We start from the raw sequence: 115,343 nt of genomic DNA on the forward strand, positions 1-115,343 counted from the left end.
GGCGCGCGGGAGTTAGGGATCAGCTATCGCCATCTTGCAATTGCCGCAGGTATTGCTGCCATGACCTATTGTGCGGTCGCAATGATCGAGGTCTATGGTCTGGGCAGAGAGCGCGCATGGGGTGGAACCTATGAAAATCGTTTTGGTCAGTTTGCGATATGGATGGCGGTATTGTGTTGCCTTCATGTTTTTTTTGGCAGGACAGGGGATCAGTCCCGTTCGCTGAATGCGTTTCTATTGACCGCCGCTGTTTTGGGTGTTGTCGCCACCTTGTTGAGCGGCTCGCGAGGGGCGTTGGGTGCCTTGGTGGTGATGATTATATTGTTCGTCTTGAAGGCCAGAGATTGGCGCAGGGGCTTGATTGCTGCCATAGCCATGACGACGGCCCTGGTTGCTTTTTGTCTGCTCTATGAGCCGATGTACGCAAGGGTAGCCCTGATTTTTCAGGAAATTCGAAGCTACTTCAATGATCCGGAATTCAAGCCGACTTCCATTGGCATTCGGCTTGAATTCTTCCGTATTGCTTACCTGACTTTGCTGGATCATCCCGTGTTTGGCCCGGGTTATACCTCGCTGAAGCAGTTGTATGACACTCATCCGGCATTTGGTACGCCTCTCCCGGAAATGCTTGGTATTCCCGGATTTCACAACGACTGGGCGCAAGCGGTGGGGATCGGCGGCGGCATGTTGCTGTTGGCGCAAGTGACAACTTGCATCTGGATGGGGATTTCAGCGCGCCGGGATGTTTTCCGCTGGGCATTTCTCGGGTTTGCCGTGGTCTTCAGCTTCAGCGAGATTTTTTTCACCAACAAGATGGGCTTGAGTCTGCTGATGGCTAGTTGGGCTCTCTATTCGGCTGCCGGTCAGAATCAGCGCGACACGGTATGAGAGCAATCAAAAAATTTCTATTCCGCCAAGCGGAAAGGCGCCTGAAAAAAATTTCTGCCCTTTATCGGGGGCAAGCCAGATTCAAATTGCATTATCCGGGGAAGTATTCATTCGGGATTGGCAGCTACGGCTTGCCCAAGGTTCATGATTGGGATGAAGGCAGTACGCTTTACATTGGTGCTTATTGTTCAATCGCATTGAATGTCCAGATATTGCTTGGTGGTCATCATCATGTCGAATGGCTGACGACTTACCCGTTTTCTGCAATGTTGCCCGGGAATATGCCGCATTCCGAGTTTAGCCGAGGCGATGTGGTGATCGGGAATGATGTATGGCTGTGCATGAACAGTACCGTTCTTTCAGGCGTTACGATTGGACATGGTGCTGTTGTTTCGGCCGGTGCTGTGGTGACCAGGGATGTCGAGCCTTATTCAATTGTGGCGGGGAATCCGGCGCGACATGTACGCTGGCGCTTTGACGAATCAACGCGTGCCAAGCTGCTTCAAATAGCTTGGTGGGACTGGCCTGTTGAAGAAATGGAACGAATTGCACCTATTTTGTGCAGCAGTAATATCGATGCATTGATTGACTACGCGGGGCAACGTTAATGCTCTACGGCCTTGTCTGAGATCGACAGCTTATTCATGGAAAGTACAAAAGGAATGTCCGTTATGCCCAAAGTCACGGCCTATATCATCGCCTTCAACGAAGCGGAGAAGATCGCTGCTGCGGTGAATAGCGTGCTGTGGGCGGATGAAATCATCGTTGCGGATTCGGGTAGCACCGATGGCATGGTGGAGATTGCCGAAGGGCTTGGCGCACGCGTTATCCAGATTCCGTTCAAGGGGTTTGGCGACTTGAGAAATCAAGCCATCGCGGCGTGCACCAACGACTGGATCTTCAGCCTGGATGCCGACGAGCGTTGTACGCCGGAGGCGCGTGACGAGATACTGAAGGTTATTGCTGACCCGGCCAGTGTCGACATTTATTTCATGCCGCGTCGCAATTTTTTCATGGGGCGCTGGATCAAGCATTCAGGCTGGTATCCGAACTATCGGCAACCGCAACTCTTCCGCCGGGGCAAGATGGGCTATACGCTCGAACCTGTGCATGAGGGCTACATCTCGCACAGTGAGCTGCCGGAAGGCCATCTTCAGCAGCCCATCTGGCAATTGCCTTTCAAAAACCTGGATGAGGTGGTGCACAAGGTCAATCGCTACTCCCGGCTGGGTGCCGAAAAACTGGCGTCGCGTGGGCGTACCGGCAGCATGGGGCGTGCGTTTACCCATGGCAGCTGGGCCTTCATCAAACACTACGTCTTCAAGCTGGGCGCGCTCGATGGCTGGCCGGGCTTTGTCATCGCTTTCGCCTACTTCGAGCAGACGTTTTATCGCTATGCCAAAGGCTTCGAGATGGATCAGAACTGGAAAATGCCCGAAAGCGGGCCGCTGAAACGCAATCCCTGATTGCGGCCAGCTTTCCCGCCGAGCGGGAAAGCTGGCAGGGTGACGCCTAGTGTGCTGCTTCCCAGTTGGGGCCGACGCCGACTTCAACAACGAGCGGCACCTTGAGTTCAGCGACCTGAGCCATCAGGCGGGGAAGATGGGTTCGGATTTCCATCAGCTCGTTGTCAGGGACTTCCAGCAGTAGTTCGTCGTGTACCTGCAGGACAAGGCGCGACTTGAGTGCCGATTTTTCCAGCCAGTTCTGTACGGCGATCATCGCCAGCTTGATCAGGTCGGCGGCCGTGCCCTGCATGGGTGCATTGATGGCGGCGCGCTCGGCTCCCTGGCGGCGGTTGCCATTGCTTGAACGAATTTCAGGGAACCACAGTCGGCGCCCGAAAGCGGTTTCTACGTAGCCTTTCTGCCGCGCCGTTTCCCGGGCTTCTTCCATGTAGCGGGCAACGCCAGGGTAGCGGGCAAAGTAGCGGTCGATGTAAGTTTGTGCCGCGCTGCGTTCCAGTCCGAGCTGGCGGGCAAGTCCGAAGGCGCTCATGCCGTAGATCAGGCCGAAGTTGATGCTCTTGGCGACGCGGCGCTGGTCGGGGCCGACTTCGAGCGGCGTAACACCAAAGATTTCGCCGGCCGTCGCCCGGTGCACGTCCTCGCCGTGGGCGAAGGCGTTGAGCAGGCCTTCGTCGCCCGACAGGTGCGCCATGATGCGCAATTCGATTTGCGAATAGTCGGCCGAGACGATGCTACTGTCCGGTGGCGCGATGAAGGCGGTGCGAATTTTTCGGCCTTCCTCGCTGCGCACCGGGATGTTTTGCAGGTTGGGGTCGCTTGATGCCAAGCGCCCGGTTACAACCGCAGCTTGAGCGAAGTGAGTATGCACTCTCCCTGTCTGCGAATTCACCATGCGCGGCAGCTTGTCGGTGTAGGTACCCTTGAGCTTGGACAGGCTGCGGTGTTCGAGCAGCAGCTTGGGTAGCGGGTAGTCGAGGGCGAGTTCGGAGAGCACTTCTTCATCGGTCGACGGACCGCCGGATGGCGTCTTTTTCTTGACCGGCAGGCCCAGCTTTTCAAACAGGATGTCGGCCAGTTGCTTGGGCGAGGCGAGATTGAAGGGCTGGCCGGCCAGTTCATAGGCTTGCGCTTCGAGAGCCATGATCTTCTGGCCCATCTCGTGGCTCTGGCGGGCGAGAATGTCGCCGTCGATCAGGATGCCGTTGCGTTCGATCTGCCAGATGACTTGGCGGGCCGGCATTTCGATGTCAGCGTAGATGCGGCTCAAACCTGGTTCGTCAGCAAATTGCGGGTACAGGACGTTATGAACACGCAACGTGACATCGGCGTCTTCGGCCGAGTAGGTGGCGGCGCGTTCGATGTCGACCTGGTCGAAGCTGATCTGCTTGGCACCCTTGCCGCACAGGTCTTCGTAGGCGACGGTGGCCAGCCCCAGGTGCCGGGTGCAGAGCTGCCCGAGGTCGTGGCCCTTGTCGGACTCGATGACGTAGCTTTGCAGCATGGTGTCGTGGGCGATGCCGGCCAGCGCGATGCCGTGGTTGGCAAAAACGTGCTGATCATACTTTGCGTTTTGTAGCACTTTTTTCCGGTTGACCGCGGAAAGCCAGGGTTTGAGCTTTTCCAGCACCTCGTCGCGCGGCAGTTGGTCGGCGACACCGGGGGCTGTGTGGGCGACGGGGATGTAGCAGGCTTCTCCCGGCGTCACCGACAGCGAAATGCCGACGATGCGGGCAGCGAAGGAGTCGAGGCTGGTCGTTTCGGTGTCGAGGGCAGTGAGTTCGGCGGCGTCGATTTTGGCCAGCCATGTGTCGAATTGCGGCCAGCTGAGCACGGTTTCGTACGTGACCTCGACGGGGGCGGTCGGCGCGACGGGCGTCGCGCTCAAGCCCTCGCGTGCCGGAACCGCTGCCGCCGCTTCCGGGCCGTCAATTTCGCCCAGCCAGGTGCGGAACTGGTAGCGGATGTACAGCTCGCGCAGGGTATCCGCGTCGCGCGGCATTGTGGTCAGCGACTTCGGCGCCGGCAGGTTGGAGAGGTCGCAGGCGACGGTGACCAGCTTTTTGCCGAGCGGCAGGAAGCCGAGGTGGTCGCGCAGGTTCTGGCCGACGACGCCGCCGATTTCCTCGGCATGGGCGACGATTTCTTCGAGCGAGCCGTATTGCGCCAGCCATTTGAGCGCCGTCTTCGGTCCGCATTTGGCGACGCCGGGCACGCCATCAACAGTGTCGCCAACCAGCGCCAAGTAATCGATGATCTTCTCGGGCGGCACGCCGAACTTGGCTTCGACGCCAGCTTCGTCAAGCAGCTCGTTGCTCATCGTGTTGTACCAGCGCACGGAGGGGCTGACCAGTTGTGTCAGATCCTTGTCACCGGTGGAAATCAGCGTATTTATCCCGTCGACCGTGGCATTCGTTGCCAGCGTGCCGATCACGTCGTCAGCCTCGACGCCGTCGACCATGATCAGCGGCCAGCCGGCAGCCTTGATGGCGGCGTGCAGAGGTTCAATTTGTTGAACGAGGTCATCCGGCATCGGTGGTCGGTGGGCCTTGTATTCGGGATACCAGTCGTCGCGGAAGGTCTTGCCTTTGGCATCGAAGACGACAGCCTTGTACTCTGCCTTGTAGTCGGTCTCCAGACGACGTAGCATGTTCAGAACGCCGTAGATGGCACCCGTTGGCTCGCCGGCCTTGTTGCGCAGGTCGGGCAGGGCATGAAAAGCACGGTAGAGATAGGACGAACCGTCCACTAACAACAAGAGAGGCATGAGAAGTGACGGAAAGCGAAAAACTGGTGACGGGCGTGGAGACCGAGGCCATCCTGAAAAGCACGACAGCCCGCGAGTCATGGCGGATTTTTGGCATTATGTCAGAGTTCGTCGAGGCGACCGAGCGTCTGGCAGCGATCAGGCCGGCTGTCACGATGTTCGGCAGTGCCCGGGTGCGGACAGATTCCCCTTACTACATGCTGACCGAGCAGATAGCACGCTTGTTGTCCGACTCCGGTTTTTCAGTCATTTCCGGCGGCGGGCCGGGCATCATGGAGGCCGCCAACAAAGGTGCCTTCTTCGGCAAGTCACCGTCGGTCGGCCTGAACATCCAGTTGCCGCACGAGCAGAAAAACAACCCGTATCAGGATATCTCGCAGACCTTCCGCCACTTCTTTGCCCGCAAATACATGTTCGTCCGCTTCGCCAGCGCCTATGTCGTCATGCCGGGCGGATTTGGCACGCTGGACGAGCTGATGGAAGCACTGACCCTGATCCAGACCGGCAAAGGGAGAAAAATTCCCTTGATTCTTGTCGGCACTGCCTTCTGGGGAGGGATGCTCGATTGGTTCAGGGAGCGTCTGGTTGCCGAGGGCATGGTCGATCCCGAGGACATGAATCTGATCCAGTTGATCGATGAACCGGAAAAAGTCGTCGAGGCTATTTTCAAACATTACGAAGCTCGTCCTTTCGGCCCTTTGCCGAACGAACACGAGATGCTGCTCAACCTGTAAAATCAAGGTATCAATACCGAGGACTCGATCATGCGCCGCCTTCTTCCCCTTATGCTCCTTGCCGCTCTTCCTGTCTGGGCGCAAAAAGGCGACCTCCAGCCATTGCCGGCTGTTCCGCCGCCACCGCCGGGTATGGAGGCCTTCGATGACGCGCTTGAGCCTCAGGTCACCATCGTCAAGCGAGAGACTGAAACTCGTGAAGAGTTCCGCGTCAAGGGCAAACTCTACATGATCAAGGTCACACCGGCGGTCGGTCCTTCCTACTATCTGGTCGATCGCCAGGGTGACGGCAACTTTATCGAAGCCGACATCAACCATCCAGCGGTCAAGCCGCCGATGTGGGTCATTCACAGCTGGTAAGTCTTGTCTGTCTATACCACTGTCAGGCGGGATGAACTTGCCGCCTGGCTCCAGCCCTTCGGTTTGGGCGAGCTGATTGACTATGCCGGCATCGCCGCCGGTATGCAGAATTCCAATTATTTCGTAACGACCGGCAGTGGCCGTTTAGTGCTGACCCTGTTTGAGCGGATCGATATCGCGGCACTGGATTTTTACCTGGCATTGCAGGACCACCTGGCGCAACGCGGCATTCCGTGTCCTCAGCCACTGGTCGATGGCGATGGGCGGCGCTGGCGTTTGCTGGCCGGCAAGCCTGCGGCGCTACTGAGCTGCCTGCGCGGTACCGCTTTGGAAACACCGGGGGTCGTGCACTGCCAGGCTGTCGGCAAGATGTTGGCGCGCTTGCATCTGGCTGCCGCTGACATGGCTCGGCCGCTCCCCAATCCGTGTGGTGCTGCCTGGCGGCAGGCGACCGGCGAGACCTTGCTGCCGCTGCTTTCGGCGGATGAGCAGGCGCTACTGAGCGATGAACTGCGCTTTCAGTACGGGCAGGACTATGCCGCTCTCCCGCGCGGCATCATTCACGCCGACCTGTTTCGTGACAATGTGCTGTGGGATTCATCGGGCCAATTGTCCGGTGTGCTTGATTTCTACTTTGCCGGCGAAGATGCCTGGCTCTTTGACTTGGCGGTAGTTGCCAACGACTGGTGCGGCGATGCGCCGTCCCTGGCGGCCTTGTTTGACGGCTACGCCGGCCAGCGCGCATTGAGCGAGGCCGAGATTCAGGCCTGGCCAGCCATGCGTCGCGCCGCCGCGTTGCGTTTCTGGTTGCTGCGACTGGAGGTTCGGCACCAGCCGCGGACGGGAGAAGTGGTAACAATCAAGAATCCGGACCATTTCATGGCGATGTTGACGCGTTTTCGCCTTGCTCCGGAAGCAATGCCCCGTTAGCATCCGCGCATGAGTGAAACTCCCGCTTTTCCGATGGCGCCGGCACGATTTAATGGCGAAAGCCGTGAAGTCGATCCTGGTGCCTGCTTTGATTGGCTGCGTCAGGGTTGGGCCATGTTTCTGGTCAATCCAGGTGTCTGGATCGGTAGCACCGTCTTGTTGCTGGTCATCTTGATGGCAATTTCCATCGTGCCCTTGTTCGGGCAGATTGCTGCACACCTGCTGGTTCCGCTTTTCGGCGCAGGCATGATCAAGCTTTGCCGTCGGCTGGCCGTGGGAGAAGAGCCAGAAATTGCGGACCTGTTCGCCGGGTTTCGCCATAATGCCGGGCAGCTGGTCATGGTCGGCGTTTTCTTTGCGATCGGCATATTCGGTATCGCGTTCATCGCATTTTTGCTGGTGAGTGGCGGTGTGCTCGGTGGCGTCGTGACCGGCAAGGTGGCCGGTTTCGGTATCGCCTTCGGCGGCATCATGCTCGCCGGTCTATTGGTTCTGGTGCTGTCAGTACCGGTGATCATGGCGACCTGGTTTGCCCCCGCGCTGGTTTTTTTCCACGACATGCAGCCGCTGGATGCCATGAAGGCCAGTTTTGCGGCAGGCGCCAAGAATTTTCTGCCAATGGCGATTTTCGGGATTTTTCTGGTGGTCGCCTTGTTCTTTGCGATGCTGCCGGTTGGCATGGGGCTGCTATTGCTGCTGCCAGTGTTTTCGGGGGCGGTCTACGCGTCCTACCGCGATATTTTCGTGGGTAGCTGAGCATGCGAGCCCACACACTGCCTCCCGCCGCCGGTTGGGGCTGGATTTTGACAGGCTTTGCCATCTTTCGCCGTAATCCGCCGGTGCTCGGCATGCTGGTCGTGACTTACTGGCTGACCATCATTTTTCTCAACGTGCTACCGGTTATTGGCGCGTTGGCAGCTTCGCTGGTCATTCCAGGCCTGTCCGTCGGCCTGATGCAGGCCGCCCGTCATGTCGATCGCGGCCAGCCGGCCAGCATACAAACCCTGTTTGGCAGCATGAAGGAAAATGGCCGAACATTGCTCGCCTTGGGGGCGCTCTATTTGTGTTGCACCTTGGGTATCCTCGGGTTGTCTACGCTTCTGGATGGCGGCGACATGTTCCGCTTCATGATGGCGGGGAACCGGGTTGAACGGGCGGCTGTCGAGGACGAGAATTTCGTCCTGCCAGCACTCTTTGTGATGGCCATGATGATGCCGGTGATGATGGCCTACTGGTTTGCGCCGGTGCTTGCCGCGTGGCATCGCTTGTCGCTCGGCAAGGCATTGTTCTTCAGCTTCATCGCCTGCTGGATCAATTGGCGGCCCTTCCTGGTTTACAGTTTCGGCATCGTACTGGTGGCCGGGATTGTGCCCGGTGTGCTGCTTGGCACCCTGTTGCTGATCCTTCCCGGGGCGGCGAACTTTATTACTGCAATCGTGACAGTACCGATGGCGCTGATCATTGCACCGGCCATTTTTGCCAGCTTCTACGCCAGCTACCGCGACATCTTCGGTATTTCCGAAATTGTCTGACGCCTTGAGCCAACCGCTGGGCCTGTTTGGTGGCACGTTTGACCCCGTTCATTACGGCCACTTGCGGCTGGCGGAGGAATCAATCAACCATCTCGGGCTGGCCGGTGTGCGCTGGATTCCCGCCGGGCAGCCGCCGCATCGCGGTACGCCTCAGGTAACGGCGCAGCAACGTTTGGAGATGGTGCTGCGGTCAACGGCAAAAAATGCCAGATTTTCAATTGATGCGAGCGAGGTCGAGGCTGCGGCGCCGAGCTATACCATCCATACGCTGGAAAGACTGCGTCGGGAACTGGGGGACGAACAATCGCTCGTTCTTCTGGTCGGCGCTGATGCCTTTGCCGGGCTTTCAAGCTGGCACCGATGGCGCGATATATTTGCCTTGGCCCATGTCGCCGTGTCGCATCGTCCTGGTTTTCCGGTAGAGACAGGCAGCCTGCCACATGAATTGGCGACTGAGTTTCTTGACCGCGCACTGGCTGATGCCGGCGCCCTGAAAACCTCACCAGCTGGCGGAATCATCACTTTTGCCATGACCCAGCTGGCCATTTCGGCGACGCAAATCCGCAAACTATTGGCCAATGGCTTGTCTGCACGCTATTTGCTGCCAGACACCGTTCTCGACTATATTGATCTTCACCAACTCTATAAAAGTACCTGATGGACATCCGCAAGCTACAAAAAATCATCGTTTCCGCCCTCGAAGACATCAAGGGCAAGGATATCGAAGTCATCAACACCAGCAAACTGACGTCGATGTTCGATCGCATTGTCATTGCGACCGGCGATTCGAATCGCCAAGTCAAATCGCTGGCCCAAAACGTTCAGGAAAAGGTCAAGGAAGCCGGCGGCGAGGTCGTCTCGACCGAAGGCGAAGACGGTGGCGAATGGGTGCTGGTCGATCTCGGTGACATCGTTGTACACGTCATGCAAGCCAACGTGCGCCAGTACTACAACCTTGAGGAACTCTGGTCGGCAACGCCCGCCCAGCGTCGCAAGGCCGTGGAGCAGGCCAGGGAAGAATGAAGCTGGCCGTACTCGCCGTCGGTCATCGTCAGCCCGACTGGGTGAACGAGGGCTGCGCCGAGTACCTGAAACGCATGCCGCGCGAATTGCCGGCCAGCGTGACCGAGATCAAACCGGAACCGCGCGGCTCGAAGACCCGCGAACAACTGCTTGCAGCTGAGAAAGGCCGTCTCCGCGATGCCTTGCCGGGCAGTTGCAGGATTGTCGTGCTCGACGAAAAGGGTGATGACCTGACAACGCTCAAGCTGGCCAAACGGCTGGAGGTCTGGATGCAGGATGGCCGCGATGTGGTCTTGCTGATCGGCGGCGCCGACGGGCTGGACGAAGCGTTCAAGCAGGAAGCCGATGACAAGCTGCGTTTGTCCAGTTTGACGCTTCCACACGGCATGGCTCGCCTGCTATTGTGCGAACAGTTGTATCGTGCCGTCAGTGTCCTGAAAAACCATCCATATCATCGGGAGGGATGATGCGTCTCTACCTTGCTTCGCGCAGCCCGCGGCGTCGTGAATTGCTGCACCAGATTGGCATCGACTTCGATACCGTCGTGTTTCGCGATGGTAGCCGGGCCGATAGCGAGACCGATGAAACCCCCAAACCGGGCGAGGCGCCCATTGACTACGTCGAGCGCGTGGCTCGTGCTAAAGCCATGCACGGCCTGAAAATCGTCGAAGAACGTCGCCTGCCCATGCGACCGGTGCTGTCGGCCGACACGACACTTGAACTGGATGGCCAGATCATCGGCAAGCCTGTCGATATGCTGGATGCGACAGCCATTTTACGTCGATTGTCAGGGCGAACCCATCGCGTGCTGACTGGCGTCGCCGTCGATCATCAAGGACGAACCGAGTATTTGCTGTCGACCAGCGAAGTCCGCTTTCGTACCCTTGATGACGATGAAATTCGCCACTACGTGATGAGTGGCGAGCCGATGGACAAAGCAGGGGCCTACGGAATTCAGGGGCGCGCCGGGATGTTCGTCGAGCATCTTTCAGGCAGCTACACCGGCGTGATGGGGCTGCCTGTTTGCGAAACAGGGGAACTACTCAAGCGACTGGGTTTTCGGCCGCTTTAAGGGTGGCCACGGCGCCCAAGTAGCCGGCCGGCAAGATCAAGGTCTGGACCTGGCAGGGCGACAAGTGTTTCTCCAGCGCTGTATTCCATTCAACAAGCCCCAGACCACGGCATTTGAGCCGTGCTTCGTGTTTGGTCCAGGCTTGTGCGAAGCGGACAAGCTGTTCTTTGGGTGGCAACTCGGAGATTTGGCGGGCTATTTTCTGGCCTAAATAATCAATGGCCAGCACCGGTATTTCTGCCTGCCAGCTCGTATTTTCCGGTACTTGCAGCAGATCGATCCCGACCTGGCCGGAACGGCAAATGGCCAGTAGTGAAAGTCCGTTTTCATGACTGACTGAAATGCCGAACGTGCGCTGTTGCCCCGAGATGCGTAGCGGCTGCCCAGGTTCGGAAATGAGTTCGATCTCGCCCAGAATTTCGCGGAGAACGTCACGGACCTGCTGGCGGGCAGTTTGGCGAATTGGCGTATTTGGCGTGTCGACCGCGACAATCAGTAGTTCTTGTTCGGCATCGAATGATGCAGGCCAGCGCTGGACAGCCGCTGGCCTATCCATCATTTCAACGGCTGGCAGGGGCAGCCGGACAACCATGCCAACGTGATCCGGCCGGCAGGCTTTCGCCTTTCATGACCAGCGAAAGTGCACCGAGACGGACATTGTCACCGACGACGGCGCCATACAAGACCGTGGTTCGCGGCCCAATATAAACCCGTTTGCCGATGGTGACCCGGTCAATCTTCATGACGCGGTCTTCGAAGAGATGGGTTTGCGGGCAGGCCAGCGCGTTCAGTTCGCTGTAGTCGCCGATGTGGACGCAGTCGAATTCCGTGACATCGGTGGTGTCGAGATAAACCCCGCGCCCAATGCGGCACCCCAGCAGATTGAGCGCAATCGGCATCCACGGCGTACCGCGCAGATAGCGCATGAAATTAGGTACCGCCATACCGACATAAAGACTGGTGATCGCTTCCGACGTCCACACGAAGGGTGTCCACATCGGCACCGAAAATTTGATGTAACGCCCGATGCTCAGCCATTTGAAGATACCAACGAAGAGCAGGGTGCCGGTGGCAAAAAATACGCCGGCCAGCGTCAGGGCGGCAAAGACCTGTTGCCAAAGGCCCGCTTCGGCCAGCGGAATGACATGAAGCACAACCGAGTAGCCGACAGCGATCACCAGCGCATGGGGTGAAATGATGCGGAAGGCTTCGACCAGTGCTCGCCCCAGTCGGCGCTTCTTGGAGGGGCGGAAGGTCAGTTCCTCCGGGTAGCCGGCGGTCTGCTCGCGAGCTGGCAGGTTGATCGGTGGCGATCCGAGCCAGGTATCACCCGGCTGCATCCGGTCATTGGCCGGGGCGCGTGACTGGACGCCGATCAGGACGTTTTCGGGCAGAATGGTGCCATCCGGGATGAAGGCGCCATTGCCGACAAAGCTGCGGCGCGAAACCACGGTGGGTTTCAGGGTCATCCAGCCGCCATCGATTTCCTCGTCGCCGAGCATGACGGCATCGGCAATGAAGGTCTCGTCGCCCAGCGTCAACAGGTCGGGAACCAGCCCTTGCGCTGTCGAAATTTCTGCATCGCGGCCAACTTTAGCACCCAGCAGGCGGTACCAGAAGGGTGCGTACACCGTCGCGTAGATGCCATGCAAAATGTTCAGGCTGGATTCCTGGATCTGGTTGACCAGCCAGCGGCTGCAATAGATGCGACTATGAACCGGCCAGCTGCCCGCTTCGAGTCGTGGCAGGAGCGTCCAGCGCAACATGGCAGAGCTCAGGATGGTGCCGAAAATAAGGGCAGCAGTTCCGGGGAACGCCAGCAGGAAATACTTCAGCAACTGCAAGGGAACGGGCAGGCTGTTGGGTGCCGGGTCGAGCCAGTCGACCAGCATGAAGCTGGGAAATACCGGCATGAAAAACAGCGCGGCGGTTGCGAGCATGCCCAGCACGTAAAACAGCCCTTCGCGGGCGAGGCGGGTTTCAGAAACTTCGGGCCTCGGCGGGATGGATGCGGGATCGAATTCGCCGATATCAAGCGCCGGCGACCCCAGCCAGATCCGGCCAGGTGGGATTTCCTGTCCTTCGCTCAGGGCGGATTGCCCTTCCAGATGGCCGTAGTTGCGGATGGTCGTATTCCCTTCAACCACTGAATACGAGCCAATGCAGACATGATCTTCCAGCGTGATGTTGCCGAGGTGCAGCTGACCGCGTTCAACGCGGGCATTTTCAAGATTGACCGCATTGCCAATGCTGGCGCCATCACCGATACGCAGCAGATCATGAGCGCGCAGCGTGACGTTGCCGATGATGGCCTCGTTGCCGATTCGGGCGCCAAGCGCACGCAACCACCAGACATTGAGCGGTGAACTGCTCAGCATATAGACCGGAGCGCCCTCGATCAGGCGGTCAGCGCACCACCAGCGGAAGTAGGTCAGGCCCCACAGCGGATAGCTGCCTGGCTTCAGGCGACCGGCAATCAACCATTTGCCGACAATCGCGAACAGGAAACTGAGCACGGTGGCGAGGAGAAAGACGCCCACCGAAACCGCCACGGCGACAGCGATTGAGTCACCGGGGTCGCCGGTGAAGTAGTGATAGGTGAAAAACGGCGCCAGCCACTGGCCCATGCGCATGCCGACCAGCGGCGGCAGGACGCAGGCCTGGGCAAGGCCGCACAGCCAGCGGCGGCTGGCCGGGGGCGGGGTCCATTCGGTGGCGCTGGCATCGATGGCGACTTCGATGGTGGCGGACAGGGCATTGGCAATCAGGCCGATGCGACGGTGGACGTAGATGTCGCGGACCGAAAAGCCGGCAAAGCGAGCTTCCTGACGCAGCGTGGAGGCGAGGCGGGCAGCAAACAGGGAGTGGCCGCCAAGGTCAGCGAAGAAATCCGCCTCGCGCTTGATTGCTTGGCCGGGAAATAGGCGGGCCAGTGCGGCGAAGAGGATTTCCTCGGCCGGGGTTTCCGGGGTGTCCGAGTCGCCGGGGGCGCCAGCGGGAGGTTCCAGCGGGCGGGCGCGCAGGGCTTTGCGGTCGATCTTGCCCGAGGTCAGGCGCGGCATGACCTCCAGCATCTCGACATGCGAAGGCACCATGTAGGGCGGCAGGGAGGTTGCCAGCGTGGCCCGCAGCGCCGGGCCAGTCGTGGTTTCTGTATCGTCGACGATGAGGTACGCGACCAGGCGCTCGATGCCGTCATCCTGACGCAGGATCACGGCTGCCGTGCCGACGCCGGGCTGGCGGGTCAGGGCGGCTTCGATCTCGCCCAGTTCAACGCGGAAGCCGCGAATCTTGACCTGATCATCGGTACGGCCGAGGCAGTGGATCTGCCCGGCTTCATCGATGCGGGCAAGGTCGCCAGTACGATAGAGGCGGCTTTCGTGCTCGTTGGCTGCCCACGGGTTGTCGAGGAATTTTTCGGCGGTCAGATCCGGGCGACCGAGATAACCGGCGGCGACGCCGGGGCCGGTGATGCACAGTTCGCCGGTCTCGCCTTGTGGCAACAGACGCAGACCGTTTTCGACCGCAGCATCGATGACCAACAGGCCGTAGTTGGGCAAGGGACGGCCAATGGTGACCGCTTGGCCCGGATGCAATTCGGCCAGGCTGGCCGAGACGGTGGCTTCGGTCGGACCGTAGGTATTAAAGACCTGGCGGCCGGGGCGGGCCCAGCGCTCGACGATGGCCTGCGGGCAGGCTTCGCCGCCGAGGTTGATCAGGCGCAGGCCGGGAACGTCGCAGGTGAACAATGCGAGCAAGGTCGGTACGGCATGCAGGATGGTGACCCGGTTGTCGATCAGCGCAATCGGCAAGGCTTCGGGGTCGGTGGCGACTTCCTTGGGGGCCAGCCAGAGCGTGGCGCCGACCAGGTAGCTGATCCAGATTTCCTCGAAGGACATGTCGAAGGCGACGGAAAAGCCCTGATAAACCCGGTCGTGCGCGCCGATGCCGAGAACGGCGTTTTCGCTGCGCAGGAAGTGACAGATGGCGCCTTGATTGATCAGGATGCCCTTGGGCTTGCCAGTCGAGCCGGAGGTATAGATGACGTAGGCCGGGTCGTTGGGGCGCGTATTCTGGCGGCGATTGAGCGGGCCGGGGTGGTCGGCTTGCAGGTCGTCGGCCAGCCAGCAACGGCGGCCGAGATCGTCGATATTGGCAACGGTGACAAGGCCGGCACTGTCGGCGTCATCGAGGCAGACCTTGATGCGGTCGACGGGGGTGTCAGCGTCAAAAGGCAGCCAGGCAGCGCCCGTTTTGGCAATGCCGAGTTGCATGACGAGCAGGTCGATACCACGCGGTAGCCAGAGGCCGACAATCTGGCCGGGGCGCACGCCATCGGCGATCAGGCGCGAAGCGACACGGTCGGTAGCGGCGTTCAGTTCGCCATAGCTGAGCTCGCGCTCGGCGAAGATCAGCGCAATATTTTCCGGGGTTCGCGCTGCCGTGGCTTCGAAAAGATCGGCCAGGATTTCATCGCGGATAAGGTCGGGTGTTTCGGGGCCGCAAAGGCGGCTGGTCGGGTGGGGCAGAGGACAGATTTCGAGCATGCCGGATTGTGCCAAATCCCGTGCAAAATGGGGTGTTTAAGGGCGATTGTCAGGTAAAAAATTGTGCGCCTGCATGCTGAGAATGGAACGAGCTGCTTGGGCAATGCCATCTGCTGCAGGTCTGGGTGAAGACGCCTGGTTTATGACGCCGTCTATGGCTGACGAAAGCTGCCCGCGGTCCAGCGCTGTCGCCTCGATTTCGATACAACGACCGTTGTTCTTCAGCCACTCGATCAGGCAATCCTGCTCTGGCCAGTCTTCGCGTCGCTGAAAAATGACCGGCGCGCCGTTGCAGGCTGCTTCGGTGAAGGTACCATAGCCGGGCTTGGTGAGCACGGCGTCGACAGAGCAGAGCAAGTCGGTAAAGCCGAGGCCGAAGGATTCGCTGCTGACGGCATCCGGATGTCGGCAGTCCCAGGCAGCGGGAACAAGCCAGCGTACGCCTGGCAGGCGCGGCCAGTTTTCTACCGGCAGGCGATGGGCAATGCCGCCCATGGCAATGAGGATGGCCTTGTCGCCATTCAGTCCGAGATCGTGTTTGGTGCCAAAGGCGGCAATCGGGTCGATGTATTGGAGATTATCCAGCGCACGCATCGCCATGCCCGGGGTAACCCGGAGAAACGCCTGTGCCGAACGGTAGGCAGCGAGCATTTGGGTGTGGATGGGTTTTGCCCAAGCTTGGCCGCCGAAAAAATGGGCAAACAGGTCCGCCCAGTTCAGCGAACACAGGCTGAGGGCTGGAATGCCCGCTGCGGCAGCGCCGGCCAGCGGCAGGTAGCTGACGTTGGTGAGGGCCAGATCGGGCTTGAGGCAGGACAGAAAGCGCGCTTCATCGGCGACGCGGGCCGCCCAGTCCGCGTGCGCCTGACGGTATGCGGTGGCGCTGGCTTCAAGGTCGATGCGGGTGGCGTCAATCATCACGTAGCCAAAATCGCTGGCGCCGACGAACAGCTCAAAAGCTGGTTTGATTCGCTGCTGCAGCTTGGTGGCGGGGAGCGCGCTGCGGATGGTCAGGCGGAAATTCGGGTCACTGGTCGCCAGTTGGTTCAGGACCGGGGCAGTGATGGCCAGATGGCCGAAGCCGTGGCTGGAGATGTCGACAAACAGGTGCATCGGGCGGTTTTCGGGGTTCAGTTTCGATTGCTGCGGTCAACCGGAAAAATCAGCCAAAATCGAAAAATTCCAGGCCCCATTGCAGCGGCCCGGATCTCTCAGAAACGGCCGAAATCAGCGGTTCTTGAAGCTGGGTTTCCGTTTTTCAACGAATGCTGCCATGCCTTCGCGCTGATCCTCCAGCCCGAAGCTGGCCTGGAAGGCACGGCGTTCGAAGAGCAGCCCTTCATTCAGCCCTGATTCGAAGGCGCGGTTGATCGATTCCTTGACCATCATGACTACCGGCAGCGAGAAGCCGGCAATGGTCTGCGCGGCCTTCAGGGTTTCGTCGAGCAACTGATCGGCCGGGATGACGCGGGCGACCAGGCCGGATTTTTCAGCTTCGGCAGCATCCATCAGGCGGCCGGTCAGGCACAGGTCCATGGCTTTGGCCTTGCCGACGGCGCGGGGCAGGCGCTGCGTGCCACCGGCCCCGGGCAGGGTGCCGATCTTGATTTCAGGCTGGCCGAATTTGGCGGTGTCGGCCGCGTAGATCATGTCGCACATCATCGCCATTTCGCAGCCGCCGCCCAGGGCAAAGCCGGCCACCGCCGCAATCACTGGCTTGCGCGTCGTCTTGATGCGCTCCCAGTTGCGGGTGATGAAGTCGGTCTTGTAGGCATGCATGTAGTCGAAATCCTTCATGAAGCCGATGTCGGCGCCAGCGGCGAAGGCCTTTTCATTGCCGGTGATGACGATGCAACCGATGTTGTCGTCGGCCTCGTAAGCATTAATCGCCGCCCCGATGCCGTCCACCACGTCGTTGTTCAGCGCATTCATCGCTTCCGGGCGGTTGATGCGAATCAGGCCAACCTTGCCGATGGTTTCGGTGAGCACTACTTGGGTCATGTCTCTTCTCCTTTATGGGGCCCTGTGCGGGCGATCAGTGTGTCAGTGAAATCCAGGCCAGGCCCAGCCATTCATGCAGCGCGTAATAGCTCGTTCGCAGGGCGTAGGCCTGAGGCAGAAATTCGATGGGTTCCCAGGTCGATTGCTGGTGGCTGAAGAAGGCAGTCGGCGCGGGAATGACCTCCAGCCCGGCCTGTTCAAAAAGTCGCCGGGCACGTGGCATGTGGAAGGCATGGGTGACGAGGACGATGCGACGGATGTCGGCGGCCTTGAGTATGGCGGCCGAGAGGGCGGCATTCTCGGCAGTATCCATCGAGGCCGTTTCCTGCCAGCGCACAGCCACGCCCAATTCGTCCTGCAGGATGCCGGCCATGACCTCGGCTTCGGAGCGGCGGGCCTTGAGCGGACGACCGCCGGTGACCAGCACGGGCAGACCGTACTGGCGAGCCAGTACGGCGCCATAACGGGTCCGGATCAGCGTCCGGTCGCTGGCGGTATCGCCGCCATATTCTGCCGCGTCGGTCGCCAGGCCGCTGCCGAGGATGACGATGGCTCCGGCGTCAGGCTGGCCCTTGGCCAGCGGGGCGTTCTGACTTTCCAGCGACCCGATCAGTCGATCGGCGACCGGCGCGACACATTGCGCGGCCAGCAGTGCCGCGCCAAAGACGGCCAGTCCGAAAGCCCAGCGTCGGCGTCGGAAAACGCCGGCCACACAGAGTAGCGCCAGTCCGTTGCCGGGGGGCAACAAGAGCAGGCTGATCAGTAATTTCAGGGTCCAGGCGAGTGACATGCATCCGGCCGACAGGGGTCAAGGGGACGAGTTTGTCCGTGTCATGGCGCGCCGTCAATCGTTGGCGGGAAGTGTCCGGTTGATGACAGTTCCAGCAGTCAAATTCCTGCTATCTTTGCCAGCGAAAACCGGCCATGCCGAATAAAAGTGATCAAGGAGACGAGATGAACGATGCAATTGGCGCCCAGCCTTTGTGGACACCCAACCCCGCGACCGTGGGGGAGACCCGCATGGCGCAGCTGATCGCTGCGCAGCGCAAGGTAAATTATGCGGCGCTGTGGCAATGGTCGGTCGATCAGCCAGAGGCTTTCTGGTCTGAACTCTGGGATTTCTGCGGCGTGGTGGGCGACAAGGGGGGGACGGTGTTGCGCCATGGCGACAAAATGCCCGGCGCCCAATGGTTTCCCGAGGCCCGGTTGAACTACGCCGAAAATGTTTTGCAGCGCCGCGATGACAGTGAAGCGCTGGTGTTCTGGGGCGAAGACAAGGTCAAGCGACGCATGACACGGGCCGAACTGGTTGCCGAGGTGGGCCGTTTTCAGCAATTCCTGAGGGCCGCCGGGGTGGGCGAGGGCGACCGGGTCGCCGGCTATCTGCCCAACCTGCCGGAAACCTTGATTGCCATGCTGGCGGCCACCGCGCTGGGTGCCATCTGGTCATCGGCGTCACCTGACTTTGGCGTGCAGGGGGTGCTCGACCGTTTTGGCCAGATCGAGCCAAAAGTGCTGATCTGCGTCGATGGCTATTGGTACAACGGCAAAGCGGTCGATTGTCTGGCGAAAAACGCAGAAATCGTGGCCAAAATGCCGACCTTGCTCCAGGTTGTGGTCGTACCTTACCTCGATTCGGCTCCGGATTTGAGCGGCATTGCCCATGCCATCGGCTGGAACGAGCTTCCCGCGGTCAACCCGAAAAATGCGCCAATTTTCAAAAGAGTCGCCTTCGATCATCCATTGTTCATCATGTTCTCCAGCGGTACGACCGGCGTGCCGAAGTGCATCGTTCATTGCCACGGCGGGGTGCTGCTCCAGCATTGGAAAGAGCATCAATTGCACAGCGATGTGCGGCCCGGTGATCGGCTGTTCTACTTCACCACCTGCGGCTGGATGATGTGGAACTGGCTGGTCTCCGGGCTTGGCTGCGGCGCCACCTTGCTGCTGTACGACGGCTCGCCCTTTGCCGCAGGCGGCACCGTGCTGTTCGATTACGCCGCTGCCGAGAAGATGAGGCACTTCGGCACCTCGGCCAAATTCATCGATGCTGCTGCCAAGCTTGGTCTGACGCCGGGCAAGACACATGAACTCGGCGCCCTGCGGGCCATGTTCTCGACCGGCAGCCCACTGTCGCCAGAAGGCTTTGACTGGGTATATCGCGAGATCAAGCCGGACATTCTGCTGGCTTCGATTTCGGGCGGTACGGATATCGTGTCCTGCTTCGTGCTCGGTAATCCGGTGCTGCCGGTGTATCGCGGCGAAATCCAGTGCCGCGGCCTCGGCATGGCAGTCGATGTGTTTGATGATACAGGTCGGTCGATACGTGGCGAAAAGGGTGAACTGGTGTGCACCAGGCCATTCCCGGCCATGCCGGTGGGCTTCTGGAACGACCCGGACGGCAAGAAATATCACGCGGCCTATTTTGAACGCTTCGACAATATCTGGTGCCATGGCGATTTTTCGGAGCTGACGACGCACGATGGCGTGATCATTTACGGTCGTTCCGATGCAACGCTGAATCCTGGCGGGGTGCGTATTGGTACGGCGGAAATCTACCGCCAGGTTGAGTCGCTACCGGAAATTCTCGAAGCACTGGTTATCGGCCAGGACTGGCCACCCGGCAGGAACGAAGATGTGAGAGTCGTGCTTTTCGTCCGCTTGCGTGACGGCGAGGTGCTGGACGCCGGGTTGATCGAGCGAATCAAGAAACAGATCCGCGACAACACCACGCCGCGCCATGTGCCCAGCAAGGTCGTTCAGGTGCAGGACATTCCGCGAACCAAGTCGGGCAAGATTGTCGAACTTGCCGTGCGCAATGTCGTCGGTGAGCAACCGGTCAAGAATATCGAAGCGCTGGCGAATCCGGAAGCATTGGAATACTTCCGGGGACGTTCGGAACTCGCCAGCTAAAGCCGATCAGGCTCTGCCGAGGATGGCGCGACGGGCCAGCCGTGTAGCCAGTTGCACGAATGAACCGAAGCTGGCCGAGAGCCGGCCCAGCCCCGCTGTGATTCGCTGGCTGGCCTCGGGGCCTTCGATCCAGCGATAGAAAAGCGTGGCTACGCCAATGCTGGTCGCCATCGTCAGCATCAGCGCGAAAACGGTAGATATTGGTGAAGATAGGCCGAGCAGGGCATAGACGCAGTTGGCCAGCAGTAATACCGGGAAGTGCACCAGGAAAATCGAATAGGAGATCTGGCCGAGAAAGGCTAGTGGCTTGGTATCGGGCCAGGTTTCGAGCAGACCGGTACGGCGGCTGAAGCCCAGTAACAGGGCGATCACAAGGGCAAGCGCGATGCGCAGGCGGAAATCGAGGACCAATGCAGCCATGACGATGGTTAGAATCACACCGAGCCAGGCCGAAAGTTGCCGGCGGTCAGAGGCCCACCAGGCGGCAGCGCCTAGCCCGTAGGAGCCAAAAAAGTAGATTGCCCAGTTGTCCCAACTGGCGTCGCGGTTGAACCAGAACAGTGAGACGATAGTCATGCCCAGCACCAGCGCCGGGGCGACGATGTTGCGGCGGCCAAGCCAGAGCAGCGTGGCCATCAGCGCGAAGAGCTGGAAGTCGATGGCGATGTACCAGACTCCGGCCGATAACGAATCGAAGCCCAGCAGGCTGTGCAGCAAGGCTGCGTGGGCCAGCCATTGCACGAAGGTCGCGCGGGCAGGGATGGCTTCGTCATCCAGCCACTGGTTGGCGATGGCGGAGGCGATAATGGCCAGGCCGATGGCCGCCAGATAGGGAACCGCCAGCCGCAGGTATCGCTTCCAGATTAATGGCAGCGGGGAAACCGACAGCGCCTGACCTTCCGCTGACAGGCCTCGGGCAGCGAGAAACCCGGCAATGACCAGGAAAACCTGTACGGCCATGCGGCAATATTCGAAGATCCAGCCGGAGATCGCCGGGAACGCGTCGCGTGCTGCTTCGGCGAGGGGGCCGTAGGATGAAAAGTGGTTGAGCAGGACGAGCAGCGCCGCGATCGCCTTCAAAGCGTCGATCAGCGGCATGCGGTTGGCGGGTTTGCTCATGGGTCGGAGTTTACACGCATTGCTGCAGTGCACCAAAATAAATCAGGCTTGTTTTGTAAGGATTAGTTAAACAAAACGCGCGACGAACGATTCGGTGTACATGGCGGGCAAATTAATCCAGACCCGGTGGCCGCTACCCGGCGCCACGGTGACGGTTTCACCCTTCTTGTTCTCCATGTGGGTGAGTGTGAACACATGGTTGCCGGACGGGTGGACGCATTCCAGCTTGTCGCCGATCGAAAAGCGGTTTTTGACATCGATTTCCATCAGGCCACGCGTGGCGTCAAACTGAATCGCATCGCCCACGTAGAGGCTGCGGTCGGATTCAGAGCTGCCGCGCAGGTAGTTCTGGTAATCGGCATCGTGATGACGCTGCAGGAAACCGTCGGTGTAGCCCCGGTTGGCGAGGCCCTCCAGCTCACGGAGCAGGGCCGGATCAAGCGGCTTGCCGGCGACGGCGTCGTCAATCGTCTGGCGATAAACTTGCGAGGTGCGGGCGACGTAATACGGGCTCTTGGTGCGGCCTTCGATCTTCAGCGAGTCGATGCCGATCTCGACCAGGCGATGCACGTGCTCGATGGCGCGCAAATCCTTGGAGTTCAGGATGTAGGTGCCGTGCTCGTCTTCTTCGATGGGCATCAGCTCGCCGGGGCGCTGCTTTTCTTCGAGCAGGATTTCCTGTTCGTTTTTGAGCATTTTTGCCGGTTGACCGTCGGAAGTCGTCACCTTGTAGTCCCAGCGGCAGGAGTTGGTGCACGTGCCCTGGTTCGGATCGCGGTGATTGAAATAACCGGAGAGCAGGCAGCGGCCGGAGTAGGCGATGCACAGCGCGCCGTGGACGAAGACTTCCAGTTCGATGTCCGGGCAGCGCTGGCGGATTTCGGCGACTTCGTCGAGCGACAGTTCGCGCGACAAAATGATGCGCTGGACGCCCATTTTCTGCCAGAAGCGAACGGCGGCCCAATTAACTGTGTTGGCCTGCACCGACAGGTGAACAACTTGTTCCGGCCAGGTTTCGCGCACCATGTCGATCAGGCCGGGGTCGGACATGATCAGCGCATCGGGTTTCAGCGCGATGACCGGGGCCATGTCGGAGAGATAGGTTGGCAGCTTGGCGTTGTGCGGGATGATGTTGCTGACGACAAAAAACTGCTTGCCGCGGGCGTGTGCTTCGTTGATACCTTCGCCCAGTTTGGCCAGATCGCCGAACTCGTTATTGCGCACGCGCAGGCTATAGCGCGGCTGCCCGGCGTAGATGGCATCGGCGCCAAAATCGAAGGCGGTGCGCATCATCTCGAGTGAGCCGGCCGGCGCGAGGAGTTCAGGGGCTTTGGTCATAGTAGAATGGGGCAAAACCGCGCATTGTAGAGACTATGTCTGAAGAAATCCTGATCAATTTCACACCGCAGGAAACGCGCGTTGCTGTCATGCAACAAGGCGTTGTCCAGGAGTTGCATATCGAGCGCACAGCCAGTCGCGGTCTGGTTGGCAATGTGTATCTGGGGCGCGTCTGTCGCATCCTGCCCGGCATGCAGTCAGCGTTCATCGATGTCGGGCTGGATCGCACGGCATTTTTGCATGTTGCGGACATCTGGCAACCGCGCGAAACGGCCACCGAACGGCCCATCGAGAAGATTCTGCATGACGGCCAAAGCATTCTCGTTCAGGTCGTCAAGGATCCGATCGGCACCAAGGGTGCCCGACTGTCAACGCAGGTTTCCATCGCTGGCCGCATGCTGGTACACCTGCCGCAGGAAAAACACATCGGCATCTCGCAGCGTATCGAGTCCGAGGCAGAGCGCGAAATTCTGCGCGAAAAGATTACACGCCTGGTGCCGGATGATGAACCGGGGGGCTTTATTGTCCGGACGATGGCTGAAAGCGCCAGTGACGAAGAGTTCGTCACCGATATCGCCTATTTGCGCAAAACCTGGGCAGATATTCGTGACAAGGCCAGAGTTTCGCCGCCCCCGACCATGCTGTATCAGGAGCTTTCGCTTGGCCAGCGCGTGCTGCGTGACTTCGTCAATCCCGAAACGACACGCATGTTCATCGACTCTCGGGAGAATTTTCAGAAATTAACGGCATTTGCGCAGGAATATACGCCCGCGGTGATGCCCTTGCTGGAACACTACACCGGCCAACGCCCCTTGTTCGATCTGCATGGTGTCGAGGACGAGATTCAGAAGGCGTTGGCTCGTCGGGTCGATCTGAAGTCCGGGGGTTACCTGATCATGGATCAGACCGAGGCGATGACGACCATCGACGTGAACACCGGTGGTTTCGTCGGAGTACGTAATTTTGACGACACCATTTTCAAGACCAATCTCGAAGCGGCAGTCACCATCGCCCGCCAGCTACGCCTGCGCAATCTGGGTGGCATCATCATTGTCGACTTCATCGACATGGAAAATGAGGAGCACAAGAAAGCCGTCCTCGATGAGTTCAACAAGGCGTTGGCCAGTGACCACACCCGACTGACGGTCAATGGCTTCACTGCGCTTGGGCTGGTCGAAATGACCCGCAAGCGGACGCGTGAATCTTTGGCACACGTACTCTGCCAGCCTTGTCCAACCTGCGGCGGACGGGGCGAAGTGAAGACGGCACGTACCGTCGCTTACGAAATTCTTCGCGAGTTGCTGCGCGAGGCACGCCAGTTCAATGCCCGTGAATACCGCATCCTCGCCGGTCCCGCCGTCGTTAACCTCTTCCTCGACGAAGAGTCACAGGCGCTGGCCATGCTTTCCGATTTCATCGGCAAACCCGTTTCGTTGCAGTCCGAGCCCAGCTATTCGCCAGAGCAGTACGACATTGTTCTGATGTGAGGTTTCGTGGCGTCCCGCCACGGCTCACTTGCCACGCGAAAACACCGATAAAACAAGGAGTTTTCGGGTTTCGTTGATTTTCAGGTCTCTTGACGTCTCACCCCGTACTGCCAGAATTTGGTAGCTGGAGTGGTAGCTAGATAGGTAGCTGCTACACCAGAACAACCGGGGGTACACATGGCACGAGACAAAGGGCTGCTATCGGACCTGCAGATCAGGCACTGGATCAAGGCGGGCACGCCACTGGCCAAGACTGACGGCAATGGTCTGACCTTCACGCTGTCCGCTGCCGGAGCGGCAGGCTGGATTCTTCGCTACAGCCACGGTGGCCGCCGACGCGAGCTGTCGATTGGCCGCTACCCCGACATCAGCCTGGCTGATGCGCGCGGAATCGCCACCATCAAGCGCGCCGAGATCATGCAAGGCCGCAACCCTGCCGCCGACAAGCAGAAAGCCAAGGCCACCGCGGCAAAGGACTGGACGGTGCGCGAGCTGGTCAAGGACTACCGGGCCAAAAAGCTCGTGAGCCTGGCCGAGAGCACGCAGGTGAGTTATGGGCGCCACCTCAAGCGCATCGAGAACCGGCTCGGTGCGCTGACCGTGCGCGAGATCGAGGCATCGGACGTAATTGCGCTGATCGAGGCCAGCTCGCTGACCTGGGGCGAGTCCAATATGCTGCTGATCACCACCAAATGCCTGTTCACCCACGCTTGCGGCAAGCGCCTGGTCAACACCAACCCGTGCCACGGCATCATGCTTTCGGCGCTGCTGGGCGAGCGGCCACCGAAACGACAACGCTTGATGCTGACCAGGGAAGAACTGCACCTTCTCTTGAACGCCGGCATGCGCAAGCGCAATTCGCTGATCATCCGCATCCTGCTGGCCACCGCTGTGCGCAGCGCGGAACTCTACAAGGCGAAGTGGGAGGACGTTTACCTCGACGAGGCGCGCTGGCGCATCCCGAAAAGCAAGACCGGCCCTGCGATGGATATCCCGCTGGCGCCTGTCGTCGTCGGGTGGTTCCGGGAACTGCGAGAGATGGCCGGCGAGTCGGCCTATGTGCTGCCCGCCTGGACACGGGGCCGCGCTGCGCGAAACGGTGGCGATACCCACGTCAGCAAGGACAGCATCCGTGAAACGATCGGCTACTGGCTCGACACCGACAAGCCGGCGGTGCGCCGCTTCACGCCGCACGACCTGCGCAGCACGATGAAGTCACACATGCGGGCGCTGGGTGTGCCGAGGGACATCTCCGAGATGTGCCTAAATCACAAGCTGTCGGGCGTGGAGGGGATTTACGACCAACATACCTACTTCGACGAGCGCAAGGAGGCATTGGAAAAGTGGGCTCAATTTCTTGTGGCATGCGAGTCCGCGAGCAATGCGGTGCCGATCACTGTGGCAAAGGCAGTTCAAGGGCCTGATTGAATGGTTGAGGAGCAATGCGAGGCACTGCGTGGCGGCAGAAGTTCAAGAAATGCGGCTCGTTTAAGGATGAGGTGCAGGCAATTGCCAAGGCTCAGCGTGGGCAGAGTAGACGGCTGCAGGTCGGCCAATCCGGCCGTTGAGGGTAAGTCGGACGTAGGGCGGATGTCGCACAGTTTGCTGCCGTTGGCGGGCTGGCATCCCTGAGCGCACCTCGCCCCGCGGCATACCGGACATATGCCTAGCCAAAGAGCGCTTGGCGCATCGGGAAATCACCACCAGCATGCTCTTCCGTCACAACTTGATCGACATTCTGCACCACAAGCTACCCAGCAAGGTCAAATACCGATGGCGACCGCGTCGCCATGATCGAAGAGCGACACCGACGACGATAATCTATGTAGTTTGCCTACTCAAACAGCTTGAATCCCTTGTGCATCAAATTGAAAACAAACTGACAAAGTAGAATTACCTAGGTATCCGAACAATCTTTCGTTCTGCGTCGGATTTACGCAGTTCTATTGTCTTGATGATCCAATACGCTGCAAATACCCACACGGCGGCCCATTCGACACCAAGGATGAAGATGTTTGTCTTTGTTTCAAACACGTAATGACCAAAGTTGAGGACAAGAGCAGCAGTGGACGGCAAGGCGACCATGAGAACTCCGAGAAGCCAGTAGGTCCACTTGTAGCGTCTTCTAACTGTCAAGTCAGTGACTAGGTGTAATGTATCTCCAGAGCGCCTGATGCAAACGTACGCTATGGCGACAAAGAAAAGGATTGCACAAGTTCCGTGCAACACTGGATTCGTATATGTGATGGGGGCATATTCCGGTCCCTCCATTGGGAAGATAGCTATCCCAATGGAAAGAATTCCAGCCACGTTCAGAGCGATGTTTTCTCTTGAAGTGAATCCCTTGTAGAGATAGAGAAAAGAGCCAATTGCGAAAAGTCCACCGACAAACGCGTTTCTCATCGGGGTGTGATAGTAAGCGCTGAGCGAGCCCTGAAGCTCCGTCCCCGCAATTACGCCCCCGCCAATACATAGCAGTAGTGGAAATAGTAGCGCGATGACCCCCATACCCAGGCGCAACCCAAAGTATGTTGACAGCACATGCCGCTGGAGACTCTCGTCGAATTGGTCGATTTGTTCCATGACTTTTCTCCTGAGTTTGATTACCGCATCAGTCATGCCTGAATTGGAATAGCTGGCAAACTTTGGTTGGCTTCTACGTTAACTATCTTAGGGGGCCGAAAATAACGAGACTTGAACAGATCATTCCTGTTGCAAACAACGATATCCACATAAACACTTTCGCCAACGATCCCCATTCTTTCCAGTTTGTTGTCCGAACTCCCGAATTAAGCAGAACGGCAAATGCGCCGCCGTTACTTAGAATGCCTATCCAGACTGTATCGGACGGATAAATTTTGTCTTGCTGCGACTGCAAGCCAAAAAAGTAGCAGAGCGCGAGTGATAGGTAGGCCATTCCCAAGAGCCGGAGGAAAATCTCTGGCTGTTGAACAGGGAATCCCAGTTTTCGGAGCCCATCCAACGGAATCAACATTAGTGGAATGGACCAAAGCAATAATGTGAGTGCAATCTTTACGACGAGCACTATTTCCAAAGGCTGCATATGCTGCATGTACTCTCCTCACATTCTTGTCTTTACTCATGTTAGCCATTGTTGAATGGGGGCAATGCACAAAAACCCCTGAACAATATTCTTTTGGAATGGATTGCTATGACTATATTAAAGTTCAAATAGATTGTCGTCCGTCTTCTATATAGTTGATTATTATGTGTATTTTACGGCTATGTGACCAATGAGGAAGGTGTTGAATGAATCGTTAAAGGTCCATAAGCAAGAGAAGCTACTGTAATGGCTGTGCCGAACGCAGCGAGGAATTAGCTACAGGGACTGTGAATACTATTTCACCGATCATGGTGGCATGGGGAGTGCCCGCGAGGCTAAACCCCTCGCTGAAGTTAACCTCCAACTGCTTGGCCTATCACGGACATCTGGGAAACATAGTCGTCTCGGCCAAGTTGTTCCCGGTCCCTTTGCTCGAACGTTGACGCTGTAGAAAACTCCATTCCCAGCCCGATTCCTGGCGAAAAATACCGCCGGTCTGACTTGCGCCATTTTGCGTTTTCATGCCTTTGAACTGGCCGACCGCAGCATACTTTCTTCAGGCTGGCCTGCGTCTCTGAATAAGATAGCTTTCTTCTCCCTCCTATAACCCGTGGCCTAGTTAGGGGTCATAATTAAGATGCTTTCGCACCTCACACTCAAGGGAGGGATTCCAGATGAACTGCCCCATTTATGCTGACTCAGTTGCAATCTTTGAGGCCGCTCGCGCGGCCTCCGATATTTATCTGACACATGAGAAGTCAGACTTTACTTACCGACGGACGGTGGAGCAATTTAGCCGACTTACCGGCGAGCTAGCTGCAGGCGTACGATACATTGATGAGGGAAGAACGGCCATAGTTGCCGTTCGTGGAACATCCCTTATAGGAAACTGGGTGTTCACTAATTTCCAGGCACACTTCACTCAGTTCAATATTGTTGACGATAGCTTGTCGGCTGCTCCATCAACACGCTACCAGGGCGGCAATTATCGCACTCCAATTGCAGGCGCGCTGCATCAAGGGTTCTTTCGAGCCTTTAGCTGGTTGTGGTACGGGACCGAGCCAATACTCGGAAACACCGAGCCCTCACATCGAATTGGGGTTATCCGCCTGAGACGGTATGTAGCGCTCTTTATTGTCGCGCCTCTGCTTCTATGGCCCGCCACCGGATCTGTGGCAATTGCTGCTGTTATCGCTATGGCACTCGCATTCGTCTTTGTTACAACTGAATCGGGCGTGTGGGGGGATATTTTTAGACTAAGGCCGAAGATTACCGGTGATGATCCATATCGCCAAATGGCGTCACTCAATTCATGTGACCACGTCATATTCACCGGCCACAGTTTGGGAGGTGCTATAGCGGCAATAGCATTCGCCATGTATCGCTCCTGGTGTCAGGGTGACAATGATCGCAAGGACAACTCAATGTTAGTCACTTTTGGCGCCCCTCGAATCGGCGACATTGGATTCATGGAGGACTTCAGCTCGGTCCATAGCGGGCGATTCTGTCATGTTATTCATCCGGGCGATCCTGTTCCTGAGCTTCCACCAAATGGGCTCTTCGAACTCTGGCACCGCCGAATTTGGACACGCGGCATTTTGGGCCTTATCGTCGTTTTGCTGTTTCCCTGCTGGGCTGCGATCGGAAAGCTTTACGTTGCCAATCGAGCAGCGCGTTGGACCGCGGGCGGCCAGTGCGTGCTGGAGGGTTCGTCAACACTTGCTTTCTCAAATCACAGCATGCAGGACGTCTACTTTGCCTGGGCAAGTGCCCAACTCCACCCAGCTGAAGCCCAACTCAATCATTGTTAAACGTCCGCTTTGTCAAAACTTTACTGACCGCATAAAGGTACGGTCACCAATCAAGTCTGATGACGCTTAACAAGGAAGGGCCTGTAAAAGGAGTTTTGTCTAACCGATGTACAAAATTCATGCGCAGACCGGGAACTCTGAGAATGCCATCGACGTCAAAGAAGTGCATTTGCATATACGATTTGACTGCCACGGTGAGCCTAAGAAATAACAATCTGTTGTAGGCAAACAGTATATTGAGCTAGAGAGGTCTCAATCTCTGATCACGACTCCGGATCCAAACCGCAGCAGGGGGATGACATGGCAAACAAAAATGCACCGTTTCACCCGATCATCTAGTCCGCGGCTAACCGATCATTGCTGGCCAAAGCGGGATGGGACTCGAACGGCAGAATTGGCCGAGCTACAGCCTGTGGTTGGGCGCGTCGAGTGCCGCTCGATCCAAGCCCTTTCAGTCAATGAGATTTCCTATACCGTTTATCCGATTGAGATTGCTGCCATCGTGCCATTCGGACTTTTCTGGTTCATCAAGACAGCCGAAATCTCACTGTCTGAATTCGACCAAGGCGTGCCGCCAAAGCTACCTACAACGGACATCGAAGGGAACAACGCATGATCAATGGCCCTGTCTGGGACGAACGCCAGCTCGACGGCATATCGCCAACCATCCTCGCCATTGGCGATTCCTGGTTCTGGTACCCCTTCAACAACCTCGCCAATCCGCTCCACAGGATTCTCAACCGAAGCCGCGAGCACATCATCCTCGTCCGCGGACGAAACGGTGCCACCACGTCGGAGTACGTCAAGGGGCGCGTCCGCGAGCAGATCGAATGGGATCTCGACAAGGCTCAAGGCTACGGCCGGACCATCCAGGCAGTATTCCTATCCGGCGGCGGAAACGACTTTGCCGGCCCGGACGATATGGGCAGCATCCTGAATCCCGACTGCAGTGCGTTTTCCCGCCCTGCTGAATGCTATCGACCCGAGCAGCCAGACAAACTGATGGCCCGCGCCGTTAGCAACCTCGCGGAGGTCGCCGGTCTCGTCGCCGATAAACTGCCAGGAATACCCGTCCTCATCCACGGCTACGACTATGCCAGCCCCTGCGGAAAGGATTTCTACGGCTTAGGCCAGTGGCTCCAATATCCAATGGATACCGCAAAAATCAACCGGGGCATCCAACAAGGTGTCGTCAACGACCTCCTTGATTCCTTCGCGGAAATATTAAACGAAGCAGCGAAAGACGGCAAAAACATCCACACAGTCAATTGTCTTGGTACGCTGAAATCCGAGGAGTGGGCCAATGAACTGCACCCCATCCGATCCGGGTTTACTAAGTTGGCCAGAAAATGGGCTCCCGTGCTCCAGGCAACCAGATTGATTCCCTAAGCACCGGCAGTTCTACCTCGTATTCTTCCGTCCCCCACAAGCAAAAAATGAACGACAAATCTCTGGCCGCACTTTCTCTGGCAATCTTGCTTGCCGGCAATCCAGAGGTTTTGCTCGCCCAATCGACAACCCCAATTCCACCTGTATTGCTGGCCGTCGGCGACATCGCCGATTGCGGGCCGGGTGCGGCCAAGACTGCAAAACTGGTCGAATCCAGGCCAGGTCTAATACTGGCGCTTGGTGATTTGGCTTATCCCAATGGGAGTCAATCCGACTTCAAGCGTTGCTTTATGCCAACCTGGGGGCCATTCGTTAAACGAATGAAAGCGGTGCCCGGCAACCACGAGTACATGACCAACGGAGCCAAGCCGTTTTTCACGACGCTAGGCGAATCCGCAGGCCCCGCAGGTAAAGGATATTTCAGCTTTGATTTTCATGACTGGCATATCGTCGGCTTGAACAGCCACACCAAAATCGACGAGAACTCACCGCAAATCCAATGGCTCAAGCGCGATCTTGAAACCTCCTCGGCGCGCTGCATACTCGCCTTCGTGCACCTCCCTCGCTTCAGCTCCGGAGAGGGCGGAGACAACGACGATGTTGATGCCGCCTGGCGCTTGCTGCAGCAAGCGGGGGCAAGTCTGATGCTGGTTGGCCATGACCACATCTATGAGCGCTTTGCGCCGCTGGATGCAGAGGGAAAACTCGACAAGATAAATGGCATGCGTAGCTTTACTGTGGGAACGGGGGGCGCCTACCTGGACCAGAAACCATGGTGGCAACGCAGCAATTCAGAAGCGCTCATAACAAGCCAATGGGGCATCCTTAAACTGGAATTGAACGCAACCAGTTACAAGTGGTCGTTCATCAACATTGATGAGAAAGTTATGGATTCAGGTCAAATGGATTGTCGACAACGAATTGTTCAGCCTCGCTAGGAATAGCGCATATCTCACTATTTTTATCGGATCTATGAATCGATATGCGGAAATCAAAGGGTGTTCGAATAATTATTGCTGTCAACCAGTTTGGGCTGTGCGTATTGGAGTTGAGAGAGCAAAATGAAAGCACTGATTTTAATACTTGGATTAATGCCCATTGTTTCAAATGCTTCGAGTGCTTGCAGCATTGTTTATAATGAAGATTTAAGCGCAGTAATTGAAGCCGCTGCTGAAGTTAAAGCAATGATTGGAAACGATAGTGAGTATTTAAAATTTGAGCGCAAATTTTCACCCAAGGCTCAAAAAGAAATTACAAGTCAGGAAACGTAAGATATGTCGGATTACTTCATGTTTTGGATGAAAGGCTTAAAGCTGAATTGGGGTACGGCCTAGATAAAATTCATGAAAACTGTAGGTAAGACCAAAGTGGTTGACAAAGTTCTCCTGCTTATCAGCATCATAGTTCTTGCTGCCACCCAGTTTGGTTGTGCGTATTGGAGTTAAGAGAGCCAAAATGAAAGCGCTGATTTTAATGCTCAGTTTGATGCCAATGGTTTCAAGTGCTTCAAGCGATTGCAGCATTGTTGATAATGAAGCCTTGAAATCTGTGATTGAAACAGCGGTTGAGGTTAAGGCAATGGTTGAAAACGATGATGACTATTTAAAGTTTGGGGATACATTTTCTTCTAAAGTACAAAAAGAAATCAATTCTCATGCACTTGAACCAATTAATTTCAATGAAGTGAAACACCGGCTTGATTATCATACTCTTGGGAATGTGGAAATCGAAACAAAAGATTATGATGGTTCTAGCATACTAGTAACAGGAAGTGCGATTAAAGTTGGAAAAAGTTGTGTGCTTACTACGGCTCACACCTTTTATGGGTCAGGATTTCAGGAGACGCAATCAAGCAACCAAGGCAAATTCAATGAGAATATTGCATTTGTGATTGGTTCGGGCAAAGATGCAAAAAAACATAAAGCATCGGTCTTTTTCCAAATGACGAAAGAGGGCATTGACTTCAAAACCGAAAATTATAGAGAAATAACAATTGCTGATGGAACCGAAAGGATTGTCAGGAAAAGAGTTTTTAAAGGGCATCATGACTTGATTTTATTGAGGCTTGAAAATTATAGCGATCAATATTTCAAGAAAACTTTGCCGATCAATCCGAAAAAGCTATTTAATGGTGTGGATGAAGAGGTTGGGAAAAAAATATCATGCCATGGGTCTCCTGTGCACATGACAAGCAAAATTTACGGCTCTTGCAAGGGGAGTGATTTTAAATGGAAGCAAGAAAATGCCAGAGTTTTTGCTGATGACACCAACTCGATGCATGGAGTTTATACGAATACGGCATTCTCAGAAGGGATGTCTGGAGGCCCTTGTTATCTCAACGATAATCCTGAGAAAGTATTTGCTCTGATTTCAAATTCCTATGGAAGGGATCACAAAGGTAATTTAGAATTACCGGTTGTCAAATTTAATACATTTAATTATAAGGCAGGAAATGTAAGGTATGTTGGAATGCTTCATGTATTAGATGAAAGACTTAAAGCTGAACTGGGTTATGGCCTAGATAAAATTTCAGAAAATTGTAAGTAAAGCATTACCACGGTCAACCGGAATTTTCTCCAAAAATGAAGGAATGCCATGGCTTCTCCACTTCATGAAACAGCAGATTCAGTGTGCCCCACAGTGAAACAAACCGGCCGCAACCTCGTTGTCTGCTGTGACGGTACAGGCAACATCTGGAAACCCGGTCCGGACAAAACCAATGTTGCAAAGCTGTTCGAAGTGCTTGAAAAGTCGAATAGTCAGATTACCTATTACGACCCCGGCGTGGGCACCCCGGACGGCGCTCTTTCCGGCGATGAGGGTGGCGGTATTCCTTACCGCGAGACCTTGCGCCGCCTCGGGGGTTTGGCTTGGGGCGACGGGGTTTGGACGAATGTCGCAGAGGCTTATACCTTCCTGCTCCGCAACTACCAGCATGGCGACCGTATCTTCCTGTTCGGGTTCTCCCGGGGCGCATTTACCGCCCGTGCCGTTTCGGGGCTCATCCACATGTTCGGCCTGCTACGGGAAGGGCACGAGAATCTGATTCCATCGATTCTCCGTGTCTATCGAAGTAAGCAACCGTCTGAACGATCAAAAGCCGAGAGAGCAAGGGCCGCCAAGGAATTCAAGACAAACTTTGCCCGGCGGTTCTCCACCAGCGATGGTGCCACCACACAACACGTTCCGATTCACTTCATCGGTTGCTGGGACACCGTTGAGTCGGTCGGAATTTGGCAATTTCTTGGCGCAACCATTACCAGCGACCCATCCGTCAAACCGGGTTTTCATCACGTACGTCATGCGATGGCACTGGATGAGTTGCGTTGGTCCTTCAAGCCTCGCCTTTACACTCATCCCGCACGATTGCCCCCCGATGTGCGCCGAAGGAGTTTCAAACAGGTCTGGTTTCGTGGTGCTCATTCGGACATTGGCGGCGGCTACCGGGAGGCTGGCTTATCCAACATTCCCCTGCATTGGATGGCTCGGGAATCCTATGCCCTTGGCCTGTGTATCGACCTGGAGCGACTTGAAGCGGGGCACAAGACCAACCCCTTCGATGTGTTGCACGATCAGATACTCGCCATGCCCGCTTGGGTGCTGGCAGGCATGTTCCGGCGTGGCCTTCCACGCGACTTGCAGATTCACGACTCCGTCTACCTGCGTGAAAGTCGGGAGCCCCATTTTGGGCTACCTATCCCCGCAGATGCTATCCAAGCAGAAACGCTTCTTACAGTTGGAGCTGGCGGATCGCTGAACGGGGAAGCCGAGCACGACATTCCTACTGTCAACTCATTATCAAACAGCCTGCCCAAAAAGCAGTCGTACCCCCGCTGGTTCTTGCCAACGCTGGCAATCAGTGGGCTGGTAAGTATCGTCCTGATTCGCTCTAGTTTGGGTGCAGGAGTTACGTTGGCAACTGATTTCCAATTCGGCGTCAAACGTGGCCAATTTTCCAACCTTGGAGCAGCCTTGAGCGAGTGGCAGATTACAGAGCGTGTCAACGTAACGTCACTTCTGTGGATGGATATGCTGTTCATTGCCGCGTATTCGGTGTTTTTCACCTTGCTGCTTTTCATGCTTTTACGCTGGCGTAGCGAGAGGAGAGGTTACCCAAGCCCGACCCTGGGAAAATTTGCATGTGCCTCGGGCCTGGGATTTCCAATTTCCGACCTGATCGAAAACTGTCTGACCTTCAAGGCGCTTGATACCTATCTACTCCGGGATACCGGCGCACACTGGATTTCACCTGGCTTAATGGAAGGCATTTATTCGCTGGGGACAACCTTTGCCGCTACCGCCAAATTTGGTTTTTTGGGATTGCTGATAGCGATAATGTTTTATTGCCTGATGACAGGTTTTTTCGGGTGTTTCCCACGTGAAGAACATAGGTGCTCCACAGATTAAGGAGAGCAATCGTGAACTGGATATGCAACTTTGTTGCCAATATTGATCTAGTAAATCTAAAAAGCCGCTTGCACATTCTTAGCGGGACCGATGCCAACGTTGACAATATTCATGGACTTCCCCGTTCGAACGAATGATGCAGTGTGGAAACGAAATCTCAATCCCCTCGTCAACCCCACTGCAGAAGAGAGAACACTCATGAATAGCGACCAGGGTACTTTTACCAAAGTACTAAACAATATCAAGACCATTCTTGAGTGTCTTGCAATCCTAGCTGCCGGCATTTGGGCGCTCTTCCACTTCAATTTCTTTGATGTGGGCGTAGCAAAATCGAATTTCAACGGATCCGTCAACCTAAAACTCAACAGATGGCTCGACAACAAATCGTCATGCATCTATGACTTTGAAGTCAACATTGAAAACACGGGTAAGCAAACACAAAAATTCGACCACACCAGATACACAATCTGCAAGATCAAGCCCCCGGAAAGCAAAGAGATTGGCACAACGGGCGCCCTTGAACTTTCCGGAGAATGTGAAGATCAGCCCACTGAGGTAAAAATGAATTCAGACTTCATCATGGGCCAAGCCGGTGAAGTACACCCAGGGGAAAAAAAGCAAACCGTTTATACCTTTATTGCCCAAGCTAATGAATGGCCATGGAAAGTGGAGGCCACTGGTTATGCAGACAAAGAGGAAAAGATCATAATGTTTAAAGGTTCGGACTGGCAGTTCTGTGCAAGGCCAAACGAAAGATAATTTGCACATGCTGAGAAGCCTGACTTCAACTCGCAAGTGCGACACCGTGCCTTCGCTCCCCTGCCTAGACATAATGGTTTAACGAGGTGCGGCCCGAGTCCATGGTACGGGGGTTTTGTCGGTTTTGTCCTGCACCTCACCCAAGGGCTTTCCGACGCAGAAAGGCCTCGATCGCCGGTACTGCGCACCGTCATTGCAACGATGCGTCGCCAGATTAAGCTGTTCTGGTGCCAAATTCTCGATTTTGGCCGATTTCAGGCCAAGCACACTCGTGGCGCTGAATGGCGTATCAACAGGTCTTTTTCCGCGCTGCAACGATTACCGCAGGCTGGCCTCCAGCGTGATCTCAGCAACGCTGGCCAGGGCTTTCGACAATGGGCAGTCGCGCTTCACGGCTGCCGAGATTTCCTGGAATCTCGCCGCGTCGATTCCCGGTATCGTAGCTATCATGGTCAGCGCGATGCGGTCGATGACGAAACCGTCGCCCTACTTGGTGAGACGTACGCTGGCCGTGGTATCGACCTCGCTGGTGCCGTTCGCGACCTTTAAAGGCTGAACGGCAGGTAAGCGGCGGATTTCTGCCCGATTGAGCGCCTCAAGCCAACGGCCGTTATGGCCGATAAACAGACCGGTGAACACTGTGCAGGCCATGTCTGCCGAGGCCAACAGCCAACGCTAATCGGCCCCCGCCTCGCCAGACGTGGCACCGCACGGCGAAGCAGGCTTTGTCGAAGCTCACCTCTTGCCCCGCTCTCTGGGGCGCCACGCCGCTGATCGGCCGAACTGCTGATCCAGAACCAGCAACGCCTCCAGTTCATCCGGCATAGCAACATCACCTTGCTGGCACATCTTTCGAAACGCTTCGATCTGCCTCGCCATGGGTACGTCATGTCCTCTTGCCTGACATTCCCGGAAAAAGGAAACCAAGGCATGCGTACGCGTGCGCTGCAGGGCGTCCGCAATATCGTCGAGCACATCGATGCGCCATAACGGGCATTCGCGCATGAAATCGTCAGTCGGTACGAATGCCGCTTCACCTGCATTCCGGTCGACGTAGAAGCCGCGCAGGGCGCGACGCGATGGCAATAGTTGCAATTCCTCCTGCGTTGGCACGTCGATGCCAGGGCTCAGCCAGTACGGGCTGCGTGATTTGATCTCGTCCATGTTAGGGAGGTGTCGAGCGGGGCGTGGTCAGGTCGCGTTTCCGCCATGGAGGTCGGGGCCGCGTACGGGTGTCGGTGACTCGGTGGGCGTGACGCGCCTGCTGCCGAGGTAGACGCTGGTAATCGATATACGCCCGTGACCGAGGCGGGCGGCGATCTCCTTTCGGGCCTGCAAGTCGAGCGCCGGGGCCACCTTTGAACCGCCAGCGATCGGCGGCGGCACCTCCGTGATGGTCTGATAGTCGTCGGCCGCGCCCTGATGTCGCAGACCGTGTGGCACAACACCCAAGCCGGCGCGCGTGATGCCGAAGCGCTCCATCACATAGCGCAACCGCCGTATTGCCTGCTGCAGCGTCAGGCGTGGGTCGCTGACACTCTCATTGATACCCAGCGCCACCCGGAGCGCGTAGGCGATGGCTTCCTCCCGCACCGCGGTATTGATGGGAAACAGGCGTTCCCGCCCGCCCTTGGTGCCCCGGTGCGTGTCCAGGTAAAAGGCAACATCGCCGTCGGACTTCCCCGCCTGTGCGGCACTGATCACGTCGGTATGCGGGCGGAACATGACGCTCTCCTTGAAGCGCAACTGGAATGCCTGCATCAGTTTCAGGGAGGCGGCGGCATGCACGTCGTAGGCCTCCACTTCCTTGATGACGGTGTCCACGTCGACGCCCTGGGCGCGCCATGACTTGTCGACGCCGGCCGCCAAGCGGCGTTGATACAGCTTCGGATCATCGAAGTAGCATTGGATTGGTTTCAGCAGCTTCGGCTTGCCGATCCAGCCGGCGAAGGTTTTCATGAAGCTGAAGTAGGTCTGGATCGTCGCCGGGCTCAGCCGTCCGGCACGCGCTTCCTCCAGCCAGTAGCGAGTGACGGCTTCCACATGGCGACCGCTGAAGGAGCGCGGGTCCAGCTTGAAGTGCTTCGGATGCCCGCGCAGAAAATCGAACAGCCAGGTGCAGAAGCGCGTGCGCTCCGCCATCGTCTTGTGGCTCACGCCCTTGGGTTTGCTGCTGTGCTGCCAATTGTGCTGCTGCAGGATCAACTGCAGTACGTAGCCACTGCGCTTGGGGCTCAAGGGAATGTCGTCCAGTGCAGGCTGTTCGTAGGTGCGCGACCGCTCACGGCGCTTGCCGTGTCGTGGGGTGGTGCGGTCGTTCCGTCCGTTGCTTTGCTTGTCCATGGCATCTTTCCATTTTTTATTCGTCGATTCGGTGGAACCCGGGTGTTCGTGCATCGGCGGGTTCCGGGCGCCGATGCCAAGCCAGTGTTTGCCGCCATCGCCAGAGCGACGGCGGCGCGGAGGTGCGTAAAAGTGATCGCCGGCCAGCATGCGTCGGGCGCAATGTGGCGTTCGCTGTAGCGAACCAGGTTCTCAAGGAACCCGAGGCAATCCCGGAGGCGTAACCTCCGGTACGGTGCCTGAGCGGCACCGCGAACTCGTTCCCCATCGCCGGCTTGACTGGCAACGTCCGTTCCGCGACGGACGCGCAATGCCGTTAACGCGGGCCGTGGCGCCGCACTCAAGTGCGGCAGCCCACGGCTGACCGAGGTCAGGGCGTGAGTGCGAGGGGAAGGAACTCGAACGCCGGGCCCGCAGGGCTGGCGTCATTCGCGGCCTGGAACAGGCGCGAGAGAGGGAAATGGACAAGGCGGTCGCAGCAAAGTGCGAGCGCCAGCAGCAAGGTGCTCAAGGCACCGGTGGTCGGGCCACCGTCGATGGCATCGCCGCTCGGGGCGGATGATGCCCAAGGCGCATCCTCGTTTCCTTGCATCGGGTGCGAAGGAAAGAACTGGCGCCATGGTCAAGCCATGGGCCGCGCCACTATCAACAACAAAAACACCTGGGACGCCAAGCGTCCGGAACAACAGGCGCTCAAGGCGCCAAGGTAAAGACCACCACTCAAAGGGCTTGCGTTTCCATGCGCGATGCACGCCGGGCCGCTAGCTGGACCGGGTTGATGCAGTTTCATTGTGGCGCCGGAAACGCGCCCTTGCAATCCCGAAAATTGCCGATTAGCACGCCGCGAGCCGCAAGCGCCCGGATTTACCGTGGCCTTGACATGGCATCGTTCTACCTCTGGTTCCGAAGCGATGAGCATGGTGGCAGCACGGGCGTATTGCCGTGTCACCCCAGTTCAAATGGAGTGCGTGGGCCCCGGAAGCGATGCCCCGCTCCGGGCGTTGGTACTGCGCTGTCACCCCATCCATGCCCAGTGCCACTGGAGATCGAGTGCGGCGCGTTGACGGACCGCCCCTGGCAATTACCGGGTTGAAACCGCGACGTGGTGCGAGACGCTGGACAGGTCTTTCCAGGGAGAACTGTCATGCCAACGCTGCAAGCTATTCCTGGGCGCCTGGTCGAGGTGCGCCGTTTTACCAACGTCCATCTCTACTACTGGCCGTCGCCCTTCGGCCCAACCGACCGCTACGAACTGTGGCTCAAGCCGCCCGATGGCGCCGAGCGCAAATTCACCATCAACACGCGAATCATGCCGGCGCGGCGGGGGCACGAGGTCAGCCTCATCGTCACCGCGCACCAGGTGCCGCAGGTACTGGGACTGGCCAACTGGTCCACGATTGATGGCGTCAACTACGTGCGCACCGATGCACCGCCGCTGGTCCGGGCTTGGGACTTCGTGGCGCTGGTGGCGGCGTTCCTGGCCGCAGCCATCCTCTTCGGGGATATCGGCATGGTGCTGTTCGTGCCAGCGGCGGTGGCGTACTTGCTGGCGGTCGGACTTGGGCGGGCAATGGCGCGGACGCGGCGGGCTGCTCAGGTGGACCGGGCCATCGACGCCGAGGAGCGGCGGACGAGCCGATCCACGCCGACGCTGCAATGACCATCCGCTTTGGCAACCAGGTCAGGTTGGCCTCGCGGGATCGCTTCCGGCTGATGCTGCTTCTTGAGCGCGACCCCGGCGACATCGTGTCCTTCGCCCAGCTGCAGGCACTGATGCAACAACACCGCGCCACAGTGCGGGGGGTGTCGCGCGAAGCCGAGTTCCTGCGCTGGCTGATGGACAGGGAGTGGAATCGCCTGGCGCCGGGCAGCGGCTACCGTGAGCCGCTTTGAAGCGACCGTAACCGCCTTGCTGGGTTCGCTTCTGGAAAGAGTGGCAAGTGCATCACCCGGCAGCCGAAAAATGGATGCAAATGGGTTGGGAAATGAGCATCATCGCTCGCTCACCTACAGCGCGAACTACTACCCCGTCCATCTTGGCATTTTGGCGAAATAGCGCGTTCGTACGCACAGCTGCTGCCAACGCGAGTCCATGATGCCGATCCACACCGACGCCCACGCCCGAATGCTTCGCGAGCCACGCTCGTCAAGCATCGTCGCGGCGGCGGATAGCGCTGAGTTTCGATGCCCTTTGGATTGTCGAAGCCAAGTCAATACTGTAAAGTGCAGTACATTTACAGTGGTTTCTGGAGAGGCTATGGCCACCGGCAAGACTGCCACGCTCACATTTCGTATCGAACCCAGACTAAAAGAAGCGCTTCGCATTGCGGCGGATCAGGAGCATCGATCCATCGCGAACATGGTCGAAGTTCTGATTCGGGGCTACTGCGAGCGACACGGCATTGCGATTCCGCACTCTGAGGAAACCAAGAACAACAACGGAGCGCGTTCATGATCAAGACGGTCAAGCAAGCCTGCCGGTTCAACCCCATCATCCGCGACTACCGGATGAGCCAGGGGATCGAGAACCTCGCAGACCTCATCAATGACGCGGGCGACGGCAGCGAGTTCTTCTCGCGCAACTTCGTCACCCACGGCATGGATCAGCTTTTCCGAGAAGGTCTGCTGCGTCTGTCCGGTAAATCGGATCAGGCTGTCTTCGAACTGACCCAGGCGATGGGCGGCGGTAAAACGCACATGATGATCGCGTTGGGATTGCTCGCCCGGCATCCGAACCTGCGCAAGGAAGTTCTGTCTGCCGATCTGACTTCGCGCATCGAATTCGGCCATGCACGCATCGCCGCATTCAACGGCCGCAACAACCCCGACAACTTCATCTGGGGCGAAATCGCCACCCAGCTCGGGGCTGCAGAAGCCATCAAGCCGTATTGGGCGAACGGGCCGAAGGCAGTCGATCAGCGCCAGTGGAAGGAAATCATCGGCGACCAGCCAACCCTAATCCTGCTGGATGAACTGCCGCCCTATCTGGACAACGCCAGCACGCAGGTGTTCGGTCAAGGCACGCTGGCCAACATGGCGGTCTACAGCCTTTCCAGCCTGATGAGCGCCGCACTGGAACTGCCCAACTGCGCCATCGTGGTTGCCAACCTTTCGGGCAGCTACAAAGCCCAGACCAAGGCGCTAGCTGACGCCATCTCCAACCTGCAGCAGGAAACCCGCCGTCAGGCGATGACCATCACGCCGGTGCAACTGGCAGGCAACGAAATCTACGAAATCCTGAAGAAGCGCCTCATCGACGAGCTGCCGGACGAACGTGTCGTTTCCGACATCGCCGAGGAGTACGCGCAGCAGATCAAGAAGGCCGAAGACGGCGGCTACATCGTAGCCAGCAGCATCGAGCAGATCGCCGAGCAGGTGCGGGAAACCTATCCCTTCCACCCGTCCTTCAAGCACCTCGTTGCGCTGTTCAAGGAGAACGAAGGTTTCCGCCAGACCCGGGGCTTGATGCAGTTCACTGCGCGCCTGCTCAAGAGTGTGGATGAGCGTGAGGCTGACGACGTATTCCTGATCGGCACACAGCACCTCAATCTGAACGATGAGCAGGTAAAAGACGAGATTGAGCGCATTGCGCCCAAGCTGATGCCTGCGGTGACACGCGATATCTCTGACGCGGGTAACGCCATCGCCGAGCATATCGACGGAGAATTGGCAGGCGATGCCGCACAGCAGCTCATGACCTTGCTGTTGTCATCCAGCCTGTCGCGCGCCGTAGGTGGGCGCATCGGGCTGTCCGAGAGCGAGTTGATCGAGTTTCTTGCTGCGCCACAGCGCAAGCCCGATGAGTTCCTTCAGGCATTGCAGCGCCTGCGCGAATCTGCCTGGTATCTCCACCGCGAGGAACAACGCTTCTTTATCAAGGAAACCGAGAACCTCTCGCGCCAGATCGAGCGTAACGCCAAGGAAGTCCCGCAACCCAAAGTCGATCAGGCGCTCATCAATCGCCTCTCGGGAATCCTCGCGCCGGTTAACAAAATCGCATATCAGGACGTGCAGGTGCTGCCCAAGCTGGATGAACTCAAGCTCGGCGGTCCGCGCACGCTCATCGTCATCAAGCCGGATGGCAAGGTGCCACCCAGTGAATTGCAGAACTTCTTCGACTACCAGCAGGAAAAGAACAATCTGCTAGTGCTGAGCGGTCAGGACAGCATGCTGGCCGACGCGGTTGAGGAACGGCTCCGCGAGTTGTATGCCATTGAGCAGATCCACAAGCGCCTCAAATCCGGAGACACACTGTTCGAGGAGGCCCGCGACCGTTTTGAAGAGTCCGAAGATCGCTTCAGCAAGGCGCTGTCGGCAGCCTACAACCGCCTCTACTTTCCGGCCAATGATCCGGTGGATGGACGTGACGTGCTGGCCGGGGTAACCATCGATCAGGGCCTCAAGCTTGGTCAAGGCGACCAATCCGCCGAAACGCAGATCGAGAAACTGCTGGCCAGCCCGCGAGCCGACTACAAGCTCGTGGCCGAACTGGGCAAGGGCAACCTCGACGAATGCTTCGCGCAGGCCGAGGAGTACCTGTGGCCGTCCGGTAAGGACAACCGTCGCACCCCATGGAAGGATGTCGCCACTCGATCCAAGTGCTCTCCCATCTGGCCGTGGATGCCGGGTGCAAGTGGCCTGGATACGCTCAAGACCGAAGCTCTGAAACAAGGCCGCTGGCGCTTGGGCGAGGACGGCTACATCGAGAAGGGGCCCTTTCCCAAGGACAAGACTACCGTCAACGTCTCTATAGTCAATGTCAAACCGGATACTGGCGAAACGGTGCTGAGCCTCACGCCACGTCACGCGGGTGACAGCCCGATCGTTTACTGGTCGAACAAACCTGATGTGTCCGACAAGGACAACAAAGTCGAAGACATGGACAACTTCGCCACCGGCGAGGGCACGGTTTACTTTATGGTGAAAGAGCCGACCGGGCGCTATGAAAGCGGCCCGGCCACCCGCTGGCTCGCCGACCTCAAGATTCGTCATCAGGTCGAACCAGCTGCTGACAAGCGGCGTGTCACCCTTGCCGCCACGCCGCACGCTGACATCTACTACACCCTGGACGGCTCCAACCCAAAGGACGGCACCCTCTACGACGCGCCGTTCGAAATCGGTTCCACAAGCTGCCGCCTGCTGGTGTTCGCCCGCGCGGGCGAGGCCAACAAGACGGCGGACTTCCAGATCCCGGCCAGCGGCGATAGGACGGTGCAGATCGTCGACAGCAAGCCCGCACGCCTGCAAAGCAAGCGCGTTGCTCTCGACACCACCGACCGCGTCTTCAGTGTCATCAACCGCTTCCGCGATCAGCCGGGCACGCGTTTCAAGGGTGTGCGCGTCGAGATCGGTGAGGGTGAAAACACCGTGACCGTGCGCTTCCAGGAGCGCGAAGTCACTGCCGCCATCATCGAAGGTGTGGTTAACAGCCTACGCGACGTGCTCAAGGAGCCCGACGCCCCGCTCAACATTGCCATAGCCGACGGCGTTTCCTTCGATACCGGCTTTGCGCTCAAAGAGTTCGCCAAGCTCGCCGGGATCGAGCTGAAGCCGGGCGACATCAATCAGGAGGAATGAGGATGGCTAAAGCCGCAGGCAACACACCATCACCCAAGGCGCGTGAGCAAGTGCTGCACACGCTGGGTTTTGGCGTGCCTGCGACTTCTGATCCGCATCACTTCAAGATCATCATTCCAAAGGCCAGCACAGGCAAGGTTCAGTTCAGCGAATGCCTTGGCTTGCAGGCGGCAAGCAACGACAACGCGGTGATCGACCGCGTTCTGCTGGATCGCCCGCGCTGGACGGCCATTCGCGCCGAGGTGCAACGCGCCTTCAACGCCCGTTTAGCCGCGCATGGCATCAAACCTGGCGCGTGGAAGGTCGGTGACAACCCGGTGGATCGCCTGCTCGGCAAGGAATTGTGCGTACTGGCCTGGGCTGTCGAGCAGATGGAGATGGAGAAAATTCCGGTGGCTGTGCGCAACTGGCTGGCGTTGCGCCCGGAAGAACGCTGGTGGCTGTTTGGCATGACCGCCATGAGCACCGGCGGGGTGATGGATGCGGGCAAGGGTTGGCGCGAGGCGCTCAAGCATGCCTTGGGCGATGTGGCGCAGAGCGAAATGCTTGCTCCTCGTGCCCGACGTGGCAAGCCTGAGCTGGAAATTGCCCAGGCCTCGTTGGGTCTGTTCGGAGACGAAGCGTCATGAACGCCGTGCTCGTGCCACCGCAGCCCAAGATCTACCACATCGCCCATGTGGATCGTCTGCCCTCCATCGTGGCGGACGGTTTTCTGTGGTGCGATGCGGAGATCGTCCGACGCATGCCGCCGGGCACCACCATCGGCATGAATGGCATCAAGCAGCGGCGCTTGAATGAACTGCACCTCAGCAGCCACCCCGACCTTCACGTCGGTGACTGTGTGCCGTTTTACTTCTGTCCGCGCTCCGTCATGCTCTACTTGATCTATCAGGGCAACCATCCGGAGATGGCCTATCGCGGCGGGCAAGGGCCTGTAGTGCATTTAGAGGCCGATCTGAGTGCGGTCGTTGCGTGGGCCAACGCGCAAGCTGTGCGCTGGGCATTTACCCTCTCGAACGCGGGTTCGTACTTCTTCGAAGACCGTAACGACCTCGCGCGTCTGAACGAGATCAACTGGACTGCTGTACAAGCTCGCGACTGGCGGGCGCACAAAGAAGGCAAGCAAGCCGAGTTCCTGTTGGCACAGCGCTTCCCCTGGCATTTGATCGAACGCATCGGCGTTAACTCGGCGGCCGTCTACGGTCAAGTTGTTAACGCCCTTCCGGCTCACGGACACCGGCCACCGGTCGAAGTGCGCCCGGACTGGTATTACTGAAATTAGAGGAGCACAGCCATGATCGAGTACACATCGGGTGACATCCTCCAATGTGAGGCAGACGCACTGGTCAACACCGTCAATTGCGTCGGTGTGATGGGGCGTGGCATCGCCTTACAGTTCAAGAATGTTTACCCGGACAACTTCAAGGCTTACGAAGCTGCTTGCAAGCGCGAAGCCGTGCAGCCTGGCCGCATGTTCGTTTTTGATACGGGGCAGCTCACCTTGCCGCGCTTCATCATCAACTTCCCAACCAAGCGCCACTGGCGTGGCAAGAGCCGCATCGAGGATATCGAGACGGGCCTTGCCGATCTGGTCAATGTCATCCGTGCCAATGGCATTCGCTCCATCGCGATCCCGCCGCTGGGGGCAGGCTTGGGCGGGCTGGACTGGAACGAGGTGCGTCCCCGCATCGCACGTGCGCTGGCAGAGCTTGCCGACGTGCGAGTGCTGGTGTTCGAGCCCAAAGGGGCTCCGGCCAACGACAAGATGGCGCATGTGCGCGAGGTGCCCAAGATGACGGCGGGTCGCGCCGCCTTGGTGGAACTGATGCAGCGCTATCTCGGGGGCCTGCTCGACCCCTTTGTCACTCTGCTGGAAGTCCACAAGCTGATGTACTTCATGCAGGAGGCTGGTGAGCCGCTGCGTCTCCAGTACATCAAGCATCACTACGGCCCCTATGCCGAGAATCTTCGGCATGTACTAAAAGCGGTGGAAGGTCATTTGATCGCAGGTTATGCCGATGGCGGCGATGCGCCGGACAAACCACTCACACTGGTGCCCGGAGCAGTGGAAGACGCCAAGAACTACCTGGATCAACACGACATCAGTCGCGCCCACTTTGAACGTGTGACCAAACTGGTAGAAGGCTTCGAGTCACCCTACGGGCTGGAACTTCTGGCGACTGTACATTGGGTGATGAGCCGCGAGGGTGCCACACAGCACGAGAGCGTGGAACGCCGGGTCTACGACTGGAATGCACGCAAGCGGCAATTCACGCCTCGCCAGCTTGTCATTGCCGAAGAGCGCCTGCGCTCCCAAGGCTGGCTAGCGCATTAAGTGGCTCCGGCCCATTGAGGATTCATCAGGGAATGCAAAAAACAACAACTACTCTCACGCCCTTGGCCCTAAAAGATGCGCCTGCGTTGATCGAGACGGTTTTCCCCGCCCAGAAAGTGTCGTTCGAGGCACAGAAGGAGCGCAAGGCAGGACCGGGCCAGACATTGACTGCACTTGGGTCTTTCTGGAAAGGCCGCAAACCGCTGATCCTAGTGCGTGCCGTTGTGCTGGGCAGCCTTTTACCGCCTACTGACGACGCAGAGGCTGATCTAGCCCTCTTCGATAAGCTCATGGCTTTCGATGATGAGGGCTTGGCACGCCGCGCGCTGATCGGCAACACTGTGTCGCCCGCCGAGATTGCCGCACGCATCCAGCTCGATGAACCCTGGAACTATTTCAAGGCAACTATCAAGCGGGGTGATGTCACAGGTGGCGATGTTCGCTGGATGAGTTTCCCGCTGGACGCAGATGCCGAGGGCATCACACTGCGTTGGCAGCGCAACCTCAGTGATGATGACAAGCTGGTTATCTATCGCAAGTTGCTGGCCAGCTACGCCAGCTACGAGGAAAAGGCCAGTCTGGGCAAGCGTCCGGAAGAGTTGGATCAGGAATGGCTATACGCCCAGGTGTGGGCGGCGGTTAGTCGACACTATGCCCACTTGGGCGTTAACGTGAAATCGTTGCCCGAGCTGGTGGAACAACTGGGCATCCTGCGCTACGGCCATCGTCCGCGCGTGGGCGATACCTTCTCGGGTGGCGGCTCCATCCCGTTTGAGGCCGCGCGCATCGGCTGTGACGTCTACGCCTCAGATCTCAACCCCATCGCCTGCATGTTGACCTGGGGCGCGTTGAACATCATCGGCGCTTCACCCAAGCGACAAGCAGAAATAGAACAGGTTCAGCGCGAGGTGGCCAAGGCAGTAGACAAAGAAATCACCGATCTTGGCATCGAACATGACGAGCAAGGTAATCGGATAAAGGCCTATCTTTACTGCCTTGAAGCAAGGTGCCCTGAAACAGGCTGGCTAGTGCCTTTAGCGCCAAGCTGGGTTGTTTCACCTAGACAGCTGGTTATTGCCAAGCTCGTGCCGAATTCTGAACTTAAGCGGTTTGACATTGAATTGGAGTTTGGCGTTTCTGCTTCAGCACTTGAGGCCGCGCAGAAAGGAACTGTCTCCGACGGCGAAATGGTCTACGAGCTTGACGGCAAGACCTATCGCACATCGATCAAAACCCTGCGTGGTGATTATCGCAAGGAAGATGGCAGTACCGGTAACCGTCTGCGCCTCTGGGCAAAGAGTGACTTCAAGCCGCATCCAAGCGACATTTTTCAGGAACGCATGTACGCGATCCAGTGGATCACCAAGGACACACTGAACACCGGAAGGCAGGAGACGTACTTTGCCGCGCCGACTCAGGCTGACCTTGAGCACGAGCGGGCAGTTGAAAAAATCATCGCTGAGAATCTGAGCCGCTGGCAGGACGAAGGGCTTGTGCCGGACATGGCCATCGAGCCGGGCGACAAGACCGACGAGCCGATTCGAACGCGCGGCTGGACCCACTGGCATCACATGTTTTCGCCGAGAGACCTGTTGAAGCTGGCTTTGCTGCGAAAACATATCAGCGAGCCAGCGTTGGTGCCTGAGTTCTGCGGGACGCTTGATTTCTGCTCAAAACTGTCGCGCTGGATTGTGAGGTTTTCATCCGGAGGCGGCAGCGATTTCACGTCTAACGTATTCTCAAATCAGGCGCTAAACACCCTCTACAACTGGGCAAACAGATCTTTCTTCGATCACAGTTTTGTGCAGAACTATAAAAATACACCCGTCCATACAAGCTCGTCCGTAGCTTGTGCACCAAGCCACGAACTCATCCGAGAACAGGATATTTTCATTACTGATCCGCCGTATGCCGACGCCGTGAACTACGAGGAAATTACGGAGTTCTTTATCGCCTGGCTGCGCAAGAGCCCGCCCAAGCCCTTTGATGACTGGGTGTGGGATTCTCGGCGCGCGCTGGCGGTCAAAGGTTCCGGTGAGGACTTCCGGCGCGGCATGGTCGCCGCTTACAAGGCGATGGCCGAGCACATGCCCGACAACGGCATGCAGTGCGTGATGTTTACCCACCAGGATACCGCCGTCTGGGGCGACCTGATCGGCATATTCTGGGCGGCGGGCCTGCAAGTGATAGCGGCTTGGTATATCGCCACCGAAACCACCTCCGAACTCAAGAAAGGCGGCTACGTTCAAGGCACTGTCATCCTGATGCTCAAGAAGCGCGCTGCGGGCGAGCGCACGGGCTTCAAACAGCGCCTGCTGCCCGCCGTACGGCAGGAAGTGGCGCGCCAGATTGAAACCATGATGCACCTGAACAACACAGTGGCCACCCACCATGGCGAGCCGGTGTGGGGCGACTCCGACTTGCAAATGGCTGGTTATGCGGCAGCGCTCAAGGTGCTGACCGCCTATACCCGCATCGGCGATGAAGACGTCACCGCCTTTGCCCTGCGTCCGCGCGCACGCGGAGAAGTGACCGTGGTGGACGAAATCGTCCAGCAGGCGGCGGAAACTGCATCCAGCCTGCTGGTGCCCGAGGGCCTTACCGCAGACGCTTGGGGCCGCCTCACCGGCATCGAACGCTTTGTACTGCGGATGATGGATATGGAAGCCGCTGGTGCTGCCAAGCTGGACAACTACCAGAACTTCGCCAAGGCCTTCCGCGTTACGGACTACACCCGCGTGATGGGCGACATGCGGCCCAACAACGCACGTCTCAAGCGCGTCAGCGAGTACGCTTCTCGCGATCTGGCGGATGCTACCGAGATAGGCGTGACACGGCTGGGACAGCTCATCATTGCCTTGCAGCAACTGCTCAAGGACACAGAGGCGCAAGTCATCGTCGAACAACTGCGAGCCGAGATGGCGGACTTTCTGGAAGTCCGCTCCCTGCTGGTGGACATGCTGGCCTTCATCGAGCGTAAAGCGCCCGAATCTGAGGTGCGCTCTGCCGCCGAGGTGCTATACGCGCGCCTCAAGAATCTGCGCTTCGGCGACTGAGGCCTTGAGGCATGAGCATTCGGCGCTTTTCTTCCCGTACCCATCGACTGGATGCCAGCTTCCTGATGCAACATCTGGCCGGAGCCAGAAGCTACAAGCGCATCGCGGGCTACTTCACCAGCTCTTTGTTTGAGGTGGCAGGGGAGGCGCTGGAGCACATCCCCGAGGTCAAGATCGTCTGTAACGTGGATATCCACCCTGACGACCTGAAAGTCGCGCAACTGCGTGAGAGCAAGATGCTGGGCCGCTGGAACGAGCGCGCCCTGGAGGCCGAGGCACTGCTGAACCGCGAGCGCTATCGGCGGCTGGACTCCTTCCTCGCCAAGCATGGGCAGGCGGTGCGCATCGCACCCGATGAAATCTGCGGTTTTGTGCATGGCAAGGCGGGCGTGATCACCTTGGCTGATGGCCGCAGGCTGGGCTTTATCGGCTCGATGAATGAGACGCGCAGCGGCTGGCAGCGCCACTACGAAATCCTGTGGGAAGACGAATCACCGAAAGGCGTGGAGTGGATTGAGGAGGAATTCGACTTTCTCTGGAACGCCGCAAAACCGTTTCCGCAGGCCGTCATCCGTGAGGTGCATCGGCGCGGCTATCGGCGTGAGATCGAGTTCATCGAAATCGAGGATGACGAGAACCTTGCGCCTGCGGCACTGATTGAATCGCCGCTGTACCGCGAAGGCCAGCAGTTACAGCCGTGGCAGCAGGGATTTCTAACTGAGTGCCTGCGCCATCAGCGCCTGCACGGCACGGTGCGCCTATTGTTGGCCGACGAAGTGGGTTTGGGCAAGACGCTGTCGCTGGCCACCGCCGCGCTGACGCTTTGCCTGTTGTCCGACAAGGACAATGGGCCGCGCCGTCCGGTCGTGATCTTTGCCCCTGCCACACTGACCGAACAATGGCAGACCGAGATGCTGGATAAGCTGGGCATCCCGACCGCACGTTGGGATACCGTAGGCAAGGTCTGGCTGGATGCTGACGAGCGCGTGCTATCGCCTGCTGGGCGCGAGCAGATTGCCCATTGCCCGCTGCGCATCGGCATTGTCTCTACCGGTTTGATGATGCGCGACTCGTTGGAAAAGCAGCATTTGCTGGGCATGCGCTTCGGTGTCGTGATCCTGGACGAAGCGCACAAGGCAAGAACCCGCCAGGGCTTCGGCAAGGAAGCCGGAACACCGAACGAACTGCTGGCCTTCATGCGCGAGATCGCCGCGCGTGCCGATCACGTGCTGTTGGGCACGGCCACACCGATTCAGACTAACCCTGCCGATCTATGGGATTTGCTGGGCATCTTGCACCAAGGCCCAGGGCGCTTCGTGCTCGGCCACGACCTTGCACCGTGGCACCGACCAGATGAGGTGCTCGAAATCCTTGCCGGTCGCGTCGAGGTGGAAACGCTGGCACATGCATGGGAGCTGCTGCGCTCGCCACTGCCGCGCATGGAGTCAACCAGCGAGCGTCGCGCCCGACGCTTGTTCTCTGCAATCCGGCAAGACTTGGGTCTGCAAAACGGCGAGTGGCAAACCAACCGTTCGCTGGCTGAGCTGACAGAGGAGACCCGGGAAATTCTGGAGGAGGAGCTCGATCGCCGCATTGCCGGGGCTACATTGTTCCAACGCGAGAACCCGTTGGTGCGCCACGTGGTCTTGCGTAAGCGCCTACAACTTGAAGAAGCCAAGGGCAAGGACGGCAAGCCCTTGTTGACCCCAGTGGGGGTAGACGTCCATCCCGAGCGCGAGCATGCGTCAGAGCAGCGAGCCTTCGACACGTTGTTTGAAGGCAAGGCGCTTCGAACCTCCGAGAACTTCCGGCAGGCATATGGCGAAGCGCGCGCCTTCGGCAAGGCACTAGCCAAGCGCGGCAAAGGCAGCGGCTTCATGAAGAACCTGATGGAGCAGCGCATTTGTTCCAGCATTCACGCGGGCCTCTCAACGGCGCGACGCTTGCTGGAGGGCGACGCAGTGCATGAGGAAGACGAGGAACAGGAAGGTGACGTCAACGTTGAGACGGGCGAAGAGCGCGAGGTGCTACAACGTCTGATCGACCGCTTGGAGCGGCTGGAGACCGACCCGAAGATGGAAGCCGTCGTCCACTTCCTCGACAAGGAGAAATGGCTGGAGTTGGGTGTCATCATCTTCAGCCAGTACTACGACACGGCGAGATGGCTGGCCGATTTGCTTGCCGCCCGCTACCCCGAGGAGGCGGTTGGCTTGTACGCGGGTGCAGGTCGTAGTCGCCTGTATCAGCGCGGCGACAGCGTGAGTGTCGAGCGCGAAACGCTCAAACGCATGGTGGCAGAGCACCAGATTCGCGTCATGGTGGCAACTGATGCCGCTTGCGAAGGCTTGAATCTGCAAGCGCTTGGCACACTGATCAACATCGATCTGCCTTGGAACCCCACGCGGCTCGAACAGCGCATCGGCCGCATCAAACGCTTCGGGCAGCGGCGCGAAACCGTGGATATGCTGAACCTCGTGTTCGAGCAGACCGTAGACGAAAAGATCTACGAGCGCCTGTCCGAGCGCATGAAGAACCGCTACGACCTTTTCGGTTCGCTGCCGGACACCATCAAGGATGAGTGGATCGAGGACATCGAAACACTGGGCGAAAGACTGGACGAATACATCAACGCCCAGAAAACTGCGACGGGTTTCGACTTGCGCTACACCGGCACGATGATGCCGCCGGAGAAGGACTGGCGCGAGTTCACCGAGGTGCTTTCGCGGCGTGATCTTGCCACGCTAATGAGCGCGGCGTGGGGCTAATGGTGCTGGAATCGATCGTCAAAATGCCGGGAAGGTTCTCCCTGGCCGACCTGGAGCGTGCTTGCCCTGGGGTGAGCCGGGACATGATCCGGCGGGTGCTCAATACCCAAAAGGGACAGTCCGTCGGCTGCATCGGCCGAGGCCCCGGCGCGCTTTGGCAGAGAAGAGGTAATTAGCGTGAAAGGATGTAATAAAGAGGGTTATGTCCTCAAGGAGCCGAGAACGGGGAGACAAGGTGGTCCGGCGGGTGCTGGAAGTGGTGGCGTCTCCCCACAGGGGAGGCCACTTCACCGGCCAGGCCAGAGTCGAGGCCAGAGTCGAGGCCAGAGTCGAGGCCAGAGTCGAGGCCAGAGTCGAGGCCAGAGTCGGAGGGCGAATGGCTCTCCCGGCCAGTCGGATACATCGTCAAAAGGCGCTTTGCCAAGCCTAGGTTGAGTGTTAGACCATGAGCGAGTACCAATATTACGAATTCGCTGCCATCGACCAGCCGCTCACCCGCACCGACATGGCGGCACTGCGTGCCGTTTCCACTCGCGCGGTAATCACGCCCTCGGGCTTCGCCAACCACTACGAGTGGGGCGACCTGAAAGCCGATCCGTCCGACTGGATGCGGCGCTATTTCGACGCCTTCGTCTACACCGCCAACTGGTGCAGCTGCCGGCTGGCCTTGCGCGTCCCGCTAAGCACTTTCCGCAAGGCCGAGCTGAAGCCCTTCGCCACCAAGTATGCCCTGACCATCGAGGCCAGCGACGAACACTGGATTTTCGACTGGGCGCTCAATGAGAGCGAAGACTACGACCGATTTTCCGAGGAGGACGGCAGCGGCTGGATGCGGCGCCTGGCGCCGTTACGTGACGAGCTACTGCGCGGTGACTTGCGGTCGCTCTACCTCGGTTGGCTGGCCGGCGCCGGCAGCGGCGAACTGCGGGAGGAAGCGCGGGAACCCGAGGTGCCGCCCGGCTTGTCGGAGCTGTCCCTGCCGCAGCAGGCGCTGGTCGAATTTCTGGAGATCGATCCCGACATTCTGGCTGCCGCCATGGCCGGCAGCGCTCGTGCTCCAACGACAGATGCCGATGATCGCGATCGTCTCGATGCGTGGCTGGGGGAATGGTCGCGCGAGGAGATGGTGGCGGTGCTGAAGCTGATCACGCAGGGACAGGGACAGGACGCGGAGCGCCGAGTCAGGATCCGGCACGCAACCTGGCTGAAAGCGCAACGCCCTGCCCGCGCCTCGGCCACGCCAAGACGCAACGTGGCCGAACTAAGCGAACTCGCCAAATTGGCCTCTGGCCCACGGCTGGAGCGCGAAGCGAAGGAGCGTGCGCAGCAGGAAGCCGAGCGCCGCCACCAGCGCGAAGCTCATTTGCGGCGATTGATGGCCGACGGGGACAAGCATTGGGAGGCAGTTGATGTACAGGCGAAGCGTGGTTCAGCGTCTGGCTACGATCAGGCGGTGCGGGCACTGGCCGAACTGGCGGAAGGTCACGCACTGACGTCCAGCCGTGAGGAATTTGAGCGTACCTTGCGACAGTTTGTGGTGCGCCATGCGACACGAGGCGCCCTACTGCGCCGCTTGACCGAAGCGGGGCTATGGTCGGGATGACCGCGGACACGGACGACGAACTCGCCCGACTGCGTGCCGAGAACGCTCGGTTGGTCGGTTTGCTGGAGGCCAGTGGTATTGCATGGCGCCTGCCCGAACCTGTGGCCACGCCGGTCAATGCCTCCCCGCTGTCCACGGATGAAAAAGTCGCGCTGTTCCGCCGATTGTTTCGGGGCCGCACCGATGTCTACCCCGTGCGCTGGGAAAACAAAGCCGGCAAGAGTGGCTACTCGCCCGTGTGCGCCAACGAGTGGCGCACAGGCGTTTGCGAGAAGCCTCGCATCAAGTGTGCAGACTGCGGCCACCGACTGCTTGTGCCCCTGACGGACCAGACGATCTTCGACCACCTCGCGGGCCGCCACACAGTTGGCGTGTATCCGCTACGGGCGGATGACAGCTGCTATTTCCTCGCTGTGGATTTCGACGACGCCGATTGGCGCGCCGATGCGCAGGCTTTTGCCCAGTCTTGCCGCGAACTGGGCGTCCCTGTTGCGCTGGAAATCTCGCGCTCGGGCAACGGCGCCCATGCGTGGGTTTTCTTCTCGTCGGCCGTCGCGGCGCGGGATGCGAGGCGGCTCGGCACCGCGATTATCAGCCACACCTGCGCCCGCACTCGGCAACTGAAGCTCACGTCCTATGACCGGCTGTTCCCGAATCAGGACACCATGCCCAAAGGTGGCTTCGGCAACCTGATCGCCCTGCCGCTACAGAAGGTTCCGCGCGAGAACGGCAGTAGCGTGTTCGTGGACGACGCACTACGGCCATATCCCGACCAGTGGGCCTTCCTGGCATCGGTGCAGCCCATGGCAACCCAAGATATCGAGCCGACTATTCTGCTTGCCACCGGCGGCACGCATCCATTGGATGTCACCTTTATCACGGAGGAGGATCAGCAAGAGCCGTGGAAACGCACGGCGCCGGCCAGGCAGCGGCTGCCGGGCCCGATGCCGGCGTCGCTGACGGTGACCTCGGCCAATCTCCTCTACTTCGACAAGGGGCAGCTGCCGCAAGCGCTGGCGAACCGCCTGATCCGCCTGGCGGCCTTCCAGAATCCCGAGTTCTACAAGGCGCAGGCGATGCGCCTGCCGGTATGGGATGAGCCGCGGGTAATCGGCTGCGCCGAAAATTTCCCGAACCACATCGCCCTGCCGCGGGGATGCCTCGATGCTGCCCGGGAGCTGCTGCGCGAGAACGGTATTCGCTGTGAGTTGCGGGACGAACGTTTTGGCGGCGAGCCACTGGATGTGAGCTTTGGCGGGACGCTGCGGCCGGACCAAGAGGAGGCCGTCGCCGCTATGCTCGGCCACGATATCGGTATCCTGTGCGCGCCGACCGCCTTCGGCAAAACCGTGACGGCCGCAGCACTGATCGCCCGGCGTGGTGTGAATACCCTCGTTCTGGTACATCGCACGGAATTGCTCAAGCAGTGGCAGGAGCGGCTACAGGTCTTTCTGGGGGTCGGAAAAGGAGTGATCGGCACCATCGGCGGCGGCAAAGCCAAGCCCACCGGCAAGATCGACATCGCGCTAATGCAGTCACTGTCTCGGCAGGGCGAGACCAATGAAATCGTCGAGAACTACGGTCAGATCATCGCCGACGAGTGCCATCACCTTTCGGCCTTCTCGTTCGAGGCCATCCTGAAACGTGCCCGGGCCAAGTATGCGCTTGGGCTCACTGCCACGCCGATCCGGCGCGACGGGCGGCAGCCGATCATCTTCATGCAGTGCGGGCCGACCCGACACACGGCTGCGAAGCCGGCTGGCGCACCGCAGACCCTTGAAGTGATTCCCCGCTACATAGCCGCTCGCATCGACCTGGCCGCCGATGCTGCCATCCAGAACGTGTTCAAGCATGTTGCCAGCGACGCTGGTCGCACTGTTGCCATAGCGGACGAAATCGCGGCTGCCTTCGAGCAGGGGCACAAGGTTCTGGCTCTGACCGAGCGCACCGAACACCTCGATGCCATCGGCGCGGCATTGGCAGGCCGCGTCCCCTCACTATTCACCCTGCACGGCCGCATGTCGAAAAAGCAGCGCGCTGCCCTGGTCTGCGACCTGAATGCCCTGCCCGCCGATGCGCCCAGGGTGCTGTTGTCCACCGGCAAGCTGGTCGGCGAAGGCTTCGACCACCCACCGCTCGACACGTTGGTGCTAGCCATGCCGATCTCGTGGAAGGGCACGCTGCAGCAGTACGCCGGCCGCCTGCATCGGGAGCATGCGAACAAGACCCACGTGCGCATCATCGACTTTGTCGATGCTGGCCACCCGGCCCTGCTGCGGATGTGGGGCAAGCGACAGCGGGGCTACCAGGCGATGGGCTACCGAATTCCCTCCGCCCCGGCCAGTTACAATCTGGACTTCAGGTTGGTCGCAGCGAACGAGCCGGATGTTGTCGTCACAGAATTGGGCGTGAAATGAAGACAATAAGCCAATCTTCAATATCCGTACGGGCTGCCGTCTGTTTTTCAAAGAATGGCGCCGGGAACATGCCGTGTCTCTGCGGGTCAATGAACAAACTGCCCTGAACGCTGCGTTCGACTCAAGTGGTCGCAGACCGTCCATTTGGAGCCCGCACTTTGCGGGTAGCCAGATGGGTAGCTGGCGACAGACAAAAGAAATTGTTGAGCCGTATATTATTGATGTTGCAGAACAAAGCTGCACGCACCCTATCTATACGACATTGTTTTGATGTAATGCCCGCCAAGGAGACCAACCGTGAATACAGAACCCGAGTTCGACAGCCTTGTTCCGGCTCAGTCTTTTGATCGCCGGAGCTTTATAGTGACCAGTCTAGGTGTGGGTTTTGCCCTGGCCACTCAGCCCGTAATGGCTCAGACGGCTATCAAGACTGACGAAGTCGGTATTCTGGCGGGCGAAATCAAGGTGCCGGTCAAGGATGGTGAAATGGTTGCTTACCGGGCGCTTCCGGCCGCTTTGGCCAAACCGGCCGTAGTGCTGGTGGTTTCAGAAATCTTTGGTGCCCACGAACATATCCGGGATATATGCCGCCGTCTGGCCAAACTCGGGTATTGCGCCATTGCCCCTGAGTTGTTTGCGCGCCAGGGCGATCCCCGGAAAATTGCCAGCATCCCGGAAATCCTTGAAAAAATCATCGCCAAAACGCCTGACGCGCAAGTGCTCAGTGATCTGGACGCTTGTGTCGCATGGGCTGCATCGAATGGGGCAGATACCAGTCGTCTGGCAGTTACTGGTTTTTGCTGGGGCGGGCGCATTACATGGCTGTACAGCGCCCACAACGCAGCAGTAAAGGCTGGCGTTGCCTGGTACGGCAAGCTGGTTGGTGCGTCCAATGCATTCACCCCCAGGCATCCGATCGAATTGGTCGGTGAGTTGAAAGCGCCTGTGCTTGGCCTTTACGGGGGGCTCGATACCGGCATCCCGATGGAAACGATAGAAGCAATGGAAAAGCTGCTTCAGCAAGGAAATGCCGTCGCCAAGTCCTCGGAAATCCACATCTATGACAACGCACCGCATGCGTTCAACGCGGATTACCGGCCGAGCTATCGCAAGGAAGAGGCCGAGGATGGCTGGCAGAGAATGCTGGCCTGGTTCCGCAAAAACGGCGTCTGATGCCCGATTCGAGCCTGCAAAGCCGTGCCTTCGTGCTAACCTTCGCGCCTCGACAAAATACTGTCCAATCATGACTAATACTGAAGCCACTACCGTAGCTACCCCCGACAAGCCAAACGATACCCGGGCACTTCTCAAGGACTTGCAGGCGCGGTTTGATGTTTTTCGCAACTTCAGTCCGTTGGCAATTGGCATCGACAAACAGGTCTTTGCATTGCTGCCGGAACTGAGCAAGAAATCCCTGCGCCTTGCCATGCGCAGCCATACCATTTCCACGCGTTACTTGAAGGAAATGGAAAAAGGCACGGTGCGGCTTAATCTCGACGGCACGCCTGCCGACGAAGTGACTGACGAGAATCGTCAGCATGCGGCGGAACAGTTGCGTGAGCGTTTCAAAAAGCAGGCAGAAGCTCGCAAGGCCGCTGAAGCGGAAGCCAAGGCAGAACAGCGTCGAATGGAAAAACTGAATCAGCTCACCGAGAAATTCGGTCGCAAATAGCATCAGTGGTCATGGCGCGTTGATGCGCTAATAATGAAAAAGGCCAATCAGATGATTGGCCTTTTTGCTGGAATTCTTTGGTTGCGGGGGCAGGACTTGAACCTGCGACCTTCGGGTTATGAGCCCGACGAGCTGCCAACTGCTCCACCCCGCGTCCGGTCAGGTATTTTTTGCAAATTACCTGTAAAGCGAAAAACTTGTTGAACTAGACGCTTGGCCGAAGCTAAGTGCTATTGAATTCTGGTGGGGCGCGACAGATTCGAACTGTCGACCTACGGATTAAGAGCCAGACTGGCTGGCTTACTCTGCCCGAAACCCCTTGCTAGTCCGCCATTATAACAGAGTTGATGGTTTTTCATACCTTCCCCGGTGCGAGTCCGGGATGGCCTCGTCCTTGACCCCGAAAACGGCGTGCAGGTGTTTCGCCGAGATGACCATCTGGCAGTCGTTTCGGGGTGTACTTGCCGGCAGACGACCGGCACGTTGCCGGTCTCCGACGCCGGTTTCCCGTTGGAAGCCAACCGCATTCGGCTCCGCTGCATCTTGTCTCTTCCTTGTGGCCGCCGACGGGGGCGACCGGCAGACGACAGGTGGGCGCAGTTTTGCGGCGTAACTTGTTGTTTCATTGGCGTTCTCCTGTAACTTCGTGCTTGACGTTCACGACCTTCGGCGAGTAGCATCTGACCCGCACATCCCGAAAGGTGGTCCCAACTGGTGCTGGCTCCGTCATGTCGGGGCGGTCGTTAGCCCTTAAACAATGCGAGACGCTCAGTGACTTCCTGCCTTCTGGGCAGGTTGCTCAAGACGCTTCTACCATTCACGTCAGCTCCGCCCGCTCCGCTTCGTACAACTGCACCAGTTCACCCGGAACGGATGGCCCCGAGCGGCCCTGCCATGCCCCGAGCGCATGTCAGACGTCAGGCCTCGGGTCATGCCGCGCGCCCATCGGGTGCGTGGAGATTTCTGACGTGAATGGAGCCTCTCCATGGATACCAACAACACCCCGGAACACATCGTTCCGCCGGACTACGTCGTCGACGCCAACGGCGTCTGGCGTGACCTGGGCGAAAAGCGCCCACCGCTTCGGCTGACGACCTCGGCCGCCTTCGTGACGGCCCTGCTGCGTGACGTCAACGCGACCGACTGGTCGGTCGAGATCGAGTTCACCAACCCGGACGGCGAAGCCTGCACCTTGCTCGTGCCTTACGCCCAGATACTGGGCCGCCGTGACCTCAGCCAGATGTGCACCGCCGTCGGCCTCTTCGTCCTGCCCCGTGGCGAGAGCGAGTTCGCCGAGTATCTGGCCCAGTGCGCCGGCAGTGCCGAACTGCCGCGCCACCGCCTGACCACGAAGCTCGGCCTCAACCTGCTGCCGGATGCTGCCTGCGCCGACCGTCTGTCGTTTGTGATGCCGACCGGGACGCTGCTGCCGAGTGCGGAGACCGTCCCGGCAACTGGCGAGCGTCTGGTTTTCCGGCCGCCGTTCGCCAACCCGGCGTTTTCCGCGTACGCCAGTGCCGGTACGTTCGAGGAGAGCCGCGAACTGCTGGAACGGGTTCGTGACGACAAGGTGGCGATCTTCGTGCTGTGCGCGTCGATCTCTGCCCCATTTCTCGAGGCGGCTGGGGTGGATTCGATCATTGTCCACCTGCATGGCCGCTCGTCGACCGGAAAAACCACCCGCCTGCAACTGGTGGCGATGCTCTGGGGAAAGCCCCTGGACCCGCAGACGGCCGGCAACGACGTGACACTGATCGAACGCTGGCACGGTACGGCCAACTCGATGGAGAATCTGGCGACCACGCATAACGGCATGGTCCTCTGCATGGATGAGCTGGGTGGCAACACCGACCAAGCCTTCTCGGTCTACAACCAGACCTCTGGCCGTGGCAAGAACCGCATGACTCGTGACGGCGGCATGCAAGCGCAGCGCAAGTGGTCCTTGCTCAGCGTGTCTACCGGCGAAGTGTCGCTGTCCGACCGTCTGGAAGCGGCTTCCGGCAAGCCGGCGAAGACGGGAGAAGTGATCCGGGGTCTGAGCATTCCGATGGACGACCTGCCGGCCTACGAGGGGATGAGCACTGAGGAAGCCAGCCAGCATGTGCAGGCCCTCAAGACCCGCCTGCTCCAGACCTACGGCACGATCGGGCCGGCTTTCGCGCAGTACGTTCTGGACAGCTTCGGCACGGCAAGCAAGCTGCGCGAAGAACTGCACGCCGCGATCGACGTGCGTCACGCTGAACTGGTCGAAACCGTCCGGGCAGCTGGTCACGAACTGGAGCCGCCGCACGTTCGGGCCTTGCGTCGCTTCGCCCTGATGCGCGTGATCGGGGAGTGGGCAGCCGACGATGTGTTGCCCTTCTCGGAACTCGACATCCAGTCGGCCATCGAGGCTGTCACGCTGGCCTGGCTGAACGCACTGCCGCCGCTGAACGACGAAGATCAGATCGTCGGCCAGGTCCGCGACTGGATCATCCGTCACATGGGTCAGATGATCCGCTACGTCGACGAGACCGGCCACGAAGACGAGCCGTACATCCCGAGCGTGACCAAGGGCATCCGCCACCGTCGCTGGATTCTGTTGACCGAGACGGACTTCGCCGAGGCCTGCGACGGGACGTCGACGATGGTGGCCGGGAAGCTGCTCAAGCGTCTCGGCATCCTCGACGGCGAGGGCGGAAAGCACAAGAAGCGGCACCAGCTGGCTGGTCTGGGGCTGCCGGAAACCTTCTTCTACTCGATCGTCACCGCCAAGCTGCTGCCGGCAACCGAACAGGCGGATGCGCAGGCTGCCGGGCCGCTGCAGACGACGGGCTTGAAGCCGGGGTGGCGTCGTCCTGCACCGCGCCAGGACGACCATGACGAACTGGGTCCGGTGCCGAGGCTCTGATCTAGGCCACAACTACGACGGGCGTGCGCAAGTTGCCGGAAAACCCGGCAACTTGTCGAACAGCCCGTTGTTCCTTTCTGGAGATGGCATGGTGATGGAGACATCGACGAACACAACTACGGGAGCGCTGCGGCTACGGTACCTCCGCCTGCGCGTGGTCGACATCCGCTGGATGTTGCGGTCGGCCCGGTTGCCGGGTCGGGCGGGTAGTGTGGCGGTTGCCCTCTGGGCTGCCGTGACTGCCAGCGGCCAGCCCACGGTCACGCTGACCCCGGCCCGCCTGCGTGAGGTCGGTGTCGGTCGGGAGAGCGCCTATGCCGCTGTCGAGCGTATGGTCGAAGCGGGAATGGTCGTGGCGGATCGCCATCGTGGGAGGGTGGTACAGGTTACGCTGCTGGACGTGACGGGGGCACCTGTGCAGGTGCGTCGCGTCGCGTAACGCTGGTCGATCCTCAGCATTCGGCCACAAGCGGCCAGTTGGTATGCGATATGATTGACCAATTCAACACTACAAAGGCTTTGCCGCTCATGTGTCGCACTCAATTGGATACCCCGAAGTTCTTGCTCGCTTCCGTTATGTTGGTGGCTAGTGTGACTGCGAATGCCGGGCTATTCGGATTAGGTAGCAGCACAATGAGTTGGAAAGAGGAAGTGTTATTGCATGACGGACAAGTCATTGTCGCGGAGAGGTTCTATAACCTAGGTGGCTATCCGACACTTGAAAGTACGGAACGTGCGGCACTGGATGAAACAGTGACATTCAACCTGCCCAGCACGGGCCAAAAAATTACCTGGAAAACCGACTTCAGAGACACCGAGCCCGAACTGAATAGCCTGAACCTGATCCTTTTTGACGTAGTGAAAGGTGTGCCTTACATCGCTACTTACCCGGCAGGCTGCATTGCCTACAACAAATGGAAGCGCCCCAACCCCCCGCAAATCTTGTTCAAGTACGAGAACGATCAATGGAAACGCATTGCCTTGTCCGAGTTTCCGGTTGAGCTAACCAAGGCCAACGTCATAGTGGGAAGACCAGCGACCAAATTACTGAAACCTTTCTATAGCGTTGCAGGGGTCAATAAAGAGAATTACTACGTCGTTCCCCAATATCGAACCATCCTTCAGGTGCGATTGAATCCGGAGCCATGCCCTCAATATCCAAGCGGCCCAAAAGCTCCATTACCAATTCCATCTGAAACGTCACGGCAGTAAATGTCATGGCAAATGCCTAACCGAGTAACCGTCTCCTTTGGGCACCCAGCGGCCAAGCGGTTCTGGCTGATGCCACAGCAAAAAAGCGGGATGGCCGTGAGGCCATCCCGGTCAAGTCGTCTTTCTCGTCAGCCACCTAGACTTCGCTGGTGATGGCCAGCTTCGCCTTGCGGAAGGCCTCACTGGCCGCGTTCGACGCCTCGCGCAGCACGTCGTTACGGAAGTGGGCGTACCGGGCCGACTGGCTCACCGTGCGGTGCCCGAGGGCGGCTGCGATCAGGTGCAGGCTGCAATTCGCGTTGGCCAGCTGGCTGGCGAATGTGTGCCGGAGGTCGTGGATGCGCACGTCAGTGATCGGCTCGCCCAGGATCTTCGCAGCGTGGGCCAGGATGCGGCGCCAAGGCTTGTCGATGTTGACGATGGCCTTTTCGGGGTCGGTCGCGTTCGGGAACAGCCACGGCGACTTGCCGCGACTCGGCAGGTGGACGATCAGCGCCAGCGCCTCGTCGTTGAGCAGCACCACGCGGCTGTGGCCGTTCTTGGTGTCGTGCAGCGTCAGCTGGGCGCGTTCCAGATCGACCGCATCCCAGCGGGCGAACTGCAGTTCGCTCTTGCGACAGCCGGTCAGCGCCAGCCCCTTGAGGACGGCGGCAGCCGTCTGGTTCGGTTCGGCCTCGGCGGCCTGGATGAAGGCGCTCTGTTCCCGCTCGCTGAGGGCGCGGGTGCGGCAGTTGTTCTCCTGCAGCTGGGCGATGCCGGTGACCGGGCTGGTGGTCACCACGTCCCAGTTCAGTGCGCAGCGGTAGATGGCCCCGAACAGGGCCAGATAGCGGTTGGAGCTGGCCGGCGTCAGCGGCTTGCTGCCGCCGCGCAGGCCGAGCAGGAAGGACTCGATGTCGCGCCTGGTGATGGCCGACAGCTTCAGGTGGCCGAGCGCCAGCTCGACGCGCTGGAAGCGGCCGACGTCATCCTTCCAGCTGCGCTTCGTCGCCATGGCGTTCTGTTTGTACTGCTGGTGGAAGAATTCGGCCAGGGTCGGCTCCGCCTTCAGGCGGTGGCGATCTGCCGACACGTCGATGCCACGATCGAGTGTCAATCAGCGTCCAATAGTTTCCAGTTGTCAGCGTCCAAATTTTCCCAGTTGCTCAGTCTGATTTGACTGATTTTTTCCGCTGTTTGAAGCGGTAGGAATCGTTGCCGGTTTCGAGGATTTCGCAGTGATGCGTGATGCGGTCGAGCAAGGCCGTGGTCATTTTTGGATCGCCGAACACGGTCACCCATTCACCGAATGACAGGTTGGTTGTGATGATCAGCGAGGTCTTCTCATAGAGCTGGCTGATCAGATGAAACAGCAGCGCCCCACCCGACACCGGGAACGGCAAATAGCCAAGCTCATCGAGAATGACCGCATCAAACAGCACCAACTGTTTGGCCAAGGTGCCGCTCTTTCCCAGTAGTTTTTCCCGCTCGAGTTGGTTTACCAGATCCACCGCATTGAAGAAACGCACCCGTTTTCGCTGATGGATGGCTGCAACACCGAGCGCAGTTGCCAGGTGGGTCTTCCCGTCCCTGTGCCACCGACCAGAATCAGGTTGTGGGCGCTCTCCATGAAGGTGGCAGTTGCCAGTTGCTCAATCTGCGCCTGCGGCAGTGGCGTCTCTGTCCAGTCGATGCCCGTGAGATCGCGATGAATCGGGAAGCGTGCTGCTTTCATCTGGTAGCGCAGGCTGCGTACTTGCCGATCCGCCTGTTCAGCGTCAATCAAGCGATCCAGCCAGGCTTCCGGCTGCATCGGCCGGCGTGTGCCTTCTGCCAGCAACTCGGACCACGCGGCTGCCATGCCGTAGAGGTGCAGGGATTTCAGTTGGGCCAGTCGGTCAATGGACATACTGGCCTCCGCGCAGACGGTCATAACGACTGCAATCAGCCTGCGGTTCGACCTGCAAACGCAGTTGTTCCGGCAAACTGATCGCCTTGGGCTGCGGTGGCGCGGTCAGCCGCCTCAGTTCATTCATGACGACGGCCGCGGTAATCACGCCGCCATCCAGTGTCAATTCGCACGCCACTTGCAGGGCTTCCAGCCCGACTTCGCGAGCAGCCAGTAGCAGTTCTACAAAGGCCCGATCACCTTTCGGCTGCTTCAGCACACGATCTCGCACCAACTGAATCGGCACCGGCAAATCCCAGCCGATAAATGGGGCACCATTACGCAGCGACCCCGGCTTCTTCTCAAGTACCGGCAGGTAATGCCAGGGGTCGCAGATCAGTTGATCACGCCCGAATCGCCGTTCATGGTCGGCAATGACTTTGCTCTCCGCAACGATCCGTACCTTGTCGGCGTATAAACGCACCGAGACTACCTTGCCAGCAAAGTCGGCCGGCACGCTGTAGCGATTTCGCTCAACGCGGACCAGGCAGGTGCTGGAAACGCGCATCATCTGTTCGACGTAGCCATCGAAGGTGCTGGTGATAGCCCGCAGGCTGGGGCCTTCCTGAAGAAAGCAGTCAGCAATGGTGCGGGTCGTTTCGACCGGATGCTTGCGTTCCGCCAATTCCCGGCAGCGGGTGGCCAGCCAGTCGTTCAGCGCTGCAAAGCTCTCGAAGCGGGCTTTCGGCGTGAATAGCCATTCACGCACGTTGCCGACCTGGTTCTCGATTTGTCCTTTCTCCCAGCCGGAGGCTGGCGTGCAGGCCACCGGTTCGAACAGGTAGTGGTTGGCCAGCGCCATGAAGCGGCGATTGAAGTGCCTATCCTTGCCGACCAGAATGGTGTCGACCACCGTCTTCAGATTGTCGTAAATCAGGCGATTGGGCACGCCACCGAAGAAGGCAAAGGCGCGGTTGTGGGCATCAAGGACCATTTCCTGTGTTTCGCAGGGATAGGCGGCAACAAACATCTGTCGGCTGTAGGCGAGCCGGAAGTGCGCGACCTTGATGGTCAGCGCAGCGCCGCCGATCTCGACGTGTTCCTGGCTCCAGTCAAACTGGCAGGCGTCACCGGGGGCAAAGACCAGCGGGACGAAGGCTTCCTTGATCGTCGGCCTCGTTTGTGCCGACTTCCACTGCTTTACGAAGCGCTGAACGCTGTCGTAGGCGCCGCGATACCCCTCGGTCTGCAAGCCTTCAAAGAGTCGCTGGGCGGTGCGCCGTTGCCCCTTCGGAAGGTGGCGCTCGGTGACCAGCCAGCTTTCCAGTACCGATTGGAATGCACCCAGTTTCGGGGCTGCTTGTTGCTGACGAACGACCGGTTCGACCTCGGTAGCCAGGTGCTTACGCACCGTCGGACGGGATAGTTTCAGGTCACGCGCAATCGAGCTGATGCTCTCGCCGCTGACCCAATGACGACGCCGGATTTCGGCTATGACTTCCATGTTTAACACCCCAGATTCCCCGGCTAAAACGCCGGCAGGTTACACAACCCAGGGTGGCAACTTTTGGACGCTGATCACCCCGGAAATCTGGAAAGTTTTGCACGCTGTTTTACACACGATCGAGCATGGAACGCAGTTCGAGGGCGATCTTGCGCGCCTCGTCGATGCTGGTCGCCGGGTAGCTGCCGATGCACTGGTACTGCTTCTTACCGTCCCGCTGGGCGCGGAACGAGAACGTCTTCTTGCCGGTGCGGGTCAGTTCCAGCTTGAGGTCGTTCACCTTGTCGTCGGTGAATTGCCGCGCCTTCTTGGCCGCGTCGAGCATCGCGGCGTCGAGAGCGTTCAGGGTGCGGGGGGTGAAGTTGAAGGTCGAGGGCGTAACGCCTGCTGCTTGCTTGGCCATGATTGTTCCTTGCGTCTGGTAGGTAGGGGCCGTCGCGCAATGGGGCGACGACCGGCGACCCGACCGGCAGGCCGAAATCGCTAATGGGCTGTTCTTGTCTCCTAACGAAAAATGGAAACGGCCAACGGAGTCCGGAAAAAGCCCGGATGTACGGGCTTTTCGGGGCATGGCGTGGCGGTCGTCTCTGTAGTCCGTCGCTCGCCGACGCGCCGGCGGACAGGGGGTGTCCATCGCGTTCTGCGGCAACGGGTGCGATGCGGGCGGGAGAAACGGGGGAGTCGGGAGGCTGCGAAGTGGCCGGGGGATCGCCGGTCACTGCCGGCGGTCAGCCGCCGGGATGGGCTAGCGTTTGGGGCAGAGCAGTACCAGCACGTCGAGCAGCGCCTCGATCTCGGCGTCACGCTTGCTGTAGCCCGCGTCGTGCTGGCGGATGGCAGCGCGTTCTTCCCAGGCCTCGGCGAGGTCAGGCGGTAACGAAGAGACGAGCAGAGCGACCCGTGGATCGTCGGCGTCAGGTGGCGTGGGGGAGTTGGGGGTAAGCATGAGGGGTCTCCAGAAACGACAAAGCCGCCGGCTTCGGGAGAAACCGACGGCGATGTGAGGTAGAACGGGGGATTCGGGGGAAGCGGGAAAGTGTCTAGGTCAAGGGTGGTTGCTGGCTGACGTAGGCGGCGCACAGCTCGAGCAGATTGGCGTCGATGCCCGGCGCTTTCGGTGTCACCAGACTGATGCCGCAACCATCGTCCGAGAAACAGACGTAGGTTTCGAAGCACGGCCCCCAGTCGGTGGTCCACTCGCCGAGCGCCAGGCAGCCATGCCCTGGCTGACTCGATGGCACACGGCTTCGATGCTGTCACCGGGTTCAACCAGCAGCAGGAACTCGCCCTCCGGGTCGTACGGGACGTTCGATGTTCGCCAGCGTTCGAGGCAGGCGGCAAGGGCATCCCGTAGCGGTGGAGGAAGGTCGACCAGTTCCGCTTCAGTGTGCAGGGCACGCATCGTCGGCCTCGTCGTGGCGGGTGCGACCCCGGCCCCGGCGTGGCAAGCCGGGTGCCGGTGTGTCCAAGGGAAGGATGTCGGCGAGCAGGGTGCCGGGAAGCTCGGCTGGTTCGCCGGGTTGGCGAAGCATGTCGGCTGCCCACGCAGGCCAATCGCCGGTGACGTGGTGCTGGTACAGCTTGCCCTCGACAGGGCCAAGCAGCCCTTCGGCCCGCAGCAGACAGCAGAGAAAGCCTTGGTTGTTCTGCGAGCGCCCCCGGTAACAGGAACGGAACACGCGAGAGGGTACGGGCGAACCCGGTGGCAGGGCGTCGGCCACTGCTTGGACGCGGCTGAACGGGATCGCCTCGGGGCTGAAGTTGCCCCCGCTTTCGTTCCGCGTCAGTCGCAGCAGCAAGACTTGACGAGCGGTGTCGGCCAGCACTTCGTAGTGGATCGAGCCGCCGGCATTCTGGCCGAGCTTGGGGGCGGTGGCTGCCTTCAGGCGGAGGAGCGAGATGGTCGGCTCCGGGTTGGTGTTTGCGATGGTGTTGGTCATGATGTCCTCGAAAGACAAAAGCCCCAAGGCGTTGGCCTTGGGGCTGCTGAAGTGGGAAGGGATGGGCTACTTGGTGCGGCCTGACGGCTGGCTGGTCAGTTCGCGGACGACGGCGCTGACGACGAGGCAGGCAAGGGTCTCGATGGTGGGGGCAAGGACAAGGGGGATCATGGTTTCTCCAGGTTGGGTTCAGAAACCCAGCGTGCGAGTGCCGTCGCTGGGCTTGAGCGGTCGGTGACCAAGAGAATGACATCTGGTTGACGGCCGGGGCTGTCGCGGCAGTCGAGAAACGGAAGCGGGGGATATGGGCGAAACGGGAGAGAGATGCTGCGGCCGCCCGATTCCCCCGTTTCTCCCGTGTCGAAAACGGAAGTTGCTGGGTGTCGAGGGGGGCGGAACAGCGACCGACGGACCGGGGATCGACCGGACGACGGACTAGAAAAGCAAAAAGCCCGCAAGGATGCGGGCTAAGTGCTTGAATTCTCTGGTGGGGCGCGACAGATTCGAACTGTCGACCTACGGATTAAGAGTCCGCTGCTCTACCAACTGAGCTAGCGCCCCACATGCTCAAAAAGGCTGGTGGGTCGGCCGAGATTCGAACTCGGGACCAACGGATTAAAAGTCCGCTGCTCTACCGACTGAGCTACCGACCCGCCTTAGGGAGGCCGAATTATACACAGACTTCGTGTTTGTGCCTACCTTTTGCGCTTGCTGCAGTTTGGGAATGTTTCCCGAATCAATTGCACCGATGTATTTTCAGGGAAAACATGTTCACTGTAGAGAAAAATCGACCCAATGCCCAATACGTTGGCAGGCGCTAGCCGTTGCCTGCTGCCGGGTTGCTACGAATGAAGATGAGCGCGCCATGGTCCGACTCTATCGCGCTTTGGTTCGCGTTGGCCGGAGTCAGGTGAAAGTCGCCAGCGCAAACCAGGAGGTCACCAAAGAAGGCGTCTCCGTCAATCATCATGCATTCTTTATTGCCTGCTATCAGGTTGGGGGGCAGGCTGGCTCCGGGTTGTAGCCGGATGAATTTCGACACTGCTTCTCCGTCGTGGCAAAGCGTTTTGCTCTCCACACCATCGGCCAGTATCTCCCAAGTGCCATCGTGCGTGGTTACGGTAACTGCCGGCGCACCGCTGCCGGGGAGCAGCGCGCCAACCAGCTCACCGAGCATGGCGGCTGTGTGCCCAAGTGCTGTGCCGCGCAGATAGGCCACCACGCCTTGTCGGGATGTAATTCGACCGTGCCGGCTTCCCTCCGGTGACATATGGTAGTCGCCGGGTCCTAGCTCCATGCCGTCTATCTGGAAACCACCGGATAGGACAATGCCTTCCTCCAGTGATGAATGGCGATGCGTCGGCAGGGCTGCGCCAGCCTGCAACTCGATCAGGACCGAATTGCTGTTTGGCCCATTCCAGAGAGTTTTAACCCGCACTCCCGATTTCACGTTGCGCCACGCACCATCACGTGCCCGGACGGTAATTGTCCCGGCTTCGGCCAAGTGACTTTTTGCTGCCCGTGAAAGCAGGCGACTGCGCAGATTTTGCCGGTTGGATGTCGGCATGTCGCCACTGGTCAGTGCCTCGCAAATCAACTGATTGAGTTCCGTATCAGTGTTGTTTTGGTGGTTGAGGGGTGTTTTCATGGCATCACCATCGTCATGCCCGGGATCAGGGTTTCTCGCAACCGGCCCAGGGCTCGCCGGATGTGCGATTTGACAGTTCCCAGCGGCAAGCCGGTATGAACTGCAATCTCTTCGTGGCTTAATCCACGGAAAAATGCCAGTGCAACAAGCTGACGTGGCAAGGGATCAAGCCCGGCGAGTGCTGAATGCAATTGGTTGCCGATTTCAGTCGCAGCCAGCAAGTCTTCGGGGCCATCTGCCAAATCAGGTTCGCTTTCGCCCGCATCGTCAGTGCATTGTGCAGGATCACGTCGCCGGAGCGCATCGAGTGCGCGACTTCGGGCGATGGTCAACATCCAGGCTACGGCAGTGCCGCGAGCCGGATCGAAACGGGGTGCCTGGCGCCAGATTTGCCAAAAGGTATCCTCGGCTACCTCTTCGGCGGTCTGGGCATTTCGAGTAATGCGCAAGGCTAGTCCGTAAACGCGCCCGATCATGACTTCATAGAGGTTACCTAAAGCGGCTTCATCACGATTGACGATCAGGGCAATCCAGGCGCACAAGGCAGGCTCGTTCGCACGGTTGGCGGCGTAGGCAGCATTGCCGGTCGACGAACTGGTGGGGGGCACCGAGGTTTCATCGTTATCGCAAATATCGTCCATGCCGTGCTGCCAGGGATCGGGCAGGGTGTCGCTGTCATCGTGTTCAGCCAGTGAGTTCATCTTTGCTTGCCAGTATCCGAGCCGATTCCAATGGGGGTGAGTTGCCGCAAATAGGCAATGATGTCTGTCCTGTCTCTGGCATCCGCGACTGAATATCCCATTCGCTGGCCTGGGATCAAACTTTCCGGGTTGCTGAGCCAAGCATCCAGTGTCTCGCTGTTCCATATAATTGTGGCACGTTGCAGTGCTGGAGAGTAGAGAAAGCCCGGGACGCTCCCGGCTCGGCGGCCAAGTACGCCGCGGTGGTGCGGCCCGGTCCGATCAGCGTCCAGACCATGACAGGCGCTGCAACGCTGTTCGTAGAGGAGCTCACCGCGCCCGGCATCCTGTGCTGCTGCGGGCGCAGCCGCAGTCAGCGCCAGATATGCCGGGATCAGGTAGCGCGCCGCCCCCAGTCGCACATCAGGCACCAAAACTTAATGCGGCCACTGGCACAGGCTTGCCGAGTGCGTTGGATAGCAGCGTCCAGTGCATGGTTTCATCCGCTGCCAGTCGAGCAGCAATCTTGGCCAGGTCATGCGATGCGAAGGCGGGTATGACGCCAATGTAGGCATTGGCCGCACCCATCTCCAGTCGGGCGGCGAGCGTCAGCACATCGGCCTGGTTTTTCAGTCCGCCAGCACCGAGAGCCGTCGCATAGTCAGCGTTCGATTTTGTGGCGACTGGCTTGCCACCCATCTTCTCGATCGTTGCCGCCAGTGCGTCGCGATGGCCTTTGTGGTGGCTCTGGAAGAGCACGGCCGTTTCCAGCACAGGCTTTTGCAACAGGCCACTTTCGGCGCCCAATTGATAGGCGGCGATGGCTTCATGCTCCAATCCGAGGGCGACATTCAGGATGCCGACATCGGAGCTCATGTCGCCGCCCGCGGCAAGGGCTAGGCGCGAGTTGCCGGCCAGCATGGCGACCGCTGCCCCTGACAGCATCAGGCCGGAGCTGCGGCCCATAAAGGTGCGGCGCGAGCTGTCTTGAAGTTCATTGACACGAATCAACATGATCATTCCTTTCGTTTGTTGAGGTAGCAATCTTTCGCTGTGGGGCGTCGTTATCCGTCTGTTGGTACGATTCAGGCGACTCCTGAGCTTTACTACGCAGCCTCAATGCATCCGGATGCAGATTTTCGTGGGTTACGAAAATTATTCGGTGGCGACCCACTTCGGTTTTGCTCGCAACGGATATGCGATTAGAATTATGCGGAACACAAAATCGCCTGATCGCCGGCGCCGCAGTGAATTTTTCAAGGGGAGCACGATGACCGAACACGATATTTCACGATACCAGGATATTTTGATCACGACGGCGACTGACGTCGGCTTGAAGATGCTCGCTGCCATTGCCTTCTGGGTGATTGGTCGCTGGCTGATTGGTATGGCGCTCCGCATGTTGCGTTCCACGCTGGAAAAGCAAAAAGTGGATCCGACCCTGTTGCGCTACATTGGGTCGATTGTGACCGTCACCTTGAACGTCCTCTTGGTGATCGGCATCCTCGGCTATTTCGGCATTCAGACCACGACGTTTGCCGCGTTGATTGCGGCGGGTGGTGTTGCTATCGGCATGGCTTGGTCAGGCTTGCTGGCGCACTTTGCGGCGGGCGCTTTCATGGTGGTGCTGCGCCCGATGAAGGTCGGCGATTTTGTCTCGGTGGCCGGGGTGACGGGGACAGTGGTGGAACTCGGATTGTTTACGACCACGATCAATACGCCGGACAACGTGCAGACCATCATTGGTAACAACAAGGTGTTCAGCGAAACAATCCAGAATTTCACGGTCAATCCGTTTCGCCGAGTGGATCTGAAGTGCCAGTTGTCAGGGGCTGCCGATCATCAGGCGGCCATGGTTTTGCTGCGCGAGAAAATTGCGGCGATTCCGAATGTGCTGCCCGAGCCGAAGGTTGACGTGGAGATTCTCGATTTCACGCTGGTTGGCCCGGTACTGGCCGTGCGGCCGTATTGCCACAACGACAATTACTGGCAGGTCTATTTCGACACCAACAAGGTGTTGCGTGAAGCGCTGGCGGCAGCCGGGTTCCCGTCACCCATGCCGGCGCAGAATGTGATCATTACGCAAGCCGCCTGATACTTTCCCACGGTCAACGGCAAAAAACCGCGAAATTCGGAATTTCGCGGTTTTTTGCCGTTGACCGTGGAGGTTTGAATTAACCCAGGCGTCGGCAGATCTCGGTGGTCAGCGCTGACTGATTCATCGAATAAAAATGCAGGCCGGGGGCGCCGCCCTTGATCAGGCGTTCGCACAGTTCAGTGACCACATCGAGGCCGAAGGCGCGGATGGCGTCGGTGTCATCGCCGAAGCTCTCGAATTTCTTGCGCATCCAACGTGGGATTTCGGCACCGCAGGCGTCCGAGAAGCGGGCCAGCTTGGTGAAACCGGCGATCGGCATGATGCCGGGAATGATCGGTATGTCGACACCTCGTGCCCTGGCTTCATCAACGAAGTAGAAGTAGGCATCAGGATTGTAGAAGTATTGCGTGATGGCCGAATTGGCACCGGCCTTGACCTTGCGGACGAAGGCATCCATGTCGTCTTTCGGGCTCCGCGCCTGCGGGTGCCATTCCGGATAGGCGGCCACTTCGATGCTGAACCAGTCACCGGTTTCGGCGCGGATGAATTCGACCAGTTCGTTGGCATAGCGGAACTCGCCGGTTTCAGCCATGTCGGAGGGCAGGTCGCCACGCAGCGCAACGGTGCGCTTGATGCCGGCGGCCTTGTATTCGCCGAGAATTTCGCGAATGCTGTCGCGGCTGGAGCCGATGCAGGAGAGGTGGGGGGCGGCGTCGAAGCCTTCGGCTGCAATTTCTTTGACCACGCTGAAGGTGCGCTCACGCGTCGAGCCGCCGGCACCGTAGGTAACCGAGAAGAACTCGGGTTTCAGTTTGGCCAGTTCGGCGCGGACGGTGCGCAGCTTTTCGACGCCTTCAGGCGTTTGCGGCGGGAAGAATTCGATGGAGATTTCTGTATTCATTTGTTTAGCCAGATAAAAAATTCGCGGTTGCCATCACCGCCGGTAATTGGACTGTCGAACCAGTCTCTTACGGTCAACCCGAAATTTCGGGCAAATTCAAAATATTTTGCTTCAAGCTCACGATAGCAGGCCGGGTTGCGCACAATGCCGCCTTTGCCGATATTGGCCGCACCAACCTCGAACTGCGGTTTGATCAGCAGCAGCAGATCGCCATGCTCGACCAGCAGCGCCGGCAGCTGCGGCAAAATCAGGGTCATCGAGATGAAGGAAACGTCGCCGACGATCAGGTCGAACCCAGCGGCTGGCAGTGCCGTGCCCAGATCTGCGGCGGTCAGCGCCCGGCAGTTGATGCCTTCCAGCGCAATGACACGCGGATCGGCCTTGAGCTTGGTGGCCAGCTGGCCATGGCCGACATCGACACCGATGACCTGTTGCGCACCTGCTTGCAGTAGGCAGTCGGTAAAGCCGCCGGTGGATTGGCCGACATCGAGACAAATTTTTCCGGTCACGACAAGGCCTGTTTTTGCCAGTGCCCCCCCGAGCTTGAGCCCGCCGCGCGAAGCAAAGCGGTCATCGTCATCAGGCTCGATATGCAATGGGCTGTCCGGTGCCAGTTCGTGGGCCGGCTTGAGCAGAGGGGCACCGTTCAACGAGACGCGACCGGCGGCGATCATGCGCTGGGCGGCCGTGCGTGAGGGCGCCAGGCCCCGGCTGACGAGCAGACTGTCGAGCCGGGACATTCCGTGGCGTTCTATGATGGCGCGTTCCGGCGTGGGGTCAGGTGGCGTGGCCGGGCGGCTGCTGCGCCGGTGGAAGGAGTTCATCGACAAAGGTGAAACGACCTATTTTTTTGTGACCTTGATGCACTCGACCGGGTGCTCGTAAACATCTTTGCGCTTGTCGTAGAGCGGAATGGTGGTGCCGCTCAGGCGATTGCTTTCGAGGTCTTTCAGATCGACGTCGGCGACGACAATCTGTTCGAGATTGAGCGTACCTTCGGCCGCGATGCCGTCGCGGGCAAAGGGGAAATCGGATGGCGTAATGATGCTCGCCTGCCCGTAGTGCATGCCGAGGCCCTCAACCGGCAGATTGCCGACGGTGCTGGTCATGGCGACGAACACCTGGTTTTCGATGGCGCGGGCGTGACAGCAGTAGCGCACGCGCAGGAAGCCCTGGCGGTCGTCCGTGCATGAGGGAACAAAGAGGATGTCGGCGCCGGCTTCACAGACCATGCGCGCCAACTCGGGGAATTCGATGTCGTAGCAGATGAGGATGGCAATTTTGCCAAACGGGGTGTCGAAGAGGCGCAGCTGGTCGCCGGCGTCGGTATTCCATTTTTCGCGCTCCCAGCGCGTGCGGTGGATTTTGTCCTGCTCGAATATTTCGCCGCCAGGGGTGAAGTAATAAGCCGTGTTGAGGAGCCGGCCATCTTCCTTGACCGTGGGGTGGGTGCCGCCGATGAGATGGACGTTCCATTGCGCGGCCAGTTCCTGCATCAGGTCCTTGTAGCGCTTGGTGTAGTCATTCATGTTGCGGACTGAGGCGCGAACATCGCTGGTGTCCATGAACGACAGCAACTGGGTAGTCAGGATTTCTGGCAGCAGGACAAACTGAGGCTTGTAGTCGCCAGCTGCCTTCATGATGAAGCGAACCTGATTTTCAAAGCCCGACCAGTCATGGATGGGACGGAGCAGGTATTGAACAGCGGCTATTCGAACGATCATGGGATGATTTTCCTTGGGATGATGGTTGGAAATTTCAGGTTGTAGTCCGGATTGAGCCAGACAATCAGGGCGGCATTGCCACAGGATTCGTTATCCTCGGGAATGTAGTTTTCCATGATCCGGCAATAGCTGAAGCCTTCCTTGATTTGAAAGCTCAGGACGGGATCGGTGAGATCCCCCCAGACGACTTTCTGCGCATAAAACTCGGCGCTGATTTCATCCACATAATGGTGGTAGCCGGGTAGCCGGCCACAAGCGATGATGCGCTTTAGATTCATGGCACGGCACAGCGCCCGTCGTCCTTCGTAAAGCAAATGCCCGATGCCCTCGCCACGCAGTGTCGGATCGACGAATATTTCCGCCCCATAGAGCGTTCGCCCGTGCGGGTTGTGATTGGCGAAGGTGCCGGCGCCGGTGATCTCTTTCCAGTTGTGCGATTCTGACCAGTCGTCCCAGAGGACAATCAGTGAGCTGGCGCATCCGACCAGGCCATTTTCGTTTTCGGCGACGATCTGGCCTTGGGGAAATACAGAAAGTTGCTCCTGAAGTTTGTGTGAACTCCAGGGTGGGATGTCGGGATAGACGCGCGCCTGCAAGGCGATGAGTTTCGGCAGGTCATCCGGTTGCGTATGGCGTATCTGGATGTTACTCATGCAGAATCTCCTGTTGTTCGCTTTAAACCGGCAAGCCGAAAGTGGCTTGCCGGGCGGAGCATGTGCCTGATCAGTAGCGGTAGTGTTCAGTCTTGTACGGGCCTTCCTTCGGTACGCTGATATAGGCGGCCTGCTCGTCAGTCAGCTCTGACAACTGGGCATTCAGTGTCTTCAACTGCAGGCGGGCGACCTTTTCGTCCAGGTGCTTGGGCAGGGTGTAGACGCCGACCGGGTACTTGTTCGAACCCTTGACCGCTTCCGTCCACAGTTCGATCTGGGCGATCGTCTGGTTGGCGAACGACGAAGACATGACGTAGGACGGGTGGCCGGTACCGCAGCCGAGGTTCACCAGGCGACCCTTGGCGAGCAGGATGATGCGCTTGCCGTCCGGGAAGATCACGTGGTCGACCTGCGGCTTGATTTCTTCCCACTGGTACTTCTCGATCGAAGCGACGTCGATTTCGTTGTCGAAGTGACCGATGTTGCAGACGATGGCGTTGTTCTTCATCGCGGCCATGTGGTCATGGGTGATGACGTGGAAGTTGCCGGTCGTGGTGACGAAGATGTCGGCCTTGTCGGCGGCGAATTCCGTGGTGACGACGCGGTAGCCTTCCATGGCGGCTTGCAAGGCACAGATCGGATCAATTTCAGTGACCCAGACTTGGGCAGACAGCGCGCGCATGGCTTGGGCGCAGCCCTTGCCCACGTCGCCGTAACCGATGATGACGGCGACCTTGCCCGCGATCATCACGTCGGTGGCGCGCTTGATGCCGTCGACCAGCGATTCGCGGCAACCATAGAGGTTGTCGAACTTGGACTTGGTCACCGAGTCATTGACGTTGATGCCCGGGAACTTGAGTTCGCCACGCTGATGCATCTGGTACAGGCGATGCACGCCGGTGGTGGTTTCTTCGGTGACGCCCTTGATGGCGGCCAGACGCACGGAGTACCAGGTCGGATCAATGGCCAGCTTGGCCTTGATGGCGGCGAAGAGGATCGTTTCTTCTTCGGAACCTGGCTTGGCAACAACCGAGATGTCCTTTTCGGCACGGGCGCCGAGGTGCAGCAACAGGGTGGCATCGCCGCCGTCGTCGAGGATCATGTTCGAATAGCCACCGTCGGCCCATTCGAAGATGCGGTGGGTGTAATCCCAGTAATCGACCAGGGTTTCGCCCTTGATCGCGAAGACCGGGATGTTCTGCGCGGCGATGGCGGCGGCAGCGTGATCCTGCGTCGAGAAGATATTGCACGAAGCCCAGCGGACTTCGGCGCCGAGCGCGGTTAGCGTCTCGATCAGTACGGCGGTCTGGATGGTCATGTGCAGCGAACCGGTGATGCGGGCGCCCTTGAGCGGTTGGGTCTTCGCGAATTCTTCGCGAATGGCCATCAGGCCCGGCATCTCGGTTTCAGCAATGAGAATTTCCTTGCGACCCCAGTCGGCAAGGTTGATGTCGGCGATAACGCAGTCTTTGAATTCAGCCACAGTAAGCTCCTGATGAACTGTGGCCGGGAGGGATGCTCACCCGGCATCCCGTGCCCGGCACGGATTAAATGGGTGAGCGCAGTTTCAAACCGAGCCTGAGGGAGTGGTTTCAAAAACCAAGCCCCTGCAGCGCCCCTCGGTAGGTTAAGGATTATAAACCGATTTCATGCCTTGTCGCCGGCCCAGTAGCGGTCTACATCCTTGATTCCCCATTTGGCGGCATCGTCGCGCCCCGCGATTTTCTCGGGGCTGCGTGCCAGGTCAATGGTTTCTGGCTTGATGTAGGCATTCGACTTGGTTGAGAAAAACACCTTCACCTTGGGCTTTAGTAGGGATTGATCGCCTTGTTCGATCACCACGCCCAGTTTGCCGGACTCAAGACGAACGAACGAACCGATCGGGTAAATACCCAAACTTTTGACGAAAGCCTGGAAGACAGTCGGATCAAAATGCCCCTTCCATTCCGCCATCCGCTTGATCGATTCGGCAGGGTCCCAGCCGGCTTTATAGGGTCGGTTCGAGGTCACTGCGTCATAGACGTCGCATACCGCGCCCATCTTGGCGTAGAGGCTCATCGTCTCGCCATTCAGACCCTTCGGATAGCCGCTGCCATCAATCTTTTCGTGATGGTGCAGGCAAACGTCCTTGGTCATCTCGCTGATGCCTTTGCCTTCTAGCAGGAGTTTGTAACCTTCTTCCGGATGCGTCTTGACCAGCGCAAACTCCTCGTCGGTCAGCTTGCCCGGCTTGTTCAATATTTCAATCGGAATCATCGCCTTGCCGAGGTCGTGCAGCAGGCCAGCCATCCCGGCGTCGCGGGTTTGCTGCTCGTCCAGGCCGAGTTGCCGGGAGAGCGCGATCATCAGTGCGCAAACCGCCACGGAGTGCATATAGGTGTAGTCGTCAGCAACTTTCAAGCGAGCCAGGCTGATCAACGCACCCGGATTACGCATGACGGAATTGGATATCTCTTCGACCAGCGGTGCCGCCGCTTCGGCCTCAATGGCCTTGCCCATGCGCGCTTCCTGAAACATGGAGACAACGGCTTCCTTGCCCTTGGCGCAGATTTTCGCGGCGCGTCTGATCTCATCGTTGAAGCCGGTTTTTTCCTGGACTGCAGGCGGCGCATACGGTACTGATTCAGCGGTGACGATTTCGATCGCGGTGTCTGTTGCGAGGGCGGCTGTTTCAGTATCCAGCCCCTTGGCAATGTTTATCCAGACTTCCTTGATCGGGCTTTCAAGAATCAGCGCAATATCCTTGGCGTTATTCAGTACGAACTTGTTTCGCCAGAACGGATGCTCGAGCCAAGCACCGCAGAAGGCCTCCAAGTGCATGCCCAAGCGTATTTGCTCGACAGGGATTTTTTTAAGCATATTTGGAAATTTTACCAAAAAAAGGGAGCCGGCTGGCTCCCTTTTTGTGGCGATTTCCGTGCCTTACAGGCCAGCGTCAGATTTCAAGAGGTTGGCGCGATCGGTCGCTTCCCAGCTGAATTCCGGCTCGTCGCGGCCAAAATGGCCGTACGCGGCAGTTTTCTGATAAATCGGACGAAGCAGGTCGAGCATATTGACGATGCCCTTAGGGCGCAGGTCGAAGTGCTTGCGAACCAGCGCGGTGAGGGTTTCGTTGCTCACCTTGCCGGTGCCGTAGGTCTCGACCATGATCGACGTCGGTTCTGCAACGCCGATCGCATAGGATACCTGGACCAGGCAGCGTGAGGCCAGACCGGCGGCGACAATGTTCTTTGCAACGTAACGGGTGGCGTAGGCGGCAGAGCGGTCGACCTTGGACGGATCCTTGCCGGAGAAGGCGCCTCCACCGTGTGGGGCGGCACCGCCGTAGGTGTCAACAATGATCTTGCGGCCGGTCAGGCCGCAGTCGCCTTGCGGACCGCCGACGACAAAACGGCCGGTCGGATTGACCAAGTACTTGATGTCGCCCTTGATCAGCTCCTTCGGCAGCACGGGTTTGATGATTTGCTCGATGGTGGCTTCGCGCAGGTCTTCCAGACTGATGTCCGGCGAGTGCTGGGTCGAAAGGACGACGGTGTCGATCGAGTCAGGTTTGCCATCTACGTAGCGGATGGTGACTTGGGACTTGGCGTCCGGGCGTGCCCACGGCAGACGGCCGTCTTTGCGCAGCATGGCCTGACGTTCGACCAGGCGGTGCGACAGGTAGATCGGCAGCGGCATCAGCGATGGGGTTTCGTCGCAGGCGTAGCCAAACATCAGTCCCTGATCGCCGGCGCCCTGACCAAGGTTGTCGTCGTAGGCAGCATTGACGCCCTGGGCGATGTCCGGGCTCTGCTTGTCGTAGGCGACGAGCACGGCGCAACCCTTGTAGTCGATGCCGTAGTCGGTGTTGTCGTAGCCGATGCGCTTGATGGTGTCACGGGCAACTTGAATGTAATCAACGTTGGCGTTGGTGGTGATTTCACCAGCCAGCACGACGAGACCGGTGTTACAGAGGGTTTCGGCAGCAACGCGGGAGTGCTTGTCCTGCGCCAGAATGGCGTCGAGGATAGCGTCGGAAATCTGGTCGGCAACCTTGTCCGGATGGCCTTCGCCGACTGATTCGGATGTGAAGAAATATTCGCTCATGCGAAGCTCCAATGGTCCTTTGTCCGGCGTTACCGGCTTCGGACCACGAGCAGGTGACGCTTTAGCAGAATTTATTAGTCGCCCCGCAAGTTGTCTGTTTAACTCGGCGAACGGATAATATTAAACTTTTCTCAGGGGGATTCAACCCCCGGGGCCTCATGGTTTTCATTTTTCGCCTTCTTTCCTTCTTGCCTCTGAGTATTCTGCATCTGTTGGGTGCAGGACTTGGGCGCCTGACTTATTGGTTGTCGCCGACTTATCGTCGTCACTTGCGGGAAAATCTCGCCCAGGCCGGGTTGGCACCTGCCTTGCGCGGCAAGGTGGCGGCTGAAACCGGCAAGCAGATGCTGGAACTGGCTCGCATCTGGATGCGTCCGCTGGAAGAGGCTGTTCCGCTGGTGGTCGACGTAGTGGGTTGGGCGCATGTCGAGGCAGCGCAGCAAGCCGGCAAGGGGATCGTTTTCCTGACGCCGCATTTGGGCTGCTTTGAAATTACCGCTCAATACCTTTCTTCATTTGGCGACATCACGGTGTTGTACCGTGCACCCAAATCGGCCGTGGCGCAGGAGCTGATTCTGACTGGACGCAAACGGGCGCACTTGCATCTGGCACCTGCCGACTTGTCCGGTGTGCGTTCATTGATCAAGGCGCTCAAAAGGGGCGAGATGGTGGGCATGCTGCCGGATCAGGCGCCGAAGACCGGTGAAGGAGCATGGCTCAAATTTTTCGGACGTTATGCCTATACGATGACGCTGGCGGCTCGCCTGACAGAAACCGGAGCGGCGTCGTTGTTGACGTGGGGCGAACGCCTGCCTGGCGGGCGGGGATACCGCGTGCATTTCCAGCCACCCCAGAATCCGTTGGCGGGTTCCACGGTCGACCGGGCGCAGCAGATAAATTCGGAAATTGAGCTGCTTATTCAGCAATGCCCGACGCAATATCTATGGGGCTATAACCGATACAAACGACCCGGTGGCGCCGAGCTGCCGCCCGCGGAGTGATTGGCTGGTGAAGCAATTTTTGACATACATTCTGGTTGGTTTTTTATGGCTCCTTCATTGGTTGCCGTTGCCAGTCTTGCGCGCCCTGGGTTGGGGGCTGGGGCGTTTGCTCCACAAATTCGGGCGCGAGCGTCGGAATGTGGCGCTGACTAACCTGCGGCTGTGTTTTCCCAACAAAACAGAGGCTGAGCGGGAAGCGTTGGCGCGTCAGCATTTTGTGGCGTTCGCCCGAGCAGTTTTGGATCGTACTCTGGGCTGGTGGGCTTCGAAGGAACGGTTGGAACGCATCATCCGGATCCATGGTGTCGAAAACCTGACCGATCCCGACGGCCGTCCCATCATTCTGCTTTCACCGCATTTTGTTGGGCTGGATGCCGGTGCGACGCGAATCTCGATGTACGTTGTGGGCTGCAGCGTGTTCTCGAACCAGAAAAATCCGGTCCTCAACAAGTTGCTTTATGATGGGCGTATGCGTTTTAACGAGGCGGTATTGCTGTCCCGCCAGGATGGCATGCGGAAAATCGTCAAAGCCATGAAGGACGGACATCCTTTTTATTACCTTCCCGATATGGATTTTGGTCCCAAAGAGTCAATCTTCGTGCCTTTCTTTGGCGTTCAGGCGGCAACCATACCTGCCCTGTCGCGCCTGGTCCGTTTGACCGGCGCCCGGGTTGTTGCCTGCATCACGCGGCAGGTGCCCGACGGCTACGAGGTGGAGGTGATGCCACCCTGGGAAAACTTCCCGGGCGAAAGCGTCGAGGCAGATACCGAATTCATGAACCAATTTATCGAAACCCAGGTGCTGCGCATGCCGGAGCAGTACTTCTGGTTGCACAAGCGCTTCAAAACCCGGCCATCCGGAGAACAGAGGTTTTACAAATGAACACCCTGAATATTGAAATCCGTCCCGTGACGCCGCCCGATGTGCCGGCGATTTCAAGCCTGGCCCGCGAAATCTGGCAGGCTTCCTACCCAGGCATCATCACTCAGGAGCAGATCGATTTCATGCTGGAGCAGCGCTATGGTCATGAGCGCCTCTACGACGATCTTGAGGATCTGCACAAATGGCTTGATCAGGCCTTTTTGGGTGATCGCCGGGTTGGCTTTGCCTTCAGCGAAATTTACAAGGGCGAGTTCAAGCTGGACAAGCTGTATATCCATCCTGACGTACAGCGCCAAGGGGTCGGCGGCCAACTGATCGCTCACGTTGCCGAACGTGCGAAGCGCGAGGGTTACCCTTGCGTGATTCTGGCGGTCAACAAGCGCAACGAGAAGGCCATCGGTTCGTACAAGAAATACGGCTTTGTGGTTCGTGAGGCCATTGTCGACGATATTGGTCGCGGTTACGTGATGGACGATTTCGTGATGGAGAAGAAGCTTTAAGATTTTGAGGCAACTATCTGTCTCTGCTATCCTTTTCATATTCATCCAGTGGAGCGGTGCGTGAAACTCAAATTCTCGAAGATGCATGGTCTGGGCAACGATTTTGTCGTTCTCGACGGTATCGGCCAGCAGATTTCTTTGACACCGGAACAGCTGTGTTATCTGGCAGATCGCCACTTCGGTGTTGGCTGTGACCAGATTTTGCTGGTCGAGAAAGCGACGCAGGAAGGCATCGATTTCCGCTACCGTATTTTCAACGCCGACGGCGGTGAGGTGGAGCAGTGCGGCAATGGCGCACGCTGCTTTGTGCGCTTTGTCCACGACCAAGGGCTGACCGACAAGCGTGAGATTCGCGTCGAAACGATGAAGGGCATCATCGCGCCCCGCCTTGAAGGCGATGGCAATATCACCGTCGACATGGGCATTCCCCGGTTTTTGCCGGCCGAAATTCCTTTTGTTGCAGACGATGATGTCATCGTACACATGCTTGACGTGGCTGACGAAACGCTGGAAACCAGTGTTGTTTCGATGGGAAATCCGCATGCCGTGCAGGTGGTCGATAGCGTCGATACGGCGCCGGTCGGCGAGCAAGGGCCGTTGATCGAAAAGCACCCGCGCTTCCCGCAGCGTGTCAATGCGGGGTTCATGCAGATTGTTGATCGGCACGCCATCAAATTACGTGTTTACGAACGCGGTTCGGGTGAAACGATGGCTTGCGGCACTGGCGCTTGCGCGGCGGTCGTGGCCGGCATTCGGCGCGGCCTACTTGATTCGCCGGTGCGCGTGACGACACGCGGCGGCGATCTGAATATTACCTGGAGTGGCCCGGCGCGACCGGTTTTGATGACCGGCCCGGCAGTCACGGTATTTACTGGAGAAATTGAATTATGAGCGCCATGTTTCCCGATGAGATCGCGGATTACCTGAAGAACAATCCGGGTTTCTTCGAAAAGTACGCTGATTTGATGGCGACGATTTTCGTGCCGCATCCGCATGGTGGCCATACTGTTTCGCTGGCCGAGCGGCAGATGCTGACGCTGCGCGACAAGAACCGGGCGACCGAAAGCAAGCTGGCCGAGTTGATCGCGTTTGGCGAGGAAAACGACCAGATTAGCGAGAAAGTGCATCGTCTGGCGGTGGCATTGGTCGCTGCTGAAACTTTCCAGGCGGTGATTCACTTACTCAATTTTCATCTGCGCGATGATTTCTCCGTGCCGCATGTTGCCTTGCGCCTGTGGGACAAGCCGGAAGGTATCGAGGATCTGCCGGAATTCGCTGCGGTCAGCGAAGAATTGCAGGTTTTCGCCGAAACCCTGGCCCGGCCGTATTGTGGGTCGACGGCCGGCTTCGGCACCAATTCGTGGTTCGGTGAGCATGCTTCGCACATTCGATCACAGGCTCTGATTGCCTTGCGCAATGGCGGTGGCACCATCGGCATGATTGCGCTGGGTAGTGAGGAAGCGCAGCGTTTTTACGCCGACATGGGTACGCTGTATCTCGAGCGCCTCGGTGAAATGGTGTCTGCGGCGTTGGCGAGAGTGACCAAGAGCGTATTGTGACCACGCAAGCGACGCTGGACGCGAATTTGGCTGCTTATCTGGCCGAACTTGCCGATCAGCGTCGGGTTTCACCGCACACCGTTTCAAACTACCGCCGTGATCTGCAAAAACTGCTGACGGTGATGGGCGAAATCCCGCTTAACGGTTTGCAGGTCCATCACATTCGTCGATTTGTCGCCCAAATGCACGGGCAGGGCTTGTCCGGCCGTTCGCTGGCCCGCCTGCTGTCGGCCTGGCGTGGCTTCTTTGGCTGGCTCGGCGAACGCGGATTGGTCAAGGCCAATCCTTGCGATGGCATCAAGGCGCCAAAATCGCCCCGCTTGTTGCCGAAAGCGCTGTCGGTAGACGAAACCGCCCGTTTGCTGGCGCTGGTCGACGATGATGACTTGGTGCAGACTGCGCGTGATCTCGCCATGTTCGAGCTGTTTTATTCCTCGGGTTTGCGTTTGGCTGAACTGGTGGCGCTCGATTGTGACGCGCTCGACAGCATTGCCCACGAGGGCGAAGTCCGTGTGCTCGGCAAGCGCAGCAAGCTACGAGTGGTGCCGGTGGGCAGCAAGGCGCGGGAGGCTATTGCTGCCTGGGCTGTCGTGCGTGGCGAGTTGGCCAAGCTGGAAGAGCAGGCTTTGTTCGTCGGCCACCGCGGGGCGCGCATCAGTCCGCGCATGGTTGAGGCTCGACTGACTCGGCGGGCGGTGTTGCTGGGTTTGCCGACCCACGTTCATCCACACATGCTGCGCCATTCATTCGCTTCGCATGTCTTGCAGTCCTCCGGTGATCTGCGCGCGGTGCAGGAAATGCTCGGTCACGCCAGTATTGCCTCGACGCAGGTCTACACCCATCTCGACTTCCAGCATCTGGCCAAGGTCTATGATTCGGCCCATCCGCGGGCCAAGCGCTGAGCGATTTCCACGGTCAACCGGAAAAAACAGCCAAAATCCAAGGCTTTAATTGACGAGCTGTTTGCCAGGGCCTATGATTCACGGTTTGAAAAATCGCCGGAATCAAGGAGTTAGTCATGGCCATCAACCGTAACCGCCGTTCTTCCCTGGAACGCCGCTGTATTTCCAAGTCTACCAAGCGTCTGTTCAAGGGCACGGGCAAGACCATGTTCAAGGTCATGTACGCCGCCGAGTGCCATCAGCGTAACCGCAAGGCTCTGGGCGCTTAAGTTTTCACCAGTATTTCGAGCCCCGGTTGCCGCAAGGTGACCGGGGCTTCTTGCTTTATAGTTCAGGAAAAACATGGCTCAGCTGATTCTGCTTCCGGGTAAGGAACGTTCCGCTTTCAAGCATCACCCTTGGTTGTTCGCCGGCTCGGTCGGGCGTCTGGAGGGCAGGGCGCGGCCGGGCGATACGGTCGAGGTGCTGGCCGACAACCTGCGCCCGCTCGGGCGGGCGGCCTATAGCCCCAAGTCGCAGATTCGGGCGCGCTTCTGGACTTTCGATGCTGAAGAGTCCATTGACGACGCTTTTTTCAAGCGCCGCATCGCTGCGGCCGTGGCGCTGCGTCAGGCTTTGCCGGAACTGCGCGGTCAGCAGGGCTTGCGGCTGATCCATGCCGAATCCGACGGCCTCCCCGGCGTTATTGCCGATCAGTATGGCGACACCGTGGTAGTTCAACTGACGTCGGCCGGTGCCGACAAATGGCGTAACGCGATTATTGCCGGGCTGGTCAAGGCGACTGGTTGCGCCCGAGTTTATGAGCGTTCGGATTCCGACGTGCGCGGCCTCGAAGGCCTCGGTCCGATGACTGGCTGGCTGCATGGCGAAGCGCCGACGACACCGCTGTCCATTGATGAAAATGGCGTGCGGCTGGCGATTGACATCGCCGGTGGCCACAAGACCGGGTTCTATCTCGACCAGCGCGAGAACCGTGCCTTGCTGGGTCAGTTGTCGGCAGGCAAGGATGTGCTGAATTGCTTCTGCTACACCGCCGGGTTTTCGCTGCAGGCGCTGGCGGGCGGTGCGGCGAGCGTTTTGTCTATCGACTCCTCCGGGCCGGCTCTGGCGCAAGGTCAGGCCAATCTGGCGCTGAATCCGCAACTGCCATCCGATCGCGCGCAGTGGCAGGAGGCGGATGTCTTCCAGGCCTTGCGCGATTTCCGCAAGGCGGGGCGGACGTTCGACCTGATCGTTCTCGATCCGCCCAAGTTTGCACCGTCGGCGGCGCATGCCGAGCGTGCGGCGAAGGCTTACAAGGACATCAATATTCTCGGCTTCCGTCTGCTCAGACCGAGTGGCTTCTTGATGACCTATTCGTGTTCCGGTGGCGTCGGGCTGGAAATGTTCCAGAAAATCATCGCCGATTCGGCGCTCGATGCCGGGCGCAATGCGCGCATCGTTCGTCGCTTGTCCGGGGCGGCCGATCATCCGGTGGCGTTGAATTTCCCGGAAGGCGAGTATTTGAAGGGTTTGCTGGTCCAGGCTGACTGAGCGCAACTTTGCCATCCAAGCGTAATGCTGCCCTGCTAAACTGACCCGATGCTTCAGGTGCGCCGCCTCCTTCTCGTTGCCGTCCTCTTCTTCGCACAACTGGCGGCGGGGGCGCACGCCGTCGAGCATGCGGCGGGCAACGAGAATGGCTTGCCAACCCACGCCTGCCAGCTTTGTCTGGCGGCACATGATCTCGGTACGGCCTTGCCGTCGCTGGTGGCCTTGCCACCGGTGCAGGCTGTTCAGTTGGTGCCGGAAAACTTGTCGGTCCATGACCGCGCCGCCTTTCCAGCGCCGGCCGCGACACAGCGGGGCCCGCCCAGCTTCTGAAAATTGTCTTTTTTTCCGGTCGACCGCAGCAGTTCTGTGGACGGCCGAATTCGACGTATTTTCAGGAGAAATCCATGCAAAAGTCATTTGCCGTGGCGGCGCTGCTGGCCGCCTCATGCGGTGCGCAGGCCGCTAGCGATGCCGATCTTGCGGCCATCCGCAGCCAGATCGACGAGATGAAGAAAACCTACGAGCAGCGCATTGCCGCGCTCGAACAGAAATTGGCGCAGGCCGAAACCCGGGCCAGTGCTGAAAAGCCGGAGCCTGCACCGGTGCAGGTCGAAAGCCGCCAGTCGGTGGCAGCTGCCAATGCCTTCAACCCCGAGGTTTCGCTGATACTTCAGGGGCAGTATCGAAACGCGAAGGACGTACCGGGGCGAGCCATCAGCGGCTTTGTGCCCGGTGGTGAAAGTCTGAATACCCGCGGTTTTTCGGCCGATGAAACCGAGCTGGTGCTGGCCGCCAACATTGACCCCTATTGGCGCGGACAGGCCATTGTGGCGATGGCTGATGGTCAGGCGAATATCGAGGAGGCCTGGTTCCAGTCGCTGGCAATCGGCGAGGGCATTGGTCTGAAAGCGGGCCGGTTCCGTTCGGGCATCGGCTATCTCAACGAGCAACACCCGCATGCCCGCGATTTTTCCGATGCGCCGTTGATGTATCAGGCCATGTTTGGCGACAGCTATGCCCAGGATGGTGTGCAGTTGAAATGGCTGGCACCGACGCCGTTGTTCGTTGAACTAGGCGCCGAAGTCGGCCGCGGGGCCAATTTCCCCGGCACTGATCGCAACCGGAATGGCGTCGGTGGCGGTGCGCTGTATGTCCATGTCGGTGACGATGTTGGCATTTCCAATAGCTGGCGGGCCGGCGCCTCCTGGTTGAAAACGCGGGCCGCCGAACGGACTGCGGATTTTGTCGACATCAACGGCGTTGCGGCGCAAGGGGCTTTTTCCGGCGACTCGACCACCTGGCTGGCTGATTTTGTCTGGAAATGGGCGCCGAACGGCAATTCGGCACATCAGAATTTCAAATTCCAGAGCGAGTATTTTGTTCGTGAGGAGAAAGGTGGTCTGACTTGTTCATCGGCTGATGTGCTGAGCGCCTGTGCGACCCCTGTCGACAGCGGCTACAAGACCAGGCAGAGCGGCTGGTATGCCCAAGGTGTTTATCAATTTGCGCCGGAATGGCGGGCGGGCCTGCGTTACGAGCAACTCGACAGCGGCAGCCGCCATTTTGGCGGCAATGCGGCCAATCTGGTGGTTGATAGCTACCGGCCAAAGAAAGTCTCGGCGATGGTCGATTACAGCTGGAGTGAATTCTCTCGCCTCCGCCTGCAGATCGCGCAGGACAAGTCGATGCAGGGCATTACCGACAATCAGCTCACGCTGCAGTACGTCATGAGTCTTGGCGCCCACGGCGCCCACAAGTTCTAGGAGCCACTATGAAAAATTTCATTTTTGCCTGTTTTTTCGGGTTGACCGCAGCAGTCGCTCACGCCGACCTCAAGGTCTTCGCCACCGTGCCGGAATGGGGTGCGCTGGCCAAGGAAATCGGTGGCGACAAGGTCAAGGTCTACACGGCGACCAACGCTTTCCAGGACCCGCATCGCATCGAAGCCCGGCCATCTTTGCTGGCACAGGCACGGCAGGCCAATCTGGTGGTGGCGGCCGGCGCCGATCTGGAAATCGGCTGGTTGCCGCTGGTCCTGCGTGATTCGGGAAACTCGGCCATTCAGCCGGGCAAGCCGGGGTATTTCGAGGCCGCAGCGCAGGTGAATCGCCTTGAAGTACCTACCAAGCTGGATCGGGCCAACGGCGACGTGCATGCCGCCGGCAATCCGCATACCCACCTCGATCCGCGCAATGTGCTCAAGGTCGGTGAGGCGCTGACTGCGCGCATGGTCGAGCTGGATGCTCCCAATGCGACCGCCTATCAGGCTGGCTATCAGGCCTTTGCCGGTAAATGGCAGGTGGCAATGACGCGCTGGCAGAATGAAGCGGCGCCGCTCAGAGGGGCGCAAGTGCTGGTCCATCACGCCTCCTTCGTCTATTTGCTGAACTGGCTGGGCATGAAGGAAGTCGGCACGCTGGAACCGAAACCGGGTATTGAACCAAGCAGTGGACACCTGACCGACTTGCTTGCCCGCCAGCAGATTGTGCCGGCCAAAATGGTATTGCGTGCTGCGTATCAGCAGGAGGGGCCGAGTCAATGGATTGCCGGCAAGACCGGCATCGCGGCGGTCATGCTGCCGTACACGGTCGGTGGCACGCCGGAGGCGAAAGACTTGTTCGGTCTGTTTGAGGACAGCATCCAGCGTTTGCTGAAAGGCCTGCGGTGAACGTCCTGCTACGCGCTGACAAGCTGGTCGCCGGCTGGCAGAAGCCGGCGACGCAGCCGCTTGATCTGAGCATTGCGGCCGGCGAAATCGTCGGCCTGACCGGGCCGAACGGCGTGGGCAAAAGTACCGTACTCGCTGCCTTTGCCGGACGGGCCAAGGTGTTTTCCGGGCGCATCGAGCAGTCTGCTGGCGTTCGACTGGCCCTGCAGACGCAGGAGGTGCCCCCGGTTGTTGGCATGCCGCTGTCTGGTCGCGAGCTGCTGGCGCTGACCGGCGCCAGTCCGAAGGGCTTGCCTGCCTGGTTGACCGACCGCCTCGATAGCCGGCTAGACCGGCTGTCCGGCGGCCAGCGTCACTACCTGACGCTGTGGGCGATCCTGCAGGCGCCGGCCGATCTGGTGCTGCTCGACGAACCGACCAACAACCTCGACGTTGCCGGCGTCGCCCACCTGACCGAGCACCTGCGTGATCGGGCGGCGGCGGGGGCGGGTATGCTGGTGGTTAGCCACGATACGGCTTTTGTCGAAGCGGTGTGTGACCGGGTGATCGTGCTGGGAGTCCGTGATGTCGAGTGAAATCTTCCTGATTCCCTTCCTGACCGGCCTGGGTTTTGCCATTTTGCTCCCCGTGCTGGGCAGTTATCTGCGCCTGCGCGATGAATGGCTTGCTGCGCTGGCCTATTCCCACGTTGCGGCAGCGGGCGCCTTGCTGGCGCTGGTTGCCGGCTTTGCACCGGTGCTCGGCGGCTTGGTGGCGGCGGGGTTGGCCGGCGCCGGGCGGCGCCTGTTTGCCAAACGATTGACCGGCGGCGCCGGCGATGCGCTGCTACTGCTGGCTGGCTGGGGGGGCTCGGTGTTGATCACGGCCAATCAGCCGATGGCCGAACGCCTTGGTCATGCCTTGTTCGATGGCCAACTCTATTTCGCCAGCAGTGAGCAATTATGGCTGGTCGCCGCTGGCGGTGCACTTGCCTTGCTCGTATTGCGTGCACTCTCGGCGAAATTGCTCCTGGCTCGGGTCTATCCGGACATTTTCCGTCTGCGCGGCCTGCCATCCTGGCCGATCCAGATGGGCTTCGACCTGCTGGCGGCACTCTGCCTCGCCCTGGCAACCATGAGTCTCGGCGTCATGGGGGCATTTGCGCTGGTATTCATTCCCCCTTGGCTGGCCTTTCGCCGCGCTGCCAACTGGCGTGCCGGGCTATGGTGGGCGTTGGGGATCGGCGTTACGGCTTATTGCGCGGCATTCGGGTTGGCGCTAAGCCTTGATCAACCCTTCGGTCCTGTCCTGGCTATCCTGCTGGTGCTTGTCGGCTTGCTCGTTGCATGAAGTCGAGCACCGTGCTAAAACTACTATCCCGCATGCGGAGTGGTCATGGTTTTTTCCTTTTTCAAGAAGCAGGACAAGAAGATGCCCGAGCGGCCGGCAGCTCGCCCGCGCGCGCCTGATCTGCTGCCCGAGGCAAAAGCTCCCCAACCCACCGCCGAGACTCAGCCCGCGCCGCTGCCTGAGCCCTTGCCGGACCTCGAATTTACGGCCAGCGTCTGGGCCAAGGCCGGACCGGTGTCGACCTCGGACGAGCTTCTTCCGGCACAGGTCATGGTGCATCCGCCACTGAAACCGAAGGCGGCGACGGTGGATACGCCGGAGTTCAGCATCGATGATTTTGATCGTGACGACTTTACCGAGTCGACCGTCATGGGCATTGACGTTGATCACGACCTTGATCCACTTCAAGCCTGCGTCGAGCAGGTGGTCGTGCTCTATGCCAACGGCCAGGATGCTGCTGCTCGTTCTCTGCTCGAAACCTTTGTTCGCTCGTACCGTGGCCCTGAAGGGAAACGCTTCTGGTTGTTGCTGTTCGATCTGCTGCAGATGACCGGTGATCGGGCCGGCTTTGACAAACTGTGCGTGGATTACGCCGAGGCCTGCGAAATGTCACCGCCGACCTGGTCATCGGGGCTGTCCGCGGTGCAGCCGGCATCCGCTTCGCCGGGGCCGAGCAAGATTTTTCTGCAAGGGGTATTGACCTCGGAAGGCGCCTTGCCGGTGACCGAGCTGGGCAAGCTGATCGGCCAGAAGACACCGGTGACTGTCGATTGCAGCAAACTCATCGGTTGCGACGACGAGGTCGCCGGGCAACTGGCGGATCTGCTGTGCAAGGCCCGCAAGACTCGTCTGTCGGTCACGCTCGGTGGTACCGATGGGGTAATCGATCGTCTGAATACTCGTCTGCAGGTTGGCCAGGTGGCCCATGAGCCAGCCTGGCGCCTGCTGCTTGAACTGCTGCAGCGTCACGGTACGCAAGAGCAGTTCGAGGAGCGCGCCGTCGATTTTGCGGTGACCTTCGAGTTGTCGCCACCGTCCTGGGAAGCACGGCCGGTGGCGGCCAAGCCGGCCGTTTCCCCCGCAACCAGTCGTCCGGCAGATGAAGCGCATTATTTGTCTGGCGAGCTCAAAGGCTGTCGCTTTGATGATCTGAGCGCCTTCCTTGAATCACGCGAGCAGCCGATCCTCGACTTTTCCGGCGTACGTCGTCTCGATTTCGTCTCGGCCGGGCAGCTGGTCAATCGCCTTGCGCCGTATAAGGCAGCGGGTCGCGAGATCATCATCCGCAGTCCGAATCACCTTGTCGCCGAATTGATGGCCGTGGTTGGCCTCAACAAGCAGGCGCGCATTCTCGTTCCCAAGTCTTAAGGGTAAAAAATGGAGCAATATCACGGCACCACGATCCTGTCGGTGCGCCGGGGCAACGTCGTTGCCATGGGCGGCGACGGACAGGTCACGCTGGGCAATATCGTTATCAAGGCAACCGCCAAAAAAGTTCGCCGCCTGTATCAGGGTCGCATTCTTGCTGGCTTTGCCGGCGGTACGGCCGATGCCTTCACGCTGTTTGAGCGCTTCGAGGCCAAGCTGGACAAGCATCAGGGCAATTTGCTGCGTTCGGCCGTAGAACTGGCCAAGGACTGGCGTTCAGACCGTGCCTTGCGCCGTCTTGAAGCCATGCTGTCGGTGGCGGATCGCGATGTTTCGTTGATTATCACCGGCAACGGCGATGTGCTGGAGCCGGAGCAGGGTATTGTCGCCATCGGTTCCGGCGGTTCCTACGCACAAAGTGCGGCGCGGGCCTTGCTGGAAAACACGGATTTGTCGCCGCGTGACATCGTCACCAAGTCGCTGGAAATCGCAGGCGACATCTGCATCTACACCAACCGTAATTTCACGATCGAGGCCCTCGAATGACCGCGATGACGCCGCAGGAAATCGTTTCCGAACTCGATAAACATATCGTCGGCCAGAAGAACGCCAAGAAGGCGGTCGCCATTGCCTTGCGCAATCGCTGGCGACGGGCGCAGGTGGCCGAGCCATTGCGTCAGGAAATTACGCCAAAAAATATTCTGATGATCGGACCGACCGGCGTTGGCAAGACCGAAATCGCGCGTCGTCTGGCCCGACTGGCCAATGCGCCCTTCATCAAGATCGAGGCGACCAAATTTACTGAAGTCGGCTACGTCGGTCGCGATGTCGAGACGATCATTCGTGATCTGGTCGAAATGGCTATCAAGACGCATCGTGAGCGAGCCATGAAGACCATGCGCGCCCGTGCCGAAGACGCCGCCGAAGAGCGCGTTCTCGACGTGCTGCTACCGACCGCGCGTGGTCCCAACTTTTTTGCTGAAAATTCCGAGTCGACTGCAACCGAGAACACGACTCGCCAGAAATTCCGCAAAAAGCTGCGCGAAGGTGAGTTGGACGACAAGGAAATCGATATCGAAGTCGCCGCACCGGGCATGCAGGCCGAAATTTTCGCGCCGCCGGGTATGGAGGAGCTGACGCAGCAGATTCAGGGCATGTTCCAGAATATCGGCGGTGGCAAGAAGAAATCACGGAAGTTGCCGATCAAGGAAGCGCTGAAACTGCTGGCCGACGAAGAGGCGGCCAAGCTGGTCAATGACGAGGACGTCAAGCTGGAGGCGGTGAAGGCCGTCGAGCAGAACGGCATTGTCTTCCTCGACGAACTGGACAAGATCGCCAGCCGTTCCGAAATGCAGGGCGCCGATGTCTCGCGGCAGGGTGTTCAACGTGATCTGCTGCCGCTGGTTGAGGGCACCACGGTGTCCACCAAGTACGGCATGATCAAGACTGATCACATTCTGTTCATCGCTTCGGGCGCTTTCCACCTCTCCAAGCCGTCGGATCTGATCCCGGAGCTGCAGGGTCGTTTCCCGATTCGCGTCGAACTGGACTCGCTCTCGGTGGCTGATTTCGAGTGCATTCTGACCCAGACCGATGCCTGTCTGACACGGCAGTATCAGGCCTTGCTGGAAACGGAAGGTGTGCAGATCGAGTTTACCGACGATGGAATCCGGCGCATGGCGGAAATCGCTTTTCAGGTGAATGAACGGACCGAGAACATTGGCGCCCGTCGCCTGCATACGGTCATGGAAAAATTGCTCGAAGAAGTGTCGTTCGATGCCGGCAAGGTGGGCTTGGAGAAGGTCCTGGTGCACGCTGCCTACGTCAACGAGAAGCTAGGCGAAGTGGCCGCCGACGAGGATTTGTCCCGCTACGTCCTCTGACGCTTAGGGGTAATCCCGGCTGTGCGGGCGCGCCCGACGTCCGCACAATCCAACCTGTTGCCAATTCTCATTTGAGGCCTTCCGCGTGGACGAGCAAAGCCTGAGTTTCCGTCTGCTGGCTATTCTGTTCCCCATTTTCGGGATCGTGGCTGCCGGCTATTTTTATGGCCGCAAGCACAAACCGGAAATGGCCGTGGCCAATCGGCTGAACATGGATGTCTTCGTGCCGGCGCTGGTTTTTGCAGCGATGGCCGGCAAGTCATTCGACCTGACGGTCTATGCGCCGCTGGCACTCGGTGGCTTTCTGGTGCTTGGGACCTGCGGCTTGCTGGCCTGGCCAATCGCCCGGATGATCGGCATCCAGCCGAAAACGCTGGTGCCCCCGATGTTGTTCAACAACTCCGGCAATATCGGCCTACCGCTGGCGGTGCTGGCATGGGGCGAAAATGCGTTGCCGGCAGCGGTAATTTTGTTCATGGTGGAAAATACGCTGCACTTTTCCTTCGGTGCCCGCTTGCTTGATCCGAATACCCGATTCCTGATGCTGTGGCGAATACCTGTGGTTTTTGCCGCCATTGTCGGGTTGACCGTAGCGATCGTCAAAATCCCGATCTGGACGCCTTTGATCATTGGTATCAAGATGCTGGGCGATGTTTCCGTGCCGCTGCTGCTGTTCTCGCTGGGCGTGCGGATGACTGACGTAAATTTCAGCGAATGGAAGGTGGCGGTTGGCAGTGCCGTGTTGCGGCCGCTGGCCGGCATGTTGATTGCGGCCGGTGCCATCCAGTTGCTTGGGCTGCAGGGGCGTGACGCGGCAATGCTGTTCGTCTTTGGTGCCCTGCCGCCAGCCGTGCTCAACTTCCTGTTCGCGGAGCGTTACAAGCAGGAGCCACAACGCGTCGCATCAATTGTGCTGATCGGCAATCTGGCGGCCCTGCTGTTTCTGCCGCTGGCGCTGGCCTACGTTTTGTGATTTTGGCTGTTTTTTCCGGTTGACCGCAGGCGTCGCGCTTTATCGGCCGTAACGGTCCATCTGGCGCCGATCGCGCTTGGTGGGCCGGCCATGGATGTCGGCGGCCGGGTCCTGAACAAACTGTCGGCTGTCACGGGCTGCTTCGCGGGCGCTGACGCTTTCCTGGGTTTCTTCGTAGAGCAGACGGGCTTCCGGCGCCGGGCCGCGTTTGTCTGACAAGGCCTTGACGGTCACTTCCCAGCGCGTTTCGCTGTTGGCGATCTCCAGCCGGGCATTGATTTTAAGGTCACGAGCCGGCTTGATTGTGGCGCCATTGACCTTCACTTTTCTACCACTGACGGCATCGCTGGCCAGCGAGCGCGTCTTGAAAAAACGCGCTGCCCACAGCCATTTATCGACGCGCAGGCCGCTCACTTGGGCAGTGTGGACTCGCCAGCATAGAGCTGTTCAACGGTTTCGCGCTGGCGAATGACGTGGACCTTGTCGCCATCGACCATTACTTCAACGGCGCGTGGCCGGGTGTTGTAGTTGGAAGCCATGGCCATGCCGTAGGCGCCGGCTGACATTACGGCCAGCAGGTCGCCGGCTTCAACCGCCAGCAGACGGTCCTGGCCGAGGAAGTCGCCGGTTTCGCAAACCGGCCCCACAACATCGTACGCCGTGGTGGTGCCGGCGCGGGGCGCCACCGGATTGATGTCGTGCCAGGCTTCATAAAGCGCCGGGCGCATCAGGTCGTTCATGGCGGCGTCGATGATGGCGAAATTCTTGGCTTCGCCCTGCTTGAGGTATTCGATGCGGGTGAGCAGCAAGCCGGCATTGCCGACCAGCCGGCGACCCGGTTCGAGCACGACCTGCAGGCCGCGACCGGCCAGCTTGTTGAGCAGCGGCGTCAGATAGGAAGCGACAGTCGGTTGCACCTGTTCGGCACTGTATTTGATGCCGAGGCCACCACCGAGGTCGAGGTGGTGAATGTGGATGCCTTCTGCTTTCAACTGGTCAACGAGGACCAGAATGCGGTCGAGTGCTTCGACAAAGGGGGAGGGGTCGAGCAGTTGCGAGCCGATGTGGCAGTCGATGCCGGCCACTTCGATATTGGGCAGGGCAGCGGCGCGGCGATAGAGCGCCAGTGCGGTGTCATAGGCGACGCCGAATTTTGCGCCCTTGAGTCCGGTGGAAATGTAGGGGTGCGTCTTCGGATCAACGTTCGGATTGACGCGCAGGCTGATCGGCGCCTTTTTGCCGCACTGACCGGCGACATCGTTCAAGCGCTCCAGTTCGGGGGCGGATTCGACATTGAAGCAGAAGATGCCGACTTCCAGCGCCAGCTTCATTTCCTCGGCCGTCTTGCCAACGCCGGAGAAGACGACTTTCTGCGGATCGGCGCCGGCTGCAAGCACTCGCTGCAGTTCGCCGCCGGACACGATGTCGAACCCCGCGCCGAGGCGGGCAAAGACGTTCAGGATGGCGAGGTTGGAGTTTGCCTTGACGGCATAGCAAACCAGCGCACCCTTGCCGGCGGGATGCTCGCCGAGGACATCGTGAAATTCGCGTAGCGATGCTTCCAGCGCAGCACGGGAATAAACATAGGCCGGCGTGCCAAATTGTTCGGCAATGGCCGGCAAGGAAACGGATTCGGCGTGCAGGGCGCCGTTCTTCAGAGCAAAGTGGGTCATGGGGCTTTGGGGCTGGTGGTCGTGCTAACATCCTTGGCGGCTGGCTTGGCATTGCCAAGCAGCGGTTCCGGCATCGGGCCAGTGGGCCGTTCAAGCGGCCCCTTCATGCCGCAGGCGGCAAGGCTCAGGATGATCAGTAGGGCAGCGATTCTGGACATTTTCGGGGCGCTGTCAGCGAAGCACAGGATGGTAACACGATGGATGACAAGGAATTCAATACGATCGCCGATGCGACGCTGGCAAGAATTGATGCGGCACTGGAAGCCTGCGATGCCGATATCGATAGCCAGCTGGCGGCAGGCGGTGTGCTGGAAATTGAATTTGACGACGGCAGCAAGATCATTGTCAATCGCCACGGTGTGGCCAAGGAAATCTGGGTGGCGGCCCGCGCCGGCGGTTTTCACTTCCGCTGGGATGGTACTGCCTGGCGCGATACCCGTGATAGCTGCGAATTGATGGAAAAGCTTTCAACGCTCGCCAGCCAGCAGGCTGGCGAGACTATCGTTTTACGCTGATCAGTCGCTGGGGGGTACGCTGAGGTCAGGTTTGGGTAGCGGCTCGGCTTCCTGTTGCTCCTCTTCCGGCGGCTTTTCCTTGGCGGCGTTCTCTGCGTAGATATAGCTACGATCCCTGCCTTCGCCTCGAGCCACCAAGCCCTCTGGGGCCTGCGGCAGCATTGCGGGGACCTCCTTGAGCGCACGGTTCATGTAACCGATCCAGATCGGCAGTGCGGCGGCGCCGCCCGTTTCCCTGTCGCCCAACTTGCGTGGTTGGTCGAAGCCCATCCAGGCGCAGGCGGCGACCGTCATTTGATATCCGCAGAACCATGCATCGTTGTACTCGTTGGTGGTGCCTGTTTTGCCGGCTAGATCATGGCGCTTCAGTGCGACAGAAGCCTTGGCAGCGGTTCCATAGATCGTGACGTCGCGCAGCATGGCATCCATCATGAAGGCATTGCGCGGGTCGATCACCCGGATGCCTTCTTCGCCGGCCTCGAGTTGTGCTGACTGGGCCACGATCTGATTTGTGCCATCCCGTATTTCGCGAACGACAAACGGGTTGACCTTGTATCCACCGTTGGCAAATACGGAGTAAGCAGTCACCATCTGCCATGAGGTTACGGAGCCGGCGCCGAGCGCCATGGTCAGGTACGGCGGGTGTTTTGCCGGGTCAAAGCCGAAACGGCCGGCGTAATCCTGAGCGTAGCGTGTGCCGATCGATTGCAGGATGCGGATCGATACCATGTTCTTCGATTTGGCCAGCGCCGTGCGCATCTTCATTGGGCCTTCATACCTGCCGTCGTAGTTGTGTGGCTGCCATGCGGCGGTACCTGTCTGGCTGGCTGGAATGATTATCGGCTCATCGGCGATGATGCTATTCGGGCTGTAGCCTTTTTCCAGTGAGGCGGAGTAGATGAACGGCTTGAAGCTGGAACCCGGTTGCCGCCAGGCTTGGGTGACATGATTGAATTTGTTTCGATTGAAGTCGAAACCGCCGACCAATGCCCGAATGGCGCCATTTTTCGGGTCCACCGCGACGAACGCGGATTCGACTTCCGGAAGCTGGCTGATTTGCCATCCGTTTTTGTCGTCCTTTTGCAGGCGAACGATAGCGCCGCGCTTCAGGCGTTTATTGGGCGGTGCCTTGTCGTCGATCATTCTGGCGGCAAATTTCATGGCATCGCCGTTGAGCGTGAGCACTTCGCCGCCCTTGCGGTAAACCTTGATCTGCCTAGTGTCAGCGGATAAAACCAGCGCAGGAATGAGGTCGCCGGCATCAGGAATATCCTGCAGTGCTTCGTCAATCGCTTCGTCCTGGTCGGACTTGATATCCTTCATGTCGAGATAGGATTCTGCGCCTCGATAGCCATGTCGGTGGTCATAATCCATGACCCCCTTGCGCAGACTGACATAAGCAGCTTCCTGCTCGGCCTTGATCAGGGTGGTATATACCTTCATGCCGCGGGAATAGACCTCCTCTGGGAATCTCTCTGCAGTGATCTGGCGTGCCATTTCCGCGATGTATTCGGCGTGAACTGCATACTCGGCCAGCTCGCGCTTGACGACCAAAGGTTCCTTGAGCGCGGCTTCGTGTTGCGATGGGGAGATGTATCCCAATTCATGCATGCGGCGCAGTACATATTGCTGGCGAAGTCGGGCACGGTTGGGGTTTACGACCGGATTGTAGGCGGAAGGGGCTTTCGGTAAACCCGCCAGCATTGCAGCTTCGGCAATGGAAATATCCTTGAGCGGTTTGCCAAAGTAGATCTGGGCGGCTGCAGCAAATCCGTAAGCCCGCTGGCCGAGGAATATCTGGTTGATATACAACTCGAAGATTTGATCTTTCGAAAGGCTGCTCTCTATCTTGAACGACAGCAGTGCCTCATACAGTTTGCGGGTGTAAGTTTTCTCCCCGGTCAGAAAGAAATTACGGGCTACTTGCTGGGTAATAGTCGATGCCCCTTGGCGTTTGCCTCCGCCTAGAAGGTTGGCACCTGCGGCGCGCACAATGCCGGTGTAGTCGATCCCGCCATGCTGATAGAAACGGTCGTCCTCTGCAGCAAGAATTGCCTGCTTCATGACAGAGGGGACATCCTGGATGGCAACAACTGCACGCCGTTCTTCTCCATATTCGCCTATCAGGAAGCCGTCGGCGGTAAAAATCCGCAAAGGAATCTTCGGACGATAATCTGTCAAAACCTCAAGCGATGGCAGATTTGGGTAGGTAAGGAGAAGGATGATCAATCCCATTGCTACGCCAATTATGACGAGCCCAACGAGGAATATGACAGGGTAAAGCACGACGCGCAGGGCCGGAGGCAGTGAGGGCACGGTAATCTTAGAGTTCAAAATAAACGTGGCGCCGATTATACGCTGGGCAAAATCTGCTCCGTGAAATTGCTTTACACCTCCAGATGTTATTGTTAGCATCTGAAGTGAATTATTGGTTATTTTGCTAACTTCGCATTCCGTAAGGACTTTTTGGGGGTCTGGTGGGCTTCGATATCTCGGCGTTGTTAAATCCCAAGGCGCGTTCCTTGTTCGGGTTGGATATAAGTTCGTCAGCCGTCAAGATGGTTGAGCTGAGCGCCAACGGGAAAGACGGTTATCGTGTTGAGCGCTACACCATAGAGGTGTTGCCCAAGGACGCGGTATCTGATGGCAATATCGCCAATCTGGAGGGGGTTGTTGACTGCGTCAAGCGTGCCTGGAAGCGAATGGGTACCTCTACACGCAGTGTTGCAATGGCTCTGCCAGGTTCAGCGGTGATTACCAAAAAAATCATCGTTCCCGCTGGGTTACGGGATGAAGAGCTTGAGGCTCAGGTCGAGACGGAGGCCAATCAATACATTCCCTTCTCGATTGATGAGGTCAATCTGGACTATCAAGTGATCGGTCCTGCACCTGCTGTTCCGGATGAGTTGGAAGTCTTGATAGCGGCATCAAAAAAAGAACGCGTCGAGGATCGTGTGGCCGTTGCAGATGCTGCAGGTTTGAAAGCATCTGTGGTGGACGTTGAGTCGTTCGCCGCCTTGGCTGCATTTGAGTTGATCGAACGCCAGTTGCCGGAAGCGGGAAAAAACCAGGTTGTTGCCTTGATTGATGCTGGTGCAAACGTGATGAATTTGACGGTTTTGCGCAACGGCCAGCAAGTTTATGCTCGAGAGCAGGCTTTCGGTGGTGGGCAGCTGACTCAGGATATCGCGCGCCACTACGGTATGAATTTCGAGGACGCCGAGGCTGCAAAGCGCGCGGGAAATTTGCCTGAAGGTTATGAAATTGAATTGTTGAACCCGTTTATGGAAAATTTGGCGCTTGAGGTTTCTCGTGCGCTGCAGTTCTTCTTTACATCGACTCAATACAACCAGGTGGACCACATTGTTTTGGCCGGCGGGTGTGCTGTGATACCGGGTATTGATGAGGTGGTGGCTACGCGCACTCAGGTCAATACGTTAATAGCGAATCCGTTTGCCAATATGGTGTTATCAGATCGTGTTCGGGCAAAAAGCCTGCTTGCTGATGCCTCTTCGTTAATGGTTGCCTGTGGTTTGGCGCTGAGGAGGTTCGATCCATCATGATTCGTATCAACCTACTTCCTCATCGCGAAGAGGCAAAAAAAGCACGGCGTGAGCAATTTTTTGTATTAGGTGGCTTGGTCTCGGTGTTGGGGGCATTGATTGTATTTGCTGTATATACATTGATCGGTAGTGCGATCAGCAATCAGGATGGCTCGAATAATTTTCTCAAGAAGGAAATCGCCGTTCTTGACAAGCAGCTAGATGAAATCAAGCGCTTGAAGGAGCAGACACAGGCATTGCTGGCGCGCAAACAGGTTATCGAGAACCTGCAACGTGATCGTGGTGAAACAGTTTATTTGCTCAGCGAATTGGTTAAGCAGGTTCCAGACGGCATTTACCTGAAATCACTGAAACAGGATGGGCTGAAGGTAAATGTTACCGGACATGCGCAATCGAACGCACGTATTTCTGCCTTGATGCGCAATTTGGAAGCGTCGCCATGGCTGGAGGCGCCGCAGCTGATTGAAAGTAAGGCTGTTGTGGTTAACGGGCGTCGCATCAATGAGTTCGGGATGAATTTCATTCTGACTCGAGTCAAGCAGGAAGACGGAAAGGAGAAGAAATGATGGCTAAAAAAATCTCCCTTCCAAATATCGATTTCCGTTCGATAGCCGATGATTTTCGGTTGATGAACCCGAATGAACCGGGGACGTGGCCATTAATACCTAAAATTACAATCTTGTTTGGTTTGTTCGCGGCCATCCTCCTCGCGGGGTGGTGGTTTGTCTGGAACGATCAGTTCACTGAGCTTGATACAAAGCAGCGAGAAGAGGGAACGCTCAAGCAGCAGTATCTCGACAAGAAACGTCAGGCGGTTAACCTGGATTTGTATGTTCAGCAACTGGCCGAAATTGATCGATCATTTGGTGCGTTGCTCAAACAATTGCCTGACAAATCAGAAATTGAGGCGCTGCTGATTGAGGTTAATCAGGCTGGCTTGGGTCGTGGCTTGCAATTCGAGTTGTTCAAACCAGGGCAAGAGCAGATCAAGGATTTCTACGCGGAGTTGCCTATAACCGTGAAAATAAATGGCAGTTATCACGACTTTGGGGCGTTCGCTGCCGATATCGCCAAACTGCCACGCATTGTGACCTTGAACAATATTTCGATTGCTCCGGTTAAGGATGGTGGCGTCCTTTCGCTCGATGCTACGACAAAAACCTTCCGCTATCTGGATGAGGAAGAAATCGCCAAGCAGAAAAAGGCTGAGCAAGCGAAAAAAGCCGCGCAAGGAGCGAAGAAGTGAAACGGATATTGCTCATGGCCGTGTGTGCTTTCCTTGGTGCTTGTTCGGGAGGCGATCACGAAGAATTGAAACAATGGATGGCTGAAAGTACCTCAGGTATGCGCGGGAATATTCCCAAGTTGCCAGAGGTCAAGCCCTATGAGCCTGTGCCCTACGATATTGATGGTGCGGTAGATCCATTCAAGCCAAGCAAAATTGAGCCGGAGTCCAAATACAAGCAGGCGGCTGGCAAGGGGGGAGCATTTCAGCCCGATTTCGAGGCGAGAGAAGTTCGGAACAGCCTGCTTGAAAAATACCCACTCGAGTCCCTAAAGATGATCGGGTATATGAATGTCAATAAGCGCCCGATGGCGGTGCTTCAAGTCGAAGACAAGGTCAAGCAGGTCAAGGTCGGGGATTACATCGGGCTGGATTTCGGTATGGTGACGCAGATTTCGGACACTGAGGTCCAACTGCGGGAATTGATTCAAGATTCTGCCGGTGACTGGACTGAGCGCAAGAGCTCGCTTTACCTGCAGAGCAAGGAGGGAAGTAAGAAATGAAATTGATCAATTACGCGATGGCCGCAGCATTGGCCTGCCTTGCGCTATCACCACTGGCTCAAGCAGAGCCTTTGCCGTCAAATTCGATTGACGCGGTTAACGTCGCCCAACAAGGGAATGAGGTCGCGCTAAGAATTGATTTGAAGGAGCCGCTGTCTTCACCTCCTCCGGGATTCAGTGTTGCTAACCCAGCAAAAATTGCACTTGATTTCCAGTCAACGGCAAACGGATTAGGGCGCAATAGCCAAATTTTCAATCAAGGTGATTTGCGTAGCATGAACGTTGTTCAGGTTGGAGACCGCACCCGAGTCGTTCTTAACCTAGTTCAGAATATGAACTATAAAACTCGACTGGACGGCAAATCCTTATATGTGACGCTTTCGCCAATTGGCCGGCTCACCGACTCTGCCGCACAACATAGCACCCGCTTTGCCGAGGAAAGTCTGGTTGGTCGTCGCCATGCTGTAAGTGACGTGATGTTTCGACGCGGCAAGGATGGAGAAGGGCGGATTATTGTAGATTTAAGTGACGCGGGGACGGGTATCGATATCCGTCAGCAGGGACATAATCTGGTAGTGGATTTCATGAAAACCACGGTGCCTGATCGTCTGCGTCGAAAACTGGATGTCACGGATTTCGCAACTCCGGTTACCGCAATTGAAACAAGGACGTTCGGTGATAATGTTCGGATGATTATCACGCCGAAAGGTGTGTGGGAGCACAACGCTTATCAGAGCGACAATCAGTTTATTGTCGAAGTGAAACAGATCGTTGAGGATCCCAACAAGCTTGTGCAAGGCTCCAAGGTCGGTTACCAAGGACCACGAGTGAGTATCAACTACCAGAATGGCGACGTACGTGCCTTGCTGCGCTTGATGGCAGAAGAGTTGAACCTCAATGCGGTGATCAGCGAAACGGTGACGGGGACGACAACGCTAGTGTTGAAGGATGTGCCGGCAGATCAGGTGATAGATATCATCTTCCAGCAAAAAGGGCTGGATATGCGCAAAAAAGGCAATATCATCATGATCGCCCCGCGAGATGAAATCGCCACCCGCGAAAAACTTGATTTCGAATCAAAACAGCAAATTAGCGAACTCGAACCGCTAAAGCTGGAACAGTTTCAGTTGAACTATCAGAAGTCCGTGGATGTGGCGAAGTTGCTGGCAGGTGTGGTAACTGGCGGCGGTGGAGTGAGCGGGCCAGCACAGCGCATTCTCAGTAAGAGAGGGAGCGCAGTTGCAGACTCTCAGTCCAATATTATTTTTATAAACGATATTCCATCCAAGCTGGATGAAATTCGTACGTTTATTAAGGCTATAGATGTCGGTGCTCGCCAAGTGCTGATTGAGGCGCGCGTCGTAGAGGCTACCGATAGTTTTAATCGTAGTATTGGTGCGAAGTTGGGCTTGATAAATTCGAAGTCACTGAATTTGGGGGGAGGGGTAAATGTGGTTGGTGGCTCTTATGCTCCTGCTACCGGCACCTCTACTATTACCGACGGAGTTTTAAAGTCGACAATAACCCCAGGTATTCTGACTCAAACTCCGGTAGTGGGTGTCAATTTGCCATCGTTTTCATCAACCGGGGGGACAATGGCATTTTCATTGTTTAATTCAGCTTTGACGCGGATTCTAAATGTCGAAATTGCTGCGTTGGAATCAGACGGACTTGGCAAGGTGATTTCAAGCCCCCGAGTCATTACTGCAAATAATGTGAAAGCTAAGATCGAGGATGGTACGGAAGTGCCTTATGTGGTTTGTACGGATAGTGCGACTGGTCGAACCTGTACCGTAAGCTTCAAGCCAGCGAAGCTATCCTTGGAAGCTACACCGCAAATTACTCCTGAAGGAACGGTGCGGATGGCTCTTGTGGTAAAGAAAGAAGAGCCGGACTGGACTAAGGCAATCCAAGGTAACCCGCCAATCAAGAGTTCAATTGTTGAAACCAATGTGGTCGTTGAAAATGGTGGTACGGTGGTGATTGGCGGAGTCTTTATCACCGACAGCCAGGATATTATTGAAAAGGTGCCGCTTCTCGGAGATATTCCGTATCTTGGATGGCTCTTCAAATACAAAAATGACACGGGGAAACGTCGTGAATTACTGGTTTTCATCACGCCGCGTGTAATTTCGGACAAGATGCGATTTGACTGATTTTCCTCAAATCTGAATCTAAAGGGCCGGCATTGCCGGCCCTTACTTTTTGTACTGAGCCGTTAGTCGGCTAAAATCCGATCGTGGAAAACTGTCGCAATATATATCTCGTCGGCCTTATGGGAGCCGGTAAAACGACTGTCGGGCGCCAACTCGCCAAGCGATTGGCTCGTCCATTTTTCGATTCTGATCATGAAATCGTTAATCGGACTGGCGTCCCTATTCCTACCATCTTTGAAATCGAAGGCGAGGACGGGTTTCGGCGTCGGGAGATGCAGACCATTCAAGAACTCACCGATATGGGGGGAATCGTGTTGGCGACAGGAGGGGGCGTCGTGATCAAGCCTGAAAATCGTCAAAGGCTTCACGATACCGGATGGGTGGTCTATCTAAACGTATCGCCAGCCTTGCTGCATGAACGCACCAGACATGATCGGAATCGTCCCTTGTTGCATGTCGCCGACCCGTTGGCTCAACTGGAAGCGCTTTATGCAGTGCGTGATCCCCTCTATCGGGAGGCGGCGCATATCGTCATCGATGGTGGACATCTGGCTGCCTCCTGTGTCGTGTCTCAACTGTTACGGGAATTTAACCGCCTATGCAAGTCATGAACAAGATGCTCAACGTTGAGCTGGCTGAGCGATCCTACCCCATCCATATTGGCGTTGGGGTATTGACGCAAGCCGAGTTGATCTTGCCTTACATCAAGCAAAAAAAAGTCGTTGTGGTGACCAACACGACGGTGGCGCCGCTGTATCTTGAATTGCTACGGTCAACGCTGAAAAAAGGCCAAATTTCAATTCTGCCCGTGATATTGCCGGACGGTGAGCAATTCAAAACTTGGGAGACGCTGAATCTGGTTTTCGATGCCATGCTTGAAGCTCGCTGTGAGCGCGGCACCACACTCATCGCCCTTGGTGGCGGCGTTATCGGTGATATGGGTGGATTTGCGGCCGCATGCTACCAGCGCGGAATGCCATTTGTTCAGGTGCCCACCACCCTTCTATCTCAGGTCGACTCTTCGGTGGGCGGCAAGACTGCTATCAATCATCCGCTCGGAAAGAACATGATCGGCGCTTTTTATCAGCCAAAATTGGTGCTTGCTGATCTGGCTACGCTCGATACTTTGCCGGATCGAGAGCTCAAAGCTGGATTGGCTGAGGTTATCAAATATGGTCTGATTCGTGATTCTGACTTTTTCCTCTGGCTTGAGGAAAATATTGAAAAAATATTGAGCCGTGATAAATCGGCCTTGTCTTATGCGGTGCATAGGTCTTGTTCTAACAAGGCTGAAGTGGTTGCCGCGGACGAAAGAGAAAGTGGAGAGCGAGCACTGCTCAATTTGGGACATACTTTTGGCCATGCGATTGAAACCGGCATGGGCTATGGTGAATGGCTGCATGGCGAAGCAATTGCGGCCGGCACACTAATTGCATCTGAATTGTCGTGCAACTTGGGTTGGCTGGACCAAAAAGCGGTGGAGAGAATCGAAAGAATCTATGTTCGCGCTGGCTTGCCGGTGTCCGCCCCTCGCCTTGGTGTATCCAGGTATCTTGAATTGATGAGTCACGATAAAAAGGTGCAGGATGGGAAGCTACGATTGGTTCTCCTCAAAAATATCGGAACAGCGGTCGTGTCTGAGCAGGCGACCGTTGAACAGATTGGTGCGGCAATTGAGGCTAGATGCACCTGAATGGGGAATTTATGCCGCAGGCAGGCGCTGTTGGTGCGTTGCAGCATCTTGAATTGACAGAAGTTTGCCAGTATATTCGATGGTTGCCTCTAATTTTCCTACTGATCGAAGCAGGCAATATGATGCTCGGTTATTTTTATCATTGGCCTGTATTCACTGGCCAAGTTATTTGAAGGAATGCGTGTGATGGAACAGGAAGTACCTGATCGGCAGGGTTTGTATGATCCCGCCAACGAGCACGACGCTTGCGGCGTAGGTTTTGTGGCCCATTTCAAAGGGCAAAAAAGTCACAGCATCGTCGAGCAGGGCTTGTTGATCCTGAAAAATCTGGATCACCGAGGTGCCGTTGGCGCTGATCCGTTGCAGGGTGACGGTGCTGGTATCCTTATCCAGATTCCGGACCAGTTTTATCGAGAAGAAATGGCCAAGCAGGGCGTGACCCTTCCACCTCTTGGTGAGTATGGCGTTGGCATGGTGTTTCTGCCACAAGAAGCTGCTTCGCGTCATGCCTGTGTAGAGGAAATTGAGCGCTCGGTGACGGCAGAGGGGCAGGTGATGCTAGGTTGGCGTGACGTGCCGGTCAAAGCCGATATGCCAATGTCGCCAACGGTCAAAGCGACGGAACCTGTGATCCGCCAGGTTTTTGTCGGCCGAGGGCCTGATGTCTTCGTGACAGATGCCTTGGAGCGCAAACTGTACATCATTAGACGTCGTGCGGCCAATGCCATCAAGTCGCTCAAGCTGAAGCACGGACAAGAGTTTTATGTGCCCTCATTCTCGGCGCGAACAGTTAATTACAAGGGCTTGCTGCTGGCCAATCAGGTGGGGGTCTATTATCAGGATCTCCAGGACAAGCGCACTGTTTCGGCACTGGCCTTGGTTCATCAACGCTTCTCTACCAACACCTTCCCGACTTGGGATCTTGCCCACCCGTTCCGTTATATTGCCCATAACGGCGAAATCAATACGGTGCGCGGTAATGTGAATTGGTTCAAGGCCCGTGAGCAGGCAATTTCCTCGCCGATCCTTGGCAATGACCTGCAAAAAGTGTGGCCGCTGCATTATCCCGGTCAGTCTGACTCGGCATCCTTTGATAATGCGCTAGAACTGCTTGTCATGGGTGGTGGCTATTCACTGGCTCAGGCTGTGATGCTGATGATCCCAGAGGCATGGGAAAAACACACAACGATGGACGAAAACCGTCGTGCCTTCTATGAATATCATGCTGCGATGATGGAGCCGTGGGACGGTCCTGCCGCCGTTGCCTTTACCGATGGTCGTCAGATTGGCGCTACGCTTGATCGTAATGGTCTGCGTCCGGCCCGCTATCTGGTGACTGACGATGACCTCGTGGTCATGGCTTCAGAATCAGGTGTGCTGCCGATTCCGGAAAAGAAAATCGTCAAGAAATGGCGTTTGCAGCCGGGCAAGATGTTCCTGATTGATATGGAGCAGGGCCGAATTATTGACGACCTGGAGCTCAAGGACTCGCTGGCCAAGGCAAAACCTTACCGCGAGTGGATCGAAAAGATCCGTATCAAGCTTGACGAAGTTGAAGCGCCGGCTGAGGCCTGCGATACGGCGTCTGCTTCCCTTATCGATCGCCAGCAGGCTTTTGGCTACACCCAGGAAGATATCAAGGTCATTCTGGAGCCGATGGTCCAGAATGGGGAAGAGGCGACCGGTTCCATGGGGACTGACTCCGCCTTGCCGGTTCTGTCGAGAAAAAACAAGACGCTGTATAGCTATTTCAAGCAGCTATTCGCTCAGGTAACGAATCCGCCGATTGATCCAATTCGCGAAGAGTTGGTTATGTCGCTCGTTTCGTTTGTCGGTCCGAAGCCGAACCTGTTGAATACTGCCGACATCAATCCGCCGATCCGTCTTGAGGTCTCTCAGCCGGTATTGACCAAGGCTGACATTGAAAAGCTACGCCATATCGGCAAGTACACATCGGGCAAATTCAGTTCGTTTGAGCTGGATATATGCTACCCCCTTGCATGGGGTAAGGCCGGGGTTGAGGCACGCTTGGCATCGCTGGCAGCTGATGCAGAAGATGCTGTACGGTCGGGTGCGAATATCCTGATTGTTTCCGACCGCAAGATTGATGCGAATAACGTAGCTATCCCGGCGTTGCTGGCGACTTCTGCAATTCATCAGCACCTGGTCATCAAGGGTTTGCGCACAAGTACGGGTCTAGTCGTGGAGACAGGTTCAGCGCGCGAAACGCATCATTTTGCGCTCCTTGGAGGGTATGGTGCCGAGGCAGTTCATCCCTACCTGGCGCTTGAGACGATTGAGGGTTTTGCCAAGGGTGATGCCGAGAAGGCAGATAAGTTTGTCAAGAACTTCGTCAAGGCAATTGGCAAGGGCTTGAACAAGGTCATGTCCAAGATGGGTATTTCGACCTACATGTCCTATACCGGCGCGCAAATATTTGAAGCGATCGGTCTACAGAAGGATTTCATCGAAAAATATTTCACTGGTACGCCTTCGAACATTGAAGGTATCGGTGTTTTCGAGGTTGCAGAAGAGGCCATCCGTCTTCATGAAGAGGCGTTTTCGACCGATCCTGTATTGACCAACATGCTGGATGCCGGCGGCGAATACGCCTTCCGCATCCGCGGAGAGGATCATACCTGGACACCGGACTCGATTGCCAAACTGCAGCATGCGACGCGCTCTGGGAAGACAGAGACCTACAAAGAATACGCCGCGCTGATTAATGATCAGACCAAGCGTCACCTGACTTTGCGTGGATTGTTCGAGTTCAAGCCCCAAGGTGCAGCAATTCCTCTTGAAGAGGTCGAGTCGTCCAAGGAAATCGTCAAGCGTTTTGCTACCGGTGCCATGTCACTCGGTTCCATTTCCACGGAAGCCCACACCACACTTGCAATCGCGATGAACCGAATTGGTGGCAAGTCCAATACCGGTGAAGGTGGCGAAGATGCCCGACGTTTTGCGCCAGTCAAAGGCGGTGCCAAGCTATCCGAGATTATTGGTGCTGGCCGCATCGAGCGCGACATCGTACTGAAGGATGGCGATTCCCTGCGTTCAGCCATCAAACAGGTTGCTTCCGGTCGCTTTGGTGTCACGGCCGAGTATCTTGTCAACGCCGACCAGATCCAGATAAAGATGGCGCAAGGAGCCAAGCCGGGCGAAGGCGGTCAGTTGCCGGGGCACAAGGTTTCCGAATACATCGGCTTCCTGCGTCACTCCGTGCCGGGCGTCGGCCTGATTTCGCCGCCGCCGCACCACGATATCTACTCCATCGAAGATTTGGCGCAATTGATTCACGATCTGAAGAACGCCAATGACCGTGCCTCCATCTCCGTCAAACTCGTATCGGAAGTAGGTGTTGGTACGGTAGCTGCCGGTGTGGCCAAGGCCAAAGCCGATCACGTGGTGATTGCCGGGTTTGACGGTGGTACGGGCGCTTCACCGCAGTCCTCCATCAAGCACGCCGGTACGCCGTGGGAACTCGGTTTGGCCGAAACACAGCAAACGCTGGTATTGAACCGCCTGCGTTCGCGCATTCGTGTTCAGGTGGATGGCCAACTGAAAACTGGCCGCGACGTTGTAATCGGTGCCTTGCTGGGTGCTGACGAATTCGGCTTTGCAACTGCTCCGCTTGTGGTTGAAGGCTGCATCATGATGCGCAAGTGCCATCTGAATACCTGCCCGGTCGGTGTGGCTACTCAGGATCCGGAATTGCGCAAGCGCTTTACCGGTCAGCCGGAACATGTCGTGAACTACTTCTTCTTCATTGCCGATGAAGTTCGTGAAATCATGGCCCAGCTGGGTATTCGCAAGTTTGATGATCTGGTTGGTCGTGCTGACCTTCTCGACATGCGTACAGGTATTGAACACTGGAAGGCCAAGGGCCTGGATTTCTCCAAGGTTTTCTACTTGCCGAACGTTCCTGCTGATGTGCCCCGTCGCCAGACCGAGACACAGGACCACGGTCTTGACAGGGCGCTGGATCACAAACTGATCGAGCAAGCACGGCCTGCCTTGGAAAATGGGCAGAAGGTGCAGATCGAGACGTCAATTATCAACGTCAACCGGACTTGCGGCACCATGCTATCGGGTCAGGTAGCCCGCCGCTATGGTAACGCCGGCTTGCCGGACGATACCATTCACGTCAAGCTGACCGGCACCGCTGGACAGGCTTTCAGTGCCTTCCTGGCCAAGGGTGTCACGATGGAACTGACTGGCGAAGGCAACGACTACGTTGGCAAGGGATTGTCGGGTGGCCGCATTATCATCAAGCCGAGCCCTGATTTCCGGGGCGACACCCAGGAAAATATCATTGTTGGCAATACCGTCTTGTACGGGGCAACCGATGGTGAGGCTTTCCTTGCTGGTGTTGGTGGTGAGCGTTTCGCTGTTCGCAATTCAGGTGGAACAGCTGTTGTCGAGGGTGTGGGCGACCACGGTTGCGAATACATGACCGGTGGCACTGTCGTGGTGCTCGGGATGACCGGGCGCAACTTCGCGGCCGGTATGTCGGGCGGCATCGCCTATGTGCTGGACGAAGATGGCACCTTCAAGCAACGCGCCAATCTGGCGCAGGTAGCCTTGGAGAAAGTCTTGCCAGCAAATCGTCATGCTGCAGGCGAGCCGCTGCACCTCGGATTAGCCGATGAGACCCTGCTGAAGGATCTGATCACGCGCCACGTCGAATATACCAGCAGCGAAACTGCCAAGCGGATTCTTGCCAATTGGGATGTCTATCGCGAGAAGTTCGTCAAGGTTTATCCGCATGAGTACAAGCGCGCCCTTACGGAAATGGCCGCTGCACAGAAGGAGGCCGCATAATGGGCAAGCCGACTGGATTTATGGAATTCGAACGCCTGAACGAGGCTTACGATCCGGTTGAACAACGTCTGACGCATTACAAGGAGTTCGTGCATGCACTGAACGACGACGATGCGAAGATTCAGGGCGCACGTTGCATGGACTGCGGCATTCCGTTCTGCAATAGCGGTTGCCCGGTCAACAACATCATTCCGGACTGGAATGATCTGGTGTATCGCGGTAACTGGAAGCAGGCGCTTGAGGTGCTGCATTCCACCAACAATTTCCCTGACTTTACCGGCCGCATTTGTCCGGCACCTTGCGAAGCCGCCTGTACGCTGGGCATCAATGCTGCGCCGGTGGGCATCAAGTCGATTGAGCATTTCATCATCGACAAGGGTTGGGAGTCTGGTTGGGTAGTACCTCTGCCGCCGAAGGCCAAGACCGGGAAGAGAGTTGCCATCATCGGCTCAGGCCCGGCTGGCTTGGCCGCAGCCCAGCAACTGGCTCGAGTTGGTCATGAAGTTACCGTGTTCGAGAAGAGCGACCGCATTGGTGGCCTGCTTGGTTACGGTATTCCTGACTTCAAGATGGAAAAGACGGTGATTGATCGCCGTGTGGCCCAGATGGAAGCGGAAGGCGTCACCTTCAAGACGAAGGTTCTTGTTGGCGACAAGAGTCTGCCGGACGGCATCAACAACGATGCCAAGGATTTTGTTGCTGCCGATTCGCTGATGAAGGATTTCGACGCGGTAATTCTGGCAGCCGGCGCTGAAGTGCCGCGTGAATTGCCGGTACCCGGCCGTCAGTTGAAAGGCATCTATGCTGCGCTGGAGTTCCTGATTCCGCAGAACAAGGAAAATCAGCAGGGCAAGACCAACCCGATCAGCGTCAAGGGCAAGCACGTCATCGTCATCGGTGGCGGCGACACCGGTTCTGACTGTGTCGGTACCTCAAATCGTCACGGTGCCGCTTCGGTGACCCAGTTCGAACTGATGCCGATGCCACCGGAGGAAGAAAACAAGGCGCTGACCTGGCCTTACTGGCCGTACAAGCTACGCACATCTTCCTCTCACGATGAAGGTTGCAGCCGCGATTTCGCGGTGGCCACCAAGTCATTTATCGACGATGGCAATGGCAACGTCAAAGCGCTGCAAGCCGTTCGCGTCGAATGGAAGGACGGCAAGATGGTCGAAGTGGCTGGTTCGGAATTCGAACTGCCCTGCGATAACGCTTTCCTGGCCATGGGCTTCACCAATCCGGTGGGCAGTCTGCTTGATGCCTTTGGCGTCGATAAGGATGCGCGTCAGAATGCCAAGGCAACAACCGATGGCGAGGGCTGCTACAAAACCAACGTTGACAAGGTTTACGCGGCCGGTGACGTCCGTCGTGGTCAGTCACTGGTTGTTTGGGCAATTCGCGAAGGGCGTCAGGCTGCCCGTGAAGTGGATCAGTTCCTGATGGGTTCGACGACACTGCCACGATAATTCTGTTTTTTGCCAAAAAACCCCGTTGACCGTAAGGTCGACGGGGTTTTTGTTTTTCGTGCCCTTTTTTGCGCTGGATCAAACGGCTATCGCAGCAAACGCGCTGCCGGCTTCGACAGTCATGGCCGATCATGTGAAAATGAGGGTTGCCTAACCCGATAAGATTCTGTCCAACATGAATATCGTTATTCTCGCTGCCGGCCAAGGCAAGCGCATGCACTCCAATCTACCCAAGGTGCTGCACCCGATCGCCGGCAAGGCGCTGGCACAGCATGTTATCGACACCGCTCGCCTGCTATCACCGGAAAAATTGATTGTGGTTTACGGGCACGGCGGCGAGGTGGTGCGCTCGACGCTTGCTGCCAGCGATATTCTGTGGGCTGAACAAGCACAACAACTGGGTACGGGCCATGCCGTTGCCCAAGCCATATCGCAGCTTGGCGCCGCAGCCCAGACGCTGGTGCTCTATGGCGATGTGCCGCTGACTTCGCTAGGGACCTTGAAGCGCCTGTTGCAGGCCGGGAAGGATGGCCTGTCCATTCTCACCGTTGACCTTGCCAACCCGGCCGGCTACGGTCGTATCGTGCGGGATGCTGCCGGTAACGTTTCAAGCATTGTCGAAGAAAAGGATGCAATACCGGAACAGAAGGCGATCGGCGAAGTAAATACCGGCATCATGGTCATGCCGACGGCGCGACTGGCCGAATGGCTGGGCAATCTGAAAAACAACAACGCCCAGGGCGAGTACTACCTGACCGACATCGTTGCCTTGGCCGTGGCTGAAGGCATGCCAGTGCGTACGGCACAGCCCGAGGGTGAATGGGAAGTGCTCGGGGTGAACAGCAAGGTGCAGCTCGCTGAACTTGAACGCCAGCACCAGCGCAACCTCGCTGATCAACTGCTGGTTTCCGGTGTCAGACTGGCGGATCCGGCCCGCATCGATATTCGCGGTAAGTTGGCGCATGGTCGTGATGTGGCCATCGATGTTGGCTGCGTCTTCGAAGGGGATGTGGAACTGGCCGATGCGGTCGAGGTTGGCCCGTACTGTGTACTGAAGAACGTCAAGGTTGGGGCTGGTACGCGCATTGCCGCGTTTTGCCATTTTGAGGATGCGGTTATCGGTCCCGATGGCGTGCTTGGCCCCTACGCGCGCTTGCGGCCGGGGACAGAACTAGGCCCGGAAGTCCATATCGGCAATTTTGTCGAAGTAAAAAATACGAAAATCGCCGCACAGTCCAAGGCCAATCATCTGGCCTACATTGGTGACGCCGAAATCGGTCAGCGGGTGAATGTTGGCGCCGGTACGATCACCTGCAACTATGATGGCGCAAACAAGCACAAGACCATCATCGAGGACGATGTATTCATCGGCTCGGATACGCAATTGATTGCGCCGGTGACCGTTGGTCGTGGCGCAACACTGGGGGCTGGAACCACGCTCACCAAAAATGCACCGCCGGATGCGCTTACCGTATCGCGAGCCAAACAGATGACGCTGCCCGGTTGGGAACGTCCGCAAAAGGTCAAGAAATAATGGACTGGGGCTTCACTGCGTTCGCCGTTGGTTCGACCTTGTCGCTGGCGGGTGGCGGATTGCTATTGCTCATTGGCTACATTGGAACCCTGCCGGCCGCTTTCAGCTTTGGCTGGAAGACTGGCTTGCCGGTATTGCTGTTTCCAGTTGTCGGCCCCGTATGGTTCGCGCTGAAGCGTGGTCCGGAATTTAGGCGTCCAGCGATCCAGTTGATTGTCGGCTTCGTGCTGGTTGCTATCGCCAGTGGCCTGATCATAGGGTTGGGCCCCCAGTTCGCCAACAAGATCGTTGCTGAAATGATCGAGGCAGAAAAGGCCCGTTGATTCACCGCTAATTTATTGCTCAGGGAGAATAAGATGTCAAAGTACACCACCGAGGCGCTTCGTTCCGTTGCACTGGTCGGCCATGGTGCGGTCGGCAAGACCAGCCTTGCCGAAGCGCTGCTTTTTGCGACCGGCACGATTTCAGCGAAGGGTAGCGTTGAGAAGGGCAATACGGTTGCCGATTTCGACGCTCAGGAAAAGGAGGCGGGGCATTCTCTGACTTCCGCGGTGATGAATTTTGCTTATGACGACACCCGCGTTCACCTGATCGACACCCCGGGTTATCCGGACTTTTCCGGGCAAGCCATAGCGGCGCTGGCCGGTGTGGATACTGCGCTGATTGTCGTTAATGCGCAGACCGGCGTTGAGCTGATGACTGAGCGCATGATGCGCTATGCTGCCGAACGCAAACTGTGCCGGATGATCGTGATTAACAAGATTGATGCCGACAACCTTGATCTACCCGGTTTGGTCGCCGACATTCGCGAACGTTTTGGCAAGCAGTGCATGCTGCTTGACCTGCCGGTGCATGGCGCGGCAGAGGTGGTCGAAGTGCTTGAGCACGCTGCCGGTGACGCTGATTTTGAGTCCGTGGCCGAGGCCCATCGCGCGCTGATTGATCAGATCGTCGAAGAAGACGAAGATTTGCTCGCACAGTATCTTGAAGACGGTGCCGATCCGAGCGCTTTCGCTCTCCATGCACCGTTCGAGAAGGCGTTGCGCGAAGGTCACCTGATTCCCATCCTGTTTACCTCGGCTAAAACCGGTGCCGGCATCAAGGAACTGCTGCATGTGCTCGCCTCGTTGGCGCCGAATCCGGCGGAAGGCAATCCTCCGCCCTTCTACAAGGGCGAGCCGGGTGATGTGACCGAGCCTTTCCAGGCGCTGCCGGATGCGGACAAGCATGTGCTGGCCCACGTGTTCAAGGTGGTTGCCGATCCCTACATGGGCAAGATTGGTGTTTTCCGCGTTCATCAGGGCACCATGAAGAAGGACATGCAGCTCTTTGTCGGCGATAGCAAGCGCCCGGTAAAAGTCGGGCATCTCTACCTTCTGCAGGGCAAGGACAGTGTTGAGGTGGACGAGCTGCTGCCGGGAGATATCGGTGCCATCGCCAAGGTCGATGACATCGATTTTGACTGCGTATTGCACGACTCACATGACGAAGATCACATTCATCTCGTTCCCCTCGAATTCCCGAAGCCGATGGCCGGCTTGGCTGTCGAAACGAAGAAGAAAGGCGACGAGCAGCGTCTGTTCGACATTCTTGGCAAGCTGGCGATGGAAGACCCGACCTTTATCGTCGAGCGTCACCCGACCAGCAACGAAACTGTCGTGCGCGGCCTGGGTGAAATTCACCTGAAGGCCAAGCTGGCGCGCATGGCCGGGCAGTACAAGCTGGAAGTAGACACCCAGCCGCCGCGCATTCCTTATTGCGAAACGATCACCGGCTCAGCCGAGGCCATGTATCGCCACAAGAAGCAGTCGGGCGGGGCCGGGCAGTTCGGCGAAGTCCATTTGCGCATTGAGCCGAAAGGCCGTGGTGAAGGCTTCGAGTTTGTCGATGCCGTCAAGGGCGGCGTCATTCCCGGGGTATTCATGGCGGCCGTGGAAAAGGGCATTCGTCAGGGCTTGGAAGGTGGCGTGGTCGCAGGTTACGCTGTTGACGACCTGAAAGTCACCGTATTCGATGGCAAGACTCACGCTGTGGACGGCAAGGAAGTGGCCTTCACGACCGCCGGCCGCAAGGCGGTGATAGAAGCGATTCGTGGCGCCAAGCCCATCGTGCTGGAACCGATCGTCAGCATCGAGATCGTGGTGCCGGAAACCGCGATTGGTGATCTGACCGGCGACCTCTCCGGACGGCGCGGTCATATTACCGGCACCGATGGTCGTGGGCGCGGCATGGCGGCGATCACCGGCGAAGTACCGCTGGCTGAACTGAATGACTACCAGTCGCGGCTCAAGTCGTTGACCGGTGGCCAGGGCAGCTACACCATCGAGTTTGCGCGCTACGCTGCTGTACCGGGCAATATTCAGCAGCAACTGGCCAGCAAATTCCAGCTGCACGACGAAGACGAGTGATTTTCAGGCCGCGGAAGGCACTTCCGCGGTCAACCGGAAAAAAGGGCTGATTTTCAAAAGCCCTTTTTCAAGCGAATGCTTGCCGGTGGGGTTTGTTAATGAATCCTGGCGTTGCCAAACGCCAGTTGGATGCCGGCAAGTACCCGTTCCAGTTCTTCATCAAAACGATCAAGGCAGTCTGCAACATCAGAGCTATTCGCTCGAATCGCCTGCTCAAGTGCTGCCGCCCGAACGGCCAGTTCCTTGGCGCTGACCATGCCCCCGGTACCCTTGATGCTGTGGGCGCGACGCGTCGCCCCGTCGGTGTCGCCGGTGGCCAGTGCCTCGCGGATGCGTTCTGTCTCACCTACAAACCGAGATTCGAAATCGAGCAGAATTTTTTCGAAAAGAGGCTTCCGGTTGAGCATGCGGCGGAGCCCATCGTCGACATCGATGCCCGGGATATCGGGGAACTTCGCACTTGTGGCGATCTCTATGGGCTCCGGTTTGGACGCTCTGGTAATTGGCGTTTTCGGCCGCCAACGCTGGATGGCGGCGAGCAATAACTGA

105 protein-coding genes, 3 tRNA genes, 1 pseudogene and 1 riboswitch (2 of these 110 cut by a window edge) are annotated in these 115,343 nt (G+C 58.0%); of the genes and pseudogenes, 71 read left to right on the plus strand and 38 right to left on the minus strand.

The annotated features are described in order from the left end of the window. The 3 genes from IPJ12_10380 to IPJ12_10390 form a co-directional block, all read left to right on the plus strand. On the plus strand, positions 1-888 hold the 3' portion of the coding sequence (locus tag IPJ12_10380; protein ID MBK7647553.1) for an O-antigen ligase family protein. Its footprint begins 324 nt before the window's first position; 888 of the gene's 1,212 nt are visible here — the last part of the coding sequence; its start codon lies off the left edge, out of view; it ends in the stop codon at positions 886-888. Beyond that, on the plus strand, positions 885-1,496 hold the full coding sequence (locus IPJ12_10385; protein ID MBK7647554.1) for a CatB-related O-acetyltransferase: 612 nt from the start codon (positions 885-887) through the stop codon (positions 1,494-1,496). The genes IPJ12_10380 and IPJ12_10385 overlap by 4 nt, the downstream gene beginning before the upstream one ends. 63 nt (positions 1,497-1,559) lie before the next feature. Then, on the plus strand, positions 1,560-2,354 hold the full coding sequence (locus tag IPJ12_10390; protein MBK7647555.1) for a glycosyltransferase family 2 protein: 795 nt from the start codon (positions 1,560-1,562) through the stop codon (positions 2,352-2,354). A gap of 46 nt (positions 2,355-2,400) precedes the next feature. On the opposite strand, the gene polA is transcribed toward IPJ12_10390, so the two are convergent. Beyond that, positions 2,401-5,121: a DNA polymerase I gene (gene polA, locus IPJ12_10395; GenBank protein MBK7647556.1), complete on the minus strand. Its 2,721-nt coding sequence runs from the start codon at positions 5,119-5,121 to the stop codon at positions 2,401-2,403. A gap of 23 nt (positions 5,122-5,144) precedes the next feature. Here polA and IPJ12_10400 point away from each other — a divergent pair, with 23 nt between their 5' ends. From IPJ12_10400 to maf, 9 genes are read left to right on the plus strand one after another with little or no spacing between them, the layout of a single operon-like run. Continuing rightward, complete coding sequence (locus IPJ12_10400) at positions 5,145-5,855, plus strand: TIGR00730 family Rossman fold protein (GenBank protein MBK7647557.1); 711 nt, start codon at positions 5,145-5,147, stop codon at positions 5,853-5,855. A 30-nt stretch (positions 5,856-5,885) separates the two neighbouring features. Beyond that, positions 5,886-6,215 (plus strand): DUF2782 domain-containing protein, encoded by a 330-nt coding sequence (locus tag IPJ12_10405; protein MBK7647558.1) that lies wholly within the window; start codon positions 5,886-5,888, stop codon positions 6,213-6,215. A 3-nt stretch (positions 6,216-6,218) separates the two neighbouring features. Continuing rightward, positions 6,219-7,145, plus strand: a complete 927-nt coding sequence (locus IPJ12_10410) for a homoserine kinase (GenBank protein MBK7647559.1) — start codon at positions 6,219-6,221, stop codon at positions 7,143-7,145. Positions 7,146-7,154: 9 nt separating this feature from the next. Then, positions 7,155-7,901: a hypothetical protein gene (locus tag IPJ12_10415; protein MBK7647560.1), complete on the plus strand. Its 747-nt coding sequence runs from the start codon at positions 7,155-7,157 to the stop codon at positions 7,899-7,901. Positions 7,902-7,903: 2 nt separating this feature from the next. After that, positions 7,904-8,677, plus strand: coding sequence for a hypothetical protein (locus IPJ12_10420; protein ID MBK7647561.1), 774 nt, complete (start codon positions 7,904-7,906; stop codon positions 8,675-8,677). A gap of 4 nt (positions 8,678-8,681) precedes the next feature. Beyond that, entirely contained in the window at positions 8,682-9,335 is a 654-nt protein-coding gene (gene nadD / locus IPJ12_10425; protein MBK7647562.1) for a nicotinate-nucleotide adenylyltransferase, read from the plus strand. Further along, on the plus strand, positions 9,335-9,700 hold the full coding sequence (rsfS, locus tag IPJ12_10430) for a ribosome silencing factor (GenBank protein MBK7647563.1): 366 nt from the start codon (positions 9,335-9,337) through the stop codon (positions 9,698-9,700). Before nadD ends, rsfS begins: the two co-directional genes overlap by 1 nt. After that, entirely contained in the window at positions 9,697-10,167 is a 471-nt protein-coding gene (gene rlmH / locus IPJ12_10435) for a 23S rRNA (pseudouridine(1915)-N(3))-methyltransferase RlmH (protein MBK7647564.1), read from the plus strand. The genes rsfS and rlmH overlap by 4 nt, the downstream gene beginning before the upstream one ends. Beyond that, positions 10,167-10,772 carry a septum formation inhibitor Maf gene (gene maf / locus IPJ12_10440; GenBank protein MBK7647565.1) on the plus strand — a complete coding sequence of 202 codons (606 nt, stop codon included), beginning with the start codon at positions 10,167-10,169 and terminating at the stop codon, positions 10,770-10,772. The genes rlmH and maf overlap by 1 nt, the downstream gene beginning before the upstream one ends. Here the strand turns inward: maf and IPJ12_10445 are convergent. The 5 genes from IPJ12_10445 to IPJ12_10465 all read right to left on the minus strand — a co-directional run bounded on the left by IPJ12_10445 (position 10,744) and on the right by IPJ12_10465 (position 18,110). After that, complete coding sequence (locus IPJ12_10445; GenBank protein ID MBK7647566.1) at positions 10,744-11,331, minus strand: hypothetical protein; 588 nt, start codon at positions 11,329-11,331, stop codon at positions 10,744-10,746. The genes maf and IPJ12_10445 overlap by 29 nt on opposite strands. 1 nt (position 11,332) lies before the next feature. Further along, positions 11,333-15,319: an amino acid adenylation domain-containing protein gene (locus IPJ12_10450; protein ID MBK7647567.1), complete on the minus strand. Its 3,987-nt coding sequence runs from the start codon at positions 15,317-15,319 to the stop codon at positions 11,333-11,335. 36 nt (positions 15,320-15,355) lie between these two features. Further along, positions 15,356-16,432 (minus strand): hypothetical protein, encoded by a 1,077-nt coding sequence (locus IPJ12_10455; GenBank protein MBK7647568.1) that lies wholly within the window; start codon positions 16,430-16,432, stop codon positions 15,356-15,358. A 114-nt stretch (positions 16,433-16,546) separates the two neighbouring features. Beyond that, positions 16,547-17,320, minus strand: a complete 774-nt coding sequence (locus IPJ12_10460; GenBank protein ID MBK7647569.1) for an enoyl-CoA hydratase — start codon at positions 17,318-17,320, stop codon at positions 16,547-16,549. A 34-nt stretch (positions 17,321-17,354) separates the two neighbouring features. Continuing rightward, entirely contained in the window at positions 17,355-18,110 is a 756-nt protein-coding gene (locus IPJ12_10465; GenBank protein ID MBK7647570.1) for a YdcF family protein, read from the minus strand. Between the two features lie 164 nt (positions 18,111-18,274). Here IPJ12_10465 and IPJ12_10470 point away from each other — a divergent pair, with 164 nt between their 5' ends. After that, positions 18,275-20,233 (plus strand): acetoacetate--CoA ligase, encoded by a 1,959-nt coding sequence (locus IPJ12_10470; protein ID MBK7647571.1) that lies wholly within the window; start codon positions 18,275-18,277, stop codon positions 20,231-20,233. 6 nt (positions 20,234-20,239) lie between these two features. Here the strand turns inward: IPJ12_10470 and IPJ12_10475 are convergent, their stop codons facing one another. Together IPJ12_10475 and IPJ12_10480 are read right to left on the minus strand one after the other, a co-directional pair. Then, positions 20,240-21,352: an acyltransferase gene (locus IPJ12_10475; GenBank protein MBK7647572.1), complete on the minus strand. Its 1,113-nt coding sequence runs from the start codon at positions 21,350-21,352 to the stop codon at positions 20,240-20,242. Between the two features lie 66 nt (positions 21,353-21,418). After that, the gene (locus tag IPJ12_10480; protein ID MBK7647573.1) at positions 21,419-22,690 is read right to left on the minus strand and encodes a tRNA 5-hydroxyuridine modification protein YegQ; all 1,272 of its coding nucleotides are present in this window, start codon (positions 22,688-22,690) and stop codon (positions 21,419-21,421) included. A gap of 35 nt (positions 22,691-22,725) precedes the next feature. Between IPJ12_10480 and rng the strand changes: the two genes are divergently transcribed. After that, positions 22,726-24,177 (plus strand): ribonuclease G, encoded by a 1,452-nt coding sequence (gene rng / locus IPJ12_10485; protein ID MBK7647574.1) that lies wholly within the window; start codon positions 22,726-22,728, stop codon positions 24,175-24,177. Positions 24,178-24,354: 177 nt separating this feature from the next. Then, a complete protein-coding gene (locus tag IPJ12_10490) occupies positions 24,355-25,605 on the plus strand; it encodes a tyrosine-type recombinase/integrase (GenBank protein MBK7647575.1) in 1,251 nt (416 codons plus the stop codon). 465 nt (positions 25,606-26,070) lie between these two features. On the opposite strand, the gene IPJ12_10495 is transcribed toward IPJ12_10490, so the two are convergent. After that, complete coding sequence (locus tag IPJ12_10495) at positions 26,071-26,760, minus strand: hypothetical protein (GenBank protein ID MBK7647576.1); 690 nt, start codon at positions 26,758-26,760, stop codon at positions 26,071-26,073. 82 nt (positions 26,761-26,842) lie between these two features. Then, complete coding sequence (locus IPJ12_10500; GenBank protein ID MBK7647577.1) at positions 26,843-27,250, minus strand: hypothetical protein; 408 nt, start codon at positions 27,248-27,250, stop codon at positions 26,843-26,845. Positions 27,251-27,915: 665 nt separating this feature from the next. Here IPJ12_10500 and IPJ12_10505 point away from each other — a divergent pair. The 9 genes from IPJ12_10505 (at position 27,916) to IPJ12_10545 (ending at position 36,163) form a co-directional block, all read left to right on the plus strand. Continuing rightward, the gene (locus IPJ12_10505; GenBank protein ID MBK7647578.1) at positions 27,916-29,052 is read left to right on the plus strand and encodes a hypothetical protein; all 1,137 of its coding nucleotides are present in this window, start codon (positions 27,916-27,918) and stop codon (positions 29,050-29,052) included. A 394-nt stretch (positions 29,053-29,446) separates the two neighbouring features. Beyond that, entirely contained in the window at positions 29,447-29,668 is a 222-nt protein-coding gene (locus tag IPJ12_10510; GenBank protein MBK7647579.1) for a hypothetical protein, read from the plus strand. Then, complete coding sequence (locus IPJ12_10515) at positions 29,665-30,441, plus strand: SGNH/GDSL hydrolase family protein (protein ID MBK7647580.1); 777 nt, start codon at positions 29,665-29,667, stop codon at positions 30,439-30,441. Before IPJ12_10510 ends, IPJ12_10515 begins: the two co-directional genes overlap by 4 nt. A gap of 47 nt (positions 30,442-30,488) precedes the next feature. Further along, positions 30,489-31,379, plus strand: a complete 891-nt coding sequence (locus IPJ12_10520) for a metallophosphoesterase (GenBank protein ID MBK7647581.1) — start codon at positions 30,489-30,491, stop codon at positions 31,377-31,379. A 123-nt stretch (positions 31,380-31,502) separates the two neighbouring features. Next, positions 31,503-31,712 (plus strand): hypothetical protein, encoded by a 210-nt coding sequence (locus tag IPJ12_10525; GenBank protein MBK7647582.1) that lies wholly within the window; start codon positions 31,503-31,505, stop codon positions 31,710-31,712. A gap of 184 nt (positions 31,713-31,896) precedes the next feature. Further along, entirely contained in the window at positions 31,897-32,988 is a 1,092-nt protein-coding gene (locus IPJ12_10530) for a hypothetical protein (GenBank protein ID MBK7647583.1), read from the plus strand. Positions 32,989-33,036: 48 nt separating this feature from the next. After that, positions 33,037-34,848, plus strand: coding sequence for a DUF2235 domain-containing protein (locus tag IPJ12_10535; GenBank protein ID MBK7647584.1), 1,812 nt, complete (start codon positions 33,037-33,039; stop codon positions 34,846-34,848). A 111-nt stretch (positions 34,849-34,959) separates the two neighbouring features. Next, positions 34,960-35,607 carry a hypothetical protein gene (locus IPJ12_10540; protein ID MBK7647585.1) on the plus strand — a complete coding sequence of 216 codons (648 nt, stop codon included), beginning with the start codon at positions 34,960-34,962 and terminating at the stop codon, positions 35,605-35,607. Positions 35,608-35,878: 271 nt separating this feature from the next. Further along, complete coding sequence (locus tag IPJ12_10545) at positions 35,879-36,163, plus strand: hypothetical protein (protein MBK7647586.1); 285 nt, start codon at positions 35,879-35,881, stop codon at positions 36,161-36,163. Between the two features lie 179 nt (positions 36,164-36,342). Here IPJ12_10545 and IPJ12_10550 read toward each other — a convergent pair whose 3' ends face one another. Both IPJ12_10550 and IPJ12_10555 read right to left on the minus strand, forming a co-directional pair. Beyond that, the gene (locus IPJ12_10550) at positions 36,343-36,771 is read right to left on the minus strand and encodes a hypothetical protein (GenBank protein MBK7647587.1); all 429 of its coding nucleotides are present in this window, start codon (positions 36,769-36,771) and stop codon (positions 36,343-36,345) included. 27 nt (positions 36,772-36,798) lie between these two features. Further along, a complete protein-coding gene (locus IPJ12_10555) occupies positions 36,799-38,100 on the minus strand; it encodes an integrase domain-containing protein (GenBank protein MBK7647588.1) in 1,302 nt (433 codons plus the stop codon). A gap of 994 nt (positions 38,101-39,094) precedes the next feature. Between IPJ12_10555 and IPJ12_10560 the strand changes: the two genes are divergently transcribed. From IPJ12_10560 to IPJ12_10620, 13 genes are all read left to right on the plus strand, one after another. Continuing rightward, entirely contained in the window at positions 39,095-39,610 is a 516-nt protein-coding gene (locus tag IPJ12_10560; protein MBK7647589.1) for a hypothetical protein, read from the plus strand. Continuing rightward, positions 39,607-39,843 (plus strand): hypothetical protein, encoded by a 237-nt coding sequence (locus tag IPJ12_10565; GenBank protein MBK7647590.1) that lies wholly within the window; start codon positions 39,607-39,609, stop codon positions 39,841-39,843. The genes IPJ12_10560 and IPJ12_10565 overlap by 4 nt, the downstream gene beginning before the upstream one ends. 364 nt (positions 39,844-40,207) lie before the next feature. After that, positions 40,208-40,405 (plus strand): hypothetical protein, encoded by a 198-nt coding sequence (locus IPJ12_10570; GenBank protein ID MBK7647591.1) that lies wholly within the window; start codon positions 40,208-40,210, stop codon positions 40,403-40,405. Further along, on the plus strand, positions 40,402-43,527 hold the full coding sequence (locus tag IPJ12_10575; protein ID MBK7647592.1) for a DUF499 domain-containing protein: 3,126 nt from the start codon (positions 40,402-40,404) through the stop codon (positions 43,525-43,527). Before IPJ12_10570 ends, IPJ12_10575 begins: the two co-directional genes overlap by 4 nt. Before the next feature lie 2 nt (positions 43,528-43,529). After that, positions 43,530-44,156: a DUF3780 domain-containing protein gene (locus tag IPJ12_10580; protein MBK7647593.1), complete on the plus strand. Its 627-nt coding sequence runs from the start codon at positions 43,530-43,532 to the stop codon at positions 44,154-44,156. A 5-nt stretch (positions 44,157-44,161) separates the two neighbouring features. Beyond that, positions 44,162-44,803, plus strand: coding sequence for a DUF4433 domain-containing protein (locus IPJ12_10585; protein MBK7647594.1), 642 nt, complete (start codon positions 44,162-44,164; stop codon positions 44,801-44,803). An 18-nt stretch (positions 44,804-44,821) separates the two neighbouring features. Then, complete coding sequence (locus IPJ12_10590; protein MBK7647595.1) at positions 44,822-45,862, plus strand: macro domain-containing protein; 1,041 nt, start codon at positions 44,822-44,824, stop codon at positions 45,860-45,862. 32 nt (positions 45,863-45,894) lie between these two features. Further along, positions 45,895-48,918: a DUF1156 domain-containing protein gene (locus IPJ12_10595; GenBank protein ID MBK7647596.1), complete on the plus strand. Its 3,024-nt coding sequence runs from the start codon at positions 45,895-45,897 to the stop codon at positions 48,916-48,918. 11 nt (positions 48,919-48,929) lie between these two features. After that, a complete protein-coding gene (locus IPJ12_10600) occupies positions 48,930-51,683 on the plus strand; it encodes a DEAD/DEAH box helicase family protein (GenBank protein ID MBK7647597.1) in 2,754 nt (917 codons plus the stop codon). Between the two features lie 445 nt (positions 51,684-52,128). Further along, complete coding sequence (locus IPJ12_10605; protein MBK7647598.1) at positions 52,129-53,286, plus strand: hypothetical protein; 1,158 nt, start codon at positions 52,129-52,131, stop codon at positions 53,284-53,286. After that, on the plus strand, positions 53,283-55,703 hold the full coding sequence (locus IPJ12_10610; protein ID MBK7647599.1) for a DEAD/DEAH box helicase family protein: 2,421 nt from the start codon (positions 53,283-53,285) through the stop codon (positions 55,701-55,703). The genes IPJ12_10605 and IPJ12_10610 overlap by 4 nt, the downstream gene beginning before the upstream one ends. A 297-nt stretch (positions 55,704-56,000) precedes the next feature. After that, positions 56,001-56,876, plus strand: coding sequence for a dienelactone hydrolase family protein (locus tag IPJ12_10615; protein MBK7647600.1), 876 nt, complete (start codon positions 56,001-56,003; stop codon positions 56,874-56,876). Between the two features lie 70 nt (positions 56,877-56,946). Beyond that, a complete protein-coding gene (locus IPJ12_10620; protein ID MBK7647601.1) occupies positions 56,947-57,375 on the plus strand; it encodes an osmoprotectant transporter activator in 429 nt (142 codons plus the stop codon). 78 nt (positions 57,376-57,453) lie between these two features. Here IPJ12_10620 and IPJ12_10625 read toward each other — a convergent pair. Continuing rightward, a tRNA-Met gene (locus IPJ12_10625) sits at positions 57,454-57,529 on the minus strand. A gap of 831 nt (positions 57,530-58,360) precedes the next feature. On the opposite strand from IPJ12_10625, the gene IPJ12_10630 reads away from it, so the two are divergent. The 3 genes from IPJ12_10630 to IPJ12_10640 are packed head-to-tail and all read left to right on the plus strand — an operon-like array spanning position 58,361 to position 61,477. Beyond that, complete coding sequence (locus IPJ12_10630) at positions 58,361-60,265, plus strand: DUF927 domain-containing protein (protein ID MBK7647602.1); 1,905 nt, start codon at positions 58,361-58,363, stop codon at positions 60,263-60,265. Next, positions 60,234-60,704, plus strand: a complete 471-nt coding sequence (locus IPJ12_10635; GenBank protein ID MBK7647603.1) for a hypothetical protein — start codon at positions 60,234-60,236, stop codon at positions 60,702-60,704. Before IPJ12_10630 ends, IPJ12_10635 begins: the two co-directional genes overlap by 32 nt. Before the next feature lie 50 nt (positions 60,705-60,754). Continuing rightward, positions 60,755-61,477 (plus strand): hypothetical protein, encoded by a 723-nt coding sequence (locus IPJ12_10640; GenBank protein MBK7647604.1) that lies wholly within the window; start codon positions 60,755-60,757, stop codon positions 61,475-61,477. A gap of 136 nt (positions 61,478-61,613) precedes the next feature. Here the strand turns inward: IPJ12_10640 and IPJ12_10645 are convergent, their stop codons facing one another. The 13 genes and pseudogenes from IPJ12_10645 to IPJ12_10705 form a co-directional block, all read right to left on the minus strand. Beyond that, entirely contained in the window at positions 61,614-62,573 is a 960-nt protein-coding gene (locus IPJ12_10645; GenBank protein MBK7647605.1) for a site-specific integrase, read from the minus strand. Positions 62,574-62,622: 49 nt separating this feature from the next. Continuing rightward, positions 62,623-63,365 (minus strand): annotated as a pseudogene (locus tag IPJ12_10650) (ATP-binding protein). Next, the gene (locus IPJ12_10655; protein MBK7647606.1) at positions 63,355-64,857 is read right to left on the minus strand and encodes an IS21 family transposase; all 1,503 of its coding nucleotides are present in this window, start codon (positions 64,855-64,857) and stop codon (positions 63,355-63,357) included. Before IPJ12_10655 ends, IPJ12_10650 begins: the two are co-directional and overlap by 11 nt. Positions 64,858-64,957: 100 nt before the next feature. Beyond that, a complete protein-coding gene (locus IPJ12_10660; protein MBK7647607.1) occupies positions 64,958-65,251 on the minus strand; it encodes a DUF4102 domain-containing protein in 294 nt (97 codons plus the stop codon). A gap of 342 nt (positions 65,252-65,593) precedes the next feature. Continuing rightward, positions 65,594-65,794, minus strand: a complete 201-nt coding sequence (locus IPJ12_10665) for a hypothetical protein (protein ID MBK7647608.1) — start codon at positions 65,792-65,794, stop codon at positions 65,594-65,596. Positions 65,795-65,888: 94 nt separating this feature from the next. Then, a complete protein-coding gene (locus tag IPJ12_10670) occupies positions 65,889-66,089 on the minus strand; it encodes a hypothetical protein (protein MBK7647609.1) in 201 nt (66 codons plus the stop codon). A 141-nt stretch (positions 66,090-66,230) separates the two neighbouring features. Next, positions 66,231-66,788, minus strand: a complete 558-nt coding sequence (locus IPJ12_10675; protein MBK7647610.1) for a hypothetical protein — start codon at positions 66,786-66,788, stop codon at positions 66,231-66,233. Positions 66,789-67,273: 485 nt separating this feature from the next. Further along, a tRNA-Lys gene (locus tag IPJ12_10680) sits at positions 67,274-67,349 on the minus strand. Between the two features lie 16 nt (positions 67,350-67,365). Further along, positions 67,366-67,441, minus strand: a tRNA-Lys gene (locus tag IPJ12_10685). A 164-nt stretch (positions 67,442-67,605) separates the two neighbouring features. Then, complete coding sequence (locus IPJ12_10690) at positions 67,606-68,436, minus strand: cupin domain-containing protein (GenBank protein MBK7647611.1); 831 nt, start codon at positions 68,434-68,436, stop codon at positions 67,606-67,608. After that, positions 68,433-69,077, minus strand: coding sequence for a sigma-70 family RNA polymerase sigma factor (locus tag IPJ12_10695; GenBank protein ID MBK7647612.1), 645 nt, complete (start codon positions 69,075-69,077; stop codon positions 68,433-68,435). The genes IPJ12_10690 and IPJ12_10695 overlap by 4 nt, the downstream gene beginning before the upstream one ends. A gap of 56 nt (positions 69,078-69,133) precedes the next feature. Beyond that, on the minus strand, positions 69,134-69,550 hold the full coding sequence (locus IPJ12_10700) for a c-type cytochrome (protein MBK7647613.1): 417 nt from the start codon (positions 69,548-69,550) through the stop codon (positions 69,134-69,136). Then, entirely contained in the window at positions 69,540-70,130 is a 591-nt protein-coding gene (locus IPJ12_10705; GenBank protein MBK7647614.1) for a ferritin-like domain-containing protein, read from the minus strand. The genes IPJ12_10700 and IPJ12_10705 overlap by 11 nt, the downstream gene beginning before the upstream one ends. 256 nt (positions 70,131-70,386) lie before the next feature. Here IPJ12_10705 and IPJ12_10710 point away from each other — a divergent pair, with 256 nt between their 5' ends. Beyond that, positions 70,387-71,211 carry a mechanosensitive ion channel family protein gene (locus IPJ12_10710; protein MBK7647615.1) on the plus strand — a complete coding sequence of 275 codons (825 nt, stop codon included), beginning with the start codon at positions 70,387-70,389 and terminating at the stop codon, positions 71,209-71,211. A gap of 79 nt (positions 71,212-71,290) precedes the next feature. On the opposite strand, the gene metF is transcribed toward IPJ12_10710, so the two are convergent. The 7 genes from metF to IPJ12_10745 all read right to left on the minus strand — a co-directional run bounded on the left by metF (position 71,291) and on the right by IPJ12_10745 (position 78,578). Continuing rightward, positions 71,291-72,115, minus strand: coding sequence for a methylenetetrahydrofolate reductase [NAD(P)H] (gene metF / locus IPJ12_10715; GenBank protein MBK7647616.1), 825 nt, complete (start codon positions 72,113-72,115; stop codon positions 71,291-71,293). Then, complete coding sequence (locus IPJ12_10720; GenBank protein MBK7647617.1) at positions 72,112-72,939, minus strand: TlyA family RNA methyltransferase; 828 nt, start codon at positions 72,937-72,939, stop codon at positions 72,112-72,114. Before IPJ12_10720 ends, metF begins: the two co-directional genes overlap by 4 nt. An 18-nt stretch (positions 72,940-72,957) precedes the next feature. After that, positions 72,958-73,839, minus strand: a complete 882-nt coding sequence (locus IPJ12_10725) for a carbon-nitrogen hydrolase family protein (GenBank protein MBK7647618.1) — start codon at positions 73,837-73,839, stop codon at positions 72,958-72,960. Next, positions 73,836-74,492 (minus strand): GNAT family N-acetyltransferase, encoded by a 657-nt coding sequence (locus IPJ12_10730; protein MBK7647619.1) that lies wholly within the window; start codon positions 74,490-74,492, stop codon positions 73,836-73,838. The genes IPJ12_10725 and IPJ12_10730 overlap by 4 nt, the downstream gene beginning before the upstream one ends. 70 nt (positions 74,493-74,562) lie before the next feature. Continuing rightward, positions 74,563-75,975 (minus strand): adenosylhomocysteinase, encoded by a 1,413-nt coding sequence (locus IPJ12_10735; protein MBK7647620.1) that lies wholly within the window; start codon positions 75,973-75,975, stop codon positions 74,563-74,565. Between the two features lie 67 nt (positions 75,976-76,042). After that, positions 76,043-76,119, minus strand: a riboswitch (S-adenosyl-L-homocysteine riboswitch). Positions 76,120-76,139: 20 nt separating this feature from the next. Next, positions 76,140-77,351 carry an HD-GYP domain-containing protein gene (locus IPJ12_10740; GenBank protein ID MBK7647621.1) on the minus strand — a complete coding sequence of 404 codons (1,212 nt, stop codon included), beginning with the start codon at positions 77,349-77,351 and terminating at the stop codon, positions 76,140-76,142. A 63-nt stretch (positions 77,352-77,414) separates the two neighbouring features. After that, positions 77,415-78,578, minus strand: a complete 1,164-nt coding sequence (locus tag IPJ12_10745) for a methionine adenosyltransferase (GenBank protein MBK7647622.1) — start codon at positions 78,576-78,578, stop codon at positions 77,415-77,417. A gap of 158 nt (positions 78,579-78,736) precedes the next feature. On the opposite strand from IPJ12_10745, the gene IPJ12_10750 reads away from it, so the two are divergent. The 17 genes from IPJ12_10750 to IPJ12_10830 all read left to right on the plus strand — a co-directional run bounded on the left by IPJ12_10750 (position 78,737) and on the right by IPJ12_10830 (position 93,177). Next, positions 78,737-79,579 carry a lysophospholipid acyltransferase family protein gene (locus IPJ12_10750; GenBank protein MBK7647623.1) on the plus strand — a complete coding sequence of 281 codons (843 nt, stop codon included), beginning with the start codon at positions 78,737-78,739 and terminating at the stop codon, positions 79,577-79,579. A 19-nt stretch (positions 79,580-79,598) separates the two neighbouring features. Continuing rightward, entirely contained in the window at positions 79,599-80,462 is an 864-nt protein-coding gene (locus tag IPJ12_10755; protein MBK7647624.1) for a lipid A biosynthesis acyltransferase, read from the plus strand. After that, positions 80,459-80,962, plus strand: a complete 504-nt coding sequence (locus IPJ12_10760) for a GNAT family N-acetyltransferase (protein ID MBK7647625.1) — start codon at positions 80,459-80,461, stop codon at positions 80,960-80,962. Before IPJ12_10755 ends, IPJ12_10760 begins: the two co-directional genes overlap by 4 nt. 60 nt (positions 80,963-81,022) lie before the next feature. Continuing rightward, entirely contained in the window at positions 81,023-81,853 is an 831-nt protein-coding gene (gene dapF / locus IPJ12_10765) for a diaminopimelate epimerase (protein MBK7647626.1), read from the plus strand. A gap of 5 nt (positions 81,854-81,858) precedes the next feature. Continuing rightward, positions 81,859-82,521 (plus strand): DUF484 family protein, encoded by a 663-nt coding sequence (locus IPJ12_10770; GenBank protein MBK7647627.1) that lies wholly within the window; start codon positions 81,859-81,861, stop codon positions 82,519-82,521. Positions 82,522-82,535: 14 nt separating this feature from the next. Further along, complete coding sequence (gene xerC, locus IPJ12_10775; protein MBK7647628.1) at positions 82,536-83,423, plus strand: tyrosine recombinase XerC; 888 nt, start codon at positions 82,536-82,538, stop codon at positions 83,421-83,423. A gap of 116 nt (positions 83,424-83,539) precedes the next feature. After that, positions 83,540-83,692, plus strand: coding sequence for a hypothetical protein (locus IPJ12_10780; protein ID MBK7647629.1), 153 nt, complete (start codon positions 83,540-83,542; stop codon positions 83,690-83,692). 73 nt (positions 83,693-83,765) lie between these two features. Further along, complete coding sequence (locus IPJ12_10785; GenBank protein ID MBK7647630.1) at positions 83,766-84,956, plus strand: class I SAM-dependent rRNA methyltransferase; 1,191 nt, start codon at positions 83,766-83,768, stop codon at positions 84,954-84,956. 57 nt (positions 84,957-85,013) lie between these two features. Beyond that, on the plus strand, positions 85,014-85,286 hold the full coding sequence (locus IPJ12_10790) for a hypothetical protein (GenBank protein MBK7647631.1): 273 nt from the start codon (positions 85,014-85,016) through the stop codon (positions 85,284-85,286). 74 nt (positions 85,287-85,360) lie between these two features. After that, complete coding sequence (locus tag IPJ12_10795; GenBank protein MBK7647632.1) at positions 85,361-86,719, plus strand: carbohydrate porin; 1,359 nt, start codon at positions 85,361-85,363, stop codon at positions 86,717-86,719. A gap of 8 nt (positions 86,720-86,727) precedes the next feature. Then, on the plus strand, positions 86,728-87,624 hold the full coding sequence (locus tag IPJ12_10800) for a zinc ABC transporter substrate-binding protein (protein ID MBK7647633.1): 897 nt from the start codon (positions 86,728-86,730) through the stop codon (positions 87,622-87,624). Between the two features lie 5 nt (positions 87,625-87,629). Beyond that, complete coding sequence (locus tag IPJ12_10805; protein ID MBK7647634.1) at positions 87,630-88,199, plus strand: ATP-binding cassette domain-containing protein; 570 nt, start codon at positions 87,630-87,632, stop codon at positions 88,197-88,199. Further along, complete coding sequence (locus IPJ12_10810) at positions 88,189-88,953, plus strand: metal ABC transporter permease (GenBank protein ID MBK7647635.1); 765 nt, start codon at positions 88,189-88,191, stop codon at positions 88,951-88,953. Before IPJ12_10805 ends, IPJ12_10810 begins: the two co-directional genes overlap by 11 nt. Positions 88,954-88,998: 45 nt before the next feature. Beyond that, on the plus strand, positions 88,999-90,321 hold the full coding sequence (locus IPJ12_10815; GenBank protein ID MBK7647636.1) for a hypothetical protein: 1,323 nt from the start codon (positions 88,999-89,001) through the stop codon (positions 90,319-90,321). 9 nt (positions 90,322-90,330) lie between these two features. After that, the gene (hslV, locus tag IPJ12_10820) at positions 90,331-90,867 is read left to right on the plus strand and encodes an ATP-dependent protease subunit HslV (GenBank protein ID MBK7647637.1); all 537 of its coding nucleotides are present in this window, start codon (positions 90,331-90,333) and stop codon (positions 90,865-90,867) included. Beyond that, on the plus strand, positions 90,864-92,204 hold the full coding sequence (gene hslU / locus IPJ12_10825) for an ATP-dependent protease ATPase subunit HslU (protein MBK7647638.1): 1,341 nt from the start codon (positions 90,864-90,866) through the stop codon (positions 92,202-92,204). The genes hslV and hslU overlap by 4 nt, the downstream gene beginning before the upstream one ends. 100 nt (positions 92,205-92,304) lie before the next feature. Then, on the plus strand, positions 92,305-93,177 hold the full coding sequence (locus IPJ12_10830; GenBank protein ID MBK7647639.1) for an AEC family transporter: 873 nt from the start codon (positions 92,305-92,307) through the stop codon (positions 93,175-93,177). A 39-nt stretch (positions 93,178-93,216) separates the two neighbouring features. On the opposite strand, the gene IPJ12_10835 is transcribed toward IPJ12_10830, so the two are convergent. The 3 genes from IPJ12_10835 to IPJ12_10845 are packed head-to-tail and all read right to left on the minus strand — an operon-like array spanning position 93,217 to position 95,008. Beyond that, the gene (locus IPJ12_10835; protein ID MBK7647640.1) at positions 93,217-93,582 is read right to left on the minus strand and encodes an RNA-binding S4 domain-containing protein; all 366 of its coding nucleotides are present in this window, start codon (positions 93,580-93,582) and stop codon (positions 93,217-93,219) included. Between the two features lie 5 nt (positions 93,583-93,587). After that, positions 93,588-94,850: a diaminopimelate decarboxylase gene (gene lysA, locus IPJ12_10840; protein MBK7647641.1), complete on the minus strand. Its 1,263-nt coding sequence runs from the start codon at positions 94,848-94,850 to the stop codon at positions 93,588-93,590. Continuing rightward, complete coding sequence (locus IPJ12_10845) at positions 94,847-95,008, minus strand: lipoprotein (protein MBK7647642.1); 162 nt, start codon at positions 95,006-95,008, stop codon at positions 94,847-94,849. The genes lysA and IPJ12_10845 overlap by 4 nt, the downstream gene beginning before the upstream one ends. A 39-nt stretch (positions 95,009-95,047) precedes the next feature. On the opposite strand from IPJ12_10845, the gene cyaY reads away from it, so the two are divergent. Next, positions 95,048-95,365, plus strand: coding sequence for an iron donor protein CyaY (gene cyaY, locus IPJ12_10850; protein ID MBK7647643.1), 318 nt, complete (start codon positions 95,048-95,050; stop codon positions 95,363-95,365). Here cyaY and IPJ12_10855 read toward each other — a convergent pair whose 3' ends face one another. Continuing rightward, the gene (locus IPJ12_10855) at positions 95,366-97,780 is read right to left on the minus strand and encodes a penicillin-binding protein 1A (protein MBK7647644.1); all 2,415 of its coding nucleotides are present in this window, start codon (positions 97,778-97,780) and stop codon (positions 95,366-95,368) included. Positions 97,781-97,842: 62 nt separating this feature from the next. Here IPJ12_10855 and IPJ12_10860 point away from each other — a divergent pair, with 62 nt between their 5' ends. The 12 genes from IPJ12_10860 (at position 97,843) to IPJ12_10915 (ending at position 114,794) form a co-directional block, all read left to right on the plus strand. Further along, positions 97,843-98,928: a pilus assembly protein PilM gene (locus IPJ12_10860; protein ID MBK7647645.1), complete on the plus strand. Its 1,086-nt coding sequence runs from the start codon at positions 97,843-97,845 to the stop codon at positions 98,926-98,928. Beyond that, positions 98,925-99,494 carry a PilN domain-containing protein gene (locus IPJ12_10865; protein MBK7647646.1) on the plus strand — a complete coding sequence of 190 codons (570 nt, stop codon included), beginning with the start codon at positions 98,925-98,927 and terminating at the stop codon, positions 99,492-99,494. The genes IPJ12_10860 and IPJ12_10865 overlap by 4 nt, the downstream gene beginning before the upstream one ends. After that, entirely contained in the window at positions 99,491-100,174 is a 684-nt protein-coding gene (locus IPJ12_10870; GenBank protein MBK7647647.1) for a type 4a pilus biogenesis protein PilO, read from the plus strand. The genes IPJ12_10865 and IPJ12_10870 overlap by 4 nt, the downstream gene beginning before the upstream one ends. 14 nt (positions 100,175-100,188) lie before the next feature. Continuing rightward, positions 100,189-100,716, plus strand: a complete 528-nt coding sequence (locus tag IPJ12_10875; protein ID MBK7647648.1) for a pilus assembly protein PilP — start codon at positions 100,189-100,191, stop codon at positions 100,714-100,716. Continuing rightward, positions 100,713-102,872 (plus strand): type IV pilus secretin PilQ, encoded by a 2,160-nt coding sequence (gene pilQ / locus IPJ12_10880; GenBank protein MBK7647649.1) that lies wholly within the window; start codon positions 100,713-100,715, stop codon positions 102,870-102,872. The genes IPJ12_10875 and pilQ overlap by 4 nt, the downstream gene beginning before the upstream one ends. Positions 102,873-102,991: 119 nt before the next feature. Next, on the plus strand, positions 102,992-103,483 hold the full coding sequence (locus IPJ12_10885) for a shikimate kinase (GenBank protein ID MBK7647650.1): 492 nt from the start codon (positions 102,992-102,994) through the stop codon (positions 103,481-103,483). Then, positions 103,471-104,565, plus strand: coding sequence for a 3-dehydroquinate synthase (gene aroB, locus IPJ12_10890; GenBank protein MBK7647651.1), 1,095 nt, complete (start codon positions 103,471-103,473; stop codon positions 104,563-104,565). The genes IPJ12_10885 and aroB overlap by 13 nt, the downstream gene beginning before the upstream one ends. A gap of 186 nt (positions 104,566-104,751) precedes the next feature. After that, positions 104,752-109,386: a glutamate synthase subunit alpha gene (locus IPJ12_10895; GenBank protein ID MBK7647652.1), complete on the plus strand. Its 4,635-nt coding sequence runs from the start codon at positions 104,752-104,754 to the stop codon at positions 109,384-109,386. After that, positions 109,386-110,852, plus strand: a complete 1,467-nt coding sequence (locus IPJ12_10900; protein MBK7647653.1) for a glutamate synthase subunit beta — start codon at positions 109,386-109,388, stop codon at positions 110,850-110,852. Before IPJ12_10895 ends, IPJ12_10900 begins: the two co-directional genes overlap by 1 nt. A gap of 175 nt (positions 110,853-111,027) precedes the next feature. After that, positions 111,028-112,386 (plus strand): bifunctional UDP-N-acetylglucosamine diphosphorylase/glucosamine-1-phosphate N-acetyltransferase GlmU, encoded by a 1,359-nt coding sequence (glmU, locus tag IPJ12_10905; GenBank protein MBK7647654.1) that lies wholly within the window; start codon positions 111,028-111,030, stop codon positions 112,384-112,386. After that, positions 112,386-112,709, plus strand: a complete 324-nt coding sequence (locus IPJ12_10910; GenBank protein ID MBK7647655.1) for a hypothetical protein — start codon at positions 112,386-112,388, stop codon at positions 112,707-112,709. Before glmU ends, IPJ12_10910 begins: the two co-directional genes overlap by 1 nt. Positions 112,710-112,742: 33 nt before the next feature. Next, positions 112,743-114,794: an elongation factor G gene (locus IPJ12_10915; GenBank protein ID MBK7647656.1), complete on the plus strand. Its 2,052-nt coding sequence runs from the start codon at positions 112,743-112,745 to the stop codon at positions 114,792-114,794. A 95-nt stretch (positions 114,795-114,889) separates the two neighbouring features. Here IPJ12_10915 and IPJ12_10920 read toward each other — a convergent pair whose 3' ends face one another. Beyond that, positions 114,890-115,343, minus strand: partial view of a Cache 3/Cache 2 fusion domain-containing protein gene (locus IPJ12_10920; protein MBK7647657.1) — the final stretch only. The gene runs 3,194 nt beyond the window's last position; 454 of the gene's 3,648 nt are visible here — the last part of the coding sequence; its start codon lies off the right edge, out of view — the gene reads right to left on this strand; the stop codon is at positions 114,890-114,892.

The sequence above is a fragment of the Betaproteobacteria bacterium genome (assembly GCA_016709965.1).
Lineage (GTDB): Bacteria > Pseudomonadota > Gammaproteobacteria > Burkholderiales > Rhodocyclaceae > Azonexus > Azonexus amarohabitans.

What these genes read in the sequence shown, in the direction of transcription:
- IPJ12_10640 (MBK7647604.1), top strand. Translation starts at nt 60,755, where the DNA reads ATGATTGACCAATTCAACACTACAAAGGCTTTGCCGCTCATGTGTCGC.
- IPJ12_10900 (MBK7647653.1), top strand. Translation starts at nt 109,386, where the DNA reads ATGGGCAAGCCGACTGGATTTATGGAATTCGAACGCCTGAACGAGGCT.
- IPJ12_10875 (MBK7647648.1), top strand. Translation starts at nt 100,189, where the DNA reads ATGGCCGTGTGTGCTTTCCTTGGTGCTTGTTCGGGAGGCGATCACGAA.
- IPJ12_10745 (MBK7647622.1), bottom strand. Translation starts at nt 78,578, where the DNA reads ATGAGCGAATATTTCTTCACATCCGAATCAGTCGGCGAAGGCCATCCG.
- IPJ12_10605 (MBK7647598.1), top strand. Translation starts at nt 52,129, where the DNA reads ATGAGCGAGTACCAATATTACGAATTCGCTGCCATCGACCAGCCGCTC.
- IPJ12_10535 (MBK7647584.1), top strand. Translation starts at nt 33,037, where the DNA reads ATGGCTTCTCCACTTCATGAAACAGCAGATTCAGTGTGCCCCACAGTG.
- IPJ12_10635 (MBK7647603.1), top strand. Translation starts at nt 60,234, where the DNA reads ATGACGAACTGGGTCCGGTGCCGAGGCTCTGATCTAGGCCACAACTAC.
- IPJ12_10730 (MBK7647619.1), bottom strand. Translation starts at nt 74,492, where the DNA reads ATGAGTAACATCCAGATACGCCATACGCAACCGGATGACCTGCCGAAA.
- glmU (MBK7647654.1), top strand. Translation starts at nt 111,028, where the DNA reads ATGAATATCGTTATTCTCGCTGCCGGCCAAGGCAAGCGCATGCACTCC.
- rsfS (MBK7647563.1), top strand. Translation starts at nt 9,335, where the DNA reads ATGGACATCCGCAAGCTACAAAAAATCATCGTTTCCGCCCTCGAAGAC.
- IPJ12_10515 (MBK7647580.1), top strand. Translation starts at nt 29,665, where the DNA reads ATGATCAATGGCCCTGTCTGGGACGAACGCCAGCTCGACGGCATATCG.
- rng (MBK7647574.1), top strand. Translation starts at nt 22,726, where the DNA reads ATGTCTGAAGAAATCCTGATCAATTTCACACCGCAGGAAACGCGCGTT.
- maf (MBK7647565.1), top strand. Translation starts at nt 10,167, where the DNA reads ATGCGTCTCTACCTTGCTTCGCGCAGCCCGCGGCGTCGTGAATTGCTG.
- hslU (MBK7647638.1), top strand. Translation starts at nt 90,864, where the DNA reads ATGACCGCGATGACGCCGCAGGAAATCGTTTCCGAACTCGATAAACAT.
- IPJ12_10610 (MBK7647599.1), top strand. Translation starts at nt 53,283, where the DNA reads ATGACCGCGGACACGGACGACGAACTCGCCCGACTGCGTGCCGAGAAC.
- IPJ12_10580 (MBK7647593.1), top strand. Translation starts at nt 43,530, where the DNA reads ATGGCTAAAGCCGCAGGCAACACACCATCACCCAAGGCGCGTGAGCAA.
- IPJ12_10720 (MBK7647617.1), bottom strand. Translation starts at nt 72,939, where the DNA reads ATGAACTCCTTCCACCGGCGCAGCAGCCGCCCGGCCACGCCACCTGAC.
- IPJ12_10630 (MBK7647602.1), top strand. Translation starts at nt 58,361, where the DNA reads ATGGATACCAACAACACCCCGGAACACATCGTTCCGCCGGACTACGTC.
- IPJ12_10490 (MBK7647575.1), top strand. Translation starts at nt 24,355, where the DNA reads ATGGCACGAGACAAAGGGCTGCTATCGGACCTGCAGATCAGGCACTGG.
- IPJ12_10660 (MBK7647607.1), bottom strand. Translation starts at nt 65,251, where the DNA reads ATGGCCAAGCAAGCAGCAGGCGTTACGCCCTCGACCTTCAACTTCACC.
- IPJ12_10870 (MBK7647647.1), top strand. Translation starts at nt 99,491, where the DNA reads ATGATGGCTAAAAAAATCTCCCTTCCAAATATCGATTTCCGTTCGATA.
- IPJ12_10885 (MBK7647650.1), top strand. Translation starts at nt 102,992, where the DNA reads ATGGGAGCCGGTAAAACGACTGTCGGGCGCCAACTCGCCAAGCGATTG.
- IPJ12_10450 (MBK7647567.1), bottom strand. Translation starts at nt 15,319, where the DNA reads ATGCTCGAAATCTGTCCTCTGCCCCACCCGACCAGCCGCCTTTGCGGC.
- IPJ12_10385 (MBK7647554.1), top strand. Translation starts at nt 885, where the DNA reads ATGAGAGCAATCAAAAAATTTCTATTCCGCCAAGCGGAAAGGCGCCTG.
- IPJ12_10465 (MBK7647570.1), bottom strand. Translation starts at nt 18,110, where the DNA reads ATGTCACTCGCCTGGACCCTGAAATTACTGATCAGCCTGCTCTTGTTG.
- IPJ12_10455 (MBK7647568.1), bottom strand. Translation starts at nt 16,432, where the DNA reads ATGCACCTGTTTGTCGACATCTCCAGCCACGGCTTCGGCCATCTGGCC.
- IPJ12_10810 (MBK7647635.1), top strand. Translation starts at nt 88,189, where the DNA reads ATGTCGAGTGAAATCTTCCTGATTCCCTTCCTGACCGGCCTGGGTTTT.
- IPJ12_10550 (MBK7647587.1), bottom strand. Translation starts at nt 36,771, where the DNA reads ATGGACGAGATCAAATCACGCAGCCCGTACTGGCTGAGCCCTGGCATC.
- rlmH (MBK7647564.1), top strand. Translation starts at nt 9,697, where the DNA reads ATGAAGCTGGCCGTACTCGCCGTCGGTCATCGTCAGCCCGACTGGGTG.
- IPJ12_10470 (MBK7647571.1), top strand. Translation starts at nt 18,275, where the DNA reads ATGAACGATGCAATTGGCGCCCAGCCTTTGTGGACACCCAACCCCGCG.
- hslV (MBK7647637.1), top strand. Translation starts at nt 90,331, where the DNA reads ATGGAGCAATATCACGGCACCACGATCCTGTCGGTGCGCCGGGGCAAC.
- IPJ12_10760 (MBK7647625.1), top strand. Translation starts at nt 80,459, where the DNA reads ATGAACACCCTGAATATTGAAATCCGTCCCGTGACGCCGCCCGATGTG.
- lysA (MBK7647641.1), bottom strand. Translation starts at nt 94,850, where the DNA reads ATGACCCACTTTGCTCTGAAGAACGGCGCCCTGCACGCCGAATCCGTT.
- IPJ12_10565 (MBK7647590.1), top strand. Translation starts at nt 39,607, where the DNA reads ATGACCATCCGCTTTGGCAACCAGGTCAGGTTGGCCTCGCGGGATCGC.
- IPJ12_10520 (MBK7647581.1), top strand. Translation starts at nt 30,489, where the DNA reads ATGAACGACAAATCTCTGGCCGCACTTTCTCTGGCAATCTTGCTTGCC.
- IPJ12_10895 (MBK7647652.1), top strand. Translation starts at nt 104,752, where the DNA reads ATGGAACAGGAAGTACCTGATCGGCAGGGTTTGTATGATCCCGCCAAC.
- IPJ12_10795 (MBK7647632.1), top strand. Translation starts at nt 85,361, where the DNA reads ATGCAAAAGTCATTTGCCGTGGCGGCGCTGCTGGCCGCCTCATGCGGT.
- IPJ12_10620 (MBK7647601.1), top strand. Translation starts at nt 56,947, where the DNA reads ATGACTAATACTGAAGCCACTACCGTAGCTACCCCCGACAAGCCAAAC.
- IPJ12_10710 (MBK7647615.1), top strand. Translation starts at nt 70,387, where the DNA reads ATGACCGAACACGATATTTCACGATACCAGGATATTTTGATCACGACG.
- IPJ12_10390 (MBK7647555.1), top strand. Translation starts at nt 1,560, where the DNA reads ATGCCCAAAGTCACGGCCTATATCATCGCCTTCAACGAAGCGGAGAAG.
- IPJ12_10665 (MBK7647608.1), bottom strand. Translation starts at nt 65,794, where the DNA reads ATGCTTACCCCCAACTCCCCCACGCCACCTGACGCCGACGATCCACGG.
- IPJ12_10910 (MBK7647655.1), top strand. Translation starts at nt 112,386, where the DNA reads ATGGACTGGGGCTTCACTGCGTTCGCCGTTGGTTCGACCTTGTCGCTG.
- IPJ12_10475 (MBK7647572.1), bottom strand. Translation starts at nt 21,352, where the DNA reads ATGAGCAAACCCGCCAACCGCATGCCGCTGATCGACGCTTTGAAGGCG.
- IPJ12_10595 (MBK7647596.1), top strand. Translation starts at nt 45,895, where the DNA reads ATGCAAAAAACAACAACTACTCTCACGCCCTTGGCCCTAAAAGATGCG.
- IPJ12_10405 (MBK7647558.1), top strand. Translation starts at nt 5,886, where the DNA reads ATGCGCCGCCTTCTTCCCCTTATGCTCCTTGCCGCTCTTCCTGTCTGG.
- IPJ12_10445 (MBK7647566.1), bottom strand. Translation starts at nt 11,331, where the DNA reads ATGATGGATAGGCCAGCGGCTGTCCAGCGCTGGCCTGCATCATTCGAT.
- IPJ12_10865 (MBK7647646.1), top strand. Translation starts at nt 98,925, where the DNA reads ATGATTCGTATCAACCTACTTCCTCATCGCGAAGAGGCAAAAAAAGCA.
- IPJ12_10420 (MBK7647561.1), top strand. Translation starts at nt 7,904, where the DNA reads ATGCGAGCCCACACACTGCCTCCCGCCGCCGGTTGGGGCTGGATTTTG.
- IPJ12_10570 (MBK7647591.1), top strand. Translation starts at nt 40,208, where the DNA reads ATGGCCACCGGCAAGACTGCCACGCTCACATTTCGTATCGAACCCAGA.
- pilQ (MBK7647649.1), top strand. Translation starts at nt 100,713, where the DNA reads ATGAAATTGATCAATTACGCGATGGCCGCAGCATTGGCCTGCCTTGCG.
- IPJ12_10500 (MBK7647577.1), bottom strand. Translation starts at nt 27,250, where the DNA reads ATGCAGCATATGCAGCCTTTGGAAATAGTGCTCGTCGTAAAGATTGCA.
- IPJ12_10460 (MBK7647569.1), bottom strand. Translation starts at nt 17,320, where the DNA reads ATGACCCAAGTAGTGCTCACCGAAACCATCGGCAAGGTTGGCCTGATT.
- IPJ12_10555 (MBK7647588.1), bottom strand. Translation starts at nt 38,100, where the DNA reads ATGCTGGCCGGCGATCACTTTTACGCACCTCCGCGCCGCCGTCGCTCT.
- IPJ12_10525 (MBK7647582.1), top strand. Translation starts at nt 31,503, where the DNA reads ATGAAAGCACTGATTTTAATACTTGGATTAATGCCCATTGTTTCAAAT.
- metF (MBK7647616.1), bottom strand. Translation starts at nt 72,115, where the DNA reads ATGAATACAGAAATCTCCATCGAATTCTTCCCGCCGCAAACGCCTGAA.
- IPJ12_10785 (MBK7647630.1), top strand. Translation starts at nt 83,766, where the DNA reads ATGGCTCAGCTGATTCTGCTTCCGGGTAAGGAACGTTCCGCTTTCAAG.
- IPJ12_10690 (MBK7647611.1), bottom strand. Translation starts at nt 68,436, where the DNA reads ATGAAAACACCCCTCAACCACCAAAACAACACTGATACGGAACTCAAT.
- IPJ12_10480 (MBK7647573.1), bottom strand. Translation starts at nt 22,690, where the DNA reads ATGACCAAAGCCCCTGAACTCCTCGCGCCGGCCGGCTCACTCGAGATG.
- IPJ12_10540 (MBK7647585.1), top strand. Translation starts at nt 34,960, where the DNA reads ATGGACTTCCCCGTTCGAACGAATGATGCAGTGTGGAAACGAAATCTC.
- IPJ12_10675 (MBK7647610.1), bottom strand. Translation starts at nt 66,788, where the DNA reads ATGACCAACACCATCGCAAACACCAACCCGGAGCCGACCATCTCGCTC.
- IPJ12_10590 (MBK7647595.1), top strand. Translation starts at nt 44,822, where the DNA reads ATGATCGAGTACACATCGGGTGACATCCTCCAATGTGAGGCAGACGCA.
- IPJ12_10845 (MBK7647642.1), bottom strand. Translation starts at nt 95,008, where the DNA reads ATGTCCAGAATCGCTGCCCTACTGATCATCCTGAGCCTTGCCGCCTGC.
- IPJ12_10725 (MBK7647618.1), bottom strand. Translation starts at nt 73,839, where the DNA reads ATGATCGTTCGAATAGCCGCTGTTCAATACCTGCTCCGTCCCATCCAT.
- IPJ12_10505 (MBK7647578.1), top strand. Translation starts at nt 27,916, where the DNA reads ATGAACTGCCCCATTTATGCTGACTCAGTTGCAATCTTTGAGGCCGCT.
- aroB (MBK7647651.1), top strand. Translation starts at nt 103,471, where the DNA reads ATGCAAGTCATGAACAAGATGCTCAACGTTGAGCTGGCTGAGCGATCC.
- IPJ12_10855 (MBK7647644.1), bottom strand. Translation starts at nt 97,780, where the DNA reads ATGCTAACAATAACATCTGGAGGTGTAAAGCAATTTCACGGAGCAGAT.
- IPJ12_10915 (MBK7647656.1), top strand. Translation starts at nt 112,743, where the DNA reads ATGTCAAAGTACACCACCGAGGCGCTTCGTTCCGTTGCACTGGTCGGC.
- IPJ12_10560 (MBK7647589.1), top strand. Translation starts at nt 39,095, where the DNA reads ATGCCAACGCTGCAAGCTATTCCTGGGCGCCTGGTCGAGGTGCGCCGT.
- IPJ12_10800 (MBK7647633.1), top strand. Translation starts at nt 86,728, where the DNA reads ATGAAAAATTTCATTTTTGCCTGTTTTTTCGGGTTGACCGCAGCAGTC.
- IPJ12_10600 (MBK7647597.1), top strand. Translation starts at nt 48,930, where the DNA reads ATGAGCATTCGGCGCTTTTCTTCCCGTACCCATCGACTGGATGCCAGC.
- IPJ12_10750 (MBK7647623.1), top strand. Translation starts at nt 78,737, where the DNA reads ATGGTTTTCATTTTTCGCCTTCTTTCCTTCTTGCCTCTGAGTATTCTG.
- IPJ12_10530 (MBK7647583.1), top strand. Translation starts at nt 31,897, where the DNA reads ATGAAAGCGCTGATTTTAATGCTCAGTTTGATGCCAATGGTTTCAAGT.
- IPJ12_10740 (MBK7647621.1), bottom strand. Translation starts at nt 77,351, where the DNA reads ATGCTTAAAAAAATCCCTGTCGAGCAAATACGCTTGGGCATGCACTTG.
- IPJ12_10415 (MBK7647560.1), top strand. Translation starts at nt 7,155, where the DNA reads ATGAGTGAAACTCCCGCTTTTCCGATGGCGCCGGCACGATTTAATGGC.
- cyaY (MBK7647643.1), top strand. Translation starts at nt 95,048, where the DNA reads ATGGATGACAAGGAATTCAATACGATCGCCGATGCGACGCTGGCAAGA.
- IPJ12_10575 (MBK7647592.1), top strand. Translation starts at nt 40,402, where the DNA reads ATGATCAAGACGGTCAAGCAAGCCTGCCGGTTCAACCCCATCATCCGC.
- IPJ12_10695 (MBK7647612.1), bottom strand. Translation starts at nt 69,077, where the DNA reads ATGGACGATATTTGCGATAACGATGAAACCTCGGTGCCCCCCACCAGT.
- IPJ12_10770 (MBK7647627.1), top strand. Translation starts at nt 81,859, where the DNA reads ATGTTTCCCGATGAGATCGCGGATTACCTGAAGAACAATCCGGGTTTC.
- IPJ12_10780 (MBK7647629.1), top strand. Translation starts at nt 83,540, where the DNA reads ATGGCCATCAACCGTAACCGCCGTTCTTCCCTGGAACGCCGCTGTATT.
- polA (MBK7647556.1), bottom strand. Translation starts at nt 5,121, where the DNA reads ATGCCTCTCTTGTTGTTAGTGGACGGTTCGTCCTATCTCTACCGTGCT.
- IPJ12_10495 (MBK7647576.1), bottom strand. Translation starts at nt 26,760, where the DNA reads ATGGAACAAATCGACCAATTCGACGAGAGTCTCCAGCGGCATGTGCTG.
- IPJ12_10705 (MBK7647614.1), bottom strand. Translation starts at nt 70,130, where the DNA reads ATGTTGATTCGTGTCAATGAACTTCAAGACAGCTCGCGCCGCACCTTT.
- IPJ12_10815 (MBK7647636.1), top strand. Translation starts at nt 88,999, where the DNA reads ATGGTTTTTTCCTTTTTCAAGAAGCAGGACAAGAAGATGCCCGAGCGG.